Origin of the sequence: Rhizobium sp. BE258 (assembly GCF_031457345.1) — a bacterium.
In the GTDB taxonomy this organism is placed as follows: Bacteria; Pseudomonadota; Alphaproteobacteria; order Rhizobiales; family Rhizobiaceae; genus Rhizobium.
Window position 1 is genome coordinate 1 of record NZ_JAVDWL010000003.1, and the last position, 115,343, is coordinate 115,343.

At 61.1% G+C, this 115,343-nt stretch carries 97 protein-coding genes and 1 pseudogene (1 of these 98 running past the window's edge); 66 read left to right on the top strand and 32 right to left on the bottom strand.

The window, feature by feature from the left end; genetic code table 11:
- Window positions 1-177: 177 nt before the first annotated feature.
- Complete coding sequence (locus J2X43_RS10550; RefSeq protein ID WP_310293794.1) at window positions 178-951, top strand: SDR family oxidoreductase; 774 nt, start codon at window positions 178-180, stop codon at window positions 949-951.
- 30 nt (window positions 952-981) lie between these two features.
- On the opposite strand, the gene J2X43_RS10555 is transcribed toward J2X43_RS10550, so the two are convergent.
- On the bottom strand, window positions 982-2,076 hold the full coding sequence (locus tag J2X43_RS10555; protein WP_310293795.1) for a LacI family DNA-binding transcriptional regulator: 1,095 nt from the start codon (window positions 2,074-2,076) through the stop codon (window positions 982-984).
- A gap of 418 nt (window positions 2,077-2,494) precedes the next feature.
- Here J2X43_RS10555 and J2X43_RS10560 point away from each other — a divergent pair, with 418 nt between their 5' ends.
- From J2X43_RS10560 to J2X43_RS10585, 6 genes are all read left to right on the top strand, one after another.
- Entirely contained in the window at window positions 2,495-3,538 is a 1,044-nt protein-coding gene (locus J2X43_RS10560; protein ID WP_310293796.1) for a 2-dehydropantoate 2-reductase N-terminal domain-containing protein, read from the top strand.
- A gap of 77 nt (window positions 3,539-3,615) precedes the next feature.
- A complete protein-coding gene (locus J2X43_RS10565) occupies window positions 3,616-4,677 on the top strand; it encodes a 2-dehydropantoate 2-reductase N-terminal domain-containing protein (protein WP_310293798.1) in 1,062 nt (353 codons plus the stop codon).
- A gap of 55 nt (window positions 4,678-4,732) precedes the next feature.
- The gene (locus J2X43_RS10570; protein WP_310293800.1) at window positions 4,733-5,839 is read left to right on the top strand and encodes a sugar ABC transporter substrate-binding protein; all 1,107 of its coding nucleotides are present in this window, start codon (window positions 4,733-4,735) and stop codon (window positions 5,837-5,839) included.
- A gap of 34 nt (window positions 5,840-5,873) precedes the next feature.
- Window positions 5,874-6,881, top strand: a complete 1,008-nt coding sequence (locus J2X43_RS10575; protein ID WP_310293801.1) for an ABC transporter permease — start codon at window positions 5,874-5,876, stop codon at window positions 6,879-6,881.
- Window positions 6,878-8,395: a sugar ABC transporter ATP-binding protein gene (locus tag J2X43_RS10580; RefSeq protein WP_310293804.1), complete on the top strand. Its 1,518-nt coding sequence runs from the start codon at window positions 6,878-6,880 to the stop codon at window positions 8,393-8,395. The genes J2X43_RS10575 and J2X43_RS10580 overlap by 4 nt, the downstream gene beginning before the upstream one ends.
- Before the next feature lie 61 nt (window positions 8,396-8,456).
- Complete coding sequence (locus J2X43_RS10585) at window positions 8,457-9,437, top strand: ABC transporter permease (protein WP_310293805.1); 981 nt, start codon at window positions 8,457-8,459, stop codon at window positions 9,435-9,437.
- A gap of 73 nt (window positions 9,438-9,510) precedes the next feature.
- Here the strand turns inward: J2X43_RS10585 and J2X43_RS10590 are convergent, their stop codons facing one another.
- Together J2X43_RS10590 and J2X43_RS10595 are read right to left on the bottom strand one after the other, a co-directional pair.
- Window positions 9,511-11,217: an extracellular solute-binding protein gene (locus J2X43_RS10590; RefSeq protein ID WP_310293807.1), complete on the bottom strand. Its 1,707-nt coding sequence runs from the start codon at window positions 11,215-11,217 to the stop codon at window positions 9,511-9,513.
- 68 nt (window positions 11,218-11,285) lie between these two features.
- Window positions 11,286-12,212, bottom strand: coding sequence for an NAD(P)-dependent oxidoreductase (locus tag J2X43_RS10595; RefSeq protein ID WP_310293809.1), 927 nt, complete (start codon window positions 12,210-12,212; stop codon window positions 11,286-11,288).
- A gap of 353 nt (window positions 12,213-12,565) precedes the next feature.
- Between J2X43_RS10595 and J2X43_RS10600 the strand changes: the two genes are divergently transcribed.
- The 20 genes from J2X43_RS10600 (at window position 12,566) to J2X43_RS10695 (ending at window position 37,643) form a co-directional block, all read left to right on the top strand.
- Entirely contained in the window at window positions 12,566-13,366 is an 801-nt protein-coding gene (locus tag J2X43_RS10600; protein WP_112538843.1) for a glucose 1-dehydrogenase, read from the top strand.
- Between the two features lie 58 nt (window positions 13,367-13,424).
- Window positions 13,425-14,498, top strand: coding sequence for a zinc-binding dehydrogenase (locus J2X43_RS10605; protein WP_310293812.1), 1,074 nt, complete (start codon window positions 13,425-13,427; stop codon window positions 14,496-14,498).
- 2 nt (window positions 14,499-14,500) lie between these two features.
- Complete coding sequence (locus J2X43_RS10610) at window positions 14,501-15,268, top strand: SDR family NAD(P)-dependent oxidoreductase (protein WP_112538844.1); 768 nt, start codon at window positions 14,501-14,503, stop codon at window positions 15,266-15,268.
- Window positions 15,269-15,286: 18 nt separating this feature from the next.
- Window positions 15,287-15,571, top strand: a complete 285-nt coding sequence (locus J2X43_RS10615) for a YciI family protein (RefSeq protein WP_310293815.1) — start codon at window positions 15,287-15,289, stop codon at window positions 15,569-15,571.
- On the top strand, window positions 15,568-16,581 hold the full coding sequence (locus J2X43_RS10620; RefSeq protein WP_310293817.1) for a Gfo/Idh/MocA family oxidoreductase: 1,014 nt from the start codon (window positions 15,568-15,570) through the stop codon (window positions 16,579-16,581). Before J2X43_RS10615 ends, J2X43_RS10620 begins: the two co-directional genes overlap by 4 nt.
- A gap of 10 nt (window positions 16,582-16,591) precedes the next feature.
- Window positions 16,592-17,575: a zinc-binding dehydrogenase gene (locus tag J2X43_RS10625; protein WP_310293819.1), complete on the top strand. Its 984-nt coding sequence runs from the start codon at window positions 16,592-16,594 to the stop codon at window positions 17,573-17,575.
- Between the two features lie 3 nt (window positions 17,576-17,578).
- The gene (locus tag J2X43_RS10630; protein WP_310293820.1) at window positions 17,579-18,637 is read left to right on the top strand and encodes an SDR family oxidoreductase; all 1,059 of its coding nucleotides are present in this window, start codon (window positions 17,579-17,581) and stop codon (window positions 18,635-18,637) included.
- Window positions 18,638-18,655: 18 nt separating this feature from the next.
- A complete protein-coding gene (locus J2X43_RS10635) occupies window positions 18,656-19,537 on the top strand; it encodes an intradiol ring-cleavage dioxygenase (protein ID WP_310293822.1) in 882 nt (293 codons plus the stop codon).
- 10 nt (window positions 19,538-19,547) lie between these two features.
- Window positions 19,548-20,642: a maleylacetate reductase gene (locus J2X43_RS10640; protein ID WP_310293823.1), complete on the top strand. Its 1,095-nt coding sequence runs from the start codon at window positions 19,548-19,550 to the stop codon at window positions 20,640-20,642.
- A gap of 150 nt (window positions 20,643-20,792) precedes the next feature.
- A complete protein-coding gene (locus tag J2X43_RS10645) occupies window positions 20,793-21,077 on the top strand; it encodes a YciI family protein (RefSeq protein ID WP_310293825.1) in 285 nt (94 codons plus the stop codon).
- Window positions 21,078-21,427: 350 nt separating this feature from the next.
- Entirely contained in the window at window positions 21,428-22,453 is a 1,026-nt protein-coding gene (locus tag J2X43_RS10650; RefSeq protein WP_310293828.1) for an ABC transporter permease, read from the top strand.
- Window positions 22,450-23,517 carry a substrate-binding domain-containing protein gene (locus J2X43_RS10655; protein ID WP_310293830.1) on the top strand — a complete coding sequence of 356 codons (1,068 nt, stop codon included), beginning with the start codon at window positions 22,450-22,452 and terminating at the stop codon, window positions 23,515-23,517. The genes J2X43_RS10650 and J2X43_RS10655 overlap by 4 nt, the downstream gene beginning before the upstream one ends.
- 90 nt (window positions 23,518-23,607) lie before the next feature.
- Window positions 23,608-26,097 carry an ATP-binding cassette domain-containing protein gene (locus tag J2X43_RS10660; protein ID WP_310293831.1) on the top strand — a complete coding sequence of 830 codons (2,490 nt, stop codon included), beginning with the start codon at window positions 23,608-23,610 and terminating at the stop codon, window positions 26,095-26,097.
- 91 nt (window positions 26,098-26,188) lie between these two features.
- Window positions 26,189-26,701, top strand: a complete 513-nt coding sequence (locus J2X43_RS10665; RefSeq protein WP_310293833.1) for a VOC family protein — start codon at window positions 26,189-26,191, stop codon at window positions 26,699-26,701.
- Between the two features lie 909 nt (window positions 26,702-27,610).
- Window positions 27,611-29,170 (top strand): Wadjet anti-phage system protein JetA family protein, encoded by a 1,560-nt coding sequence (locus tag J2X43_RS10670; protein WP_310293835.1) that lies wholly within the window; start codon window positions 27,611-27,613, stop codon window positions 29,168-29,170.
- Entirely contained in the window at window positions 29,160-29,810 is a 651-nt protein-coding gene (locus tag J2X43_RS10675; RefSeq protein WP_310293837.1) for a DUF4194 domain-containing protein, read from the top strand. The genes J2X43_RS10670 and J2X43_RS10675 overlap by 11 nt, the downstream gene beginning before the upstream one ends.
- Window positions 29,807-33,223 carry an SbcC/MukB-like Walker B domain-containing protein gene (locus J2X43_RS10680; RefSeq protein ID WP_310293838.1) on the top strand — a complete coding sequence of 1,139 codons (3,417 nt, stop codon included), beginning with the start codon at window positions 29,807-29,809 and terminating at the stop codon, window positions 33,221-33,223. Before J2X43_RS10675 ends, J2X43_RS10680 begins: the two co-directional genes overlap by 4 nt.
- A complete protein-coding gene (locus tag J2X43_RS10685) occupies window positions 33,220-34,428 on the top strand; it encodes a Wadjet anti-phage system protein JetD domain-containing protein (protein WP_310293840.1) in 1,209 nt (402 codons plus the stop codon). Before J2X43_RS10680 ends, J2X43_RS10685 begins: the two co-directional genes overlap by 4 nt.
- Before the next feature lie 597 nt (window positions 34,429-35,025).
- Entirely contained in the window at window positions 35,026-36,375 is a 1,350-nt protein-coding gene (locus J2X43_RS10690) for an O-antigen ligase family protein (RefSeq protein WP_310293842.1), read from the top strand.
- Entirely contained in the window at window positions 36,375-37,643 is a 1,269-nt protein-coding gene (locus J2X43_RS10695; RefSeq protein WP_310293844.1) for a glycosyltransferase family 1 protein, read from the top strand. The genes J2X43_RS10690 and J2X43_RS10695 overlap by 1 nt, the downstream gene beginning before the upstream one ends.
- A 247-nt stretch (window positions 37,644-37,890) precedes the next feature.
- Here J2X43_RS10695 and J2X43_RS10700 read toward each other — a convergent pair whose 3' ends face one another.
- From J2X43_RS10700 to J2X43_RS10710, 3 genes are all read right to left on the bottom strand, one after another.
- The gene (locus J2X43_RS10700; RefSeq protein ID WP_310293847.1) at window positions 37,891-38,544 is read right to left on the bottom strand and encodes a methionine ABC transporter permease; all 654 of its coding nucleotides are present in this window, start codon (window positions 38,542-38,544) and stop codon (window positions 37,891-37,893) included.
- Window positions 38,525-39,607, bottom strand: coding sequence for a methionine ABC transporter ATP-binding protein (locus J2X43_RS10705; RefSeq protein WP_310293850.1), 1,083 nt, complete (start codon window positions 39,605-39,607; stop codon window positions 38,525-38,527). The genes J2X43_RS10700 and J2X43_RS10705 overlap by 20 nt, the downstream gene beginning before the upstream one ends.
- Window positions 39,608-39,698: 91 nt before the next feature.
- Window positions 39,699-40,532: a MetQ/NlpA family lipoprotein gene (locus J2X43_RS10710; protein ID WP_310293852.1), complete on the bottom strand. Its 834-nt coding sequence runs from the start codon at window positions 40,530-40,532 to the stop codon at window positions 39,699-39,701.
- A 240-nt stretch (window positions 40,533-40,772) separates the two neighbouring features.
- Between J2X43_RS10710 and J2X43_RS10715 the strand changes: the two genes are divergently transcribed.
- From J2X43_RS10715 to J2X43_RS10745, 7 genes are all read left to right on the top strand, one after another.
- Window positions 40,773-42,179 carry an FAD-dependent oxidoreductase gene (locus tag J2X43_RS10715; RefSeq protein WP_310293853.1) on the top strand — a complete coding sequence of 469 codons (1,407 nt, stop codon included), beginning with the start codon at window positions 40,773-40,775 and terminating at the stop codon, window positions 42,177-42,179.
- 174 nt (window positions 42,180-42,353) lie between these two features.
- Window positions 42,354-42,911 carry an FMN reductase gene (gene msuE, locus J2X43_RS10720; protein WP_310293855.1) on the top strand — a complete coding sequence of 186 codons (558 nt, stop codon included), beginning with the start codon at window positions 42,354-42,356 and terminating at the stop codon, window positions 42,909-42,911.
- 5 nt (window positions 42,912-42,916) lie between these two features.
- Entirely contained in the window at window positions 42,917-43,090 is a 174-nt protein-coding gene (locus J2X43_RS10725; protein ID WP_162698748.1) for a hypothetical protein, read from the top strand.
- A 23-nt stretch (window positions 43,091-43,113) separates the two neighbouring features.
- Complete coding sequence (locus tag J2X43_RS10730) at window positions 43,114-43,269, top strand: hypothetical protein (RefSeq protein WP_162698754.1); 156 nt, start codon at window positions 43,114-43,116, stop codon at window positions 43,267-43,269.
- A 10-nt stretch (window positions 43,270-43,279) separates the two neighbouring features.
- The gene (locus J2X43_RS10735) at window positions 43,280-43,420 is read left to right on the top strand and encodes a hypothetical protein (RefSeq protein WP_310293858.1); all 141 of its coding nucleotides are present in this window, start codon (window positions 43,280-43,282) and stop codon (window positions 43,418-43,420) included.
- Window positions 43,421-43,432: 12 nt separating this feature from the next.
- Complete coding sequence (locus tag J2X43_RS10740; RefSeq protein ID WP_310293860.1) at window positions 43,433-44,029, top strand: alpha/beta fold hydrolase; 597 nt, start codon at window positions 43,433-43,435, stop codon at window positions 44,027-44,029.
- A gap of 77 nt (window positions 44,030-44,106) precedes the next feature.
- Window positions 44,107-44,766, top strand: a complete 660-nt coding sequence (locus J2X43_RS10745) for a peroxiredoxin (protein ID WP_310293862.1) — start codon at window positions 44,107-44,109, stop codon at window positions 44,764-44,766.
- Window positions 44,767-44,946: 180 nt separating this feature from the next.
- On the opposite strand, the gene J2X43_RS10750 is transcribed toward J2X43_RS10745, so the two are convergent.
- Window positions 44,947-45,867, bottom strand: a complete 921-nt coding sequence (locus J2X43_RS10750) for a LysR substrate-binding domain-containing protein (RefSeq protein WP_310293864.1) — start codon at window positions 45,865-45,867, stop codon at window positions 44,947-44,949.
- Between the two features lie 160 nt (window positions 45,868-46,027).
- On the opposite strand from J2X43_RS10750, the gene katG reads away from it, so the two are divergent.
- From katG to J2X43_RS10765, 3 genes are all read left to right on the top strand, one after another.
- Window positions 46,028-48,220: a catalase/peroxidase HPI gene (katG, locus tag J2X43_RS10755; RefSeq protein ID WP_310293866.1), complete on the top strand. Its 2,193-nt coding sequence runs from the start codon at window positions 46,028-46,030 to the stop codon at window positions 48,218-48,220.
- A gap of 395 nt (window positions 48,221-48,615) precedes the next feature.
- Window positions 48,616-49,119 carry a hypothetical protein gene (locus tag J2X43_RS10760; RefSeq protein ID WP_310293867.1) on the top strand — a complete coding sequence of 168 codons (504 nt, stop codon included), beginning with the start codon at window positions 48,616-48,618 and terminating at the stop codon, window positions 49,117-49,119.
- 79 nt (window positions 49,120-49,198) lie between these two features.
- A complete protein-coding gene (locus J2X43_RS10765) occupies window positions 49,199-49,654 on the top strand; it encodes an Rrf2 family transcriptional regulator (protein ID WP_162698756.1) in 456 nt (151 codons plus the stop codon).
- Between the two features lie 105 nt (window positions 49,655-49,759).
- Here J2X43_RS10765 and J2X43_RS10770 read toward each other — a convergent pair whose 3' ends face one another.
- Window positions 49,760-50,908, bottom strand: a complete 1,149-nt coding sequence (locus tag J2X43_RS10770; protein ID WP_112518359.1) for a porin — start codon at window positions 50,906-50,908, stop codon at window positions 49,760-49,762.
- Window positions 50,909-51,342: 434 nt separating this feature from the next.
- On the opposite strand from J2X43_RS10770, the gene J2X43_RS10775 reads away from it, so the two are divergent.
- On the top strand, window positions 51,343-51,813 hold the full coding sequence (locus J2X43_RS10775; protein ID WP_112518358.1) for an Rrf2 family transcriptional regulator: 471 nt from the start codon (window positions 51,343-51,345) through the stop codon (window positions 51,811-51,813).
- On the opposite strand, the gene J2X43_RS10780 is transcribed toward J2X43_RS10775, so the two are convergent.
- Window positions 51,814-52,899, bottom strand: a complete 1,086-nt coding sequence (locus J2X43_RS10780; protein WP_310293871.1) for an acyl-CoA dehydrogenase family protein — start codon at window positions 52,897-52,899, stop codon at window positions 51,814-51,816.
- Window positions 52,900-53,127: 228 nt separating this feature from the next.
- On the opposite strand from J2X43_RS10780, the gene J2X43_RS10785 reads away from it, so the two are divergent.
- Entirely contained in the window at window positions 53,128-53,865 is a 738-nt protein-coding gene (locus J2X43_RS10785) for a metallophosphoesterase family protein (protein WP_310293872.1), read from the top strand.
- On the opposite strand, the gene J2X43_RS10790 is transcribed toward J2X43_RS10785, so the two are convergent.
- The 7 genes and pseudogenes from J2X43_RS10790 to J2X43_RS10820 all read right to left on the bottom strand — a co-directional run bounded on the left by J2X43_RS10790 (window position 53,866) and on the right by J2X43_RS10820 (window position 62,349).
- Window positions 53,866-56,223 (bottom strand): polysaccharide biosynthesis tyrosine autokinase, encoded by a 2,358-nt coding sequence (locus J2X43_RS10790; RefSeq protein ID WP_310293874.1) that lies wholly within the window; start codon window positions 56,221-56,223, stop codon window positions 53,866-53,868.
- Between the two features lie 6 nt (window positions 56,224-56,229).
- Window positions 56,230-57,234: a glycosyltransferase family 2 protein gene (locus tag J2X43_RS10795; RefSeq protein WP_310293876.1), complete on the bottom strand. Its 1,005-nt coding sequence runs from the start codon at window positions 57,232-57,234 to the stop codon at window positions 56,230-56,232.
- Complete coding sequence (locus J2X43_RS10800; RefSeq protein WP_310293878.1) at window positions 57,231-58,157, bottom strand: glycosyltransferase family 2 protein; 927 nt, start codon at window positions 58,155-58,157, stop codon at window positions 57,231-57,233. The genes J2X43_RS10795 and J2X43_RS10800 overlap by 4 nt, the downstream gene beginning before the upstream one ends.
- Window positions 58,157-59,152, bottom strand: a complete 996-nt coding sequence (locus J2X43_RS10805) for a glycosyltransferase family 2 protein (RefSeq protein WP_310294883.1) — start codon at window positions 59,150-59,152, stop codon at window positions 58,157-58,159. The genes J2X43_RS10800 and J2X43_RS10805 overlap by 1 nt, the downstream gene beginning before the upstream one ends.
- Window positions 59,153-59,209: 57 nt before the next feature.
- Window positions 59,210-60,352, bottom strand: a pseudogene (locus tag J2X43_RS10810) (glycosyltransferase); the annotation flags it as partial.
- An 80-nt stretch (window positions 60,353-60,432) separates the two neighbouring features.
- Window positions 60,433-61,227, bottom strand: a complete 795-nt coding sequence (locus J2X43_RS10815; protein WP_310293880.1) for a glycoside hydrolase family 16 protein — start codon at window positions 61,225-61,227, stop codon at window positions 60,433-60,435.
- A gap of 3 nt (window positions 61,228-61,230) precedes the next feature.
- Entirely contained in the window at window positions 61,231-62,349 is a 1,119-nt protein-coding gene (locus J2X43_RS10820; RefSeq protein WP_405049586.1) for an acyltransferase, read from the bottom strand.
- A gap of 533 nt (window positions 62,350-62,882) precedes the next feature.
- Here J2X43_RS10820 and J2X43_RS10825 point away from each other — a divergent pair.
- Complete coding sequence (locus J2X43_RS10825) at window positions 62,883-63,842, top strand: glycosyltransferase family 2 protein (protein WP_112390355.1); 960 nt, start codon at window positions 62,883-62,885, stop codon at window positions 63,840-63,842.
- Between the two features lie 3 nt (window positions 63,843-63,845).
- Here J2X43_RS10825 and J2X43_RS10830 read toward each other — a convergent pair whose 3' ends face one another.
- Window positions 63,846-64,844, bottom strand: coding sequence for a glycosyltransferase family 2 protein (locus J2X43_RS10830; protein WP_310293885.1), 999 nt, complete (start codon window positions 64,842-64,844; stop codon window positions 63,846-63,848).
- A gap of 113 nt (window positions 64,845-64,957) precedes the next feature.
- Window positions 64,958-65,245 (bottom strand): exopolysaccharide production repressor protein, encoded by a 288-nt coding sequence (locus J2X43_RS10835; RefSeq protein ID WP_112390356.1) that lies wholly within the window; start codon window positions 65,243-65,245, stop codon window positions 64,958-64,960.
- A gap of 784 nt (window positions 65,246-66,029) precedes the next feature.
- Between J2X43_RS10835 and J2X43_RS10840 the strand changes: the two genes are divergently transcribed.
- The 4 genes from J2X43_RS10840 to J2X43_RS10855 all read left to right on the top strand — a co-directional run bounded on the left by J2X43_RS10840 (window position 66,030) and on the right by J2X43_RS10855 (window position 70,386).
- On the top strand, window positions 66,030-66,710 hold the full coding sequence (locus J2X43_RS10840; protein WP_112390357.1) for a sugar transferase: 681 nt from the start codon (window positions 66,030-66,032) through the stop codon (window positions 66,708-66,710).
- Between the two features lie 76 nt (window positions 66,711-66,786).
- Window positions 66,787-68,052: a polysaccharide biosynthesis/export family protein gene (locus J2X43_RS10845; protein ID WP_310293887.1), complete on the top strand. Its 1,266-nt coding sequence runs from the start codon at window positions 66,787-66,789 to the stop codon at window positions 68,050-68,052.
- Between the two features lie 14 nt (window positions 68,053-68,066).
- Window positions 68,067-69,332: an O-antigen ligase gene (locus tag J2X43_RS10850; RefSeq protein WP_310293889.1), complete on the top strand. Its 1,266-nt coding sequence runs from the start codon at window positions 68,067-68,069 to the stop codon at window positions 69,330-69,332.
- Window positions 69,333-69,378: 46 nt separating this feature from the next.
- Window positions 69,379-70,386, top strand: a complete 1,008-nt coding sequence (locus J2X43_RS10855) for an acyltransferase (RefSeq protein ID WP_310293891.1) — start codon at window positions 69,379-69,381, stop codon at window positions 70,384-70,386.
- Between the two features lie 4 nt (window positions 70,387-70,390).
- Here J2X43_RS10855 and J2X43_RS10860 read toward each other — a convergent pair whose 3' ends face one another.
- The 3 genes from J2X43_RS10860 to J2X43_RS10870 form a co-directional block, all read right to left on the bottom strand.
- Window positions 70,391-73,576, bottom strand: coding sequence for an efflux RND transporter permease subunit (locus tag J2X43_RS10860; RefSeq protein WP_112390361.1), 3,186 nt, complete (start codon window positions 73,574-73,576; stop codon window positions 70,391-70,393).
- Entirely contained in the window at window positions 73,573-74,754 is a 1,182-nt protein-coding gene (locus tag J2X43_RS10865) for an efflux RND transporter periplasmic adaptor subunit (protein WP_310293893.1), read from the bottom strand. The genes J2X43_RS10860 and J2X43_RS10865 overlap by 4 nt, the downstream gene beginning before the upstream one ends.
- A 243-nt stretch (window positions 74,755-74,997) precedes the next feature.
- Window positions 74,998-76,542 carry a cation:proton antiporter gene (locus J2X43_RS10870; RefSeq protein ID WP_310293895.1) on the bottom strand — a complete coding sequence of 515 codons (1,545 nt, stop codon included), beginning with the start codon at window positions 76,540-76,542 and terminating at the stop codon, window positions 74,998-75,000.
- A gap of 226 nt (window positions 76,543-76,768) precedes the next feature.
- Here J2X43_RS10870 and J2X43_RS10875 point away from each other — a divergent pair, with 226 nt between their 5' ends.
- From J2X43_RS10875 to J2X43_RS10885, 3 genes are read left to right on the top strand one after another with little or no spacing between them, the layout of a single operon-like run.
- Complete coding sequence (locus J2X43_RS10875; protein ID WP_112390364.1) at window positions 76,769-77,233, top strand: MarR family winged helix-turn-helix transcriptional regulator; 465 nt, start codon at window positions 76,769-76,771, stop codon at window positions 77,231-77,233.
- Window positions 77,226-78,443, top strand: a complete 1,218-nt coding sequence (locus J2X43_RS10880) for an HlyD family secretion protein (protein WP_310293897.1) — start codon at window positions 77,226-77,228, stop codon at window positions 78,441-78,443. The genes J2X43_RS10875 and J2X43_RS10880 overlap by 8 nt, the downstream gene beginning before the upstream one ends.
- Window positions 78,444-78,455: 12 nt before the next feature.
- Window positions 78,456-80,000, top strand: a complete 1,545-nt coding sequence (locus J2X43_RS10885) for a DHA2 family efflux MFS transporter permease subunit (protein ID WP_112390366.1) — start codon at window positions 78,456-78,458, stop codon at window positions 79,998-80,000.
- 16 nt (window positions 80,001-80,016) lie between these two features.
- Here J2X43_RS10885 and J2X43_RS10890 read toward each other — a convergent pair whose 3' ends face one another.
- Entirely contained in the window at window positions 80,017-80,604 is a 588-nt protein-coding gene (locus tag J2X43_RS10890) for a DNA-3-methyladenine glycosylase (RefSeq protein ID WP_310293900.1), read from the bottom strand.
- A complete protein-coding gene (locus tag J2X43_RS10895) occupies window positions 80,601-81,518 on the bottom strand; it encodes a LysR family transcriptional regulator (RefSeq protein WP_310293902.1) in 918 nt (305 codons plus the stop codon). Before J2X43_RS10895 ends, J2X43_RS10890 begins: the two co-directional genes overlap by 4 nt.
- 118 nt (window positions 81,519-81,636) lie before the next feature.
- On the opposite strand from J2X43_RS10895, the gene J2X43_RS10900 reads away from it, so the two are divergent.
- A complete protein-coding gene (locus tag J2X43_RS10900; protein WP_310293905.1) occupies window positions 81,637-82,377 on the top strand; it encodes an SDR family oxidoreductase in 741 nt (246 codons plus the stop codon).
- A gap of 60 nt (window positions 82,378-82,437) precedes the next feature.
- A complete protein-coding gene (locus tag J2X43_RS10905; RefSeq protein WP_310293907.1) occupies window positions 82,438-83,340 on the top strand; it encodes an SDR family oxidoreductase in 903 nt (300 codons plus the stop codon).
- Between the two features lie 234 nt (window positions 83,341-83,574).
- On the opposite strand, the gene J2X43_RS10910 is transcribed toward J2X43_RS10905, so the two are convergent.
- A complete protein-coding gene (locus tag J2X43_RS10910) occupies window positions 83,575-84,486 on the bottom strand; it encodes a LysR family transcriptional regulator (RefSeq protein ID WP_112390371.1) in 912 nt (303 codons plus the stop codon).
- Window positions 84,487-84,651: 165 nt separating this feature from the next.
- Between J2X43_RS10910 and J2X43_RS10915 the strand changes: the two genes are divergently transcribed.
- From J2X43_RS10915 to J2X43_RS10940, 6 genes are all read left to right on the top strand, one after another.
- Complete coding sequence (locus tag J2X43_RS10915; protein WP_112390372.1) at window positions 84,652-85,464, top strand: alpha/beta hydrolase fold domain-containing protein; 813 nt, start codon at window positions 84,652-84,654, stop codon at window positions 85,462-85,464.
- A 48-nt stretch (window positions 85,465-85,512) separates the two neighbouring features.
- The gene (locus tag J2X43_RS10920) at window positions 85,513-86,700 is read left to right on the top strand and encodes an efflux RND transporter periplasmic adaptor subunit (RefSeq protein WP_310293910.1); all 1,188 of its coding nucleotides are present in this window, start codon (window positions 85,513-85,515) and stop codon (window positions 86,698-86,700) included.
- 122 nt (window positions 86,701-86,822) lie between these two features.
- On the top strand, window positions 86,823-90,020 hold the full coding sequence (locus J2X43_RS10925) for an efflux RND transporter permease subunit (protein WP_310293912.1): 3,198 nt from the start codon (window positions 86,823-86,825) through the stop codon (window positions 90,018-90,020).
- Between the two features lie 143 nt (window positions 90,021-90,163).
- Window positions 90,164-91,150 (top strand): D-erythronate dehydrogenase, encoded by a 987-nt coding sequence (gene denD, locus J2X43_RS10930; RefSeq protein ID WP_310293914.1) that lies wholly within the window; start codon window positions 90,164-90,166, stop codon window positions 91,148-91,150.
- Window positions 91,147-92,034, top strand: a complete 888-nt coding sequence (locus J2X43_RS10935) for an NAD(P)-dependent oxidoreductase (protein ID WP_310293917.1) — start codon at window positions 91,147-91,149, stop codon at window positions 92,032-92,034. Before denD ends, J2X43_RS10935 begins: the two co-directional genes overlap by 4 nt.
- A 179-nt stretch (window positions 92,035-92,213) precedes the next feature.
- The gene (locus tag J2X43_RS10940; protein ID WP_310293919.1) at window positions 92,214-94,001 is read left to right on the top strand and encodes an EAL domain-containing protein; all 1,788 of its coding nucleotides are present in this window, start codon (window positions 92,214-92,216) and stop codon (window positions 93,999-94,001) included.
- On the opposite strand, the gene J2X43_RS10945 is transcribed toward J2X43_RS10940, so the two are convergent.
- From J2X43_RS10945 to J2X43_RS10960, 4 genes are all read right to left on the bottom strand, one after another.
- Window positions 94,002-95,024 carry an NAD-dependent epimerase gene (locus J2X43_RS10945; RefSeq protein ID WP_310293921.1) on the bottom strand — a complete coding sequence of 341 codons (1,023 nt, stop codon included), beginning with the start codon at window positions 95,022-95,024 and terminating at the stop codon, window positions 94,002-94,004.
- 4 nt (window positions 95,025-95,028) lie between these two features.
- Complete coding sequence (locus J2X43_RS10950) at window positions 95,029-96,345, bottom strand: UDP-glucose/GDP-mannose dehydrogenase family protein (RefSeq protein ID WP_310293923.1); 1,317 nt, start codon at window positions 96,343-96,345, stop codon at window positions 95,029-95,031.
- A gap of 97 nt (window positions 96,346-96,442) precedes the next feature.
- Window positions 96,443-97,870: a mannose-1-phosphate guanylyltransferase/mannose-6-phosphate isomerase gene (locus tag J2X43_RS10955; RefSeq protein WP_310293925.1), complete on the bottom strand. Its 1,428-nt coding sequence runs from the start codon at window positions 97,868-97,870 to the stop codon at window positions 96,443-96,445.
- A gap of 32 nt (window positions 97,871-97,902) precedes the next feature.
- Window positions 97,903-99,324, bottom strand: coding sequence for a phosphomannomutase (locus J2X43_RS10960; protein WP_310293926.1), 1,422 nt, complete (start codon window positions 99,322-99,324; stop codon window positions 97,903-97,905).
- 153 nt (window positions 99,325-99,477) lie between these two features.
- Between J2X43_RS10960 and ung the strand changes: the two genes are divergently transcribed.
- The 3 genes from ung to J2X43_RS10975 all read left to right on the top strand — a co-directional run bounded on the left by ung (window position 99,478) and on the right by J2X43_RS10975 (window position 101,871).
- Window positions 99,478-100,179, top strand: coding sequence for a uracil-DNA glycosylase (ung, locus tag J2X43_RS10965; RefSeq protein WP_310293928.1), 702 nt, complete (start codon window positions 99,478-99,480; stop codon window positions 100,177-100,179).
- 139 nt (window positions 100,180-100,318) lie between these two features.
- A complete protein-coding gene (locus tag J2X43_RS10970; RefSeq protein ID WP_310293930.1) occupies window positions 100,319-101,251 on the top strand; it encodes a VOC family protein in 933 nt (310 codons plus the stop codon).
- A gap of 11 nt (window positions 101,252-101,262) precedes the next feature.
- Window positions 101,263-101,871, top strand: coding sequence for an alpha/beta hydrolase (locus tag J2X43_RS10975; RefSeq protein WP_310293933.1), 609 nt, complete (start codon window positions 101,263-101,265; stop codon window positions 101,869-101,871).
- Between the two features lie 4 nt (window positions 101,872-101,875).
- On the opposite strand, the gene J2X43_RS10980 is transcribed toward J2X43_RS10975, so the two are convergent.
- A complete protein-coding gene (locus J2X43_RS10980; protein ID WP_310293934.1) occupies window positions 101,876-102,745 on the bottom strand; it encodes a DUF6030 family protein in 870 nt (289 codons plus the stop codon).
- A 351-nt stretch (window positions 102,746-103,096) separates the two neighbouring features.
- Between J2X43_RS10980 and J2X43_RS10985 the strand changes: the two genes are divergently transcribed.
- Both J2X43_RS10985 and J2X43_RS10990 read left to right on the top strand, forming a co-directional pair.
- Window positions 103,097-105,136, top strand: coding sequence for a response regulator (locus tag J2X43_RS10985; RefSeq protein WP_112538987.1), 2,040 nt, complete (start codon window positions 103,097-103,099; stop codon window positions 105,134-105,136).
- Window positions 105,137-105,457: 321 nt separating this feature from the next.
- Complete coding sequence (locus J2X43_RS10990; RefSeq protein WP_310293938.1) at window positions 105,458-106,303, top strand: GNAT family N-acetyltransferase; 846 nt, start codon at window positions 105,458-105,460, stop codon at window positions 106,301-106,303.
- On the opposite strand, the gene J2X43_RS10995 is transcribed toward J2X43_RS10990, so the two are convergent.
- The gene (locus tag J2X43_RS10995) at window positions 106,300-107,217 is read right to left on the bottom strand and encodes a DMT family transporter (protein WP_310293939.1); all 918 of its coding nucleotides are present in this window, start codon (window positions 107,215-107,217) and stop codon (window positions 106,300-106,302) included. The genes J2X43_RS10990 and J2X43_RS10995 overlap by 4 nt on opposite strands.
- Before the next feature lie 196 nt (window positions 107,218-107,413).
- On the opposite strand from J2X43_RS10995, the gene J2X43_RS11000 reads away from it, so the two are divergent.
- From J2X43_RS11000 to J2X43_RS11015, 4 genes are all read left to right on the top strand, one after another.
- Window positions 107,414-108,709 carry an adenylosuccinate synthase gene (locus J2X43_RS11000; RefSeq protein WP_112390388.1) on the top strand — a complete coding sequence of 432 codons (1,296 nt, stop codon included), beginning with the start codon at window positions 107,414-107,416 and terminating at the stop codon, window positions 108,707-108,709.
- 59 nt (window positions 108,710-108,768) lie between these two features.
- Window positions 108,769-111,141 carry a hypothetical protein gene (locus J2X43_RS11005; RefSeq protein WP_310293943.1) on the top strand — a complete coding sequence of 791 codons (2,373 nt, stop codon included), beginning with the start codon at window positions 108,769-108,771 and terminating at the stop codon, window positions 111,139-111,141.
- A gap of 228 nt (window positions 111,142-111,369) precedes the next feature.
- Entirely contained in the window at window positions 111,370-111,726 is a 357-nt protein-coding gene (locus J2X43_RS11010) for a helix-turn-helix transcriptional regulator (RefSeq protein ID WP_112390462.1), read from the top strand.
- The gene (locus J2X43_RS11015; RefSeq protein ID WP_112390390.1) at window positions 111,710-112,219 is read left to right on the top strand and encodes an SRPBCC family protein; all 510 of its coding nucleotides are present in this window, start codon (window positions 111,710-111,712) and stop codon (window positions 112,217-112,219) included. Before J2X43_RS11010 ends, J2X43_RS11015 begins: the two co-directional genes overlap by 17 nt.
- A gap of 88 nt (window positions 112,220-112,307) precedes the next feature.
- Here the strand turns inward: J2X43_RS11015 and rpoH are convergent, their stop codons facing one another.
- Both rpoH and J2X43_RS11025 read right to left on the bottom strand, forming a co-directional pair.
- Window positions 112,308-113,216, bottom strand: a complete 909-nt coding sequence (gene rpoH / locus J2X43_RS11020) for an RNA polymerase sigma factor RpoH (protein ID WP_112390391.1) — start codon at window positions 113,214-113,216, stop codon at window positions 112,308-112,310.
- Window positions 113,217-113,379: 163 nt separating this feature from the next.
- Window positions 113,380-114,414: an RluA family pseudouridine synthase gene (locus J2X43_RS11025; RefSeq protein WP_310293946.1), complete on the bottom strand. Its 1,035-nt coding sequence runs from the start codon at window positions 114,412-114,414 to the stop codon at window positions 113,380-113,382.
- 36 nt (window positions 114,415-114,450) lie between these two features.
- Here J2X43_RS11025 and J2X43_RS11030 point away from each other — a divergent pair, with 36 nt between their 5' ends.
- Both J2X43_RS11030 and J2X43_RS11035 read left to right on the top strand, forming a co-directional pair.
- On the top strand, window positions 114,451-114,834 hold the full coding sequence (locus tag J2X43_RS11030) for a hypothetical protein (RefSeq protein ID WP_310293948.1): 384 nt from the start codon (window positions 114,451-114,453) through the stop codon (window positions 114,832-114,834).
- A gap of 3 nt (window positions 114,835-114,837) precedes the next feature.
- Window positions 114,838-115,343 carry the 5' portion of an RNA methyltransferase gene (locus tag J2X43_RS11035; protein ID WP_310293950.1) on the top strand. 313 nt of this gene lie beyond the right edge of the window, so only the first 506 of its 819 coding nucleotides appear in the window; the start codon lies at window positions 114,838-114,840; its stop codon lies beyond the right edge, outside the window.

The window sequence follows — 115,343 nt, forward strand, 5'->3', positions numbered from 1 at the left end:
CATCCACACTCAGCGCTGAAAATGGCCTCCCCAAGGGAGTTCATCAAAGCATTGTCTCAATAGCTGAGCTGTCCGGCGAAATGGGGGGCACTCCAATCCAGAATGGATAATCTCCTCGTTCACTTTTCCGATTTCCCCCCTACCATCGCCACCGTCAAACTTCGGGAGGAAAAATCTATGGCGGATACGAAACTTGCGATTCTCACCGGAGCGTCGGGCGAAGTGGGGCGGGCGACGGCGCGGCGGTTTGCTGAGAGTGGCTGGTCGCTGCTGCTATGCGACCGGGCTTCCGAGGTTGTGGCGATCGCGGAGGCGCTGTGTTCGGAGTTTAGACGAACCTGCATCGGCGTGCAGATGGATCTCGAGCGTGATGCAGAGATCGACCGGGTGATCGAGCGGGCCGCGCAGACGGGTATTCCGCTGCGGTTCCTCGGACTGATCGCCGCGATCAATCATCCCGCGGTCAGCATCGCGAATATCGACATGTCCCTCTGGGACAAGGTGCAGAACATCAATTTGCGCGCCAATGTGAAGTTCATCAGTGCGGCCGTGCCCTTGATGCGCGCAGCTGGCAATGCGGCGATCGTCAATGTCGGCAGTTATTGGGGGAGGGAAGGTCATGCCTTCTTCAGTCCGTATTGCGCCTCCAAGGCGGCGCTGATCTCGCTGACGCAAAGTGTCGCGATCGAACTCGCCCCTGATATCAGGGTGAATTGCGTCGCACCGGGAAATATCGATACGCCCATGCATTTCAATGCCCTGGCGGTCGAAGCCGAAAAGCGTGGCATTTCGGCTGAAGCAATGCGTGAGATCGAATGGGCCAAGATACCGATGGGTCGGCCGGCGGCGACGACGGAAATCGCCTCTGCGATCCATTTCCTTTCGACCGACGATGCGAGCTATTTCGTCGGCGCGACCCTGGATGTCAACGGCGGCTGCCGGCTGACTTAACGGGCAGGTGCCTGCGTCGGCAAGCGCCGTCTATATGACAGCGGCAGTCTTGCCGCCGCCGCTCGAAAGCAAGACGTCAGGCGCGGGGCCGGTGCTGTCCCTGAGGACGGGATGTGGGGTCAGCAGCACCCGCTTGACCGGCTGCAAGTTGTTCTTGATCAGGCTCATCAGCAGATCGGCGCTTTCGAAGCCGAGATCGCGGCCTGCCGTGTGCAGGGTTGTCAGCGGCGGGGAGAGCATATTCATGAAGGGCAGATTGTTGACGCCGCTCAGTGATATCTCCTCCGGACAGCGAACCCCAGCCGCCTTCATAGCGGCAAGACAACCGACGGCGAGGAGATCATTGAACGCGAGCACGGCGGTGCTGGTCAATCCTGATGCCAGCATATGTGCCATGATCCTCTCGCCTTCGGCGACATCATAGGCGCGCGCCTCGACGACCTCGAAACGGCAGCCGGCGGCCTTTGCAAGACGCATCGCCGCATGGAACCCTGCCAGCCTGTTCTGGGCGGTGGAGGCCGCCAATGGAGGCGTGACATAGGTTATATCCTTGTGGCCCAGGTCGAGAACATGCTCGACCATCGCCTGAACGCCTGTCGCGTCGTCCATGCAGACAGAGGAGATGCGGCTGTCGCGGGGGTCACGCAGAACCGCAACGGTTGGAATTCCGAGCTCGAGGCAGAGTTCGACGGCTGGATCGTTCAGCTCGAAGCTGGCGACGACGAGACCGGCAACGAGCTGGCTGCTCATGCGCTCGACGATCGAGCGAAGCTTTGCCGCGCTATAATCGGAATTGGCGACGAAGGTGACGTATCCGTCCTTGGCGACGCGTTCTTCCACTGCGGCAATGATCGGAGAAAACAGCGGATCGCTCAAATTGGGGACGATGAGGCCGATCGTTCCGGTCTTCTGGGTGCGTAAACTGGAGGCGAGCGTATTGCGCTGATAGCCCAGCTCCTCGGCCACCTTCTCGATCTTGCGCACCACCTTGCTGGATATGCGGTGCGCTGCCCCGGGGCTGAGGGCGCGTGAAGCCGTCGATACGTGCACGCCTGCGCCCTTGGCGACATCGACGATCGTGGCGCGCGGACGCTTGCTGCCCGGAGGCTTTGAATTTTCAGTCATGAGGATGCCTGGTTGATAGCCTCTGTAACCGGGAAAATATTCGATCAAACCTTTGCGCACAAGGTGCAGCGTGAAACGCGAATTTGCGCCATCCCGACGGTTGCACTGCCGATGGGAGAAGCAAGCGACAATCTTTGATTGATTAGCTTTCTGGTAAATCAATCCGGAGGACGGCTTAATCTGCCGGCAGGACGGCGGTGACAGGCGACGAAAATCGATTCTCTTAGAAAATGTGCAATCGATTGCCTTTCTATTTTTCCATTAATGTTCTGAAAACACACGAACTATCGGGATAGAATGCAGTGTCTGCGAAATTTGTTTGAACAAATGAGCAAACGTTTGCTCTTGACTCTCATTTTAGTGGCTTTTATTCATAGCGTCGGAATGGAGCGGCACGGTGCGGTGCCGGAATGGGAGAATGCGCACGATGGCTTGGTCCTCCAAGGGCGATCTGAAAATTGCATTTGTCGGAACGGGCGCCCAAGGCGCCTCGATCGGTGCTGATTTCATAGAGGCAGGGTTCGACGTAACGTTTATCGAACAGTGGCCTGAGCATGTCGAAGCCATGAACGCGCATGGTGTCACCGTAAACCTCAAGACCCGTTCTATTCATGCAAACGTTTGCGCCAGGCATCTTTGCCAAGTCGCTGAAATCCGCGAGCGCTTCGATCTGATCTTTGTGGTGGTCAAGGCTTACGACACCTCGTGGACCTGTCAGCTGATCGAGCCGGTTCTTGCCGAGGACGGTCTTGTCGTTGGTATTCAGAACGGCATGACGCAGCATGCAATTGCCGCGGTTGTCGGCGCGGAGCGAACTGTTGGCGCAGTCTTCGACATGGCGTCGAACATGTTCGTCCCGGGCGTTACCAACCGGCAGAATGATCACGACACCTCGTGGTTTGCGCTGGGTGCGCTCGATCCTATCAACCGCGACCGTGTCGAGATGATCGCCGAGTTGCTGCGTGTGAGCGGCCGGGTCGAGGTGTCTGACGATATCAGCTCTGCAAAGTGGATGAAGCTGATCGTCAACGCCGCGCAGCTCGTTCCCTCCGCGATCCTGGGTCTGCCTTTTGCCGAGGCAGTGAGGGTCCCCGGCATGGAAGCGGTAATGAGGACTGCGGGCTACGAAGCGATGCGGGCAGCGCAGGCAGATGGCGCCAGCATCGTGCCGATCCTCGGTATGGCCCCGACCACGACGAATGACCCCGAGCGCTATGTCGATGAAATCTTCGACGAGGTCCTCAAGACTTTCATGATGCCGGATACGCTCACGACCGTTCTCCAGGATTGGCGCAAGGGCCGGCGCGGCGAGGTTCTCGATATCAACGGGCATGTGGTGAAGACGCTGGAGAAGGCCGGGCAGAGTGCCCCTGTCAATCAACGGGTCGTTGAACTTGCCCGGTCGATCGAACGCGGCGCGCTTGTCGCGCAACCGTCGAACGGCACGCTATTCGCAGCATGAGCGGGCGGGGCGGAACGGTGACCGGCAATGGAATTTGAAACAAGGCGCGCAAGCTGCGTCACGAGAAGGAGAGACTTATGAGTTGGGATAAGACGCGTGGCCCCCGGATCGCGTTCCTCGGTACTGGTGCGCAGGGCGCTTCCATCGGTGCGGATTTCGTGCTGGCAGGGCTCGATGTCACCTTCATCGAGCAGTGGCCGGACCATGTCATGGCGATCCGTGAAAACGGCATCACGGTCAATCTGCCGACGCGCACCATCAACGCGAAGGTGCCCGCTCTCCATCTCTGCCAGGTCGCCGAAATCAAGGAGCCGTTCGACGTCGTGTTCCTCGTGGTCAAGGCCTACGACACGAAGTGGGCGTGCCAGCTGATCGAGCCCTGCCTCGCCCCTGATGGTTTCATCGTCGGCCTGCAAAACGGTATGACCCACGAGGATATCGCGGCGGTGGTGGGGCGTGAGCGCACGATCGGTGCGGTCATCGAGATCGCGTCCAACATGTTCGTGCCGGGCATTACCAACCGTCAGAACGACCATGACGAGTCCTGGTTTGCGCTCGGCGCGCTTGATCCGAAGACGCAGGAGCGTGTCGAAGACGTCGCCAACCTGCTCAGGAATTCCGGAACCGTCGAAGTGATGGAGGATATCCGTTCCGCCAAGTGGATGAAGCTCGTGGTCAATGCGGCCGAGCTCATTCCATCAGCCATCATCAACCTGCCGCTCAACGATGCGGCACGCGCCCCCGGCATGCTCGAAGTCATGCGTGCGGCGGGTTACGAGGCAATGCAGGCGGCACTCGCCGACGGCGCCAAGATCATCCCGATCATCGGCATGCCGCCGGTCACCACGAACCATCCGGAGCGCTATGTCGATCAGATTTTCGAGGAGGTGCTCAAGACCTTCTCGCGCGAAGACACATTGACGACGTCGTTGCAGGATTGGCGCAAGGGACGCCGGGCCGAAGTGCAGGAGGTCAATGGTATCGTTGTCGATATCCTCCGGGCCCATGGGCAGGCGGCACCGGTTAACAAGCGGGTCATGGAAATCGCCTACGACATCGAGGCGGGCCGCCTCGAGGCGCGGCCGGAGAACTCTGCTCTTTTGATCGAAACATACCAGGCCGTCAGCGATCGCGGATGAAATCCCGGCGCAGGCGGCAGGCGAGACATCAATTTAACCTGAGGAGGAGAATGGCATGAAATCGCATTTGAAATTTGGAGCCATCGCGCGGTGGCTTGTGACATCGGCGGCAATCTGCGCCGGCATCACGCTTCCGGCGATGCAGGCGAACGCCGATGAGGCCAAGGGAGGAAAGCTGATCGTCGGTATCGACGAGACCGCTTCCGAATACTGGTCCGAGTACCTGCAAGGCGTGAAGGATATCGGCGCGTCGCTCGGCAAGGAGCCCGTCGTGCTGACGAGCAACTACCAGGGCGACCAGCTGCTGGCGCAGCTTGGCGCGACCTATTCCGCCGGCTGCAATCAATGCGCGCTAGCCACCGATCCGTCGTCCAACGCCTTCGTAAAGGCCGTCGTGAACCGGTCGGCCAAGTCCAAGGTCCATGTCGTGACGATCTGGAACCGGCCCGAGGACATCCACCCCTGGGATACGGATTCCAAGTACTGGGTCGCTCACACGTCTTTCGATGGCGTGATGTCGGGCTACTATCAGGTCATGGCGCTGTGCAAGGCGCTGAACGGCAAGGGCAAGATCGCAGCCATCCAGGGCGTCCCGTCGACGCCGCCGGCGTTCCAGCGCATTGCCGGCCTGAAAAAGGGCCTGAAGGAATGCCCCGGCCTTGAACTCGTTGATACGCAGGTCGGTGACTGGCAGGAAACCAAGGCGCAGAACATCACGCGCACCTGGCTCGCCCGCTACGGTGACCAGCTGCAGGGCATTTTCGCATCGAACGACGCGATGGGCCGCGGTGCCGTCGCAGCGCTGAAGGAAAAGGGTCTGAACGGCAAGGTTCTGGTCACTGGTTCCGACGGCTCGAATATCGGCCTGGAGATGGTCAAGAGCGGCGATATGCTGGCCACCGTCTGGAACGATCCGGTCCTGCAGGGTGCTGTTTCGATGTCTCTGGCCTATGCGGCCGCTATCGGTGACATCGACCCGGAAAAGCTGACGCATGCCCAGCGCGACTTCTACATCAAGCAGGACGTCGTAACCAAGGATAACGTCGACAAGTATCTCGAGCTCAAGAAGAGTGCGCCGAAATACACATACGACGAGATCAAGAAGGACTTCTGGAAGGAATCTGCAGGCCAGATTCCCGAAGGTGCCAACGAGAACAAGTAATCGGAAGGAGGGGTCGATGGAGGCCGCTACCAGTATGAGCTCCAAAACGGTCGGTCGCTCGCTGACGCTTTTTGGCGACATCAGAAGCAAGTTACCCTGGACCCAGTTTGCAGGTCCCATCGTAGCACTGATCGTGCTGTCGGCGGGCTTCCAGCTGGTCAGCGGCAGCTTTCTTACCATCGACAACCTCAAATCCGTGATTGAGGCAGCGGCGGTTCCCGCAATTCTCGCCGCTGCCATCAGCTTCGTCGTCATCATGGGATCCATCGACCTGTCGCTGGAAGGAAACATGGCGACGACGAGCATGATCGTGGCACTACTCGTCGCCAACACCGTCAACGGCAATGACTATGGTATTGCCGGATTGCTGGTGGCCCTGGCAGTCGGCCTCGGCTTCGGCCTTTTCAATGCGCTGTTGAACGCCGTGTTGAAAATGCCGTCGCTGATCGTCACGCTTGGAACGTGGTTTGTCGGGCTCGGCATTGCCGCGGTTCTCTTCCCCGAGCGCGTGCCGCAGATCAATGATCCGCTGATCCTGAATCTGGCGCGTGTCCGCATTTTCGATCTCAGCCTGATCGTCTATGTCGCACTGGCCGTCATTATCGCCAGCCAGCTCATCCTGAATTACACCCGGCTTGGCCGCATGATCTATGCGGTCGGCGGCGACGAAGGCTTGCTGGTCGCATCAGGCCTGCGGGTTCGCTGGGTCAAGATCGCGGCATTTTCGATCTGTGGCGTACTAGCCGGGATGGGCGGAGTGCTGCTCTCGGCGCAGCTGAGCACCGGCAATGCAAATATCGGCAGTGGCCTGTTGTTTCCAGCGATCAGCGCTGCTGTTCTCGGCGGGACCGTTCTGACCGGTGGCCGGGGTGGCGCGGTGCAGTCTGCTCTGGGGGCGCTCATCCTCGAAGTCCTGAACAACGGCCTGATCCAGATCGGCGCCGGCCCCTATACCCGTCACGTCATTAGCGGTGCGGTGATCGTGATTGCCGTCGCAGCCGGTGGCTGGCATCGCCGCCGCAAACTGAGGGTCGTAAAATGACAGGCTCGCTTGTTCTCAAAGGTGTTCGCAAGACCTATGGCAGCGTCGTCGCGCTCGAAGGGATCGATCTCGAGATTCCGGCAGGTCAGGTACTCGGGTTGATCGGCCAGAATGGCTCTGGCAAGTCTACTCTGCTTAAAATCCTGGCGGGCTTGGCAATGCCCGATGAAGGGCAGGTCATTCTCGATGGCAAGCCGATCATTCTCGACTCGGCGGCAACCGCCGGCAGCTTCGGCATCGGCATGGTCCACCAGGAGCAGTCCCTCATTCCGAACCTGACCGTTGCGGAGAATATCTTCCTCGACAAGCCGCACCCGGCCAAGAAGAACGGGCTCTACCGATGGGGTGCGCTGAACAGGGCGGCCCAGGAGCAACTGCGCAAGATTTCGGTCGAGCTCCCGGTGAAGGCTCTCGTCGAGGACCTGAGGTTCGCCGAACGCCAGCAGGTCGAGCTCGCCAAGGTTCTGGCCATCGAGGAGCTCGTCGATCGCCCGCCGATCATTCTGTTCGATGAGCCGACTTCGGTTCTCACGCCTGACGAAATCAAGCTGCTCTTCAAGCAGATAAACAGATTGCGCGGGAACGCGACGATCGTCTTCGTCTCGCATCGTCTTGAAGAGGTCCTCGAGATCAGCGACCGGATCGTCGTGATGACCGACGGCCGCAAGGTTGCCGAACGTGACAGCCATTCTGTCGATCGCAATGAGCTCTACGAGCTGATGGTCGGACGTCAGAGGGTGACCAGCGTGCGATCCGAGCGGAAGCCAGCGGCATCCGACGCCAAGCCGGTTCTGAAAATCGAGCGGCTGAAGAGCGGCCAGCACTTCCGCAATGTCGATTTCGAACTCCGCCGCGGTGAAATCCTTGGTATTGCGGGAGTGCTTGGCTCCGGCGCCGAGGAAATGTGCCGCGCCGTCTTCGGCGCTGAAAAGATCGACTCAGGAAGGATCGCGATCGAGGGTAGGGCGGTGACCCCGGGCAGCCCGCGGAATGCGGTGAGCGAGGGTATCGGATATCTGCCGGCCGATCGCCGGGCGGAGGGCATGCTGCCCAGCCGGTCGCTGTTCGAAAACGCCGTTCTGACTTTCGGCCTCGACTATGGCTGGCGCTCGCTCATCCTGAGGCGGAACAGCGAGAGGCCGGCCGCGCTCGAATGGATGCAGCGTCTCAAGGTGAAGATGCACACACCCTATGCGCCGATATCGAGCCTGAGTGGCGGCAATCAGCAGAAGACGGTGTTGGCAAAGTGGCTGTTGGCGAAAAGGCTGAAAGTGCTCTTTCTCGACCACCCAAGCCGTGGACTTGATCCCGGCGCCCGTGATGATCTGTTCGCCGTTATCCGGCAACAGGCGGAGAAGGGGCTTTCGATCGTCTTTGTCGGCGACACGATCTCGGAACTGCTTGAACTCTCTGACCGCATCCTGGTCATGCGGGATGGTGAGATCACCGCGCATTTCGACCTCGCCAGCGGGGAGTTGCCGAAAGAGGAAGAAGTCGTTGCGGCCATGGTCTGACAGGTAACGGACCGGACTACGTGGCCTCGTAATGTGAATTTCGAATAAGGGATGGACGATCATGGGAAGTACATTGGACAGCACGCTGATCTCGGCCCTCCGTGGCCAGGGGTCGGGCATGATGAGATCGCTCGGTCCGCTGGCGGTTCTGCTTGCGCTCGTAGCGATCAGCGCGGTGATCGCTCCCGGCGTGATCGAGGTGGATTCGCTTTTGAGCTTCCTGTCCGATGCGGCTCCGATCATCGCGCTGGTGATTGGCGGAACGCTTCCGATCCTGGCGGGCAGCATCGACCTCTCGGTCGCCGGCGTCGCTTCACTCACGGGTGTTCTTGTGGTCGTCCTCAATCCGATCTTCGGCCCCTGGACGTCGCTCGTCGTGATCCTTATCGCCATGGCGTTCGGCGCGACCCAGGGTTTCCTGCATTCCTGGCTACAGCTTCCGTCCTTCATCGTCACGCTCGGCACGCTCAGCATATTGTCGGGGCTTGCCTTGCTGCTTTCCAACGCGACGGCAGAGCCGATTCCCGAGAATGATTTCTTCGTTTCCTATCTCTCGAACAGCACTGCGGAGATCCCGAACACGATCATCGCGCTGATCGTCATCGTCGCGGTGCTCGGTTTCCTGATGCGATATCTCCGCCTTGGGCGGGACATCTACGCGCTCGGCACGGGAGAACGTGCCGCAATCATGTCTGCCGTCAACGTCGTCGCCGTCCGCACCGTCATCTTTGCCGTTTCGGCTGGATGTGCGGCGGTCGCGGGTCTGTTCCTGATCTCGATCACCACATTCAGCTCACCAACGCTTGCCGGCAATCTGCTGCTGCTGTCCATCGTCGGTGTCGTTCTTGGCGGTACTGCGATCTCGGGTGGTGTGGGCGGATTGTTTCCGGCCGTCGTCGGCGGTCTGATCACGGCTTGGCTTCGCATCGTGACGGTCATTATCGGTGTGCAGCCGACAGCGCAGAACATCGTGTTTGGCCTCACCGCGCTGATCGCGGTAGCGCTGACGACCGACAGGAGCAAGCTCGGCATCATAAAATAACGGTGGCGGTTACCGGTCACCAATCACCAATCACTTCGGCGGCGGTTCTCCCGGACCGCCGCTTTGCGTTGCGTTAAACCGCTATTCTCTGCTTGGACCTGAGGTTGGCTTCGATCTGAGCCGACGCATCCTCGAGAGCGAGCCTTGGCGGCTTGTTGCCAAGCAACGCATCATGGATCTCTTCGCCGAGAACCTTCTCGATCGTCGTGTATTGCGGGATCTTGGGGCGCTGCCAGGTGTGAAGAAGGTTCTTCTTTGCCAATTGATCGACGAAACGCACGATTGGCGAGCTCGCGGCCGCTTCAGGATCAGCGCTGACGGAAAAGCGCGGGGCAACCGGGAAGCCGTTCTTCACATGCGCTTTCATGGCTTCCCTTGATGCCATCCAGGCAATCGCATCGGCGGCCAGTTCCACACGCTCCTCGGGCAGATTGGTTGGGATGCAGAACAGGAAGCCGCCAATCGGGGAGGCGCGTGTTCCACCCGGCCCGAATGGCTGTGGCAAGTATTCGACACGGCGCTTGACGACAGACTGAACATCATACTCGAAGCGGGCTGCGCGCATGGTCCAGAAATAGCCAAGGCTCGCCTTGCCCTTCAGAAATACTTGGAGCGTCTGATCCCACGCCATCTCGAGAATTTTCGGCGGCGATATCTCCATCAGCCGGCGCATGTAGTCGAGCGCCGCAAATCCGGCATCAGACAGGATGGTGCAGCTCAGCTCCTCCAGATTGGCTCCGTCGAGGGTGAAGCCGGAACGCGTCTTGCGCAGCGATATGGCGGGATGGCCGCAGGCGCCCATGAAGAACAGAAAGCTCGATGCGATCGGCATGCCGCGGGCACCGTCCCAGACGGCGCCGAACATGCCCTCGTCAGGCGCGTGGAATTTGCGCCCGGCATTGATGACGTCGTCGAAGGTCTTCGGAAAGGACAAGCCTGCGTCGGCAAATAGGTCCTTGCGCGCCGCAAGGAGCTCGACAGTACAGTAGCCGGGGACGCCGTAGTCCTTGCCTTCCCAAGTGGCGGACGACCAGATCGAAGGGTGGAAGTCGAGCGGATTGATGCCGGTCTTCTGGATATATTGATCGATCGGCCGGACGATGCCACTTTCGGCGAATTCCCCGAGCCATGGCATGTTGATCGCGATGACATCGTAGTCCGAGAGTGGTTTGGCACCATTCTCGCGCGCCCGGCGATAAAGCTCGGGAAGGGGCAGCAGGTCGAAGTTCTTGCGCGACGCCAGATTGTTACGGAAGTCGGCCCACATGTTGCGCATGGCCGAGAAATAGTTGTCGTCATTCAGCAGGAAGCGCAGCTCGATCTGCGATTCCGCCCGTTTCTGGACAAGGCGCATCGGCGGAATGATCTGCGATCCCAGAGGTGTGCCCCCGAAATAATATTCGTCCTCCTCTTCGCCGGCGCGCAGACCCAGGGTTTGCGCCAGAAGAGACTTTGTCTTGCGGGCATAGATTTCAAAGGAGCGGAGAAGCTGTTCGCTTGGCTGCAGTACAAAGCTCTTCCCCGTCGAACCTTTCGACACCCTGGTGATAGAGCCGTTGTCTATGAGCTTGTTGATCAGCCGCATCGACGTTGCGTAGGGCAGACCGGATTCCTGCCCGAGCGTCGAGATCGAAACGGTCTGGCTGAGGATATGCGACTTGATCAGGAAGGTGACGATGAGCCAGATGGCATCATCGTCGGCCGCTTCAACCACCTCCCTGAAGGGCCGGCGCGTCTTCTCGATGAAATCGATGACGCGCAACATTTCATATTCGTTCAAGGCGGCCTCCCAACCGTCGCATTGCCGACGATCAGACTAGCTGGCAAATCTTTCTTTCACCAGCGTGCCTATATGGCCTTGAGCGCCTGCGATGTTGCGGATTGATCAGGCTTCAACCCCGCGAGGCGCTCGGCCTGTTCGAAGAGGACGAAGAAGTCCTTCTCGGCAAGGCCATCGGCGAAGGCGGCTTCATATTGCTGCCGGATCATCGAGGCGAGATACATCGGCACGTGGTCGGACTTTGCAGCGCCGAGAATGAGATCGAAATCCTTCATCATCTGCGAAACCGAAAATGCCGGATCGAAATTCCGCTTCACCAGAAGATCGCGCTTGTAGGCGATCAGCGGCGAGGCAACCGCGCTTTCACAGATGACGTTCAGCATCGTCTCGACCGAAAGATTTCCCTTCAGTCCGAGGGTCAAAGCCTCTCCGAGAAGGGCCGCGGTCGCGCCGACCAGAGCGTTCAGAACGAGTTTCAGATAGCGTGCCTCTTCACCCTCACCGAGATAGAACTGTTTCGACGAAAAGCTCGCCAGCACTGGTTCGATCTTGCGATAGTCCGCCTCGGGCCCCGAAACCATCACCGACAACATGCCTGATGATGCTGTGACGGTGCTGCCCGAAACGGGCGCACGAAGATAGGCAACACCCTTGCGGCCGAGCGCTTCCGCAACTTCGGCCGAGAGTTCCGGCGAAACGGTACTCATCTCCACCAGAATCTGACCGGGCTTGAGGAGGTCGACCAGCGCCGATGGCCCAAGCGTGAGCTGGCGCAGAATGGCATCGTTCGGAATGGTGAGCATGATCACGTCGGCGGCTTCGACGAGATCCTCAAGACTGTGCGCGACGTTTGCGCCTTGGGCGACCACCGACGCACGATTTTCCGGAAGCGGTTCGTAGACGGACAGGGGATATCCGTGTTCCAGAACACGCCTGCTCATCGGGGCTCCCATCTTTCCGATGCCGGCCCATCCCACCCTCAACGTGTCGCTCATGCAAAACCTTCCTTCCCTGGAGGCGGCTGCCATCCAGAAGTATTCGACGCCGCGATTTCAAGAGGAAGCTTGGACTACCCGATACGGCCGTCAGGCTGGCTCGGCGCATGCTCTCTCCTCCCATGGAAATACTAGCGCCGGAGTGAGATCGTTTGCTGCATGGAAAATATCCGTTTCGGACAATTAAGGATTTGTCCAAGTGCATCTTCACCCGTAGCTTTAATTTCGGATCGCACGGCGGTTCCTTGGGAGGAATAAAAGCCGTCAGCAAAGTATAGACACGCGGAAGCTCGGGCTGCCGCGGACGATGCCTTGTTGCCGGCTTTCGTCAGCATGTTGGAGGAGCATCTGAGATGGGATCAAGCGCAGTTGCAGCTGTTGCCGGTAAAGTGGTTATCGTAACGGGTGCAGCACGGGGCATCGGTGCGGGCATCGCTGCAGATCTGGCCGAAAAAGGCGCGCATGTCGTCATCGCCGATCTGAACGCTGAAGCTGCGCAGAAGACGGCGGCAAAAATCTCTTCGCAAGGCGGGAGTGCCATTGCTGCGAGTGTGGACGTATCGAACCGCAAGGACGTCCGGGCGCTGATCGAAAAGACCGTCTCGCATTTTGGCCGGCTCGATGTGATGTTCAACAATGCGGGCATCAGCCAGACCTGCCCGTTCCTCGAAGTCACCGACGAGGACTTCGATCGCATCATGGCGATCAACGGGCGTGGCGTCCTGATCGGAACGCAGGAAGCTGCAAAGCAGATGATCGCCCAGGGCGGCGGCGGAAAGATCGTCAACACGGCTTCGATCGCCGGCAAGCAGGGCTATCCGCTCTTCGCCCATTACTGTGCATCGAAATTTGCCGTCGTGGCTATCACTCAGGCTGCGGCCCGCGCATTGGCCGAGCACAAGATCACCGTCAACTGCTTCGGCCCCGGCGTCGTCAAGACGGAGCTGTGGGAACAGCTCGACCGCGAATTCATCGAACACGGGCTGACCGAGAAGCCGGAGCAGGCGCTCAACGAATTCTCGCAATCCATTCTGCTCGGACGCGTCTCGCTCCCAAAAGACATCACAGGCGTGACGACCTTCCTCGCCTCCGATGCGTCGGATTACGTCACTGGACAAACGGTGATGGTCGATGGCGGCATGGTCCTCATCTGAAACGAATACGACTGGTCCGCGACAGCGGCCGCAAACGGCAATCACGAAAGGCATGGCAATGAAGGCTGTACGATACTACTCGAAGAAAGACATCCGCGTCGAAGACGTCCCCGCCCCGAGCGGTCCTCTTGGAGACGACATGGTGCTGATCGAGCCCTTGGTCTGCGGCATCTGCGGCACCGACATCCACGAATATATTGCGGGCCCGATCGTTACGCCGGCAACGCCCAATGCCTATTCCGGCGCCACACTTCCGCAGATCCTCGGCCACGAGTTTTCAGCACGTGTTCTGGAAGTCGGCAAGAACGTCACGCACGTTTCGCCGGGATCGCGCGTTTCCATCCAGCCGCTGATATCGCCGCGCGATGATTACTACGGCCGCCGTGGCCTTTTCCATCTCAGTGAGAACATGGCAGTCGTCGGCCTTTCCTGGGATTGGGGCGGCATGGGCGAGCGCGCCGTCGTCAACGGCTACAACGCCATTCCGGTGCCGGATACGGTCTCGGACGTCCAGGCGGCAATGATCGAACCGGCTGCCGTTGCCGTTTATGGTGTCGATCGCGGCGGCGTGACGAGCGGCAGCAGCGTCCTCGTTTCCGGCGTCGGCCCGATCGGTGCGCTGGTCCTGCTTGCGGCAAAGGCGGCCGGCGCGACCAAGATCTTCGTCTCCGAGCTCAATCCGAACCGCCGCGCGCTGGCCCAACAGCTCGTGCCTGAGGCGATCGTCTTCGATCCGCGCGAGACGGATACCGAGAAGCTGTTCCGCGATCAGACGGAAGAAGGTGTGGGCGTCGATGTCGCGCTCGAATGCGTCGGCGCTGAAGCATCGCTGAATCTTTGCGCCAAGGCTGTGCGCCGCCGCGGGACCGTTGTGCAGGTCGGCCTTCATGTGAAGCCGGCCGCAATCGATGCGATGCTCTGGGCGCTGAAGGATATCACCGTCGAGGCGACGTGGTGCTACCCCGTTACGATCTGGCCGCGCATCGCCTCGATGATTGGTGCCGGGATCTTCCCGGTCGAAAAGGTCGTGACCGCTGAGATCGCGCCTGAGGATGTGGTTGAAAAGGGTTTTGAAGCGCTGCTCGATCCGAAGGCGACCCATATGAAAATCCTTGTCAACATGAAGGCCTGACCATGAAGAACCCTATGGATCTCAGTGGCCGGACCTTCCTGATAACGGGGGCCGCAGGCGGCATCGGCAGCGCCACCTCCCTCTATCTCGCCTCGCTCGGAGCCACGATCGTTGCCGCCGACCGCGATGCATCCGTCGAGAAGACGCGCGATGCGGTTCGCGCGGCCGGAGGAAAAGCTGAGGCCGTGACTTTCAACGTCACCGACAAGAGCTCGGTGGAGGCCGCAGCGGCGAAGGTCGGCGAGCGCTTCGGCGCTCTCGACGGCATCTTCGCCAATGCCGGCATGTCCTATGAGCGTCCGGCGCTGGAGCATACCGAGGCTGATTGGCGCACTGTGATGTCCGTCAATCTCGACGGCGTCTTCTGGACCGTTCAGGCTTTCGCACGGTCGATGGTTGCCGCCGGGCGCGGTTCGGTGGTGATGACGGCATCGATCGCCGGCGTCAAAGCCGTGCGGCCGGAACTGCATGTCGGCTACGACGTGTCGAAGGCCGGTGTCGCTCACATGTGCCGGGTTCTCGCGGCTGAATGGGCAAGGTCCGGCGTTCGCGTCAACTCCGTCGGCCCTGGATACACCGATACCGTCATGCTGGCGGAGGTTGGCCGGGCCCAGCCCGCCGTCATGCAGAAGTGGCTAGACGATACGCCGGTCAACCGCCTGATCAAACCTGAAGAGATTGCCGCAACGGTCGCCTTCCTGCTCTCCGATGCGGCGAGCGGCATCACCGGCCAGCTTCTGATGGTCGATGGCGGCTACTCAATCGCCTGAATTCAAAAGGAATAATCGATGTTTTACGCTGTCCATTGCCTCGACCACGAGGGCGTCGTCGAAAAGCGGCTTGCCAATTATGATGCCCACAAGGCCTATCTTTCCACCGGCAAGACCAAGACCGTCATATCAGGTCCGTTGCTTGCCGATGACAACGAAACCATGATCGGCTCGCTCTTCGTTTTCGAAGCCGAGACCAAGGAAGAGATCGTTGCCTTCAACAAGGCCGATCCCTTCACAAAGGCCGGTGTCTGGAAGAGCGTCAACGTCCATCCCTTCAGCAAGCGGGTGGACAATCGATGACCGTGATCGAGAAAAATCCGGTCGCAACCGCATTGGTCGGTCTCGGCTGGTGGGGCCGCAAGATGGCAAGCCTCGTCAACGCCGGTGGCGCGCAGATGCATTTCGTGCGCGGAATCGATCCCAATCCCGATGCAGCCGCCTTTGCCGCCGAAATGGGCCTGCAATATTCGACGGATATGGACGAGGCGCTGAACGACCCGGCGATCGAAGCCGTCGTGCTTGCGACACCGCATTCGTTGCATCGTGAACAGATTGCGCGCGTGGTCGCCGCTGGCAAGCATGTCTTTTGCGAAAAGCCTCTCGACCTGAGCCGGGCCGGTGCCGAAGCTTCGGTCGCGCTCTGCAAGAAGGCTGGGCTGGTGCTGGGCATGGGCCATGAGCGCCGCTTCGAGCCGCCGATCGCCGAAATCCTGGAAACTGCCGAATCCGGAAAACTCGGCCGGCTGCTGCAGATCGAGGCGAATTTCAGTCACGACAAGTTCCTCGGTCTCGATCCGTCGAACTGGCGGCTGAAGGCCGATCAGGCTCCCGCGGGCGGCATGACGGCGACCGGCATCCACCTTACGGACCTTTCGGTCAAGCTGATGGGTCCCGCGAAGGACGTTCGCGTCATCTGCGAGAACCTCGCTTCCGGCATTCCGCAGGGCGATACGATGAGCGCGCATATCCGCTTTGCCGGCGGCGGGTCTGCATACGTCTCGGCGACGCTCGCCACGCCCTTCATCTCGCGTTTCGCGATCTTCGGCACCGATGGATGGATCGAAGTGCGTGACAAGGCGCATGTCGAGGCACCCGATGGGTGGATCGTCACCGAAGGCTGGAAGAACAAGCCGATCACGGTGCGCGAAGTCGCGCCCGCGGAACCGGTTCGCGACAACCTGAGAGCCTTTGCCCGTGCGGTCCGTGGTGAGGCCGAGTATCCGATCACCGGCGAAGACATGATCAACAATATTGCCTTGCTGGAAGCCATCGTGCGCTCGTCGAAGAGCGGTGCGCTGGTCGAGATTTGAGGAGGGAAACATGAAAGCTCTGGTTTTCGAAGCACCGGAAAAGCCCGTTATCGCTGACGTGGGCATGCCTGATCTCTCACCGAACGAAGTCCTGGTTCACACCAAGGCAGTCGGCATCTGCCACTCCGACTACGAGCTTCTGGCCGGCCGCTACATCATCCCGATATCCTATCCCGTAACGCCTGGTCACGAATGGAGTGGCGAGATCGTCGAGGTCGGCCGCAACGTCAAGGGCTTCAGGAAGGGCGACCGTGTCGTCGGCGAATGCGTGGTGCGCACGCCGGAACGGCTGCATCACTTTGGCTTCTCCATGAGCGGTGCCGACCGCGAATTCTTTGCCGTCAATCCGGAATGGCTGCACAAGCTGCCCGACGCTGTCGATGACAAGAAAGCTGCACTGATCGAGCCTTTCACCTGTGGTTTTTATGCCGTGCTTCGCTCAGGCGGCACCAATGCCAGCGAGACGGTCGTGGTCTCGGGTGGTGGTACGATCGGCCTGGTCTCGGCCGCGGCGGCAATCGGCATGGGCGCGCGCGTCATCGTCGTCGATCCGCTGGCCTCGCGCCGCGAGGTGGCAAAGCGTCTCGGTGCTGACGTGGCGATCGATCCGACCGATGGCGGCGCTGCCGACCGGATCCGCGAGTTGACGGGCGGCCACGGCGCCGATCTCGTCATCGAGGCGTCCGGTCATGACGCATCCTTGGCTGCCGCCTTCGACTACGCCCGCGAAGAGGGCCGGATGTCGATGGTGGGGATCAATATTGGGCGCAAGGTGCCCGTGGTGATCGGCCAGATCCAGATGAAGAGCCTGACCGTGCGCGGCTGCATCGGCTCCCCCGGCGTCTGGCCGGCGGCTATCCGCTTCCTCGAGCGGACGGGCATCGACCTCTCGCCGATCCAGACGCACGACTTCGCCCTGACCGATGCGGTCAATGCTTTCTCGTTTGGCCAGGATCCGACGAAGAGCATCAAGATCACGCTGCTGAACGGATAGACCATGAGCAAACACGCATTGATCGTTGGAGCAACCGGTATCACCGGAAGCAATCTCGCCGAAAATCTCCTGGCCGAAGGCGGCTGGGCAGTCTCGGGCCTGTCGCGCTCGCAAAGCCCGATTGCCGGCGTGAAGACGTTGAGCTGCGACCTCGTCGATAGCAAGTCGGTTCGTGCAGCCCTTGCAGATGCAAGGCCAAGCCACGTCTTCATCACGGCCTGGTCGCGGCAGGAGACCGAGGCGAAGAATTGCGAGGTCAATGGCGCGATTGTGCGCAACGTGCTGGATGCCCTTGAGGGGCGCGGCGTCGAGCATGTCGCCCTGACCACAGGCACGAAACATTATCTCGGGCCGTTCGAATCCTACGCGAAGACGCAGCCCGAGACCCCCTTCCGCGAAGAGCAGGAGCGGCTCCCTGGCGAGAATTTCTACTATGTACAGGAAGACGAGGTCTTTGCGGCGGCGGCGAGGGACGGCTTTACCTGGTCCATCCACCGTCCGCACACGCTGATCGGCTATGCGGTTGGAAACGCCATGAATATGGCGGCGACTCTCGCGGTCTACGCCTCGATCTGCCGCGAGACGGGCAGGCCCTTTGCCTTCCCCGGCTCGCCCGAGCAATGGCAGGCGGCGACCGATGTCACCGATGCGCGGCTGCTCGCGAAACATCTCAAATGGGCTGCGACGACGAAGACGGCCGCCAATCTCGCCTTCAATGTCGTCAATGGCGAAGTGTTCCGATGGAAATGGCTCTGGCCGCGGATTGCCAGCTATTTTGGCATCGAGGCCGCTCCCTATTCCGGCGTACCGACGCCGCTCGAAGAGCAGATGAGCGGCGCTGAGCCGGTCTGGAACGAGATGGTCAAGAAGTTCGATCTGCAGCCGAATGCGCTCTCCCGCGTCGCGTCCTTCTGGCATTCCGATGCCGATCTCGGCCGGCAGATCGAGACGTTCAACGATATGGGCCGCAGCCGCAAGCTCGGTTTCCTCGATTACCAGGACACGACAGGCTCGTTCATAGATGCATTCGAGCGGCTGCGCGCCGATCGGATCATTCCGTAAATGTCAGGAGTGCAGCATATGCCGGATCAAGCGGGCGGAAGTGCCACGCCGTCGGGGTTTTTCACCGAGGAGAACTCGGTTGCGACCGTCAATGCGCGAATGGGCAGGAATGTCGATCCGCGCCTTGCCGAGGTGATGGCTTGTCTCGTCAAGCATCTCCACAATTTCTCGCGCGAGATCAATCTGACCCAGGACGAATGGGATTTCGGCATCGATTTCCTGACGCGGACCGGGCAGATCTGCACTGAGGAGCGGCAGGAATTCATCCTGCTGTCCGATACACTTGGCCTTTCGATGCTGGTCGATGCGATCAACAACCGCCGCCCGGCGGGCGCGACCGAAAACACGGTCTTCGGGCCGTTCCACGTCGAGGGCTGCGCGGTTCGCGAGATGGGCGACCAGATCTGCCTGGATGGCAAGGGTGAAAGCTGTCTCTTTATCGGCCGGGTGCTCGATCTCGACGGAAATCCGGTGCCTGGCGCCAAAATCGACGTCTGGTCCGATAACGCCGAAGGCTATTACGACGTCCAGCAGCCCGATATCCAGCCGAAGTGGAACAACCGGGGCGTCTTCGTGACCGGTGCGGACGGGAGTTACAGCTTCGTCGGCATAAAGCCTGTCTCCTATCCGATCCCCGACGACGGGCCGGTTGGAAAGATGCTGGCCAGCCTCGGACGTCATCCATACCGGCCGGCGCATATGCACTACATGGTTCGGGCAGACGGCTTTCAGAAGCTGGTGACGCATACCTTCGTCGGTGGTGATCCCTATCTGGAGTCGGACACGGTATTCGGCGTCAAGAAGACACTCGTTGCGCCGTTCACGCGGGTCGAAGACGGCGAAACGCTCTGGCGGTCCGACTATGATTTCGTTCTCGCAAGACCCAGTCAGACGCGATAGGAGCGGGGCATTGGAAGATTTCGTCTATACCGGAAATCCCGGCCGCGTCGTCTTCGGCAGCGGCACGGTTGCACGCCTTCCCGAAGAGGCGGATCGGCTGAAAGCAAAGCGAATTCTCGTGCTTTCGACGCCGGAACAGGCCGGGCAGGCGGCCGATATCGCGGCGCATCTGGGATCGCGTGTCGTTGCGACCTACTCGAAGGCGCAGATGCACACCCCGGTTGAGGTGACCATCGATGCCATGCGGTTCCTCGAGGAATGCTCGGCCGATGCCGTGCTTTCGGTCGGAGGCGGCTCGACGACCGGTCTCGGAAAGGCGATCGCGTTTCGCACCGATCTGCCTCAGATTGTCGTGCCGACGACCTATGCAGGCTCCGAAGCAACGCCGATCCTGGGAGAAACGGAAGGCGGCCGCAAAGTCACAAAGTCCGATCCGCGCATTCTTCCTGAAGTCGTCATGTACGACGTCGATCTGACCTTGACGTTGCCGGTTGCGCTGTCGGTGACCAGCGGCATCAATGCTGTCGCACATGCCATTGAAGCGCTCTACGCCCGCGAAGCGAACCCCATCATCTCGCTGATGGCGGAACAGGGAATATCTGCGATAACCCGTTCGCTGCCGCTCATTCACGCCGATGCCGGCGACCGGGATGCGCGTTCGGACGCGCTCTACGGCGCATGGCTATGCGGCGTCTGCCTCGGTTCGGTCGGCATGGCGCTGCATCACAAGCTTTGCCATACGCTGGGCGGGATGTTCAATCTGCCTCATGCCCAACTGCACACGGCGGTTCTTCCGCATGCGGTTGCATATAATGCGCCCGCAGTTCCAGCGGCGATGAAGCGCCTATCGCGGGCCATGGGCGCTGATGATCCAGCAGCAGGTCTTTTCGATCTTGCCAAGCAGCTTGGGGCGACGATGTCGTTGAAGGATCTCGGAATGCCCGACGGCAGCGTCGAAAGCGCTCTCGAACAGGCGATGTCCAATGCCTACTGGAACCCGCGCGAACTCGAGAAGCGGGAGCTGGGCGATCTGCTTGGCCGCGCATTCCGGGGAGAACGGCCCCCGGGAATCGGTGGGCCGGGCTCTCGCGGCGCCATGCGTTAAGAGGGTGGCCCGGGCGAAAATAACGGACATCCAAAATGGATAAATCCCTTGTTTCCTTTGTTCTCAGTCCGCGTACCATCATACCAGCGACAGTTAAAAGTCGCCCGCTCGGGAGGAGCGAGTAGTGAGCTTGGTGAGGAGCTAGAGAAGATGCTTGTGGTTCGTGTCGCTTTATCCAACCCAGACAAGGCGGATATGCGAGAACTTTATCTCGAAGATCACAAGCGTCACCTTCGCTCGGGGAGCATCCGGGTGGTCCAATCCGGACCGATTTTGGATGAGGCCGGGAAGGGCAGCGGCGGTGTCGTCGTCGCCGAGGTTGCTTCACTAAACGATATGCGCCGGTTCAGTTCGGAAGATCCGTTCGTGCGCCATGAGGTCTATTCGACCGTCAGTATTTATGAGTGGCGGCCGACGATAGGCAGCAGCGCCTGACGCGGTAGCCACTGAATTTCAATACCGGCCAATTTTCTAAGGAGGAGGGAAAATGAGAGCGGTAGGTCTTATCAACTGGGACAAGGTCCGAGACTGGCTTGCGCAGGCAGGCTGCGCCTGCAGCGGCTATTACGCCGATTATGAGGCTTCGCGCCCAAGAACGCATTCGCGCTCAAATACCCTCATTGCCAAAAAATCAAGCCGCGCCGCATCACCGATCGTTTGGATGATGAACGGGCGCGAGTTCTAGCGCCAAGCCGGAATACATCTTCGTTGAGTTTCCCCCTGCAGCGCTTGCGCCCGCGGAACGGACGACTCTGTCGTGAACAATGCTGGAAAGACGCGTTTCGATGACGAACATCACCTCCATCGCTCCAGGCCAGCGCATCAAGGAGCCATTCATGCCGGTACCGGTGGCGCGAAGCTTCCTGACGGTCGTGCTCTCGACCTTGCTGCTTGTTTTGCTTTGCGGTCTCTTCGCGCCGTCCAGCCTTTCATCCGGCGCCCTCTCCGGAAGCCTGCCCTTTGCGGCGATCATCGCCATTGTCGGACTGGGGCAGCTGCTTGTCGTTCAGCAGGGCGGCTTCGACCTTTCCCTCCCAGGGGCCGTGTCTCTTGCCGTGGTTATGGCCACGCACTATCCGCAGCAAGACGACGCGTTGCTATACCAGGCGGTACTCGTCTCCATCGGCATTGCGCTGGCGGCCGGCGTCTTGAACGGCCTTTTGGTCAGCTTGTTCCGCCTGAACGCCATCATCGCCACAATCGGAACGAATGCGCTGCTTTACGGCGTGGTCTTTGCCATTTCCGGAGGTGTGCCCTCCATCACCACCAATCTTCTGGCGGCGATCGCGGGCGGAGAGACATTCGGAGTGCCCAACTCCGTCCTCTTTGCGCTCGCCGCGATGCTCGTGGTGTTTTTCACGCTGAAGAAGACGGTTGCCGGGCGCAGGTTCGAAGCCATCGGCGCCAACCCGTTTGCCGGGCGGGCGGCTGGCCTCAGCGTGCGCCGTCATCAGATGATGGCCTATGTCTGGGCACAGCTGCTCTATTGCCTTGCCGGTATCCTGATCGCCGGCATCACGCGCGAACCGACGGCCTTTCAGGGCGATACCCTGCTGTTGCCATCCGTGGCCGTCGTCGTGCTCGGCGGCACGTCACTGCTGGGTGGCCGCGGGTTTCCGATCTCGACGGTCGTCGCCGCCTTCTTCCTGAACCAACTGAGCCAATTCGCACTGACAGTCGGTGTGCCGTTTTCGGCTCAGACCATCATCCAGGCGCTCGCCCTGGGTTTTGGCATCGGTGTTTACTCGTTCCGATGGACGGTAAATTCAAGACCAGCGACTGGGGCAAAAAAAGTGGAGGATAAAAAATGAGACATGTTTCTACCGCCAAGCAATTGGCACTTTCGATGGCGGTGGCCGTTGCGGCTTTCGCCAGCGCCGATCTCGCCAAGGCCGAAACGCCATCCTGGTGCGGTCCCAAGAAGGCGTCGCTTGCACTGCTCGACGGCTACGGCGGCAATAGCTGGCGCCAGGTCACCACCGCGTCGGGCAAGCAGACCGTCGAACTGTGCCCGAGCATCACCAAGTATGAGTATGCAGACGGCCAGGGCGATACGCAGAAGTCGATCTCCGACATCAAGAGCATGGCGGCGAAGGGGATCGACGCGCTGGTGGTCTTCGGGGATGCAGGCCCGGCGGTTCTTCCTGCGCTGACCAGCGTCTTCAAATCCGGCAAGGTTGTCGTGCCCTATCGCGTCGCGGTCGGCGGCAAGGATGGCCAGAACTATTCGAAGTTCGTCGGCGCTTCCTTCGAAAATGACGGCGAGAACTGGGGCAAGTGGATCAAGAGCGTGCTTCCGAAGGGAGGCAACCTCCTCTTCCTCAGCGGTCCGGCCGGCAACAGCCAGGGTCTGGACGAGTTGAAGGGCATGCAGAAGATCCTCGGGCCTGAATATGTGTTCGTGAACCAGGCTCCCTTTGCCGTCACGAACTGGGATCCGGCGCTGACGCAGAAGGTGCTGACCGCCGAAATCGCCAAGAACCCGAAGATCGACGTCATCATCTCCGACTTCGGCCCGTCGATGGTGGGCGCGCTGCCGCTGTTCGGCAAGCAGGGCAAATCGATCCCGGCGCTTGCGACATCCGACGGCAATTCGCTCGGTTGCTTCTACGAAGAGAACAAGGCCAGCAACCCGGACTTCAAGTTGTTCACGGTAGCAACCGGCAATGACAACGTCCGGCTCGCGGTCCAATGGGCTGTCGCGCTTGCCACCGACGGCACCCCGCCGGCGGACGCGACCTTCAAGGCGCCTCCATTCGAAGATTCGGTTGCAGGCGGCGCCACTGCCGTGAAATGCCGCAAGGATTTGCCCGGTGCGATCTACCTCTCTTCCGAACTGCCGCCTGAGGATCAGGCAAAGGCCGTCACGAAGTAACGCAACCTCGTCATCCATCTGCTCGGGTCTTTCGCCCGGGCAGACATCCCCGAAGTCGGATTTCATGTCATGGCAGCAGCAGAGATCAGTATGAATGAAACGCACATGTCGGCCGAGAGCGACGTGACCATCCGTCTGGTGGGCATCTCGAAGTATTTTTCGGGCGTCCCGGCGCTTCGCGACGTCAGCGTCGAATTTCGCCAGGGCGAGGTGCACGCGATCCTCGGTGAGAACGGTGCCGGTAAATCGACATTGATGAATATCATCTCCGGCACGCTGCAGCCGAGTGAGGGTGAGATCATCTTTGAAGGCCAGCCGATCAAGCAAATGACGCCGGAAATCGCCGCTTCGAACGGCATCGGCATCTGTTTCCAGCATCCGGCCATTCTTGACGACCTCTCGATCGAGGAGAATCTGCTCGTCGCGCTATCAGCATCCGCGCTTTCCGAGCAGCGGTCGCCTGCCGCTCTGCGGCAGATGCTTGAGACGGTGGGGCTGGACCTGCCTCTGCGCATGCGTGCAGGAGAAATGACCGTTGCCGAGAAACATCTGCTCGAAATCGGCAAGGCGCTTGCCGTCAGGCCGCGGCTGCTCATTCTCGACGAACCGACCGCCTCGCTCGATCAGGACGCGACGGAGACGCTCTTCAGTCTCGTACGCAAGGCAGCCGCGGAAGGAACCGCAGTCGTCTACATAACGCATCGCCTTGGCGAGATCCGTCAGATTGCTCAGAGGGTCACGGTTCTCCGTGATGGAAAGTTTCGTGGCGGCGCACTGGTGCGGGAAATTGGCGATGCCGAGCTTGTAGGGCTCATTGTCGGGCGTACGCTCGAAGCGGCCTTTCCGCCGAAAGCGGCCGGTCAATCAACGGAGATCGGCCTTTCTGTCGCCGGCTTGAGTGGTGGTGGGCTAACTAATGTCTGTTTCGACCTTCCACGTGGCCAGATCATCGGGGTCGCTGGCGTCGCGGGAAATGGTCAGGCAACGCTGATGCGTGCCATGGCTGGACTGCAGGCATCACAGGGTACGATCGAGCTCAGAGGACAGGCCCTGTCGCAGGCAGCACTATTGGAGGCAGCAGCCTTCATGCCGTCCGATCGGCATCGGGAAGGCGTGGCGAGTGGTCTGACCGTGCGCGAGAACGCGACGTTTTCGGCACTTGAAAAGTTTGCATCCGGCGGCATCATGAGCCGCAAGAAGGAGCACAAGAAGGTCAGCGAAATCTTCGGCGAACTCGCGGTCAAGACGCCGAGCATGGACGCGCCGATCCTGTCGCTCTCCGGCGGCAACCAGCAGAAGGTCGTCATGTCGCGGGCGATGCTTTCGGAACCCGGACTGGTCGTTGCTGACGAACCGACGCAGGGCGTCGATGTCGGAGCGCGCTTCGAGATTTACCGCATTTTGCGGGATGTCTGCGATGCCGGTACACCCGTCATCGTCAATTCCTCAGATGCCGTCGAGCTGCAAGGACTGTGCGACAAGGTCATCGTCATGTCGCGCGGCCATGTCGTCGCCACGCTGGAAGGCGATGAGGTGACGGAAGAGAGGATTGTCGCGGCGGCGGTCAATTCAGAGACGCATGACCATGCCGACGCGGTGAAGAGCAGCGGACACATGAAGCGCCTGAGGCATTTCATGCAGTCCGACAATGCGCCCGTCGTGCCGCTTGCGATCGTCGCCGTGCTCCTCGGCCTCTATGTGAATGCCCAGAACGAAAATTTCCTGTCGGTCTACAACATCAACAACATCTTTCTGCTCGCCACGGCGCTGGGGTTCATAGCGCTCGGACAAACCATCGCGCTGCTGATGGGCGGGATCGATCTTTCGGTCGGGCCGCTTGCCGGCTTTCTGGTTGTTGTCGCGTCCTTCTTCGTGACCGATGAAATGTCGGGCACAATGGTCGCCGTCGGGTTCCTGATGATGCTTGCCGGCGCGGTGGCCATCGGCACGATCAACGGCGTGCTCATACGCTACGCGAATTTCACGCCGATCGCGGCGACGCTCGCGATGTATATCGCGATCCAGGGGATGAGCTTTCTGCTGCGGGAAAATCCTGATGGATATATCAGCTACGCCGTGACTGACTGGATCAACTGGCAGCTGGGGCCGTTTCCCGTCGCCTTTCTCGTCCTCGTCGCGATAACGCTGGCAGGCGAGTACGTTCTGCGCAATTCCAGATCGGGCTGGCGTCTAAGAGCCGTCGGATCGAACGAGGATGCCGCGCGCAGGGTCGGTATTCCGATCGATATCACCTATATCGCCGGCTATATCGCATGTTCGGTTCTGACCGGCTTCGGTGCCGTCATGCTGATGGCGCAGATCGGCGTCGGCGACCCCAGGCAAGGCGTCAACTACACGCTCTCAAGCATCACCGCGGTGGTTCTCGGTGGCACCAGTCTCGCCGGTGGCCGCGGAACCTTCATCGGGACGGTGCTTGGTGCTGTTCTGCTCACCGAAGTGCTCAGCGCCGTCACTTTCCTGAACCTGTCGCAGACCTATCAGTACTTTTTCCAGGGCGTCCTGATCGTTGTGGCGGCCCTGATCTATTCGGCGGTTCGCGGCGGCCGGGCGGCCCGTTGACGGCTTCAGCGTTCGGGAACTCTGGCTCTCCCCGCCTGTTCAAAACGCTAAATCATGCGGGCACCGTCCGCTTCCCAAAGGGAGGAAGAACATGACAAACAAAGTCTACGGCATGCACCATATCGGCATTACGGTGCCCAATATCGAAGAGGGCATCGCCTTTTTCAAAGCGGTCTTCGGCGCGGTCGAAGTTTTCCGCACCGGCCCATTCGATGTCGATCAGGACTTCATGACCAAGAAGATCGGAGCTGCGCCGCAATCGACGATCCGTGACCTCGTCTTCCTGCGTTGCGGCGCCGGTACAAGCGTTGAGCTTTTCGAATATAGCGGCGAGGAGGAAACCCCTCACAAACGGCCGTCCGAAGTCGGCGGCGTGCACATGTGTTTCGAGGTGGAGGACGTTCACGCATCCGTGGAACGCCTGCGAGCGCAAGGCATCGAACTGCTGGAAGGCCCCAACCTCATCACCGAGGGCCCACTGAAGGGCTTTGACTGGATATATCTGCGCTCATCCTGGGGACTGCTTCTCGAAGTCGCGAGTTTCGACAAGCTGGGATACGAGGATACTTCCGAAGAACGGCTCTGGCGCGCCAAGACGGCGTGAGGGGGGGCTTTATCGGCTTTGTCCTAATCGCTTCGGCCGTTAGATCGTCGCCACCACGCGCAATTCTTCGGCTGTCTTGGACGGAAAGCCGAAGAACTCCAGAAAGGCCGGGATCTACTCCAACAGCATGCTGGTTCCGGCCTGCAACGATGAAGAGCGCTATCGCGCTCTTCATCACGACTTCGCCGACGCCTCAAGCGATATAAGCGATTACCGCCACGATCGGCTGCACTTAAGGCCGTCTTGGTGCCGTTCTCGATGCCCTCGGTCGGCGGCGGTTCGGCGATCTCCCTGGTCTCAAACACCAGGCCGTCGATGTCTGTAGTTGGTTAGTGCTAAGCGCCTCATCGATATATTCACGGTCGTCCGGGCTTTGCCCGGCCCGAACACTACGCTTTTGATCCTGGGCGGCGGAAGCTTGTCCGCTGGCACGGCGCCCTCGCCATTCTGGCATTGCTGATGCCGTCGAGACGGCTTGCCACGATGTCCTGGGCGCAGCGACAATCAGCGGAAGCGAAATGAAACAAGGCGTTGCGAAAGGGACTGGAAGCGGTTGGCGTCGGCGGTTTGACCATGTGACTGCGGCTGGTTTCACTATGGTTGCGGATACCAACATTACCATTAGATACACAAGTCTCCCTGCGATCAGGCCCCGCAACCGAAATCTCCAAACCACCAGCAAGCAAACAGATTGCCAAAAATTTCCGCGAAGAGAACGGCTGCGCCGGGCAATGGCAGGCTGGAATCTCAACGAAACCATTCGCGGGCGCGTGTTGGTGGCCCTGTCGGACTGAAGATCTGTGGACAACTTTGGCGCGTTCAATCTCCGGGTGATTTCTCCGAGGGAGGCACACTTGACTGGGTTGGCTCCTTCACGACAGATTTCTGCAAGGGCAGGGGGATATCTTGGTGGAAAGCGTTTCGACATCGTCGGCTGGGTCACCTGGTCTGCGGCTATTTGGGCAACTTGACCCGGATATATTCACCCTATTCACCGGCGCCAACCGTGTCCTCTTTGAACGGGCGATTCTCGCTGTTTACGAGCGTTTCTACCGGTCAGATCTGCTGTTTCCCAGCCAGGCAGAGGTTGTGAATGCGATCTACGATTGCCTCAGTCGCGAACCTTGCCTCTGGGCGGAAGACGAAGCCGCCATCGATTTGGATCGGCTGGTTTCGAGAACGGGCCGGCGTGTACGCCGCCGGCGCATCGACGGGGCGGACGACGAGGCAACCGGGATTGCGATCAGCCGCAGCCGCCACATTTACAACCGGATGCTGCAGACCGGCTGGCTTGATGAAGCCAGCTACGGGTTGAAAACGACCGTGGAGATGCCGTCAGGCGCGATGCGTCTGGCCGAGTTCCTGTGCTCGCTGAAACAGGGAGTCGTCGAGCAGCTGGGCGGTTTGGTGATCGAGGTCCGCAACGCCATACGCGCGGTTGAAGAAAAGCCCGCGGAAAATGCACTGGGCCTGAACAAGGCGGCGCGCGATGCGGCGGCTTTCGGGCGATACCTTCGCAGCGTTCTTTCGGCGCTGAGGGACATAGATCGTCGGGTTCTTTCGTCCGATACGCTTGCCGACCGCCTGAGGCATTATTTTGAGGATTTCGTCGAACAGGTGCTGCTGCGAGACTACACAGCGATCACGACTAACGCCCATCCTTACCGCCATCGCCGCGCGATCCTGATCGCTCTGGAAAAGCTCGAAGATTCCCATATCGACACGGATGCCATCGCGGACGCTTATCTTGAAGCGAAGCTGGTGCCGACCGCTATCGCAGGGCGCGATCTGGTCTATGAAGACATAGCCAGCATTCGTCGTGTGTTCGAGCGGATCGAAGAGGCGTTCGAAGGCATTCAGCGGCATCGCGTAAGACTCGAGACCAGGCTCCGCAACGTGGTCCGCTATGCCGGCAGACGCACCAGTTTTCTTCAGCGCAGCGAGCGTCTTATCCAGAAACTGGACGAGGTGATGTCGGGCCGCGGCGGCGACGTCGCGATCCGCGGGCCACTGGAGCCTCGCATACCGGTTGTTGCGCCCGATTTGCTGGCGAAGCCGCGTGGCGCGCGTCCCGCCCTGTCCGATGGCGACTTTTCGATGCCGTTGCCCGATCCGGTCATGGAGAAAAGGCGGATGTTGGAAAGAGCCTATCTCGAGCGCCTCATCATCTCGCCCGCCAAGGTCAGCCGGTTTCTGGAGCGGCGCATAGCCCCGCATGGGCAGGCACATGGGGCATCCCTGCGCATTGAAACCGTCGATGACTTCCTCGCCTTCGAGGCCTTGCGTTTGCTGGTCGCCAGCGGTCTCGGCGCCGATAGCGGCTCCCGCCTGTCGGTCGCGATGCGGAGCCGCTTCGAATTCATTCGTGATGAGACGCAGCCCATCTCGAACGACTGGCTTGAGTGCCCGGGCTTTATCGTCAAACGCCTCGATGGCGACGTTACACTGGAGATCGGCCATGCTTCATGAATTCGCCAGACTGGAAGAAGTCAATCCGCGCGATGCTGAGCGTGTCACGCGGCTCATTGCGCATCTGATGCGTGATCAGTTCGTCCATGTCCAGGACCGCGGTTCGGCCACTCTGATGGAAACCCTGCTTCGCCCCGCATTGAAGGCTCTGGTAGAGGCATATTTCGACGTGGCAGGCTATCGCCTGGTGCACCGTGAAACCGAAGGATGGGCCGGAATTCTGCCTGATCCCGAGCGGATAACGTTGCCGCGGATGCGTACCGACGACACAGTCGTGCTGTTGGTCCTGCGGCGTCTCTGGGAAGAAGCCTTGCAGCGTGGTGAAATCGAGGACAAGGGCACGGTGCGTACGAGCTTCAACGAAGCCTATGCCGCCTATCAAGAGATCGTCGCCGGCGTGCGTCGCGCGAGCCTTTCGTCTGCCGCTTTCCGGGAGGTGCTGGAAACACTGGAAAAACGCGCGATGGTTCGATTGGGACCGTTCGATCCTGACCTGCAAGACATGGATCTCGATATTCGCGCTCTTGTCGCGACCGTCGCGGGAGACGATTTCGTCGCGTCGCTGGAGGGCCTTCTTGCAGGCGTTGCCATTCCTTCTCCAGAGGCGAAAGATCAGGCCGCCGCGGCGGTGGTGGCATGATAGAGCTCAGGCGAATTGTCTTGGTCAACTGGCATCTGATGGCGCGCGCCGATCTGGATTTGGCCGGGGACGCGGCAATTCTTGGAAAAAACGCCGCGGGTAAATCGACGATTATCGACCTCATCCAAGCCGTTATGGCTGGCGGCTCGTCGAGGCTATACAAGTTCAACCGGTCGGCAGGCGAGGGTGGCCAACGGTCGGAGCGCACCCTGGCCGGATACTGCCTTGGCCAGCTCAACGACGATGCATTTCTTAGGGACGATGCGCGGAGCTACATCGCGCTGGTCTTTAAAGACCCGGAGGGGCGGCGGCGCCCGGTGACCCTGGGATTGGCGATCGAAGTGATGCGCGGCCAGACGGCCGATATTGTCGGCCGCTTCGTCGCGGACGGTGCCCAGCTGGATTCGGCAACGCTGATCGATGAGACGGATGGAGTGCTGCGGCCGGCGGACTGGCGGGTCGTGAGGCGGCGGCTGGAACAGGCCTGCAATGCGTCCAATGGCCAGCTTCACACGCAGGATGACGGCAGGACGTTCATCCGCGAATATATGCGCATACTCTTCACGAACAAGCTGCGCGGCGATCCTGCGAGGTTTATCCGCACCTTCGTCGCAGCGCTGTCTTTCTCGGACATGCCGTCCGTCGAACAGTTCGTCAAAAAACACCTGCTTGAGCCAAACCCCATCAAGATCGACGAACTGCGAGGCTCCATCGAGCGCTATCAGGAAATCAAGAAGACCATCGGCAGTCTTGAGGAACGCCTGGAAGCTCTACGGTCATTCAGCCTTCAGATAGACGAATATGTTACGCTGCAGGAAAAAGAGGCGACCTACCGGGCCATTGAAAAGACGGCACTGCTCAGGGAAGCGTTGGGCGGTCTTTTCGTCAACCTTTCGGACAAAAGATTGAAGCAATCCGACTTACGCAGCGCGGAGGCCGAACTTGACCGCGTCCAGGAAGAGATTGAGCGGGAAGAAAAGACGCAGACCGCGATAAGGGATCAATTGGCGGCGAGCGGCATACAAGGGCAACGAAACGAGGTTGAGAGGCAGATCAAAGACCTCGATCGGCAGAGCGGCGAGGTCATGGAAAGGCTCAATCGGCGATATCTCTCAGCAGCCAGGGCCGTCGAATTGCTCAGGCTGCGCGATCGACTGGCCGTTATCAATCCCGGCGAATTGATCCGCACTATCGGGCAGGTGGAAGAGGCCAGCCGCGGCGTTACGCCGCCAGAATGGCCCAAGGACCCTGTTAGGATGGAGGCCATGCTTGCCGCTGTGGCGGAAGCAGCCCGCTCGGGCATGGAAAAGGCCAAGCAGCAGCGCGACGAAGCAATTTCCCAGAAAGGCGAGGTCGAAAGGGAGATAAATCGCGACAGCGAACAACTCGAAGCCGCGCAGCGGGGGCAGGTACTCCTCGATCCGGCAACTGCGAGGTTGATGGAAGCTCTGCGCCGCGAGGGCATGCGCCCGCGAACACTCTGCGAGGCTGCGGAGGTAGTCGATGAAAACTGGCGCGATGCCGCCGAGTCGCTGCTGGGGCGCGATCGGGAAACAGTGATCGTCGATCCCGACCATGCCTATCGGGCGACCGAGATTCTGAGGCGTGGCAGGGGCGACTATCCTGGCTGCCGTGTCGCGAATACCCGAAAGCTCCAGTCACGCTCCAATATCTCGGAAAGCGGTACACTGGCCTCGGTCGTCAACAGCGACGATCCACTCGTCATGGCATTCGTTGTGTTCAGGGTTGGCAATGTTCGTCTGGCCTCCAGCCAAGAGGAGCTTCTGTCCGGAGGCCGGGCCGTTATGGTCGACGGCGCCTATCATGATGGCCTCGTCACGGAGGTGCGGCGCGCTCAGGGGATGAAGATTGGCCGGGCCGCAGCGCCACTGATGATCACGACACTGCAGCAACAGATCACCGGGCATGCAGATCTCCTGCAGGTCCATCGAGACAGGGAGCGCTTCTTCGACGATGTTCTGCGCCGGCTTGAACAATGCGCGCAGCCGGTCGAGGATGCGGACAAGCTGGAAAACATCACCACCGCCTACAGCGAGCTTGCCGAGCGGAGAGCCGAAGCCCGCGACCGCGCCGGCAGAATTGCGGCGCACGTCGATCCGCAGCTCACGGAGGCCGAAGCGCGTGCGACTCGTGCGATCAAAAGTCTTAATGAAGACAGGTATGAACTTGTGTCTCGACGCGCAACTCTGGAGACGGAGCTCAAGCAGGTCGATGAAAAGTTGGTGGGTTCGTGGCTATCGTTGAATACCAATCGCCGCCAGTTTAAAAAAGAGGTTCATTCGGTGGCGCATTTCCAGGCGCTGCGGAAGCGCTATGCGGAATTCGCGTCGCGCTCACCCCGAAAGATCGCAGAGGATATGGCGAGCCGGGCCAATCAGGCCCGGGACGACTACCGGGAACTGGAGCATCAGATCAGGGCCGCACTCGGCCGTTACGCTATTGCTTTCCCGGATCCGCTTGAGGGCTATGCTCAGGCGCTGATTACCGGAGCCGTCAGAACCTGGGTAAACGAAGGCATTGCCACACTTGAGGGCAATGAGCTTATCCGGTACCGGCAGCAGGCCGATGAAGTCGCAGATCATGTCACGTTGCTGTTCAAGACCACGTTCATTCATGAATTGAACAGCCGGTTCGGACAAATGGAAGTCGAGATGGACAGGCTTGCCAAAGCGCTCCGGTCCCGCCCGTTCAACAATGAAACCTACAGTCTCAAGGCGTCCATCAAGCAGGAATTCGAGGATATTTACCGTCTGGTGCGCGACAGCGAGACCGACGACAGCGTGCTCGATGCGTTGTTCGGGCGCGCGCCGCCTCGTGATGAGCGGCATGCCAGGGCGATCCGGCAGGTTGAGCAATTGCTGGCGGACGACACTTTCGACTTCACGGTCTTTCAGGAATACCAGAATTACTTCACCTATGATCTGAAGATTTCCGACGCCGTATCCAACCGCACGACGAGCTTCGACCGGCGGCGAGGCGTCGCCAGCGGGGCCGAGCGGCAAGTACCGTTCTATGTGGTGATCGGCGCTGCGCTTTCCGTCGCCTATCACGGCACGCGGCAGTCCGAAGATCAAGCTGGCATGGGTATGGGACTTGCTGTCTTTGACGAGGCCTTCAGCAAAATGGATGGGCCGAACCAGCGCACCCTGCTCGATTTTTATCGAGACATAGGCCTGCAGGTCGTCATCGCCGCGCCGACCGAGAAACGTGCCGTTGTCTATGAAAACCTGAATTACATCATCGATATATTCCGTAGCGGCGATGTCTCCATGGCAGAATCCATCAAGATCAAAGATAGAGCCCGGCGGGAGATGCGCTCGGCCAATCCGCAATATGTAACAAATGAGGAGTTGGCGGCACGCTTGAACATGGAAAGCCAAGCTGCAGAATGAGCCGCCAACGCTTTTCCGACATTGCTTCCCTGATCGATCACCTGCTCGACAGGTATGAGAAAAATCCGGACGCAAGTCGTTGGATAGCGGCGATCGATCAGGATGATCTGACCGTCAATGCCGGTGATGCGTTCGTAGACGACCTTACCTTGCTGGAGAGGGACGGTGGAGTGGAGATCGGTTGGACCGGTCCGAAGTGGGGACGGTCTATCAAGAGCGTGAAGCTTCGCGATCCAAACGTTTTGTATCGACGGACCGAGCGAAGGCCGGCCTCGGAGTTTGCGACAGAATCCCTTGCCGCACTGCGGGCTCGCGACGATCTTCCGGTGGGTACAGAGCTGCTTCTTGACGAAGCCGCTTTCGCGTGGAGCCGCAAAGCTTCGTATTTGGGCATAAGGCCGGGTGAAGGCAAAACGCTTGCTCAAGTCCTCCGCCTTGCAAGTGCGGTGTGCGAGCGTCTTGGCGAACTATCCGCAAGCGAGGTGGATTTTCGCAGCTTCTCACGACTATGCTCTGGAGATAGCAAGGCACTCGAACGCAATCTCAATTCAGTCGTATCGGCAATCCAAAGATTCTCCGCATTGACAGAGACGCAAGCCGCGCTGGATTCAGAAGAGCTTCTCGCCAGTGCCGGGATTAAACGGCTTCCGCAACCCGTCCTTATTTGTGGGGCAATCTCGTTAGATGATCACCCATTTCCGAACATGCCGTTTTCCGGGATACCAGCCGAATGTGCTGGTCGCGTCAACCTCTCCAAAAGGCCGGAATATGTAATGACGATCGAGAATTTTTCGTCCTTTGTTCGCTATGTCCGTGAAGTCGCGCGGAATGAAAATGGACTGGTAATATATTCTGGCGGCTTCCCGTCGCGGCCAGTGTTGGAGACCATAGTAAGGCTGACGAAGCAGGCCTACGCACCGATCTATCATTGGGGCGATATGGATGGCGGCGGCGTGCGTATCTTTCGCCATATCGAGCAACGCCTCGCATTGATCGGCGTAAACTTGCAGCCGCATATGATGAATGCCGACCTCCTTCGTAAGGTCGGTTTGAAAACGCAGGGCGCAAATCGCGTCGGCGGCAGCATGAGGGAGAGCGCAATCGGTGAGCTTGCCTTGCTGATCGAGCAGGCAGGCCTCGCGCATGAACAAGAGGAATTCGATCCTCAAAGTCCGCTTGCAACTTCAAAGCAGGTGCACGCGTAGTATTTTGCGTGAAACCAATTACGGCTGGCGCGACCTTGGCTGCGTTCTTTCAAGGAGCTACGTTCTCTTCGAAATTAACGATTAAAATATAACCTAGGTATCAAAATTCACAATCCTCTGTGGATTCAGGCCCCGCAACCAAACCCTTTCCTAGATCACAACAGAAAAAACATACAAAGCCCGAAAGAACGGCATCGTCGCGCCATAACAGTGGTGTGAGCGTAAGGCGCAGACGTGCTCGTATGTGCAGACGCTTTCGAGCGTAAGGCGCTTAACTCTCTGGAGCAGCGGTTCGCTCGTTCGGCGGTCGGTGCTGGCGTTGTCGGGCGAATGCAATTCGCCGACGCCTGCGCCTCGCTATCGCTGCACCATGAGCAGCAATCATAGGCTGTGGTCTTGATTGGGCGATTTGCCACTATCGAGATTGTGTCTGTGTATTGCCGATAAAGGCCTTATTTTACTCGTCAAACATGTGCTTCGGGTTGCCGTCCCGTTTTTGAAAACAATGCTTGCCACGCCGCGGCGATGAGGCTTATTTGCAGCGAAGCTGATGCTGGATGGTGCATTTCCGGCTCTTGAGTAATGTGTGAGGCGGCTATGTTTTCCAAAGCGCGGGCGGTTCTGGACGATGGGTTCATCGTGGGATTGGTATTCGCGCTTTTCCTGGCAGGCAAGATCGTCCCCTATTTGGCCGTCGTCGGTGTGCTGCCGATCTTCCTGTTCTGGACGAAATCGGATTATGCAAAGTCGCGTGGAGCAATTCTACGGTTTGCGCTTCCGGTGGTCGGCTATCTTGCTTTCTGCTTTTTGCTGCTAATCTTCTACCCAGGTCTTCAGCCGGGCGAGAAGCCGCCAAGAAATCCGGACATCGAGCTCTATGCAATCGCTGCCGTGATGGCGGGCATCGGCTTTTTCCGCGGCCAACAGATCAAGAATCTCCATGCGCGATTTCATGCAATCGCTCCTTGGTCGCTTGTTGCCGCATTCGCCGTACTCAGCGGCTACATGTTCCTCCGCATCCAAGACGACTGTCGCGTGCGTGCGGAAGCTGCTTGGCCGTTCATTCCGGCCGTTATTTTCACAACGTTGTCTTTCCTATTGCTCCTTGACTGGGAGCGGTTGTCGAAGCGCGCGCGTTTTTTGCGGCTTGCGCTGATCTCTCTCAGCGTCGTTGTAGTGCTCGGTTATACGGGCGCACGCGGTGTCGGCGTTGGACAGTTTGCTGTGCTTGCGGCATTTATTCTGCTGCGGTTGTCGCACAAGTTTCAGGCTGGTCTGCCCACCGCGACTGAGCTTTTGGCATGTGCCGCCATCGGAGTGTTGCTCTGTTTCCCGGTGCAAGCGGTAACTGGATGCAATAATTTTGGCAGACTACCCGCTCTCTTCGACATGGTGCGCAATGCGTATGCGGATGATGTTGGCACTTCAATGCGCGCGACCGGATCTGGCGCTGCAACTCAAACTGAAGGCAGTGAGGGTAAAGGAGATGCATTACGCGCTGAAGCCGAGCGCGATGCAGCTCGACGGTCTGGTAATCCCTCGATAACGCTACGCCTGGATATGTGGGCGGTATCAGCGAATGCTATTCGTGAAGCGCCTTTCTTTGGTCACGGTGCACTGTCACTTCGGTCGATCATTCAAGATCGGTTTGGTTTCGAGCATAACCATAATCAGTATCTGTCGTGGCTGGTGACCGGGGGGATCGTTTTCTTATGTTTTGGCTTGCTGTTCTTGTTCACGCCTTATCTGCTCTCCTATGGGCTTCCACCCGCTAACCGAGCGGTTTTGACATTGTCAGTCACTGGGCTTTGGGGCATAGCGATGGTCTTCGATTCTTTTCTAAGTCTCGATTTCTACCTGCATTATTTCAGTTTGTTGCTCGGCTTCTTGTTCGCTCTGACAAGCGATATGGTCCGAGCAAAACGCCTGCAGAACGAGTGCACCTGATGCCGCAAGATACCGTTTTCTTTGATGTTACAGAAGCTTTGCTATCTGCTTCGGCTCGGCGCATCCAAAATTATGGCATTGCCCGGACGGTTGTCGAGGTCGGCAAAGAGGCCGCTCCACTTGATGAGAATATCCGCTTCGTTGTTTTTTCTTTCGGCACGCGATGCTTTTACGAAGTGAAATGGCACAGGGCCGACGATGGCACGGTGGTATTTGATTTGCCGGAAAATGTCGGTCAGCGCTGGTTTCGGACATATTACGGCGGAGCGTTTCTGCTGTCGGGCATTGCGCATCTGCTCAATATCTCGATGGCATCAAGGCGCAACAAACGGCTCTGGGAGAAGAACGCGAGTAGCCTTTCGAAGATCGATATCCAGGATGGGTTATTCGTTTCGGCGGGGCGGCCGAAGTTGATCGTCGACATGATCAAGGCACTGAAGAATGCGGGATCCAAGGCGGCCGTCGTGCCGCTGCTTCACGATTTTATGCCATTGCATAATGGCGCCACAAAGCGGTTCCGTCGCTTCGACCGCAATTTCCTGCGGGACAATCGCTTCGTTATCGAGCGGTCGAAACTGATCCTCGCCAATTCCGAATTCACAAGGGACGAACTGGGACGCTTTGCTGCGGCAAGAATGCTGCCGAAACCGGGGCCGGTCGCGGTCGTCCCGCTGGTTCACCATTGTCCTGATGGTGTCGAGGCTCCGGAAATCAGCCTGCCTGCGGCACCTTACCTGCTTTCCGTAGGGGTTAATCTTGGCCGCAAGAATATCGAGGTGGTGTTTAACGCGCTGCTGCGGATGAAGGCAGCCGGCCGTGAAGTTCCCAACCTCGTTCTTGCCGGCGCTCCCCGGAAGAGACTTAAGCGCTATGCTGAGCAGGCCGCGTTGCGCCCCATTCGCGATCATATCATTTTTGCCAAGAACCCCAATCAGACCGATCTCGTCCGTCTGTATACCAATGCCCTCGCGGTGGTGGTTCCTAGCCGGATAGAAGGCTGGGGGCTGCCTGCCGGTGAAGCACTGTGGTGCGGAACGCCGGCGATCTGCTCGACCGCCCCGGTCCTTCGCGAAGTTTGCGGTGACCTGGGTCTCTATTTCGATCCGGATGATCCAGATGCGTTGGCAGCGCTGGTCGATAAGTTGATGCAGGATACATCGTACCGCGAAAGCCTGCGGCAGCAGATAGCGGAGGCCAAGCCCCGGCTGCGCACCTGGAAGACTGTCGCAGGGGAAGTCTTGGCCGCTCTTCGCGCGATAAAGCGTTAGGCTGTTCAACTTTTGACGCCAGAGTAGAGCTGCTCTGCCTCGCTGTTGCGAGGCCTGCCATCTCGGCCAGCAGATGCTGGAACTCTGGGAGCGCAGCGGCGGCATCGGCCGCCTGTCGCAAGATCGCACCGACGAGATGGGTTTGCTGCTCTCAAAGCTTAGCGAGCTGAACTCATGCTTGGGGCGGATCGGGTGAGCGAGAGGGTGCGTCGGCTGCGCGGCGCGCCCTCTGACATCTGGCTAAGTTTCAGCGGTGATCCAGCCGCTCCACCAGCCGGTCGCCGAGCCACTGGATGCCGCAGACCAACACGATGAGCACGATGACGACGGCGATCATTACCGATGTCTCGAAGCGCTGGTAGCCGTAGCGGATCGCCAGATCGCCGAGGCCGCCGGCACCAATCGCACCGGCCATGGCCGAGGCGCCGATCAAGGTCACCAGCGTTACCGTGAAGCCTGCGACGATGCCGGGCAGGGCTTCGGGCACCAGCACCTCGCGGATGATCGTCCAGCGATTGCCGCCCATGGCGCGGACGGCGTCGATCAGGCCGCGGTCGACTTCGCGCAGCGACACTTCGGCGATGCGGGCGTAGTAGGGTGTCGCGGCGATGGCCAAGGGCACGATCGCGGCCCAGGTGCCGAGTGCGGTGCCGACGATCAGCCGCGTCAGCGGGATCAGCGCCACCAGCAGGATGATGAAAGGCACCGAGCGGAAACCGTTGATGACGGCGCCGAGGACGCTGTTAATCCAACGGTTTTCGGCAATGCCGCCGCGGGCCGTCAGTACCAGCGCCAGGCCGAGCGGCAGGCCGGCGGCCAGCGAGATGATGCCGGATGCGGCGGTCATCAGGATGGTTTCCCAGAGCGACCGCAGCAGCAGGTCAAGCATGATCGGTGTCATAGCCGAGTACCTCCACCCGCGCCGAGCGGGCCATCAGAAATTGTTCGACCTTACCCTTGAGGCCGGGATCGCGGGCCGGGACGGCGATGAAGAAACGTGCCACCGGCTGGTTCTGGATGTGATCGATGCCGCCATGGACGAGGCGGAAGGAATGCGGGAGTGCTGCCGAAAGATCGGCAAACAGCGCGCCCTGCGCCTCCGGTCCGGCGAGATCGACGCTGAGGATCGCTTCGGTCCCGGTTTCGGGCGAAAGCCTGGCGGCGATATGCTCCGGAAGCTGCGGGCGGATGCTGCCGAGCAGGCTCTTCGTGATCGTGCTCTGCGGATTGCCGAAGACCGACCAGACCTGTCCTTCCTCGACGATCCGGCCTGCATCGATGACCGCGACGCGATCGGCAATGCCGCGGATCACTTCCATCTCGTGGGTGATCAGCACCACCGTCAGGCCCAGCTTGCGGTTGATGTCCTTCAGCAGCGCCAGGATCGAACGGGTGGTTTCCGGATCGAGCGCCGATGTCGCTTCGTCGGAGAGAAGCAGGGCCGGGCGGGCTGCCAGCGCACGGGCAATGCCGACGCGCTGCTTCTGGCCGCCCGACAGCGATGAGGGATAGGCTTTCGCCTTGTCTGCGAGACCGACGAGATCGAGCAGTTCGCGTGCCCGCTTCAGGCGTTCGGCCTTCGCCACGCCTTCGATCTTCAGCGGCAGGGCGATGTTTTCCTCGACCGTCTTCGACGACAGCAGATTGAAATGCTGGAAGATCATGCCGATGCGGCGGCGCAGCGGCTGAAGCGCGCTTTCCGGAAGGCCGGTGATATCGCGGCCCTCGATATGGATTTCGCCGCTATCGGCCCGCTCCAAACCATTCAGGCAGCGGATCAGCGTCGATTTGCCGGCGCCGCTGCGGCCGATAATGCCGAAGATTTCGCCTTTCCTGACCGTCAGCGAAATGCCGTCGAGGGCGGGCGTCTCGCCGAAGCGGCGCTTGACGTCAACCAGCCGGACGACCTCGGCCGCGGCATCCTGCTTCGCCCCGATTGCCGGGGCGGACACGTTAGAATTCATTGTCTTTCCTTCAGAAATGCCCAAGGCGGCCCGGACGACTGACGTCCGGACCGCCTTGGATTCGCGCCTTTCCCCCAGCGCGAATTTTGACTTAGTAGGCGCTCAGGCCCGTGCCCTTGTAGACCTTGTCGAACTCGGCCTTGACGGTGTCGTTCTGATAGGCCGAAACCAGCGTCTTCACCCAATCGGCGTCCTTGTTGTCTTCCTTGACGGCGATGAAGTTGCGGTAGGGGTTGTCGGCGATCGGCTCTTGGGCGATGCGCTCCTTCGGAGACAGACCGCTCTTCAGCGCCCAGTCGGTATTGACGACGGCGCCGTCGAGATCGTCGATCGAGCGGCCGACGATGCCGGCGTCGAGTTCCTTGATCTCGAGCTTCTTCGGGTTCTCGGTGACATCGGCGAGGGTTGCGAGAATGCCGGTGCCGTCCTTGAGCCTGATCAGGCCCTCGTTCTGCAGCACGCGTAGCGCACGGCCTTCGTTCGACGGGTCGTTCGGTACGCCGATAATGGCGCCCTCGGGGATCTCGGCGACCGTCTTGTACTTCTTGGTGTAGAGGCCGATCGGCCAGACGCCGGTATAGCCGACGCGAACGATATGGTAGCCATGCGTCTTGATCTGGTTGTCGAGGTAAGGCTGGTGCTGGAAAGCGTTGGCATCGACTTCGCCGCGCTCCAGCGCTTCGTTCGGCTGCGTATAGTCGTTAAAGGCGATGGTCTCGATCTTGAGACCCTTCTTGGCGGCTTCCGCGGTCACGACGCGCCAGACGTCTTCGTCCTCGCCGCTCATGATGCCGACCTTGATGGATTTGTCGGCTGCGACCGAGGGGAGCGGTGCGGCAAAGGTTGCCAGCGCGACGGCCGAAACGGCGAGCGCTGCAAGGCTTGCGCGGCGCGTCAGGGCGAGCGTGGAGAAAGTCTTGTTCATATTATTGTCCCGTCTTGATGATGAGAATTGATCTCTAAACAGCCAAAAGCATGTCAGATCGCGGGCGCGCCTTCGAAGCACGGGTGTCTCTTCTCGAATGCAGGCCGGAAAAACTCTTGCGAAAGCGGCGGAGCTTGCCGAATAAAATTCCACATTTTTTATAGAGTGTATTGGTTGTGCGGAATGATGATCCGCCTTATTGCGGATTGCAGCAGTAAATGATCCAGGTACGATAACGCGATGAACAGCGGTGGCGGTCTTTCCAAGGTCGTGGCAATTATTGGCGGGGGCGTATCCGGCGCCGGTGCCGCCTATCATCTTGCACAAGCGCTCGTGCCCGGGCAGGCCGATATCATCGTCTTCGAACCGCGCGAGGAGCTTGGCCGCGGGCTCGCCTACGACACGACGGATGCGGCGCACCGCATCAATGTGCCCGCCGCCCGCATGAGCCTGTTTCCCGATAGGCCGGAAGATTTTCTCGACTGGATCGCCGCCACCGATGGCGTTGCCGGCGATCCGCGGGCTGTTCGCCCCGATGGCAGCCTCTTTCCGAAGCGCAGCCTTTTCGGCGCCTATATTGCCGCCCGTGTGCAGCCGCTCGTTGACGAGGGCCGGATCATCCACAGGCGCGCGTTGGTGACCGGTGTCGAGAAAACATCGGATAAGTGGGTTATTTCCGACAGTGCCGGTGCGGAGACCCGCGCCGACTATCTGGTGATCGCAACGACGCATCCCGCACCGTCCGCACCCCGCGGACTGCAGGCCGCACTCGCCGGTCATCCGCGATATGTTGCCGATCCGACGGCTGCAGGCGCGCTCGATGCGATCCGCCCTGATGACCGTGTGCTGATCGTCGGCAATGGTTTGACAGCGGCCGATATCGTCGCGTCGCTGTCGCTTGCCGGTCATCACGGCGAGATCGTTTCCGCTTCCAGGCGCGGTCTGCGGTCGCGCGGCCATGCCGCGGTGGCGCAGGAGCCGTTCGGTGATTCCACGGCGCAACCCGCGAAGACCGCCTCGCAGCTGCTGAAGAGCATTCGCCGGGCGATTGACGAGGCGGGCAGGGCGGGCATCAGCTGGCATGCCGTCATCGATGAGGTGCGCGGCCATGGACGGCAGATCTGGCAGGGGCTTGCGCTTGCCGAGCGGCAGCGCATCGTCCGGCATCTGCGTCCGTTCTGGGATGTGCATCGCTTCCGGATCGCTCCGCAGGTGGAGGAGGCTCTCGATCAGGCAATCGGCGAGGGGCGGCTTTCGGTGCTGGCCGCGTCGGTGCGCGATGCCGAACGTGATGGCGAGGAGATCGGCGTCACGCTGAGGCTTCGCAACGGCAGCACGCTGGCGAAGACCTTCGACGCCGTGGTGGTGACCACGGGGCCGGCGCATGGTGGCATCCTGCAGAGCCAGCTCTGGCTTAGCGAGCTGGCCGAGGCAGGCTGGCTGGAGCTCGATCCGACGGGGCTGGGCATCGCCTGCAACGATCGTTGCGAGGCGATCGGCCGGGCAGGCGACGCCGAACCGTCGCTGCTGATCGGCGGGCCGCTGGCGCGTGGTACCTTCGGCGAACTGATGGGCCTGCCGCAGGTGACCGAGCATTCGGTCTTCGTCGCAGCCGAGTTGCAGCGCAAGCTGTTGCAGGCTGACTGACAGAGGCGCCTTTTCGCACCGTTTTAGCGCTTGTTCGCCTGCGGCTCATTGCCATCCCGGACAAAGCTCAACCTGAGGGATCGAATTTCCCTGCCGCTCTCCAGAATGGAATTCCATTCCTTTAGTGCACTAAATTTATAGAGAATATTTAGCGCAAGATTAAAGGAGAGAGACATGCCCCTTCGCCTCGTGGGAATCGCCGGCAGCTTCAGCCGCCCGTCCAAGACCTACGCGCTCGTCGACCATATCGCCGGTTTGGCGGCTGAAAGCTATGGTTTCTCGACGAAGGTCTACGACCTGCACGACGTCGGTCCGTCGCTTGGTTCGTCGCTGCGGCGTAAGGAGCTTGATGCGCAGGCTGCCGCCGTCATCGACGATATCGTCAATGCCGACGTGCTGGTGGTCGGCTCGCCGACCTACAAGGGTTCCTATCCCGGCCATTTCAAGCATCTGATCGATCTGATCGAGCCGCATGAGCTGCGCTCCAAGCCTGTGATCATCACCGCGACCGGTGGCGGTGACCGGCATGCGCTGATGGTCGAGCATCAGCTGCGCCCGCTGTTCGGTTTCTTCATGGCCCACACGCTGCCGACGGCCGTCTACGCCTCGGATCGTGATTTCACCGACTACAAGGTCTCGTCGGAACCGTTGTCCGGCCGGATCGGCGCCGTTGTCGATGAGCTGGCGGCCTTCTTCCCGGCCTCACGCCGCAACCTTCAAGCCGCGGAGTAACGCTCATGGGCGGCGCTGGCTTGGGTTTGCGGATGGCGGACGAGCTCTGGAACGTCTTCGATTTTTCCCGCCGCTACCGGCTTCCGGTCCGTGAACAGAACCGCCTACTGATGCTTTTCGGCCCGGTGGCCCGTGCCGAAGACCTGCTTGCCAATGCAAGACGCAACCAGTCGATCTGACGATCTCATAAGGAGAACGGGTTATGAGGCTTGTATTCGAAATCCTGTCGATCCTGCGGCAGGCGCTCAGCCATCCGCAGCCGCTCGATGCGTCGCTGCTTTCCGAAGGCGACCGGGAGCCCAGCGCCCGCGACTATGAATTCTACTATTGGACCCCGGCTTCCGGGCCCTGGTATTGAGGAGGCTGGCATGGCCGTTTTCGACGACCGCCGCCCGGCGCCGCTTTCACCGTCCGGCCGGATCCTGCGCAGCAGCGCCGATCTAGCCGCACCGGCTGCCGCGGCACTCTCCTTTGCTCTGCTTTTTGCCATCACGTTCGGCATTCTCTAGATCGGAGACGACATGACGCCGGTACTTATCGTTCCCGGACTTTTCGGATCGGAAGAGGCGCATTGGCAGGGCGCCTGGCTCAAGGATCACCCCGAGAGCCGTCTGGTTCAGCAGGAAGACTGGGATCATCCGCGCGTCACCCCATGGCTGGAAGCTCTGGAAACGGAGCTGGAGCGGGCGGGCGAGGCCTTCATCGTCGCCCACAGCCTCGGTTGCCTGCTGGCAGCCCGTCTGGCCGGACGGCCGGCGGCCCGGCGCGTCAAGGGCGCGCTGCTGGTCGCCCCTTGCGATCTCAAGGTTACCGACAAGCTGCATCCCGGCCAGATCGGCTTCGGCACCATGCCGACGGAATGGCTGCCGTTTCCAAGCATGCTCGTCGGCAGCCTCAACGATCATTACATGTCGCTTGAGCGGCTGACGCTGTTCTCCAGGCTCTGGGGCAGCGATCTGCGCAATGCCGGGCTCGCCGGGCACATCAATGTCACCAGCGGATACGGCCGCTGGCCGGGCGGCTACCGACTGTTCGAAACGCTGAAAACAAAGACGCGGCATCTGAGCAAAATCCCGCCGAAAAGGCATTCACTGGAGCGGGAAGTTCCTCTAGCGTAGCGGCGGATATTTCACCCTGTCAGGCATGAGGCATTCCCAGCCCCTGGCTGTCACCATCTTCATAAAGGTCCTATTCCATGAGCCTGCGCATCAATGACGTCGCCCCGGATTTCAGTGCTGACACCAGCCAGGGTCCTATCCAGTTTCATGACTGGATCGGAAATGGCTGGGCGGTGCTGTTCTCACATCCGAAGAACTTCACGCCTGTCTGCACCACGGAACTCGGCGCCATGGCCGGGCTCGAAGGCGAATTCCGTCAGCGAGGCGTCAAGATCATCGGCATTTCGGTCGATCCGGTCGAAAGCCACGCCAAGTGGAAGGGCGATATCAAGACGGCGACCGGCTTCGAGGTCGAGTATCCGCTGATCGGCGACAAGGATCTGAAGGTCGCCAAGCTCTACGATATGCTGCCGGCCGGCGCCGGCGAGAGCTCGGAAGGCCGCACGCCCGCGGATAACGCGACTGTGCGCTCGGTCTTCGTGATCGGTCCCGACAAGAAGATCAAGCTTGTTCTCACCTATCCGATGACGACAGGCCGCAACTTCGCGGAGATCCTGCGCGCAATCGATTCCATCCAGCTGACGGCCAAGCATCAGGTCGCGACGCCCGCCAACTGGCAGCAGGGCGACGACGTGATCATCACCGCCGCCGTCTCCAACGAGGATGCCATCGCACGGTTTGGTTCGTTCGATACGGTGCTGCCGTATCTGCGCAAGACGAAGCAGCCTGCTGCTTGATGGGTGTCGCGGATGAGGCGCGCGCAGTGCTAGCGGGCCCCTCATCCGCCCTTCGGGCACCTTCTCCCCAGGGGGGAAGGGAAAACAAAGGATGCCGCTCGCGCCGACATCCCACTCTCCCCTCGGGAGAGGGCAGGGTGAGGGGGCTCCGGGTATACGTGTCCCAAGGAGGCGCCACCTTCACGCCTCGGCGTGAATATGCTGCCTCTGCACGCTCCCCGCAGACCTCCTGATCACCTCACCGATCTCCATCAGCTGCCTGACCAGCGGGGTCGAGTTGCGCCAGATCATGCCGATGGTGCGTGATGGCCGGGGCGACTGGAAGCGGGCGATCGAGACCTGCGCCGAGCGGGTTTCGATTGGGACGGCCATTTCCGGGATCAGCGTGACGCCGATACCGGCGCCGACCATCTGGACCAGCGTGGAGAGCGAGCTGCCTTCCATGATTTCCCGCGGCCGCGCTGAGCCGATGCGGCAGAAGGACAGCGCCTGCTCGCGGAAGCAATGGCCTTCCTCGAGCAGCAGCAGCCGCATTTCGCGCAGCATGTCGCGGTCGGGCACCGGGCGGCCTTCATCTTCCAGACGGCGGACGAGCACGAATTCCTCGTCGAACAGTTTCAGTTCGGCCAGCGACGGTTCCGAGACCGGGAGGGCGACGATCGCCAGATCGAGATCGCCTCGTGACAGCTCCTGCACGAGCTTTGCGGTCTGTGTCTCGCGGACGTCGATCTGAATCCCGTCGAATGTGGCGTTCAGATCGTTTATGATTGCCGGAAGCAGATAGGGCGCAACGGTCGGAATAATGCCGATCCTCAAACGCGCCAGGAATGGATCGCGCGATGCACGGGCGAGATCGCCGAGCTCATCGACTGCACGTAAAATGTCATGAGCGCGGGAGGCGAACATCTGGCCGAAGGCGGTGAGCTTCACCTCGCGGGCGCTGCGTTCGAAGAGATCGTTTCCCAGCTCTTCCTCGAGCTCCTTGATCTGCATCGAGAGCGCCGGCTGCGAGATGGCGCAGGCATCCGCGGCAAGGCGGAAACGGCCGTGGCGGGCGAGCGCCTCGAAATAGCGCAGCTGTTTCAATGTCAGGTTCTTCATAACTTTATCTTATCGCGGCAATCAGTAAATCCAACTTAAATTTATCACATGCTTCCGATAAGAAGAGGGTAAGGGAGGAGGCGCCGAGGCGCTCAGCCGGCCAGAAGGCACGGCCCCTCCCTGTCGACGGCAGATCATCGAATAATTCAAGGAGAACGTCATGGACGACCAGAAACCCGACAGCGCAGGCAAATGTCCCGTCCCGCACGGCGGTAATACGCCGCGCGCCAGAGGCAATCGCGAATGGTGGCCGAACCAGCTCAACGTGCAGATGCTGCACGGCCATTCCGTCCGCTCCGACCCGATGGGTGAGGGCTTCAACTATGCCGAAGAGTTCAAGAAGCTCGATCTCGAAGCGCTGAAGCAGGACCTTCATGCGCTGATGACCGATTCGCAAGAATGGTGGCCGGCCGACTTCGGTCACTATGGCGGCCTGTTCATCCGCATGGCCTGGCATAGCGCCGGTACCTACCGCATCACCGACGGCCGTGGCGGCGCCGGTCAGGGGCAGCAGCGCTTTGCGCCGCTCAACAGCTGGCCTGACAACGTCAACCTCGACAAGGCCCGCCGTCTCCTGTGGCCGATCAAGCAGAAATACGGCGACAGCATTTCCTGGGCCGACCTTCTGATCCTGACCGGCAACGTTGCACTTGAGTCGATGGGTTTCAAGACCTTCGGCTTTGCCGGTGGCCGTGCCGACGTCTGGGAGCCGGAAGAACTCTATTGGGGTCCTGAAGGCACATGGCTCGGCGACGAGCGCTACAGCGGCGAACGCGAGCTGGCAGAGCCGCTCGGTGCCGTACAGATGGGCCTCATCTACGTCAACCCGGAAGGCCCGAACGGCAATCCGGATCCGCTCGCTTCGGCACGCGACATTCGCGACACTTTCGCCCGCATGGCGATGAACGACGAAGAAACCGTGGCGCTGATCGCTGGCGGCCACACCTTCGGCAAGACCCATGGTGCTGGCGATCCGTCCCTCGTCGGCGTCGAGCCGGAAGGCGGCGCGATCGAAGATCAGGGTCTCGGCTGGAACAGCAAGTTCGGCACCGGCCGGGCAGGGGACACGATCGGCAGCGGTCTCGAAGTCACCTGGACGCAGACGCCGACGCAATGGAGCAACTTTTTCTTCGAAAACCTGTTCGGCTTCGAGTGGGAGCTGACCACAAGTCCGGCGGGTGCCAAGCAGTGGGTGGCGAAGACCACCGAAGCCTCGGTTCCTGATGCTTTCGACGCGTCGAAGAAGCATCGCCCGACGATGCTGACCAGTGACCTGGCGCTGCGTTTCGACCCGATCTACGAAAAGATCTCGCGCCGCTTCCTGGAAAACCCGGCCGAGTTCGCCGACGCGTTCGCTCGCGCCTGGTTCAAGCTGACGCACCGCGACATGGGCCCGAAAGCCCGCTATCTCGGTCCGGATGTTCCCGCGGAAGATCTGATCTGGCAGGATGTCGTTCCGGCCGTCGATCACAAGTTGATCGACGATGCGGACATCGCCGCTCTGAAGGAGAAGGTTCTCTCGACCGGTCTTTCCGTGCAGGAGCTGGTTTCCACCGCCTGGGCGTCCGCCTCGAGCTTCCGCGGTTCCGACAAGCGTGGTGGTGCCAATGGGGCGCGCGTCCGTCTTGCGCCGCAGAAGGATTGGGAAGCCAACCAGCCAGCCCAGCTTGCCAAGGTTCTCGGCGTTCTCGAAGGCATCCAGAAGGAGTTCAACGCTGCCCAGAACACTGGCAAGAAGCTCTCGCTGGCCGACCTGATCGTGCTGGCCGGTGCTGCAGGTGTGGAAAAGGCCGCGAAGGCCGGCGGCCAGTCCGTCAACGTGCCGTTCACGCCGGGCCGCACCGATGCGTCTGATGCACAAACCGACGCTGCTTCCTTCGCAGCGCTGGAGCCACGCGCTGACGCGTTCCGGAACTATGTCAACGGCAAGCGCAAGCAGTTCCTCAAGGCCGAAGAAGCGCTCGTCGACCGTGCCCAGCTGCTGACGCTGACGGCGCCTGAAATGACCGTTCTCATCGGTGGTTTGCGTGTGCTGAAGGCCGGCGCTCCCGAGCATGGCGTCTTCACGTCGCGTCCGGAAACGCTCTCCAACGACTTCTTCGTCAACCTGCTCGATATGGGCACGCAGTGGGCTCCGGCTCCCGGCAAGGACGGCGTTTATGAAGGCCGCGACCGCAAGACTGGTGCAGTCAAGTGGACCGGTACCCGCGTCGACCTGATCTTCGGCTCGCATTCGCAGCTGCGTGCGCTCGCTGAGGTCTATGGCCAGTCCGACGCCAAGGCGAAGTTCGTCAAGGACTTCGTTGCCGCCTGGAACAAGGTGATGAACGCCGACCGTTTCGATCTCGTCTGATCGATAGGATCCGTCTGGACGCGGTAGACCGCGTCCAGACATCTGGCGCTCTTATTCCGCAAGGCTCCGGAATTTCGCGGGATTATGCCTTGCACCCATTTGCGCTGACTAATTTACGCCTGGATTAATCACATTTTTGGGACAGTGTGTTCCAGTTACGGGGATGGAAAATCTCCGGAACAGCCGTTACAGATAGCGTCGTGATATTTCGCGACCGGCCGATTGCGCCGCGCGAGCGACGAGACGACCGTACGGCGAACGCACGGCCGTCGATCCTGACAACAATACGGATAACCCTCTCCATTTCATCCTCCGCGGCGCCAATTCCTCCCAGGCGCATACGCGGCGATCCTGCTTTGATAATTCCTCCCAAGAAATTACAGCCGATACACACCATGACCACACCTTGCCCCGAGTTGTTTAAAACCCTCTTCGGCATCGCCTCCTATCCCGATACGCGGGAGACGGAGGAAAGCGACCTGATGCCGAGCCAAACTTTCAGGACGGCGCTGCGCATCGTTCTGGCTATTGCCTATAATCAGGCGCAGTCGCGCACGACGCCGCACCGCAAGATTTGCCGGATTGGCGGCATAGCCGAGCATGACGCCGATGCGATCCTCGGCCTTTTGAAGTTCGCAGATATTGTCAGCGGCGATGATGAAGGTTACCGGCTTGCCCGGTCGCCGCGCATGGTCTCGCTTGCCGAAATTTATGCCGCCGTCACGCCGGCCCGCAAGCTGCCGAAGACAAGCTTCGATTATCTCTATGATGCTCTGATCGACAAGGCCCGCACGGCAGCCATTGCCGACCTCGATGGCATTGATCTCTCTTCGACGCTCGCCGATCTGCTTGGGACCGGGCAAGGCACGAGTTTTGAAGTGGTCGACCGCGGCCACTAGCAACTGCAACTCGCCGATTCACAGCAATCGGCGATAGTGGTTCTAGATTTTTTGCTGTTTCGGCGGTATGTCACAATTGATGAGTGACACACGGTTTCCGACAGCGCTGCAAATCGTAGTGACGGTCGCGGTCAACGAGGCCGCGGGCGTTCGCACGACGAGCCCGCTATTGGCCGTCAGTCTCGATACAAACCCCAGTTTTGTCAGAAAAATCGTCTCGACTCTGTCGAAATCCGGCATCCTTGTCTCCAGCGACGGGGTCAACGGCGGGATACGCCTTGCAAGGCCGGCACCTGACATCAAGCTTCTCGACATTCATGGCAGCGTGCTACCGGAGCAGAAGGCCTGGTCGGCAAGAGGAGGCATTCCCTCGATCTGCTCGGTCACCCGTAATATCGGCGCTGTCTCGGATCAGCTGAGTGCGCAGGCCGACAGCGCGGTCGCAGGCGTGCTGAAAGGTGTCACTGTGCAGGATTGCATCGAGCAGATCAGCGCACTCGACCGCAGCGATCTCAGTGCCGCAACCCACTCCTAAAAACTCCAAATAAAAAAGAAGCCCGGAGGGAAATCCGGGCTTCTTCACTGTGATCGGAGGTCAACCAGATCACTTGACGTGCGTCTCTAACCGCACGTCAATTCATTAGAAGTCGCGCTGCAGGCGGAAGAAGCCTTCAACCCAGTCAGCATCGCCCTTACCGTCAACCGTCTGATTGCCGTAGTCTTCCTTGACGTAGGTCGCGGTCAGCTTGGCATTCAGGTTTTCAACGACCTGGTAGTCGAGGGTCACGCCGGCGCGCCACATGCTGCCGTCATCCCAGCTGCCGTCAGCATCGGTTACGATGTTGTTGGTGTACTGAGCTGCAGGGGTGATGGTGAACTTGTCGGTTGCCTTCAGAGCGTACTGAGCAACGACCGTCCATTCGCCGTTTGCGTAGTAAGCGTTGCCACCGTTGCCGGCGTCGCCGAGACCGCTCGACCAGATGACTGCAACTTCAGCCTTGCCTGGGCCAACGTCTGCACCGATACGAGCCGTGACGGCGCCTTCCTGGTTGCCAGCGTCATAGCCGCCGTAGACGGCCCAGGTGAAGTTCGAGAACTTGCCGCCGACCGAAGCGTCAACGCCGAGGGTGTTGCCACGCTCGTCCGTGCCGCCAACGAAGGACGAGCTGCGGGTGAAGGTACCGTCGTTGCCACCGAGTTCTTCGAGCGCTACGCCTGCGTAGAAATCGCCAGCGTCATACTGATAGCGAACAGCGTTCGTGTTCGTCACGTTTGCCATTGCATCGGTTTCACCCGAGAAGTCGTCGTCCCACCAGCTGGTGAACTTACCAACGCGCAGGCCAGCGATATCGATATAGGCCTGGTCGATGATCGTGCCGGTGGAAACGCCACCGAGGGTCGTCGAGCTTTCAGCGGTGATGCCGCTTGCGCCTGTAGCAACCGGACGGTTGTTGGCTTCGAGAACGATGCGGCTCGTCAGTGTGCCGTATTCCGTGTCGCTCTTGGCGTCAAAGGCGACGTGAGCGCGGGTACGGGAAGACCAGTCTTCGTTCGAGTTGTTCTTGTAAGCATCGCCGAAGCCGAAGCCGACGTCGAAGCGGAGGTAGCCACCGATCTTGAGGCAGGTTTCGGTGCCCGGAATGTAGAAGTAGCCGGTGCCGTAAGCGTCGCAAACGCGAACGTATTCAACAGCTTCCGGCTCAGCTGCAACAATGGCGTCGGCCGCGTATGCGCCGGACACCGAGCTCAGCGCAGCCGCCGAACCAATGAGAATAGAACGAATGTTCATAGCAGTTCCTTTTTCAATCGGGCGCAGGAGATCGCGCCGAGAAACCAGCGTCAAAAACCCATCCCAGTTTTGTCGAATCCCCTCAGGGGAAAGCGGCAACCCGCGAGTATTGGATCGCACATCAGCCTAACCGTATCAAGCTGAGATACGGTTAGGTCACGCTGTTGCGAACCCCTGTTGCCAAAACGACACAAATTGATGATCTGAAAACGCAGATATGGGCATGCTGCAGCTGCGAAGCAAGGCCTTTGATATTGAAAATAAAACAGAAACGACTGAATCCTGCCGTCCTCTGTGCGAAAAAAGCGGCACTCTGCCCAGGAATCCGATGTAACCTATATAAAAGCTGGCTATTTCATTGCGCGCCCATGGTTTCGGCGTTATTTGACAATAGAAGAAGGCATAATGGCGCGAATACTGCAGGGCTATCGAAGATGCTGACGAAAAAGGGAAAATACGGACTGAAGGCGCTGGTCGATCTGGCCAGGCTGGCGCCCGGAGAGACGGCGTTCATCAACGACGTCGCGGCGCGCAACAACATCCCGAAGAAGTTCCTCGATACGATCCTGCTCGAGCTTCGCAATGTCGGCATCCTGCGCTCGAAGAAGGGGCCGGGCGGCGGCTATTCGCTGTCGCGTCCGGCATCGGAAATTCGAATCGGCCACGTCATCCGTACGCTCGACGGTCCGCTGGCACCGATCCGTTGCGCCAGCCGCACGGCTTATGAAGCCTGTGACGACTGTTCGGATCCCGAGACCTGTCACGTCCGCCGGTCGATGACAGAGGTTCGCGACGCAATTGCCGATATCCTCGACAACATGACGCTGGAGCAGTTCGTCGCCAAGGATGGCAAGCTGGGCGATGCCGACGTCGCTGAGGTTCTGCCGGTTTCGGCGGCCGGCTGATCAGATTTCCCAGTTAGGGCCATAATAGGCGACTGCTTTCGCATGCAAGCCTGCGAGCTTGCCGCCGAGCGCCCGGATGCGGGCATTGCGCCAGTGCCTGTCGAGGTTACGGCCGATACCGCCCACGTCACCCTTGGCGATCTCGAAAATGGCGGCGGCTGTGCGTAATGCCAGTTCGCTTGAATGTGCCTGTGCAGCGGTGGCGGAAAACTCCGCCTCGGTGATCGCCGTCCCTGAATTGATCTGGGCGATATCGAGCCGGTGTCCTGCCCGCTCCAGGAGGGCTGCCGCGGCTTCGATGCCGACAATCAGCCCGCCTGCAGCAGGCGGCATGATTTCGGCTTCCTGCAATTCCGACAGAACGGCGCGGGCAATGCCGAGATCAACGCCGGCATGCAGCAGCGAGGCGATCGCAACGGCCGGTGCCTCCTGGCTGACAGCGGCATCTGCATTGGTCTGAACATTCTCAGCGATCAAAGCCGCGGTGCCGTTGGTGCGCTGGCCAAAGCCGTCCCAGCTGTCGACCACCTGCAGGCCTTCGCTGCTACGGGCAAGATAAAGCAGAAGGTTGCTATCGGGCGTCGAGATCGCCAGCCAGTCGGCAAAGAGCACGCCTGCCGCCTGTCGGCTGCGGCCATTGATGCGGTGGCCGAGGGGAAGGGCGGTAACAGCATCGGTGTCGAAGCTTGCTTCGGCAAAGCGGTCTCCCGCCAAAGCGCGAGTGAACAGCGGGCGCTTGAGATCGTCGCCAGCGTGCTGCCGCAAACCTTCCAAAGCTACGAAATGGACTGCCAGGCATTCGCCGATCGAGGCATCTCCCTCGGCGATGATCGCGACGATCTCCGCCAGCAGCGCGTTGCTGACGTCGAGACCTTCATATTCGGGAGGCACGGTGATCGCCGTCAGTCCCGAGAGCGACAGCGAGTCGAGCTCGGAATAGGGAAGGATGCGATTGATGTCGCGTTCGCTCGACTGGCGCCTGAAATCGGCGGCAAGGCGGCGCGCCGCTGCGACCGCTTCTTCCTCGCTCTCGATCCGGTGTGCGGCCGGTCTCAGCCGGTCGTGCAATTGCGATACTGTTCCCATCGGTCATTCTCTTCCTGATGTCCGTATGAGTGATCGATCCCATCCTTGTTGATAAGGCCGCATTTTCTACAAAATCGGTACGGTTTGAATTTTTCTACCAGCTTGCCAGCCGCAGCCTTTTGCCTAACTATTTCGTAAAGCTCACAATTCGCACTTCACGGCTTCCAGCACAGCGCGGGATCGACTATGGCTCATTCATTCGCAGACGACGACCGTGAGGTTAGGACCATGTCATCGCCATCCCGGCAGCGCCTCCAGTTCGACCCCGGCGATATGCCGATCTATGCGATCGGGGATATCCACGGCCGCCACGACCTGCTGGAGATGGCAGAGCATACGATCGTAAGGGATGCGGCGCGTCTTCCGGGCCGCAAACTACTCATCACGCTTGGGGATTATATCGACCGGGGCCCGTCCTCTGCCCAGGTGATCTCGCATCTTATGATGCCGCCGCCGGAGAATTTCGACCGGATCTGCCTCACCGGCAATCATGAAATCATGATGCTCGACTATATAGACGGCAAGATTTCCTATGCCGAATGGATGCGGATGGGCGCCGATGCGCTGCTGCGCTCCTACGGTCTCGATCCCGAGCATCTGCCGCTGATTTTTCCGACGGCCTCGAAGCTGGATACCTTCATCCGCCAGTCGCTGCCGAAGCCGCATATCGATTTCCTGCGGGAAATGCCGATCTATGCGGATACGCCGGATATTCTCTTCGTCCACGCCGGCATCGATCCGACACTGCCGCTGGAGCGGCAAAGCGACGAAGATCTCGTCTTCATCCGCGAGCGCTTTTTCCAGGCCATGAAGCCGCTGCCGAAGCTTGTCGTCCACGGCCACACGCCGGTCGAGGAGCCGGAGATCGAGGCAATGCGCCTCAATCTCGATACGCGGGCTTTCAAGACAGGCAGACTAACCGTCGCCCGGTTCTGGCGCGGTCAGGTCCACCTTTTCTCCACCTGATCAGGCGTTGGTTTCAGCCGGTTCCTGCTTCTTCGGGATCTCGTCGGTGTAATAGCTGACATATTTCTGGCGGTAGCGTTCGGTGCCGCCAAAATTGCTGAATTTGCTGAGCTCCGACATATCCGTCTTGTTGAGGATAACGCCGAGGATCTTCTGCTTGATCTGCGGCTCGGCATTCAGGATGTCGCGCACCACCGTCGTCGGTGTCTGGCCCCATTCGGTGACGAAGAGGAAGCCATCGACCTGCGGCGCAAAGGCCTTGGCGTCGATGACAGGACCAAGCGGCGCCAGATCGACGACGACGTAGTCGAACATCTTGCGGGCGTTTTCCATCAGGTTGAACATGCCCTGCGACGCGAGCAACTCGCTCGTATGCATCAGGTTGTCGTTGGACACGACCGGCAGGATGGCGAGCTTGGTGCGGTTATCGACCTTGACAGCGCTGGCCCAGGGGATTTCGCCGAGCACGGCTTCGACGAGGCCCTTCTGCGGCGGCTGCTTCAGCATGCGCGTCAGGCCCGGGTTGCGCAAGTCAGCGTCGATCAGCAGCGTGCGCTTGCCGCTGGAGGCCAGCAGGGCCGCGAAGTTGGCCGCAGTCGTGGACTTGCCTTCGCCGGGGAGAGCGGAGACGACGCCGATGACACGGTCGGACTTGCCTTGGAACATGACGTCGCTGGCAAGCTTGGCATTGCGCAGCGTTTCGGCAAAGACCGAACGCGGCGCTTCCAGAACGATGCGCATGATGCGCTCGAAGCTGGCTCCATCGTCGGCCACCGTCTCGACCGGCTGCGGTAGCGGCTCCTTGCGCGGCTTGAAGACCTTGCGTTCCTTCGGCGGCTTGCCGACCAGCGGTAGGTAGCCAAGGAATTTCAGGCCGAGGATGGTGCGTACATCGCCTTCGACACGGAAGAAGCGTTCGCGGAATTCCTGGAAAGCGGTCAGTGCGCCACCGGCCATCAGGCCGAGCACGATGGCGAGACCGAGCGTCATGGTCTTCTTCGGGCTGGAAGGCGAGGCCGGGACACCGGCTTCCGAGATAACGCGTGCCTTGGCGATCGGGAAGGACTGCTGCTGCGAGGCCTGCTCGTAGCGGGCGAGGTAGGATTCGTAGAGGGTCTTCAGCGCCGTTGCGCGCTGTTCCAGATCGTTGAGCTGAACGATCGACTTGTTGGACTCCGAATTCTTGCCGGTCAGGTGCTCGATATTCTGGCGCAGCGACGCTTCGCGCGAGCGGGCGACTTCGAATTCGTTGCGGTAGCTCGACGTCAGCTGCTGCAGTTCCTGGAAGATCTGGCGTGTGAGATCGGCCTTTTCCGTACGAAGCTGGACAGCCTGTGGATGGTCGGCGCCGAAATTGGTGGTGATCTCGGCTTCGCGGCGGCTAACCGAGATGTAGCGCGTGCGCATATCCTGGATGACCGAATTGTCGGTCTGGCCGGAGGAGATCGCCGCATTGTTGACGGCACCATCCGGGCCTTGATCGACGATCGACTTGAACTGGTTGTAGCGGGCCGAAGCGCTGGCGGTATCGGCCTGCGAGACGATCAGCTGCTTGTTGAGGTCGGCCAGCTGCTGCTCGGACATCAGTTCGCCGTTCGCCGAGGTCAGCCCATTCTCGGTCTTGAACTTGGCAACTTCGAGGGCGGCCACCTGCGAACGGTTGCGCAGGTCGGCAAGGCGCTCCTGCAGCCAGACGGAGGCGCGCTCGGTGGCATCGAAATTGGCGTTCAGCGTATCGTTGAGATAGGCGTCGGCATACGCCTTGGTAATCCGGGCGGCGAGCATCCTGTCCGTCGAGCGGAACGAGACGGCGATCACCGAGCTGCGGGTGACGCGGGACACATTCAGCGCCTGCTGCAGCATGGCGGCGGCCTTCTGGCGGCGGCCTTCCTTGGCATCATCGTCCGAAACCGGCGGGCCACCGGGCGTCAATGCGCTGACGACGACCTTTAGGCCGGATTTCACGAGATCGACAGGCCCCTGGCCGGTGTCGAGGATCGTCTGGTTTTCCGACAGGTTTTGCGCATCGACGACGCGCAGCGCCAGCTCGGTCGATTTCAGGATTTCAACGGCGCTGGCGATCTGCATGTCCACCTGCTGGGAGCTGGCGGCCGGCGCCTGATCCTCGGCATATTTGGTCATGCTGTCATCCAGCAGGATCTGCGTCATCGAGGTATATTGCGGCGTGGCGAACAGCAGATAGACGCTGGCAAGTGCCACCAGCGCCGCAACGCAGAGCGCAATCGAACCAGCCCGGCGGATCACAATGGCGATCAGGCGATCGATGTCGATAAAGCTGTCGCTATCGTCAGGGGCCTTCGGGACTGTGCTGTGCAGGGTCAGGTTTCGTTGGTTCATGGGCTCTTATCCTTTGCGCGAGCGCGAAGCGCCGCCTGTGACTGCAACTTCCGAATTCCGGACAGCAGCGCCGCGAAGGGCTGCCGTCATGCGGTTCAAACGGATTGCGATTGGCATTCTGAGATGGGCGATGGCCAGCGGATCGCGCCAGGCGGCACGAAGTGCCCGGGAGAGGGAGCGCTGCTTGAGGCCATCGACGAGTTCAAGAAAGGCATGCGCCTGCCGGAGACTGCGGGCGCGGAATGTCTGGGCGGCCGTGGCTGCGGCATCGAGGCTGTGGCGCGATAGAAACCGGCGGTCGCCTTCCATCATCGCCTCAATGTGCCTGATGTCGAGCACCCGCGAAATCGATCCTTCGCGGATGTGGTAGTTGTAGCCCGGCTCGGGCTCGATGACGCAGGTGGCGCCGAGCGCCATGGCGGACGCGAGGAAGAGATAGTCTTCGCCGATCCGGAGATTTTCGTCGAAACGCAGATGATGGCGCTCGATGAAGGCGCGCTCGAAGACGGGCTTCAGGTAGCCGAAATTGTGCTCGCTGCGAAACAGCGCGTTGGAGCGGATGAATGCCGGCAGCGTCAGCATCAGCGTGGGCGCCAGAGCGGCCGGCGCAAACATGGTTTCGGGCGCCGTTCCATCGGCGCGGATCACCCGCATGTTGTCCACGGCGATCTGAGCACCCGCAGCTTCGGCACGGGTGATCATGCGCAGCAGGCGGTCCGGCTCGATCGTGTCGTCGGCATCGAGTGTCGCAAGCCAGCGCCCGCGGGCTGCGTCGATCGCCGCGTTGCGTGCGGGCGAGGGCCCACCATTCCTCTCGAGCGCGATCAGGCGGACGTTGCCGCCGTAAGCAGCGGCGACGGCGCGGGTCGCATCCGTCGAGCAATCGTCGGCGACGATGACTTCGACGCTGACACCCACCTGCGCCAATGCGCTGCCGATCGCCTTGTCCAGCGTTTCGGCAGCATTGTAGGCTGCAATGATAAAGCTGATATCGGGCAGCTTTTCGCTCATGCGGCCCCCTCGACAGCGCCATATTGGCGGATTTCGCGAACGCCGAGCAGGCCGCTGACGACGCCGATATGCATCGTGCCGCGTAGCGCATAGCGGTAGCGCGGGACCGGCACGAGGATGCAGAGGGCGGCGACACCCAGGCAGTAGCTGGCCTTGGCTGTGGCAATGCCGATGGCCTTCACGCGGCTCAGACCCTTGCTGTTTTCCTGCAGCAGGCGGCCATGCGTCTGGCCGAAGCGGAAGCGGCGTTTGGCGAGCCAGGAGAGGTCGGCGCGGTTTTCCGGAACCGGCTCGTAGACATGTGCTTCGGGGGCAAAGGCGATCTTGCCGCCTTCCCGATGCAGGTAGCTGAAGAATTCCGTATCCTCGCCACCGGTCTTGCCGAGCGCGAGATTGAAGCGGCGGCCCTCGACATGGCGGGAGGAAAGGCGCAGCAGCACGTTGCAGGTATAACCGGTACGGATTTCACCATCGACCCAGACGGGCAGGGTGGAATGGAAATCGCCTTCGCGCATCCAGGTGGGTGCGGTCTGCGCATAGACGCTGCGGACCGGGCCGAGCACGGCGTCGGCCCTGGTCTTTTCAGCGGTATGCAGCAGCTCGACCAGCCAGTTTTCCGAGGCGTCCTCGTCGTCATCGATGAAGGCGAGGTAGTCGCCGGTGGCGTTTTCGAGGCAGGCGTTGCGGGCGATCGAGATGTTCGAAGCCGGGCAATGCACATAGGCGATCGGGTGCGGAATGGTCGAGCGCAGGGCTTCGACCCGGCCTTCAGCGCTGCGCGTCTGGTCATTGTCGGCAACGATGATGCGCAGTTTCACATTCTCGGGCACGGCGAGCATGGCCAGCGAAAGCAGGGCCTCGTCCAGCGAAGCGCGCCGGTATGTGCAAACACCAATGTCGATCTGCATGGTCTGATCCTTCATCAGGAGACCTTCCGGTTGCGGAAGCTCAGTAGCTCCATCCAGAAACCGGCCGACCAGGCGAAATGCATCACCATGGCCGAGAGGGCCGCGAGCGGCCCATAAGGATTGCGCTGGCCGACGGCCATCCAGAAGCCGTAGCCGACGCAGGCGATTGCCCAGAGGCTGAAGGGGATCACGGCGATCCAATTCAGCACGGCAAGAAATGCACCGATGAAGACCGGCACGACTGCAAGCGGCAGCATCTGGCGAAGCTTCGGCATATTGCCATGCTTCAGGATGTTCTTGGCGCGTCCCCGGCCGTAGCCGAGATATTGCCGGAAGAGCGTTTTCACGCTCGAACGCGGATAATAGATCATCCGCGTCTTGTCGGTCATCCAGATGCCGAACCCCGCCTTTTTCAGACGGTAGTCCAATTCCGCGTCCTCATTATGGCTGAATGTCTCGTCGTAGCCGCCGACGGTCTCGAAGGCGTTGACGCGCATCAGCGCGTGATGGCCGTGATCGGTCCAATGGCCCTCGGCACCCTCACGATGCTTGGAGCCGCCATTGCCGAGCTTGGAGTTCTGGGCAAAGGCCGTCGCCTTCTGGAAGATGCCGAAACCGACCGTTTCCATGGCGACGACGACTGAATCGGCTTCCGTATCCTCGGCTTCCTCGATGAGGCGCTGGCAGTAATCGTCCGGATAATCGCCATGGGCGTCGATGCGGATGAAATATTCGTAGTCGCGGCCGAAGGTGCTGACAGCGAGATTGATCGCGGCACTCTGCAGCCGGCGGGGATTGTCGAGCAGGATGACGCGGTGATCCGTTTCGCTGATGCGAGCGACGATCTCGCGGGTGCCATCGGTGCTGCCGCCGTCGGCGACGACGATCCGGGCATTGAGGTCGTCGAGCGCCGGATCGAGCTTCTCGATCAGCGGCTCGATATGCTTGGCTTCATTCAGGCAGGGAATGATGATGAGGCTGGAGACGCTGGTACGGACATCAGTCTTCATGGCAGTCAACCCTTCTTGAGCTGCGGGAGCTTTGGGAACGGAACCGGCGCGCCCCTCAGCGGCAGCCGGAACGAGATTGGCAAGTGTTTCGATAAGCGCGCGGCAATCGCCGCGATCGGCCATCCAGGTGCGCCTATTGGTGTCGGCGACTGCTGACGATAGCGCGCCGTAGTGCTCAGCCGTCAGGCCTTCGAACATCGCCTGCAGCGCATTGGCTGTTGGTTCGTTCAGCGAGAGCCCGAGCTGCTTGTCTGCTAGGAATCGGCTGGTTTCCGTTCCGGCGATGCTGAGCGGCACGCTGCCATAAAGGCAGCCTTCATAGAGCCGGTTCGGCAGCAGCCAGCTGGAATTCAGGCCTTCCTCGAAGAAGTCGATCGCCCATGAGAAATGCACCTCGCCATAGATGCTGGCGAGATCCTCCGGGTTCTTGTAGGGACCGCGAAAGCTCAGGTAGGGTTCGTTGGCAATGAAGCCATCGAAATCCTCGAATTCGGAATAGGCGGGGCGGCCGCGCAGGATGACCTCGACCCGGCCCTCCATGCGGCGGGTGAAATCGGCAAGCAGTTCCAGAGACTTGCGGCAGCGGAGCGCGCCGAACCAGCCGATCTTCCAAGGCTCTCCATCGGCGGGCGGCAGGCGCAGCGAGGCTGCCTGCGGCATGCCGTCAAGCGCCAGAACCTTGTTTTCCAGCAGCATGACCGGCGCCTTGATGGCCGATTTGGTGGCGAAGTAATTGGCGATGAAGGCCGGCGAGCTGGTGATCAGCAGCTTGGCCTTGCGGCCGAAATGAGCCTCCGCCCGGCGCAGCATCTTGCCCGGCGTACCCTCGTTCGACAGAAGCCGGTGGATATCGAGGCATTCATAGACAACCGGGACGCCGCCGAAGAGTGTGCTGGCGCGATCGGCAACGGCCAGCGCTTCCAGATTGCGGCCGATGATGACATCCGGACGCTCGACGCCCTTCAACAGTCCGCGCAGACGGATTGCGGCATTGAAGACCGCGCCGATGCGCTGACCGAACCTGCCGTCGGCTGTCTTGCCCAGCTCGATCGGTGTCACGCCGCTGACCTCGGCCAGTGCATTGTCGCCGCGGCGAAAGCCGGCGAGGGTGACGGCAGCGCCGCCCTCGGTCAGCATCAGCACGCGGCGGCGCACGGCCGGATCGGCCAGATCATGCACCAGGTAAAGGACTTTCAGCATCAAGGCTCCTGTGCGTGGACCGGCATTGGCCGGAGTCCGTTTCGGGGGTGAGGCAGGCAAGTCTCAGGCAGCCTGCCTGCTCAGTTGAGCGTGCAGGCGATCGATTCCGGGAACTGGCATTTGTCGCCGGGCGCCGTATAGGCGATCCGGTCGATCTGCATCGTGGTCGGCTGGGTGTAGGCGAACTTGCCCATCCAGCCGGCAAGCGTGTCCGTGCCCCACAGGCTGAAGAAGATCTTCTGCGGGCTTTGCGGGATCTTGCTGGGGTCGGTGACGTCCTGCACCAGCTTGCCGTTCAGGTAATAGCGCAGCCGGTTCGGCTCCCAGATGAAGGCGTAATCGTTGAAGTCCTGATCGGCGGACTTGCCGACCGGCACCAGCTTTTCGTTGCCGCCCTTGGCCTTGATGTACTGGTTTACCTGGACGGTCGAGCTGTCCTTGCCGAGTACTTCGAAATCGATCTCGTCGTGCTGCTGCTTGTCGGCCGGGCCGATATAGGTGAAGAAGGCCGAGTTCAGGCCGGGGCCGGTCGCGGTCTTGATGCGGGCCTCATAGGTGCCGTAGCTGAAGCGCTTCTTGGTCTGGATCTCGCCGCAGAGATAGTTGCGGTCCTTCGACTTGCCCTGGGCAAAGCCGAGTTCGAGCTTGCCGTCATCGATCTTCACCTGATCCTTGGACCAGGTGCAGTTCTGATGGGCGCCGTTGTTCCAGCCGTCGGAAATGTACCAGACGCTGCGGTCGATCTTGTCGAATTCATCGACGAAGGATGTGCCTGCAGCCTGCTGGGCAGACGCGGGAAGGGCGCCGGCAAAGCCGGCACCGATGATCATAAAACTCAGGCAAAGCCGTCGAGCATGGGCGATTTTCGTCGTCATGTGTCACCTTCGCTGTGGAACGAAATCAGCCGGGATATCCCGGCGGGATGGGTTTTGCGGACTTTTCTTGGTCCGGCCGCCGGTAAGGACGGCGTAGGATTTCGGGGCGTTGCTGCGCACGAATCCGTTCGTGAGAACGAGCAGCGGGAAAAGCACCAGCAGGCAGCCGCCGAAGAACAGGGGATAGAAATCGACGCCGGTCTTGCCCCAGACCATGAAGAGGAAGACCAGCAGCGGATAATGGGCGCAGAAGATCCAGAAGCTGAGGCTGCCGGTCTTCGACAACCGCTGGCCGAGCGGGGTCTTGATCAAGAGGGCAGAGAGCATCCAGAAGCCGGCAGCGCCGCCGATCGCCAGCGCATTGCGCGACAGCTCCACCCAGTCGGGCATCGAGGGGCCGGTTGCGTAGATCGCCGTCGCCAGCAGCGCCGAGGCACCGAGCAGCAGCGCCACGCCGAGCGGCGCGAAGCGGTCGAGCGCCTTGATGTCGAGCTTGTAGAGGCTGGCATAGATGCCGAAGGTGAAGCTGAACAGGATCGAGCGCTTGATGACGATGTAGAGCGGCAGCTCCGGAATCAGCGCCAGAAGCAGCAGCGACGACAGCGTGATCAGCGGGATACGGCGCACCAGCCAGGCAAGGATCGGCGAGATCAGGATGCAGACGAAGAGATCGCGCAGGAAGTAGAGCGGGATATTCGCCGGAAAGGTTTCGGCAGCAAACAGCTGGCTCAGCAATTCGCGGAAGGTCGATTCATAGGGGCTGATGACATAGCCGTCGCCGATGCCGATCGCCAGGATCGCCAGCACGGCAATGAAAAACAGCGTGTTCCAGATCAGGAACGGCAGGAACACGGTCTGCGCCTTGGTGCGCACCGTCTTGGTGTAGTTGAAGCCTTCCATCCCGCCGCGAAACAGCAGGTAGCCGGAAATGGCGCTGAGGCACGGGACCCCGACACGGAAGAGCGCTTCGCTCAGGAACACCCGCAGCCAGTCGAAGAAACCGTAGTTTCCGTTGAACGGCGTATTCGCAGGGTCGAATGGTATGTGGACGAACACAATGCCCGAAATGAGCACGATGCGCATCAGATTGATCCGCGAGGATACGTTGGCGTCTACGTTCACTTTATCTGTCACCCCTGTTGGAGCTGCACCTCCCCTTGCAGCCGTTTCAAAGAGCAGACTCTGGCCCGCAGACGAAAAGCTAGAGCGTTTTGGCGGAAGAAAATATGGCACTGCAGCAAAAGTGATCGCCGGTCCCGTTTTGTAACGGTGCGAAATTGCGGCTACCATGGCGTGTCGCGGACCGGGAAATCAGTTGCAGAAACGCTTGAGCGCCCTTTGCGCCAATGTATTTCCGAAAATGATCATAAAACGTTTGCGCCTGTTGCGAAGCGTGATCCGCATGGAAAAGTTTTTCTCATTTGGTGAAGGACATTCTGTGGTTTGTTACAGAACGCGGCCTCCGATTGAGGCCGAAATGTGTCTTCGTCACCCCCAAATGGGTCTATTCGGCACAGCCAGCACTGGTGTTCCGATAATCCGCCTTTGACAAATTTCGGCCGGAATGCGCTTCATCATGCTGCGGCGCAACAACTTGCCGTGCGGGTGACGGGCGCTAGATTCGCACTCACCGCTTCGGCCTGTCAGGAGAAAGAATGGCGACCTTCACGATCATCATCCCGTTTTACCAGCGCGAGGACGGCATCCTGCGCCGGGCGCTGGCCTCTGTCTTCGCGCAGAGCTACCGGGATTTCGATGTCCTTGTCGTCGATGACCATTCGCCCTATCCGGCCGAGGACGAGCTTAAGCCGCTGGGGGCGGACGAGCGGGCGAAAATCACCGTGATCCGCCAGGAGAATGCCGGGCCGGGCGGGGCGCGCAACACCGGGCTCGACAATGTGCCGTCGGCCAGCCGCTATGCCGCCTTTCTCGATTCGGACGATATCTGGACGCCGGATCATCTGCAGAACGCCTATGCGGCGATGCAGCGTTTCGACGGCGACTGCTATTGGGCCTCGATCCATGGCGGCGAGGAATTCGATTATCACTTCGGCATTGCCGATCTGGAGGTCAGAGAGGGCGCGCACCGGCTTTCGGATGCACCACTGATCATCGAGCTGCCGGATATTGCCGGGGTGATGCTGAAGAACTGGGCCTTCCTGCACATGTCCTGCATGGTGATCGGCCGGCCGCTGATCGAGACCGTGCGCTTCGATGCGGCACTCAGGCTTGCCGCAGAGGACGTGCTGTTCTTCTGCGACTGCATGCTGGCCGCCCGTCAGGTGCTGCTCTGCGGCGAGGCCGGCGCGTTGCGCGGCGAGGGGATCAACATCTTCCATGGCGTCGACAACGACTCGCCGCAATTTCTGAAGCAGCAGTTCATCACCTGGATGGCGCTCGACCGGCTAGAAGCGCGCTTTGCGGCGCGGCCGAAGGAAATCCAGACGATCAAGGATTACAAGACGCGGGCGCGCAAGCAGGCGCTGTGGAGCCAGGCGAAGCGGGTGCGCAAGGCGCGCATGCCGGACTTTCGCCTGCTGCTGCACTGGGCGCGCCGCGACCCGGCGCTGCTTGCCAGCGCCTTCCAGCTTGCGGGCGGAAAATTCTCGAAATAGCCGTCAGTCGGCGGGCGACGGGAGCAGGTAGCGCAGGCCGCCGGCACCCTTCGTGGCGATCTCGGCGCCGCCGGGGCTGCGGAAGCGCTCGGTCTTGTCCATGAAGATGCCGCAGGCGATCGCCGGCACGGCTGCAGGGTTCGCCAGCGCATAGCCGAGTGCGGCGCCGGGGCCAGCTTGCTTCTTGACGTCGAGGAAGTGCCGCAGTTCGTATTTGCCGCGCACATGGCTTTCGTGGCGGCGCACTGCCGCTTCACCCTCTGAAGTCAGCTTGCAGCTGGCGAGGATCGCGCGATCGGCTTCGTAGAGCTTGCGGATGTCGTCGGTGCGGTGGCTGCCGCTCAGCGAATTGCCGCGCACGACTGCACCGTAACCACAGGAATGGATCACCTTGTAGCGGGCGCCATTGGCGAGCGCCCGGACATAGAGCTCGTAATCCTCGCCGAGCCGCATCTCCTCGCGGTAGCGCAGCTTGTGCGCATCGAGGAAGGACCGGCGCATCACCGGCTTCAGGAAGCCGATCTCGCCACGGCGGACGCCGCGCTTGGAGATGTTGCCGTCGATGAAGGCGACGAGATCGAGGAAGAGCGGGCGATCAGGGAAGCTGTCCAGCCGCTCCGGCGCCAGCATCACCGTCTCCGAATCGACGAAGGCGATGTTGTCGGCCACGAAGTCCCAGTCGTCTTCCGCCAGCATGCGACTGAAGCGGCCCTCGAAGAAGAAGTCGTCGGCATCGAGGATGGCGATCAGCGGTGCCGTGGAGATTTCGATCGCATGATTGCGGGCGGCAGAGGGCCCGCGATTCTTTTCGAAGGAGACGACATTCAGCCGTCCGCTTGCATCACCGGCGGCGCGCGCCGCATCGGCCGTACCGTCGCTGGAGCCGTCGTCGATGACGACCACTTCGGCCACTTCCTTTTCGCGTAACGCCGAGCTGACGGCCATTCCGATCGTATCGGCCGCGTTCTTCGCGGCGATGATCACGCATACGCTTGCAACCACGTCGTGCCCTCCGTTGTTGGCGCAACAGTTAGGACGCCGCGGCGGCGGGGGCAATGCGGGAGGTCTTCAAAAGATGTTACGCGCGGTCCGGCAGCACTGGCCGGCCTGTCCGTTCAGCGGTTGAACGGCTCGGAATTGTTGAACGGGCTGACGGGCAGCTTGTCCTTGTCGTCGCGCGCCGGCGCCATCGACGGTGCAATGCCTGCGGAAGAGGCGTTGCGCGCCTTGGCTTCCTTCCAGACCATGAAGATCACGCCACCGAAGTAGCCGAGCTGCAGGAGAACCGCACAGATCGCCGTTTGTATGAGCGTCGTCGTCAGAGAACCGTTCAACACATAGGTTGCCACGGCAAAGACGGCGAGCGCGCCGATCATGCTAACGAAAACGCGAGGTGCATACATGACGTTTGCCTCCCTTTAGGAGGGTTGGTCCAATGAACAGTCATTGAACTCGGGCGCCTCCTAAGGTCCCTTTACTCGATATATTTTAGCAGGCTCTGAGTTTCAACAGAACGAAAGCATTAGTACCGCTAATCTTTTGTCCGGCGTTGCAGGTTTTCTACAGTATGCGGCTTAAGGTTTCCTCCTCGCTTTGCCTAAAAACGCCGATTGGGCGGTAACCATGTGATTTGCAGTCCGGGCGGCACGGGTGGGGTGAAATTTACTCAAGGTTGCCTTGAATGAGACATTGCACGCCCCAACTCGCGCCACATTTGCATCTCCAGAACAACGCCTGAGGCGCTTATGCGTTCAACTTTTATTACAAAGATTTCATCTAAAACGATTTGAGTGTGCGGTGCGAAACTAATGGTGCGCTGCAATAAACTAGGCTACGCGCAAATAACAATACGGTACTCGCGATAGTGGCCGCACCCTTTTCGCTAATGCTGCCTGCATTCCCGAAAAGGACTTGTTCTTCAGTCTTGTTGCAATGCAAAGCAAACTCTTCCCTCTTTAGTGCAGTGCATCCGAGTTAGTCGGAAACATTGCATGCTCTGCATATCCATTTGAGCTAATCCTAACGGACGGAAAAAGTGAACACGGTTTCCAAAAGGGCCCTGTTACAGACCCGTCTTCAAATTGTGGCTTAAAAAAACAAAATCCACCCATACACTCCGAACCTGTCAGCGCTACCTCAGCGGCTGAGACTACCGACCAAACGGCAAACATAAGTGGAGTTAACTCTATGAAGTCTGCGACGAGATCGGACAGTACGCCATTCTTTGGCGTGGTTCATGCAAACGTGTTTCCGCCGACCGGCGGGATCATGAAGCGCGCATTCGATGTCACCGCTGCATCACTGGGGCTCGTGTTTCTGAGCCCGATCTTCTTGATGGTGATGCTGCTCGTCAAACTAACCGACAAGGGCCCGGCCTTCTATGGTCATCGCCGCATCGGTCATAATGGACAGGAATTCCGTTGCCTGAAGTTCCGCACCATGGCGGTCGATGGCGACCGGTTGCTGCAGGAACACCTGCGTAACAATCCGAAGGCAATGGAAGAGTGGCGTGCGACCCGCAAGCTGCAGGACGATCCGCGTGTTACCGCGGTCGGCAGCGTGCTTCGCAAGCTCAGCCTCGATGAGCTGCCGCAGCTCATCAATATCATTCGCGGCGAAATGAGCGTCGTCGGGCCGCGTCCCGTCGTGCGTGACGAACTGGAGCTCTATGAGTCTTCGGCCGTCTTCTATCTTCAGGCACGTCCTGGCCTCACCGGCCTGTGGCAGATCAGCGGACGCAACGACGTCTCCTATGCCACGCGTGTCGCCTTCGACACCCACTATGTCGAAAACTGGTCTCTGACGCGTGACGTCATGATCATCGCCCGGACGATTCCTGCCGTCTGCATGCAGCGCGGCAGCTACTAACGCCGCTCCCACAACTCGACACGTTCGCACGGTGCTGCCCCTATGGCTTGCCGTGCAAATTCACGAGGAAGACTGAATGAAAGAATTCCTTTTTCACCGCCTCACGGCGCGCCGGTCCATTGCTTCAGGTCTCGCAATCGTTGCGGGCCTTGGTGTTTTGATCGGTTCATCGGGGCTTGCCAGCGCCGCCGATTATCAACTCGGCACGATGGACAAGCTGCGCATCCGCGTTGCCGAATGGCAGACGGCGGAAGGCGCGATCCGCGATTGGTCCGTGGTCAGCGGTGATTACTCGATCGGTCCATCGGGCAGCCTGTCGCTGCCGTTCATTGGCGACCTCCCAGCCTCTGGAAAGACGACGGACGCGATCGCGCAGGAAATCGGGCTGGCGCTGCAGAAGCAGTTCGGCCTCAAGGACCGGCCCTCGGCATCCGTCGAGCTCGCCGAGTTCCGCCCTGTCTTTCTCACCGGTGATGTCGAAAAGCCCGGCGAATATCCGTTCGCGCCCAATCTCACGGTGGTCAAAGCCGTGAGTCTTGCGGGCGGACTTCGCCGTGCTGACGCCGGCCAGCGCTTTGCGCGTGATTTCATCAACGCCAAGGGCGATGCCGTCGTCTACACTTCGGAAAAGAACCGCCTCATCGCGCGGCGCGCGCGGCTGCAGGCCGAGACGCAGAACAGCGATGCCATCGACATGCCGCCGGAACTCAAGGATCTGCCGGAGGGTAAGGCGTTGATGGCCAGCGAAGTGGCCTTGAAGGACACGCGCAAGAAGCGGCTGACGCTGCAGCTCCAGGCGCTCGACGACCTAAAGGCGCTGCTGCAGGCCGAAATCGAATCTCTGGCCAAGAAGACCGAGACGCAGACGCGTCAGCTCGAACTCGCCAAGGAAGATCGTGACAAGATCGAAAACCTGGCCGAAAAGGGGCTGGCTCTGAGCGCCCGCAAGCTGACCGCCGAACAGCGCGCCGCCGATATCGAGGCGACACTTCTCGATATCGACACCAATTCGCTGAAGGCCAAGCAGGATATCAGCAAGGCCAATCAGGACGAGATCACGCTGCGAAACGACTGGGACGCCAAGCTGGCCCAGGAACTGCAGGATACCGAATCCGAGCTGGATACGCTGAACCTCAAGCTTTCCACCAGCGATGCGCTGATGTCGGAGGCGCTGTCGCAGTCGAGCGACGCCGCGCGCTTCGACCCTGAAAACGCCGCGAACATCAACTATTCGATCGTCCGCGATGTCGGCGGGCAGTCGAAGGAAATTCCGGTGCAGGAGAACATGGCCCTCGAGCCGGGAGACCTGATCAAGGTCACGGCCGGGGTCGCGATGCGATAGAAGCGGAGACCGCAATGCGGATCGCCAAATCGTCACTGATCATTCCAGGCGTGAACGCGGCCTATGCCATCCCGGCGGTCGCGCTCTCGATGTTCTGCTTTGCCTATTCGATCCGTTTCGGGCAGGCGGCGATCCTGCTTTACTATGCGCTCTGGCTGCCGCTGATCGCCGTCGACTACAAGAAGGTGCTCGGCAGTCACAGCAAGTTCGTCTGGCTCTATGCTTTTGCCGTCTTCGCTTTTCTCTCGGTCTTCTGGTCGCAGGTGCCGAGCGTCTCGATGCGCGCCAGCATTCAGTATCTGACGCAGGTGCTCTGCGCGCTGATCGCGGTGCGCACCATCGATGTCAGGACGCTGACGCTGGGCGGTGTTGCCGGGGCGGCGGTGGTGCTGCTCTATTCGATCCTGTTCGGCTATTACGAATATGATCCGCTCGACGGCACATACAGCTTCGTCGGCGCCTTCGCGTCGAAGAACCAGCTCGGCTTCTATGCTTCGCTCGGCATCATCTTCGCCTTTGCCGCCGTCTTTATCTATGGAGAACGGCGGATCTGGGCGATGGTCTCCGCCGCTGCCGGTCTGATGGCCGCTTACTGCCTGCTTGCCTCGCAATCCGCCACCTCGGTGCTGACGACGGCCGTCATTGTCGCGTTGCTCGTCGGCATCCGCATCGTGCTGATGCTGTCGCCGCAGCAGCGCAAGCTTCTGGTGATCGGCGGTGGCGTGGCGGCGATCATTCTCGCGGTGGCCAGCGTCTATCTCGGCGTGGTCGATCTGGTCCTCGGCCTGTTCGGCAAGGATTCGACGCTGACGGGGCGTACCTATCTTTGGCAGCAGGGGATCGAGGCCTGGACGCAGCACCCGGCCTTCGGCATCGGCTATCAGGCCTATTGGGTCCAGGGCTTCTCGGAACCGGAACGTCTCTGGGAAGAGTTCTTCATCGGTTCGCGCAGCGGCTTCCATTTCCACAACACCTATATCGAGACGGCCGTCGAACTCGGGCTGACCGGCGTGCTCATCCTGGCGGCGACGATGCTCGCGATGCTCTGGGGGCACCTGCGGCGGCTGATCGAGGACGTGCGCAACTACGAGTCCTATCTGCTGCTCGGGCTTGCGGTGCTGCTGACGGTGCGCTCCTTCGTCGAGATCGATGTGCTCACACCTTATAATGTCGGCACCTTCCTTCTTTATTTCTGTGCCGGAAAACTGGTCGGCGCGCGGCAGCGCTCGGCGATGGCCGAACTGCGGCGCTACGAAACGATGCCTGCCGCCCATTCCTGATCCATTTCATTGCCCGCCGCCTCTCGCGGCATCTTGAGGAAACTGCATGAAGACCCTCTACGGGATCCAGTATTTGCGTGCCTTTGCAGCGCTTGCCGTCGTGGTGTTCCACGCGGCCGAACGGACCGGCGGCCATTTCGCCATTGGTGCGGCTGGGGTCGACGTGTTCTTCGTCATTTCAGGCTTCATCATGTGGGTGATCAGCGACCGGCGGCCGGTGACGCCGCAGCGCTTCCTGCTCGATCGCATCAAGCGCATCGCACCGTCCTATTGGCTGGTGACCGGGATCGTGGTGGCGGGCGCGCTCGCCGGGCTGTTCCCGAACCTGCAGCTCAGCGCCGGACATCTCCTCGGCTCGCTGTTCTTCATTCCGGTGCGTTCGCCGAGCAATGGCGAAATCTGGCCAGTGCTGGTGCAGGGCTGGACGCTGAATTTCGAAATGTTCTTCTATGTGCTGTTTGCCGGTGCGCTGTTCCTGCCGCGGCAATGGCGACTGGTCTTCCTCACCGCCGTCTTTGGGCTGTTCTTTGCCGCCGGGCTGCTGACCCATCCGTCCTCGGCAGCACTTGCGACCTATACGCGCCCGATCATCCTCGAATTTCTCGGCGGCGTCTTCATCGCCGAATTGTGGATCCGGCGGAAGGTGGCGGGAACGAGCCTCGGGCTTGCCTGCATCGGCGCAGCACTTTGCGGCTTTGCGGCGATCTATCTGATGGGTGCGGAGTTCGATGAATCCATCTGCGGGCCGCTGGCCATGGCGCTGGTCTTCGGCATGGTGTCGCTGGAAACCGGCGGCAGCATCGGCCGCGTACCTGTCCTGACCTATCTCGGCGATGCGTCCTACTCGATCTATCTGTGGCACACGCTGGCGATTTCGGTCGCCGTCAAGGCGGCTGAGATCCTCGGCATCGGCGGCGGGCTGACGCTGCTCGGCGCCATCGCCGGCGGCACGATCGTCGGTGTCGGAGCTTACGAGCTGGTCGAAAAGCCGCTGCGCAGGCTGTTTTCCGGCGAGGGGCTGAAGCGCCGCGGATTGCAGCGGCGCCCCTCCTGATCCCTTACTGCGCGGCTTCTTCGGCCTGCGCCGGTGGCGGCGCGGTGACTGCCGGCTTGCGCCGGTAGCGGGCGCGCAGCACCACATAGAAGACCGGCGTCAGGAACAGGCCGAAGATCGTCACGCCCAGCATGCCGGAGAACACGGCGGTGCCGAGCGACTGGCGCATTTCTGCGCCGGGGCCGGTCGCGATCATCAGCGGCACGACGCCGAAGATGAAGGCGAAGGCGGTCATCAGGATCGGGCGCAGGCGCAGGTGGCTGGCCTCGATGGCAGCCTCGATCGCCGTCTTTCCTTCTTCTTCCGCCTGTCTCGCGAACTCGACGATCAGGATCGCGTTCTTGGCCGCAAGGCCTATCAGCACAATCAGGCCGATCTGCGTCAGGATATTGTTGTCCATCCCGCGCAGATGCACGCCGATCAGGGCGGCAAGGATCGCCAAGGGCACGATCAGGATGATCGCCAGCGGCAGGACCCAGCTTTCATACTGGGCCGACAGCGCCAGGAAGACGAAGATGACCGAGAGCGCGAAGATATAGATCGCCGTGTTGCCAGTGTTCTTTTCCTGATAGGCGATTTCCGTCCATTCGAAGGTCGTGCCGGCCGGCAGGATGCTTGCGGCAACGCCCTCCATCGTGTTGAGCGCGCTGCCGGTCGAGACGCCGGGTGCGGCGTTGCCCTGCAGGGGAACGGAGACATACATATTATAATGCTGGACGAGCGAGGGACCCGCCGTGTCCTTGATCTCGACCAGCGTGCCCAATGGTACCAGCGCGCCGGTTGCCGAGCGGACCTTGAGCGCCAGGATATCGTCGCGCTCGACGCGGTACTGCTGGTCGGCCTGCGCGCGCACCTGGTAGACGCGGCCGAAGGCGTTGAAGTCGTTGACGTAGGACGTGCCAAGGTTGATCGACAGCGTATCGAAGATATTGGGGATCGGCACGTTCAGCGCACGCGCCTTGTCGCGGTCGATCTCCAGGAAAAACTGCGGGCTGGAAGCCGAGAAGGTTGTGAAGACGCCGGTGAGGCCGGGTGTCTGGTTGGCCTTGCCCATGATCTGATAGGCGGCCCCCAGCACGCGGCGCATGTCAGAGCTCTCGCGGTCCATGACCTGCATCTTGAAGCCGCCGGCATTGCCGATGCCGGAGATCGGCGGCGGCGGGATGGCGATGATGAAGGCTTCCTGGATACTCTGCAGGCTGCCGTAGAGCTGGCCGATGATCTGCCCGGCATTCTGGTGGTGCTCCAGCCGGTTTTCGAACGTATCGAAGGCGGCGAAGACGACGCCGGCATTCGAGGCATTGGTGAAGGTCGCGCCGCTGAAGCCGGAGAAGGCGACGGCATTCTTGACGCCCGGCGTGTTGCGGATGATCTCCGAGGCGCGCTGGACGACGGCATCGGTTCTCGCCAGCGACGCGCCATCCGGCAACTGCACGACGACGATCGCGTAGCCCTGGTCCATCACGGGCACGAAGCCGCGCGGCACGATGCTGGTCATATAATAGGTGAGGCCGAGCAGGCCCACGAAGACCAGCAGTGCGATGCCGAGCGCCGCCCAGGTCTGCACCGCATGGCGCACGATCCAGGAATAGCCCGAACTCAGCCGGTCGAAGCCATTATTGAAGCCGTTGGCCAGCGCATTGCCGAAGCGCGAGACCGGGTTTTTCGGCTTGTGATGCGCATCATGCGGTTTCAGCACGATCGCGGCGAGCGCCGGTGACAGCGTCAACGAATTCAGCGCGGAAATCGCCGTCGCGACCGAGATGGTCACCGCGAATTGCCGGTAGAACTGGCCTGAAATGCCGGGGATGAAGGCCGTCGGCACGAAGACCGCGATGAGCACCAGCGAGATGGCGAGAACGGCGGTGCCGACCTCGTTCATCGTCACATGCGCCGCCTCGCGCGGTGTCATGCCCTTCGCCAGATTTCGCTCGACATTCTCGACGACGACGATGGCGTCGTCGACGACGATGCCGATCGCCAGCACCAGACCGAACAGCGTCAGCATGTTCAGCGAGAAGCCGAAGGCGAGCAGGAAGGCGAAGGTGCCGATCAGCGACACCGGAATGGCAACGATCGGGATGATCGCCGTTCGCCAGGATTGCAGGAAGACCAGAACGACGAGAGCCACGAGGATCGCCGCTTCGGCGATGGTCTTGTAGACCTCGTCAATCGATTCCGAGATGAACTCGGTCGGGTTGTAGACGATGTCGTAAGAGAGGCCGTCGGGGAAATCCTGCTGCGCGGTCTGCATCGCCTGCTTGATCGAGGCGGCGGCTGCCAGCGCGTTGGTGCCCGGGCGCGAGAAGATGCCGAGCGCGACTGCCGGCTTGCCGTTCAGATAGCTGTTGGTGACATAGTCCTTGGCGCCGAGCTCGATGCGGGCGATGTCCTGCAGCTGCACCAGACGGCCGCTGGCCGTCGCCTTGACGATGACATAGCGGAACTGGCGGGCATCCGAGAAGCGGCCTTCCGTCGTTACCGTGTATTGGAAGGCGTTAGTGCCGGAGGTCGGCGGACCGCCGATCGAACCGCCGGAGACCTGGACGTTCTGATCGCGCAGCGATTGCACGACGTCGCTCGATGTCATCCCGTATGCCGAGAGCTTTTCGGGATCCAGCCAGATGCGCAGCGAATATTCGCGTTCCCCGAAGATGATGACGTCGCCGACACCATCGAGACGGACGAGCGTGTCGCGGATGCGGCTGCGCGCATAGTTGGATACGTAGAGCTGGTCATAGCGCGAGTTCGGCGACAGCAGATGCACGACCATCATCAGGTCGGGCGAACTCTTGGCGGTGGTGATGCCGATGCGGCGGACCTCTTCGGGAAGCCGCGGCTCGGCGATGCCGACGCGGTTCTGGACGAGGACCTGCGCCTTGTCGAGATCGGTGCCGAGCTTGAAAGTGATGGTCAGCGCCATCGAGCCGTCGGCGGTTGAATAGGAGGACATGTAGAGCATGTCCTCGACGCCGTTGATTTCTTGCTCGATCGGCGTTGCCACCGTATTGGCGATGGTTTCGGCGTCGGCGCCCGGATAGGCGGTGCGCACGACGATGGTCGGCGGGGCGATTTCCGGATACTGCGCCACCGGCAGCTGGAAATAGGCGAGCCCGCCGACGATGAGCAGAACGATCGAGAGCACCGACGCGAAGATCGGCCGGTCGACAAAGAAATGGGCGAACCTCATTGGGCGAGCTCCATGCCTGCAGCTTCCGGCGGGATGTCATCACGGCTCTGGGGCAGTTCGATCAGCTGCGGCGTGATCTTCGAGCCGGGGCGGGCGCGCATCAAGCCGTTGACGACGATGGTTTCGGTGCCGTCCATGCCTTCGCGGATGGCCCTGTAGCCATAGAGCCGCGGTCCCGGCCGGACCGGCTTGGTCGAGACGGTGCCGTCAGCGCCGACGATATAGACGACGCGCTGGTTCTGGTCGGATCCGACGGCTTCGTCGGGAACCAGGATCGCCTTGTAGGTATTCGAGGCTTCCACCTGCACACGGCCGAAGAGCCCGGGCTGGAGCACGAGATTGGGATTTTCGAAGCGGGCGCGAATGCGCATCGTGCCGGACTCGTTATCGACCCGGTTTTCGGCGAAATCCAGCTTGCCGCTGAACGGTTTCTGGGTGGAATCGGAGATCCGCACCTGGACCGGCACGCCACCACCGCCCTGCTGCAGATCGCTGCCGCGGGTGCGGGCGGTATCCGCGAAGTTCAGCAGGCGGCGCTCATCGACGTCGAAATAGAAGTCGATCGGATCGAGCGAGACGATGGTCGTCAGCACCGACTGGTCGGCCTGCACGAGGTTGCCGGCGGAGATCAGGCGGCGGTCGATGCGGCCGCTGATCGGCGCGGTGATCTTGGTATATTCGAGATCGAGTGCGGCGCGGTCGGCGGTTGCCTGGGCGCCGCGAACGTTCGCTTGGGCGGAGACCCAGTCGCGGCGGCGGTCGTCGAGTGTCGAGACCGACTGGCTGCCGCTATTGGCGAGCGATTCCGCCCGTTTGAACTGAGTCTCGGCATATTCCTGCGTCGACTTGGCGACTTCAAGCGCGGCGTTCGCCTCGTTGACGGCGGTGATGAAGGGGCGCTGGTCGATGACGAAGAGCAGGTCGCCCTTCTTGACGAGTGCGCCGTCAGTGAAATGCACTTCCTGCAGATATCCGCCGACGCGGGCGCGGATCGAAACCTGGTCGACGGCTTCGAAGCGGCCGATGAATTCATCGTTGTCGACGACCTCGCGGACGACGGGCTTGGCGACGGTGACGGGCGGGGGAGGCGGTGCGGCGGCCTGCTGAGCCTCAGCGGCGAGCGGCAGAAGAGCCGAGACAAAGCCGAATGCAATAGCGGCACGAAGAGAGTAAGGCATAGCGATCCCCCATTCTGGGCGGCCGTTATGCCGCCAATCTCATGCTGAAATGATGCGTATCATATCCACTGCTTCAAACGCGGGTGCCGCGTCTGCGACTTCCAATTCGAGCGCCCGAGGGCGCATTGCCAATCGTCCGGGCTGCGTGGTCTTGCCGCGCTAACCGTATGAAACGGCACTATAAGCGTCACTCTGCAGAAATTGCAAACGACAATAGGTTGCAGTGCTCAGGCAATGCGGTGACTATCCTTCGACGATCTGTTCCTGCCCGGGAGACGATGCCGCAAGCTCGGCCCAGTCGAGCTCCTGCTCGAGAATATGGAAGATGTCGTCATCGATTTCGTCGGTTCGCCGCATCTCCGCGAGCTTCTTGCGTTTCGCGGTGATGATACTGCGGCGCAGTTCGTCCATTTCGCTGACTTCGCGCGGATGTTCACCCTTGCGGGCGATTTCGCGTTCGGAGGTATAGACATGCCGCAGGATCGCTGCCGCCTTGCTTTCCTTGCCCTCGAGCTCCGCGAGAGCGGATTCCAGCAGATCGGCGCGGGCATCCGACAATCCTTTTTCCCAGGAGGTGTCAGGCGCGAAGCGTAGGAAACGGATCAGAGGACCGAGCGTTAATCCCTGGATGATCAGGGTGCCGAGGACGACGCCGAGGGCGCTCAGCAGGATCACGTCGCGCTCTGGAAAGTCGAAGGGCAGGGCAAGTGCGGCGGCGAGCGTAACGAGGCCGCGCATGCCGCACCAGCCGGCAACGATGCTCATCGCCAGCGTCGGCGGCTCCTGCTTTGTCGTTCGCCTCATCCGCCGTCGGGTCATCACCACATTGTAGCCGAGCACCCAGAGCATACGGACGCAGACGACGGTGATGAAGACGGCGAGAGCGACCGTCAGGGCGTAGGTGCGCCGGCCCGGCTCCATGTCGAGGAAGATCTGCCGCGCCTGCAGTCCCATCAGCAGGAAGGCGACAACATTGAGCAGGAAGACTGCCGCTTCCCATACGGAATAGGAATGGATGCGATGGCGGGCGCTTTGCCGCTCGGGCATGTAGCGGGCGATCACCATGGCATAGACGACGATCGCCAGGATGGCGGAAAGATGCAGACGCTCGGCAATGATCCAGGTGCCGAAGGTGGCGACGAATTCCAGCAGCGTGCCGCCGAGCGTTCCTGCCAGTCTGGTGCCGATGATCATGTAGAGCCGCCCGGCGGCATAGCCGACGATCATGCCACCCGGTATCGCCAGGGCCAGTTCGGGCAGCGTTCTGGCGAAGAAGGCCGGGCTGGTGGAAGCCGCGACCGCGGCGGTGAAGATCAGCAGCGAGACGGCGTCGTTGAGCAGGCTTTCGCCTTTCAGCACCACATAGGTCTGGCGGGGGAGATCGAAGCGGTCGAGCATGGCAGTTGCCGCAACCGCATCGGGCGGCGCGACGATGGCACCGAGCGCGATCGCCGCCGCGATCGGAAGCCCTGCCATCCAGATGCCGACGGTGGCGACGGCTGCGGTCGTCAATATGACGGCGATGGCCGCGAGCGAGATCAGCGGCAGCCAGTTCTGGCGCAGTGTCCGCGGCGGCAGGTCGTATGCGGCGTCGAAGAGGGCGGGCGCGATGAACAGCGCCAGCGCCAGCTGCGGATCGATGCCGATCTCCGGTGCCCAGGGGACGGAGGCGACGGCGAGACCGGCAATCGCCAGCATCGTCGGGTAGGGGATCAGGAATTTCCGCGACACCTGGAGAAAGACGATGGCAACGAGCAGCAGCGTCAGCATGCTTTCGAAAAATGCCATGGGTCCCCCTATCCGCCTGCAGGGAATGATCTAGCGCGCTGCCGGCGCTTGGCCATGCCTGTGACGGGAGCGCGGGAGAGGCCGCGGCATCGATCTTCGCTTGACGGTGCACTGCGGCATTTTAGCCGCAGCTGCTGAATCTGAGGTGGCTGATCTTGTGCGTTACCGATGCTCAATATATCTACCAACATTATAAGCACACTTATTAATAGCTGGCACAGATTTCATGAACTCCAACCCGACCCTCGGCTTCCTTCTCCACGACGTCGCCCGGCTGCTGCGCAAGCGGTTCGAGCAGCGCGCGAAGTGCCTTGGCCTGACGCGTTCGCAGTGGCAGACGCTTGCCTACCTGTCGAACAACGAAGGCATTCATCAGGGCGGGCTGGCCGAAATTCTTGAAATCGAGCCGATCACGCTGGTGCGCATTCTCGACAAGCTCGCCGAACGCGGGCTGATCGAGCGGCGCCAGCACCCGACCGACCGGCGTATCTGGCTTCTCTACATGCGCGAAGCCGCGCATCCGATCCTCGCGGAAATGCGCGAGCTCGGCGATGTGACGCGGGCCGAAGCGCTTGCCGGCGTCACAGCGGAGCAGCGTGAAGCGCTGTTTGCAATCCTATCCGAAATGAAGACGAACCTAGTAGTGGCGTGCCGGACACCGGTCGCTGAAAAAGAGCAGAACCATGGTTAAGAAAATCCCCCTCCGCGTTGTGTCCGATGCCAACGCAAAGACTGCCGAAGAAATCGAAGCTCCCAAGACGCAAGAAACGGTAGCGGAAGCGCCTTCATCCAATTCAGCGCCCGCTACTGCTGTCGCTGCGCCTGGCGGCACCACGGTCCGCCGCCGGCGCAGCCTCACGCGCCCGATCCTGTTCGCGTTGCTGCCCCTGGCCCTCGTCGTCGGCGGCTATTATTATGTGAACGGCGGTCAGGTGATGTCGACCGACAACGCCTATATCCAGGCCGACATGGTGGGCATCACGACCGACGTCTCTGGTATCGTCGACAAGATCAACGTGCATGAGAACGAAACGGTGAAAGCCGGGCAGGTGCTCTTCAGCCTGCAGTCCGACGCCTTCAAGATTGCGCTTGACGGCGCCAAGGCCCAGCTCGGCGTGCAGCGTAACCAGATCGCCAACCTGAAGGCCAGCTATCAGCAGTCGCAGGCCGAGATCACCCAGGCCGAGGCGGATCTGCCCTATTATCAGGATCAGTTCGACCGCCAGCAGAACCTCGTCAACAACGGCAGCGCCACGCAGTCGGCCTATGACGAAGCCAAGCACAATCTTGAGGTGGCCCAGCAGAAGGTCTCGGTCGCCAAGGCGGAAGCCGCGACGACGCTCGCGCAGCTCGGCGGCAATGCCGATCAGCCGGTGGAGCAGAACCCGCTCTTCCTGCAGGCCAAGTCGAATGTCGACAACGCCCAGCGCGAATTCGACCACAGTACCGTCAAGGCGCCGTTCGATGGCGTCGTGACCAATGTGAACGCGCTGCAGGTCGGCTCCTATCTGCAGGCGTCGGCGCAGGCCTTCTCGCTGGTTTCGACCAACAATCTCTGGATCGCCGCCAGCCCGAAGGAAACCGAGCTCACCTATGTGAAGCCCGGCCAGGAAGCGACCGTCTATGTCGATACCTATCCGGGCGTTTCCTGGAAAGGAAAGGTCGAGAGCATCAGCCCGGCTTCGGGTTCTAGCTTCTCGCTGCTTCCTGCGCAGAACACCACGGGCAACTGGGTGAAGGTCGTGCAGCGTATTCCGATGCGCGTCAGCATCGAGGATGCTGCAGGCAAGCCGCCGCTCCGCGTCGGTATGAGCACGGTCGTCGATGTCGAAACCGGCCATGCCCGCGGGCTGCCTGATTTCGTCAACAAGCTTCTTGGGCGGCCTGTGAGCCACCAATAAAGAGTTATTGCCATGAGCAACGCTCCCGCATCCCCGGCAACCCCGGTTGCCAATCGCGGCGCGATCACGGCCTGTGTCATCCTGGCCGTCATCATGCAGGCGCTGGATACGACGATTGCCAACGTTGCGCTGCCCTATATCCAGGGCAGCGTCTCGGCCTCCGCCGACCAGATCAACTGGGTTCTGACCTCCTATATCGTCGCCGCCGCGATCATGACCCCGCCGTCGGGCTTTCTTGCCGCCAAGTTCGGCCGCAAGAATGTGCTTTTGACGGCGATCGTCGGCTTCGTCGTCGCCTCGGTCTTGTGCGGTCTGGCCCAGTCGCTGAACCAGATCGTCGCCTTCCGTCTGCTGCAGGGCCTGTTCGGCGCTTCGCTGGTGCCGCTGTCGCAGGGTATCCTGCTCGATATCTACACTGCTGAGGAACGCGGTTCGGCCATGGCGCTGTTCGGCGTCTCGGTCATGGTCGGCCCGGTTCTCGGGCCTGTCATCGGCGGCTGGCTGACCGACAATATCAGCTGGCGCTGGGTGTTCTATATCAACGTGCCGATCGGCGCGCTGGCCTTTGCCGGCATCGTCATCTTCGTGACGGAAACCAAGAGGGATGCGCTGGCGAAGCTCGACTGGTTCGGATTCGGGATGATGAGTCTGTTCATTGCTGCCCTGCAGCTCTTCCTCGACCGCGGCGAGCAGCTCGACTGGTTCTCGTCGGGCGAGATCATGATCGAGGCGATCGTCTGTGCCGCAGCCTTCTATCTGCTCGTCGTGCACACACTGACGGCGGAGAAATCCTTCGTCAATCCGCGGCTGTTCCTCGATCAGAACTTCTCCGTCAGCATGATCTTCATCTTCGTGGTCGGGATCACCTATCTGGCCTCGCTGGCGCTGATGACGCCCTATCTGCAGACGCTGATGGGCTATCCCGTCATCACCGCCGGTATCGTCATGGGCCCTCGCGGCCTCGGCACCATGCTCTGCATGTTCATCGTCGGGCGGCTGATCGGCAAGGTGGATTCCCGCTGGCTGCTGGCGCTCGGTCTCGCGCTGACCGCCTGGGCGATGTACGACATGACCGGCTGGACGCCTGATGTCTCGCAATGGACGATCGTTTCCACCGGCTTCATCCAGGGTGCCGGCCTCGGCTTCCTGTTCGTGCCGCTGACGACAATGGCGTTTTCGACCTTGCCGGCGCAGATGCGCGGCGATGGTACGGGCCTCTACAATCTCTCGCGCAATATCGGATCGTCGGTCGGTATCTCGATCGTGTCGGCGCTGATCGTCGAGAATACGCAGAGCAACCATGAATCGATCGCCGCCTATGTGACGCCGTTCAACCATGCCTTCAACGCGGCGGCGGCCCAGGGCCTGAGCCCGCTGACGGCCGCCGGACGGGCGTCGCTGAACGAGGTCATCACGCTGCAATCGACGATCATTGCCTATATGGACGATTTCAAGCTGCTGATGCTGATGTCGCTCGCCGTCATGCCGCTGGTCTTCCTGCTGCGCAAGCCGAAGGCGGCCGCGCCGCCGATGGATCATGCAGCCGTGATGGAATAGGTCCTGCGCGCCGCAATTACCGGAACGGCTTGCTGAGATAACGCGATCCCTGAATGCCGAAGCGCCATGGTGCTTCGGCATTTTTCGTGATGCCGATCCGCTTGCCCGAAACGATCGGAACCGGGGCGGAAGGGAAGAGCGCATAGGGCTCCCGGTCGAGCAGCCGGTCGTTGATGGCGATGCCGATGTCCATGGCCTGACAGAGCTTGCCCGGGCCGCTGCACAGGCTTGTCAGCTGATCCGTGCCGCGGCGCTCGACCATCTCTGCGATGCCGCTTTCCGGCTCGATGGCACGGATGAGAACGGCCGAGCCCGGGGTGCAGACGAAGTTCAGGCACCAGTACATGCCGTAGATGCGGTAGATATAGACATTGCCCGGCGGGCCATACATCGCGCCGTTCCGCTTGGTCGGACCGCGAAAACTGTGTGAGGCCTCGTCATCGGGGAAATAGGCTTCTGTTTCGGTGATCCGCCCGCCCATGCCGTTGACCAGAAGGTGACAGCCGAGAAGATCCCGGGCCACGGCGATCGCATCGCGCTCGAAGAAATCGCGAAGCGTCACGCCTTCCAGAGGTGCTGCGCCGATCGGTCCCTGCGTGTTCAACTGATGCCCTCGCTATCGGCCGTCCGCCGGTGCTCTGCAAAGATCTTCACCAACCAGTCGATGAAGACGCGCACGCGCGGCGAAAGCTGGCGGTTGCGCGGATAGAGAAGCGAGACCGGCGTTTCCGTCAAGGGATAGTCTTTCAGGATCTGCATCAGTTCACCCGAGGCAAGGTAGCGCTCGGCGTGATAGCGCGGCACCTGGATGATGCCGAGGCCACAGCGGGCGGCGGCATGCAGGCTTTCGGCGGCATTGACCGAGATCGTCGCGGGTATGGTGATCTCGCGGACCTTGCCATCGACGATGAATTCCAGCGGCATCAGCGTGCCTGTCGCCGAAGAGCGGAAGCCGACCATGCGGTGGCCGTCCAGCCTGTCCGGATGTTCAGGCATGCCGTGGCGGGCGAGATATTCGGGCGAGGCGAGCGTCATCTCTTCCAGCATGGCGACGCGCCTTGCGATCATATCGCTATCCTGCGGGATGCCGACGCGCAGCACGCAATCGATGCCTTCGCGTACCAGATCGACCAGCCTGTCGCCCTCGCTCATGTAGAATTCGATATCGGGATAGGTATCGAGAAATGAAGGCAGGCTCGGCAGCACGAAATGCCGGGCAAGCGTGCCGTGCACGTCGACGCGCAGCATGCCCTTCGGTTTGGCACCGGCAAAGGCGCCCTCGGCATCCTCGATATCGGCGAGGATCGACAGGCAGCGCTGGTAATAGGCCTCGCCATCGAGCGTCGGGCTGACATGCCGGGTGGTGCGCTGCAGGAGCTGGACGCCGAGCCGGGCTTCCAGCTGCTTGACCGCATCCGTCACCGTCGAGCGCGGCAGGCCGGTATCCTCGGCGGCAGCGGTGAAGCTGCGGCGCTCCACGACGCGGGAATAGACCCGCATGGCATCGAATCTGTCCATTTTGTTCGGCTTATCCGGATAGTGATGCCGAACAATGCCCGATTATCCGAAAGAGGGAAAGGGCCATCTTCTTCTCATCGAAACGCGCTGAAGCGCAGATCACTGAAGGAGAAAGAAGATGGCTAGTCAGGACAACAAGGTCGCTCTCGTTACCGGCGCCTCGCGAGGCATCGGCGCGGCAATCGCCGAACGCCTCGCAAAAGACGGCTTCACCGTCGTCATCAACTATTCGGGCAATGCGGCGCTTGCAGAAGAGCTTGCCGCCAAGATCGAGACTTCAGGCGGCAAGGCGCTGACGGCGAAGGCCGATGTCAGCGATGCTGCGGCCGTGCGCCGGATGTTCGATGCAGCGGAAGCTGCCTTCGGCGGCGTCGATGTGCTCGTCAACAATGCCGGCATCATGATGCTCTCGACGCTCGCCGAAGCCGATGACGAGAACTTCGACAGGCAGATCGCCGTCAATCTGAAGGGCACGTTCAACACGCTGCGCGAAGCTGCAAAGCGCCTGCGCAACGGCGGCCGGATCGTCAATTTCTCGACCAGCGTGGTCGGCCTGAAGCTCGAAACCTACGCCGTCTATGCCGGTACCAAGGCTGCCGTCGAAACGATGACCGGCATCATGGCCAAGGAAATGCGCGGCCGCGGCATCACCGTCAACGCCGTCGCGCCGGGACCGACCGCCACCGACCTCTTCCTCAACGGCAAGTCGGACGAGCTCGTCGCCCGCATGGCGAAGATGAACCCGCTGGAACGGCTCGGTACGCCGGAGGATATCGCCGCTGCCGTGTCGTTCCTCGCCGGTTCCGATGGCGCCTGGATCAACGGCCAGGTGCTGCGCGCCAATGGCGGCCTGATCTGATCGATCCCCGGGGGCGGCATCGCTGCCTCCCTTCACCCCAAGAGCACAAGGAGCAGGACAATGAGCAAGCAAGTTATCGTCGTCACCGGCGCATCGAGCGGCTTCGGCGCCATGAGCGCCCGGGCGCTCGCCAGGGCCGGGCACACCGTCTATGCGGGCATCCGCGCCACCACCAGCCGCAACTCCAAGGCGGTTGCCGATGCGGCGGCTTTCGCCAGGGACAATAATGCAGACCTGCGTAGCATCGAGCTCGACGTTACCGACGATGCATCGATCGAGCAGGCGGTCGCAAAGATCGTTGCCGAAAACGGTCGGCTCGATGTGATCGTCCACAATGCCGGACACATGTCCTTCGGCCCGGCCGAAGCCTTCACGCCGGAGCAATATGCGGAGCTGTTCGACATCAACGTTCTCTCGACGCAGCGGCTGAATCGCGCGGCCCTGCCGCAGCTTCGCAAGCAGGGCAGGGGGCTGATCGTCTGGGTCTCATCCTCGAGCACCCGCGGCGGAACGCCGCCGTTTTTGGCGCCTTATTTCGCCGCCAAGGCCGCGATGGACTCACTGGCGGTTTCCTATGCCAGCGAGCTGACACGCTGGGGCATCGAGACATCGATCATCGTGCCCGGCGCCTTTACCAAGGGCACGAACCACTTCGCCCATTCCGGCTCGCCGGCGGATACGGCACGGGCAGCGGAATATCTCGACGGTCCCTACAAGGGCGTTTCGGACAAGGCGCTGCAGGGCCTGGCGTCGCTGGAACCGGCCGATGCCGATCCGGAAGAGGTTGCCCGCGCGATCGTTGATGTCGTCGGCAAGCCGTTCGGCGAGCGCCCGTTCCGCGTCCATATCGATCCATCTGAGGATGGGGCCGAGATCGTCAACGGTGTTGCCGATCGGGTCAGAGCCGAACTCTTCTATCGCGTCGGTCTCGAAGACCTGCTGAAGCCTTCGGTGATCGGCTGATCGGCGCTTGATTGTTGCAATTTTGCGAACACTGCTATGCGAATCAAACGCCTTACAAACTCCGCAATAGGGCATATATCTATTGGGCAAGGGGCGACGGAAAGTCTCCGTTCCGAAGCCCGCCTCCCGGGTCCGCCGAGCCATTTCCCCTGGTGACGCGGTGGACCGCCAAATTCAAAGTCAATGATTGACGGCCCGTCGAAGGTATCCCTCCCTTCCGGGCCGTTTTCATTTTCAGGGGTCGTTCAGCTTGGCATCGGCCAGCAGTTTGACCATCCAATCGACGAAGACGCGGACCTTGTTGCTCAGGTGCCGGTTCGGCGGATAGACGATGTAAAGCGGGATCGGCTCGCGCGACCATTGCGGCAAAACCTCAATCAGCTCACCTTTCTTGATCGCGTCGCGGGCCATGAAACGCAGCGTCTGCCCGATTCCCAATCCCGTCGTCAGCGCGCTTATGAAGGTTCTGCCGTCGTTGACGGCCAGCATATAGCGTGGCGTGATCTCAAGATGTTCGTCGTCGCGGTCAAATTCGAAGGGCAGCGCGCGGCCCGTCTGGGCGCGAAAATAGTTGATTGTATAGTGGTCGTTTTCGAGGTCCTGCGGCCGTTCCGGCTCGCCGAATTTCTGGATGTAGAGCGGGGCGGCGCAGGTGACGATTTCGAGTTCGGATACACGCCTAGCGATCAATGACTGATCGGCCGGGGTGCCGGCGCGCAGCGCGCAATCGACATTCTCTGCAAGGTAATCGACGGTACGGTCGCCGACACCCAGATCGATGCGGATATCGGGGTATTTCTGATAGAAATCGCAGAGTGCCGGGACCACAATGGAATCGGCGAAAGCGCCAGCCATTTCAACGCGCAAGCGGCCGGTCGGCAGGCTCTGGGAATTGGAAAGGCTGCCGTCTAGCTCTTCCAGTTCCGAGACGATCTGCGAGGCGCGTTCGTAGTAGAGCGCGCCATCGGTCGTGACCATGACGCGTCTCGTCGTACGGTTGAGAAGCTTGGTGCGCAGATGGGCCTCGAGGCCCTGGATCAAATTGGTCACGGTTGCCTTTGGCATCGACAGAGTGTCGGCGGCCCGTGTAAAGTTACCCGTCTCCACTACGCGGATGAAGGCGCGCATTGCCGAGAGCTGGTCCATGATGGGATCTCCACAGTTTGCACTGCGATATTATTCGAAATACGGAACAGTGTAATCAGAATGGCGGTTCTTATTCCGTGGCCTGAATAACAATATGTTTTTTACAAGTTTGGCAAGCCGTGGCGTTTCGTCATGTGTTATGCGGCTAACAGGATTACAAGGCCGATGACGGTGCAGGTGAAAGACATGGTGTTCGAGAAGGTGGCCATCGGCCCCGTCTCTACGCGCGTCTATCAGGGCGCCGAATACGGCAAGGGTTCGCCGATCGTCTTGTTCTTTCACGGCGGCGCTTTTCAGGGCTCTGGTCTTCAGGACAGTGCCGTAGCCGAAAGCATTGCCAGCGCCGGTGCCATCGTCGTCGTCGCCGATTACAATGCGCCGCTCGGCGGTGTCTTTCCGAAGCCGCTCGAAGTTGGCTATTCGCTCTTCTCCTACATGGCCAACAAGCGGGCCTCCGGTCTTGGCGACCGCAACTCGCTGCTGCTGGTGGCCGGTGAGGAAGCGGGCGGCAATATCGCTGCCGGTGTGGCGTTGAAGGCGCGCGACCATTACGCCAATGCGCTGAATGGCCAGATCCTGATTTCGCCGCTGCTCGATCCTTTCATGGGAACGTCGTCGATCCGAAAGGCCGATGTCGCAGGCATGCGGCAGCGCTGGACCGAAGGCTGGAGCCATTATCTCAGCGGCGGCGGCTGCCACCCTTATGCGGCACCAAGCCTCTGCTCGCGAATTTCGGGTGTCGCGCCGGCACTGGTCATGACAGCAGAAGACGATCCCCTTCGCGACGAGACGCTTGGCTATGCCGCGCGTCTCAAGAAGGCGGAAGTTTCGGTTCGCCAGCACGTTCTTCCCGCCGGGAAGGGCTGGCCGTCAATCTACGGCGGGAAAACGGAAGGAGTGTCCGACTGGCAGGCGACTATCAGCCGTGAGTTCGGAAGTTTCATCCGCGAGTTAAGCGTCCAACCCCAATTGCATTGAAGTCTTGTTGTGAATGAGCGGCCGTTGAGGCCGCAAGGAGAGATACCGATGACGTCCAGAAAGAAGCGCTGGGCCCTCGTGGGCGCCGGCTTGGGCCTTGCTGCGTCTGTTTCAGCCGCTGCCATCTTTTTCGAACTGCCGATGAGCACGGTCGCGACCGCCGCTTCGGAACCCGCACAGGCTCCCGCTGTGCCGGTTACCGTCGCCCTGGTCCAGAACCGTGATATCACTGCCTGGGAAAATTTCTCGGGCCGTCTCGAAGCGGTCGATCGCGTTCAGGTCCGTCCCCGCGTTGCGGGTGCCATCCAGTCCGTGCATTTCCGGGAAGGCGCGCTGGTGAAGACCGGCGATCTGCTCTTCACCATCGATCCGGCACCTTACCAGGCAGCCGTGGCGCAGGCGCAGGGCCAGGTAGCCTCGGCCGATGCCAAGGTCAGCCTGGCGCAGACCGAGCTCGATCGCGGCCATCGGCTTTCCGATAACCGGACGATCTCGCAGAGCGATCTCGATCAGCGTCAAAGCACGCTGGCCGAAGCGCAGGCGGGCCTGCGTTCTGCTCAGGCAGCCCTGCAGTCGGCCCAGCTCGACCTCGACTATACGCAGGTGCGGGCTCCGGTTTCCGGCCGCATCGGCAAGTTCGAAGTCACCGTTGGCAACCTCGTCGCCGCCGGTTCGGCATCGCCCGAGCTGACGACGCTGGTTTCCGTCGATCCGATCTATGCCAGCTTCAATGCCAGCGAAGAGATGGTCACCAAGGCCCTCTCCGAGCTTCCGGCAACGGATGGCGCCTTGCCTGCCGTCGAGCAGATCCCGGTCGAAGTCGGCACGCTTGCCGATGACGGCACGCCGATCAAGGGCAAGCTGCAGCTCGTCGACAACGTCGTCGATGCCGCAAGCGGCACGATCGCCGTTCGCGCCGTCTTCGACAATCCGGGCGGCAAGCTGATCCCCGGCCAGTTCGTGCGGGTCCGCATGGGCCAGCCGAAGGCCGAGAACAAGATCGTCATCAGTGACCGCGCCGTCGGCACCGACCAGGACAAGAAGTTCGTCTTCGTCGTCGATGGCGACAACAAGGTCGGCTATCGCCAGGTCAAGCTCGGCGCCATCTATGACGGCCAGCGCGTCGTCGAAGACGGCCTGAAGGCCGGCGAAAAGATCGTCGTCAACGGCCTGCAGCGCATCCGTCCGGGCGCCGTCGTCGCGCCGCAGATGGAAGAGAAGGTCGCGACCAACTGAGACCTGGCTTCTCCCCCCGTGGGGAGAAGCGGAATCCCTGATTATTCCTACCCCGCCGGCGGCCTCCCAAGCCGCCGGAATGGGACGTTGCATTCCACGTTCATCCCGGAGAGGGCTTTGATATGAACATCTCCAGATTCTTTATCGACAGGCCGGTCTTTGCCGGCGTGCTGTCGGTTCTGATCGTCGTCGCAGGTTTGATCGGCCTGCGCTCGCTGCCGATCTCGGAATATCCCGAGGTCGTGCCGCCGTCGATCGTCGTGCGCGCCACCTATCCTGGCGCCAACCCCTCGGTCATCGCCGAGACGGTGGCAACACCGCTCGAAGAGCAGATCAACGGCGTCGAAGGCATGCTTTACATGGCAAGCCAGGCGACGTCGGACGGCGTTCTCAACGTCACCGTCACGTTCAAGCTCGGCACCGATCCCGACAAGGCCCAGCAGCTGGTTCAGAACCGCGTGTCGCAGGCCGAGCCGCGTCTGCCGGCCGAAGTTCGCGCGCTCGGTCTGACGACCGTCAAGAGCTCGCCGAACTTCATCATGGTCGTCAATATCGTCTCGACCGGCGGTGATCACGACATCACCTATCTGCGCAACTACGCGACCCTGAACATCAAGGATCGCCTTGCCCGTATCGAGGGCGTCGGCCAGGTGCAGGTGTTCGGCGCCGGCGACTATTCGATGCGCGTCTGGATCGATCCGCAGAAGGCCGCCGAGCATAATCTTGCAGCCAGCGACATCAGCAATGCGATCAGCTCGCAGAACGTTCAGGCCGCTGCCGGTATCATCGGTGCCTCGCCGAGCCCGCAGGGTGTCGACCTTCAGCTGAACGTCAATGCCCAGGGCCGTCTGCGCACGCCTGAGGAGTTCGGCAACATCATCGTCAAGACGGGGGCCAACGGCCAGATCACCCGCCTTCGCGACGTCGCCCGCATCGAGCTCGGCGCGGCCGACTATACGCTGCGCTCGCTGCTCGACGGCGAGCCTGCCGTTGCCGTGGCGGTGCTTCAGGCTCCCGGCTCTAACGCCATCCAGATCGCCGACAACGTCAATGCGACGATGCAGGAACTGCAGAAGGCGATGCCGACAGGCGTCAAGTACGAGATCGTCTATGACACGACGAAGTTCGTTCGCGCCTCGATCGAGAAGGTCATCGACACGCTGCTCGAAGCCATCGCGCTCGTCGTGCTCGTCGTCATCATCTTCCTGCAGACGTGGCGTGCATCGATCATTCCGCTGATCGCGGTCCCCGTGTCGATCATCGGTACGTTCGCCGTCATGTATGCCTTCGGCTTCTCGATCAACGCGCTCAGTCTGTTCGGGCTGGTGCTGGCGATCGGTATTGTCGTCGACGACGCGATCGTCGTCGTCGAAAACGTCGAACGAAACATCGAGGCGGGTCTCAGCCCGCGGGCCGCCACCTACAAGGCGATGAAGGAAGTCTCCGGTCCGATCATTGCGATCGCCCTGGTGCTGGTCGCGGTGTTCGTGCCGCTCGCCTTCATCTCCGGTCTGTCCGGCCAGTTCTACCGCCAGTTCGCGCTGACGATCGCTATTTCGACCGTCATCTCCGCCTTCAACTCGCTGACGCTGTCTCCGGCACTCGCCGCTCTGCTCCTCAAGGGGCATGGTGCGAAGAAGGACTGGCTGACGCGGTTCATGGATGCGATCTTCGGCTGGTTCTTCCGCGGCTTCAACCGTGCCTTCGGCTCGGGCTCGAATGCCTATGGCAAGGGCGTCGGTGGTCTCCTGTCGCGCAAGAGCATCGTCATGGTCATCTATCTAGCACTGGTGGGGGCAACCTATAGCCTGTTCACCGCGGTGCCCGGCGGCTTCGTGCCGTCGCAGGACAAGCAGTATCTGATCGGCTTTGCCCAGCTGCCGGATGCCGCCAGCCTCGACCGCACCGAAGACGTCATCAAGCGGATGACCGATATCGCGCTGAAGCAGCCGGGTGTCGCCAACGCGATCGCCTTCCCGGGCCTGTCGATCAACGGCTTCACCAACTCCTCCAACGCCGGCATCGTCTTCGTGACGCTGAAGGACTTCGACGAGCGCAAGACGCCTGATCTTTCGGGCGGGGCAATCGCCATGGCGCTGAACCAGAAGTTCGGTGTCATCCAGGACGCCTTCATCGCCATGTTCCCGCCGCCGCCGGTCAACGGTCTCGGCACCACGGGTGGCTTCAAGCTGCAGATCGAGGACCGTGCCGGTCTCGGCAACCAGGCTCTCGACGAGGCGACCAAGGCCGTGCTCGCCAAGGCCTACCAGACGCCGGAACTCGCAGGCATCTTCTCGAGCTTCCAGATCAACGTGCCGCAGCTCTATGCCGATCTCGACCGCGCCAAGGCCGAGCAACTCGGGGTTTCCGTCACCGACGTCTTCCAGACGCTGCAGATCTATCTCGGCTCGCTCTACGTCAACGACTTCAACGCCTTCGGCCGCACCTACAGCGTCCGCGTGCAAGCCGATGCCAAGTTCCGTGCACAGCCGGAAGATATCGGTCAGTTGAAGGTTCGGTCGGCATCCGGCCAGATGATCCCGCTTTCAGCCCTGCTGAAAGTCGATGCCACGACCGGTCCGGAGCGCACGAACCGCTATAACGGCTTCCTCGCTGCCGATATCAACGGCGGTCCGGCCCCTGGCTACTCTTCCGGACAGGCGCAAGCTGCGATCGAGAAGATCCTGAAGGAGACGCTGCCATCCGGCATCGACTTCGAGTGGACGGATCTGACCTATCAGCAGATCCTTGCCGGCAACTCGAGCGTCGTCGTCTTCCCACTGGCCCTGCTGCTCGTCTTCCTCGTGCTGGCAGCCCAGTATGAAAGCCTGACGCTGCCGCTGGCGATCATCATGATCGTGCCGATGGGTGTGCTTGCCGCCTTGACGGGTGTCTGGCTCACCGGTGGAGACAACAACATCTTCACGCAGATCGGCCTCGTGGTCCTTGTGGGCCTCTCGGCGAAAAACGCGATCCTGATCGTGGAATTCGCCCGAGAACTGGAGTTCGAAGGACGCACGCCGGTGCAGGCGGCGGTCGAAGCGAGCCGCATGCGTCTTCGCCCGATCCTGATGACCTCCATGGCCTTCATCATGGGCGTCGTGCCGCTCGTCACCTCGACGGGTGCGGGTGCCGAAATGCGCGCCGCCATGGGTATCGCGGTGTTCTCCGGCATGATCGGCGTGACCTTCTTCGGCATCTTCATGACGCCGGTATTCTACGTGCTGCTGCGCAAGCTGGCTGGTAATCGCCCGCTGATCCAGCACAACGACAACCATCCGGTGGATGAAGAAGACCATATGAAGGTCGCAGCCGAGTAAGCGGCAACCCCAGAGTGAAACAGGAAGGCGGGAAATTTAGTCCCGCCTTTTTCATTTGCATCGCCCGGTCAGCCGGTTAGTCTTTGATGAACGTACATCGGCCGGGTGGAGTTAGGCCGATTGAGCGCATAGCGGAGGAATGCATGCATATCGCGATTATCGGTGCGGCCGGCATGGTCGGCCGCAAGCTGACGGCGCGTCTCGTCAAGGACAAGGTCCTCGGCAGCGCGGAAATCTCGGCCCTTTCATTGATCGATGTCATCGAACCGGAAAAGCCGGCGGGGTTTGCCGGCACGGTGAATGCCTGGGCGTCCGACATTTCGGCGTCTGGTGAAGCGGCGAAGATCGTTGCCGGCCGGCCGGACCTGATCTTCCATCTGGCGGCGATCGTTTCGGGCGAAGCGGAGCTCGATTTCGAGAAGGGCTACCGTATCAATCTCGACGGCACGCGCGAGCTTCTCGAAGCGATCCGGTTCGCGCATGCCGAGGATGGCTACAAGCCGCGCGTGGTCTTTACCTCGTCGCTGGCGGTTTTCGGTTCACCCTTCCCGAAGGTCATTCCCGATGATTTCCACCAGACGCCGCTGACGAGCTACGGCGCGCAGAAGGCGATGAGCGAGCTGCTGCTGTCCGATTACAGCCGCCGCGGTTTCCTCGATGGCATCGGCATCCGCCTGCCGACCATCTGCATCCGCCCCGGCAAGCCCAACAAGGCAGCCTCGGGCTTCTTCTCCGGTATCCTGCGCGAGCCGCTTGCCGGGCAGGAAGCCATCCTGCCGGTGCCGGATACCGTGCGTCACTGGCATGCATCGCCACGCTCGGCCGTCGGCTTTCTGCTGCAGGCGTCGCGGATCGATCTCGCGCCGCTCGGCGCACAGCGCAGCCTCACGATGCCCGGCGTCAGCGCTACTGTCGGCGAGCAGATCGAGGCTCTCAGGCGTGTTGCCGGGGAGAGCGCCGTGAAGCTCATCCGCCGCCAGCCCGACGAGCTGATCATGCGCATAGTTTCCGGCTGGCCGGAGGCTTTCGAGGCGAAGCGCGCGGGCGCCCTCGGCTTCGTTGCCGACTCGTCCTTCGACGAGATCATCCGCATTCATATAGACGACGAGCTTGGAGGCAAGATCGGATGAGCAGCACACGGAACCTCGCCTTCCTCGGCACTGGCCTGATGGGCGGGCCGATGGCGCGCCGGTTGCTGGGCGCGGGCTTTGCGCTCACGGTCTGGAACCGGGATGCCAGCAAGGCTGCGCCACTTTCTGCTGACGGCGCGCGGATTGCAGGTAATGCAAGTGAAGCGGCAAAGGGCGCGAATATCGTCTTCACCATGCTGTCGGATGGCAATGCCGTTGAGGACGTCCTCTTCAACCAGGGTGTTGCAGCAGCGCTTGCCGCAGGTGCGGTTGTTATCGACTGCAGCTCGATCGCGCCCAAGGCGGCGCGGGATCATGCGCAGCGCCTTGCCGAACGCGGCATCCGGCATATCGACGCGCCGGTTTCCGGCGGTGTCGTCGGTGCAGCAGCCGGGACGCTGGCGATCATGGCGGGCGGGGAGGGGGCTGTTATCGCCGAACTGGCGGAGGTCTTTTCGCCTCTCGGCCGCGTCACCCATGTTGGGCCTACCGGAACCGGACAGCTTGCCAAGCTCGGCAACCAGCAGATCGTTGCGGTGACCATCGGTGCCGTTGCCGAAGCGATGATGCTGATGGAAGCCGGTGGCGGTTCACGCGAGGCGTTTCGCAATGCGATCCGCGGCGGTTTCGCCGAGAGCCGTATCCTCGATCTGCATGGCCAGCGCATGGTCGATCATAATTTCGGCACCGGCGGCCCTTCGAAGCTGCAGCTCAAGGATCTGAATAATATCCTGGCTGTGGCAGAGAGCCTGTCGCTGGCATTGCCGCTGACAGAAACCGTGCGCGCCGAGTTCGCCGAATTCGTCGCGGGCGGCGGCGGCGACGTCGACCACAGCGGCATTCTCCAGCATTTCGAGGACAAGCATTCGCGCGCCAAGCGGTGATACAGGGTGCTTGATTCTCAAGTGAAAATACGATCCCGACACAACCCATGAGCGTTTTTGTGACTGTTGTAAGGAACAGTTCACCTAGTAACTAGTTCGGTAATACGGAGAAGCCTTCGTTAATCCGGCTTTGAGAAGGTGGTAATATCGGCAAAGGCCGCTGCTAGGTTGAGACTGCATTGCCCCATAACAAACCGACCCGGTCAGAACGTGAATTCCAGGATTTGCTGAGACGCCTCGAGCTTGCCCTTGATGCGTCGCAGATCGGTGTGTGGGAACATGATGTCCGCAAGAGCGGGATCGTCTGGGATGCGCAGATGCACCGTCTATACCAGACCGGCGAGACCAGCCGGCTGGTGCCGACATCGATCTGGGAAAACGCCATCCACCCTGATGACCGGGACCGTGCCTTCGCAGAGTTCGACGATGCGATTGCGCGGCGTGGCGCCTATAATTCCGAATTTCGCATCATCTGGCCGAACGGCGAGATTCGTCATATGCGTTCGCGGGCGCATTTCTTCGTCAGCGAGGATGGCGCACCGTCGTTCATCGGCGCCGAATGGGATGTGACCGCTGATGTCGAGCTTGCCGCCGAACTGCAGCGCCAGCGCCTCGTTGCGGAAGCGCGGGCGAAAGCGCTGGAGGAAAGCAATGCGCGGATCGAGCATGCTGCCGAGCACGATTATCTGACGGGTCTGCCGAACCGCAGGCTTCTCGACAAGCGGCTTGCCGAGCTGCATGGCAATAAGTCGGTATCGTCGCTCGCGGTTCTGCATCTCGATCTTGACCAGTTCAAGCAGATCAACGACAGCCATGGCCATTCGGCCGGCGATACCGTCCTGCGTGCTGCTGCCCTGCGGATCACCGCAGGCATTCCCGCTGACGGCATGGTGGCCCGTGTCGGCGGCGATGAGTTCGTCATCATTCTCTGGAATTTCGCAGGCCGCGAGGAACTGGATCGCATTGCCAGCGACCTGCAGCGCCGGCTCGGCAAGAAGATCCGGTTCGGACAGGAGCTCCTGCAATCAGGAACGTCGATTGGCGTTGCCTGGAACAACGGGCGCAACGCGCGCAATCTCCTGACCGAGTCCGATCTGGCGCTGTTCCAGGCCAAGAAGCTCGGCCGCAACCGCATCGAATTCTTCACCCGGCAACTGCAGGACGACATTCAGAGCAAGCGACGGCTGGCCGAGGAACTGAGGCTCGGGTTGGAGCGCCGTGAGATCGTTCCCTATTACCAGATCCAGCTTGACGCGAAGACCCGGGAAATTGCCGGCCTGGAGGCGCTGGCCCGCTGGATCCATCCTGAAAAAGGCGTGTTGTCTCCAGCTGTTTTCCTCAAGGTGGCTGACGAGAACGGCCTTGCCGCAGAGATCGACGCGGCCATTCTCAGCAGGGTTCTGGAAGACCGGCTCGACTGGCAGGCGCAGGGCGCTGTAGTCCCCCGTGTCGCCGTCAATATTTCGGGCCCGCGGCTCTTCGATCCTGGGCTCCTTGCAAATCTGGAAGCCCTGAAGATCCCGTCAGGCGCCTTGTCCTTCGAATTGGTCGAAACCATCTTCCTCGACGATTCCGACGACCGTCTGGTCGCCAGCATCGAGCGCATCAAGCAGATGGGCATCGATATCGAGATCGACGATTTCGGCTCCGGCCATGCCTCGCTGATCGGGCTTGCCCGCCTGCGACCGAAGCGGCTGAAAATCGACCGGCAGCTGGTGACCGATATCGTCGGATCGAAAGAACAGCACCGTGTTGTCGGCTCGATCGTCGAGATCGCCAAGGCATTGAATGTCGAAGTGATTGCCGAGGGTGTCGAAACCGAAGGGCATGCGGAGGTGCTGACGGCAATCGGCTGCGACACGCTGCAGGGCTATGCGCTCGGCTATCCGGCGCCCGCGGCCGATATCGCCAGACTGATCGCGCCGCGTGCCCTGAACCACGCGACGCCAGGCGTCGGCGGACGATAGCTAGGCAGGGATTTCCATGTCGGCTCGCGCTTCGAGATACCACTCGATGAATGCCTTCACGCCCTCATCCAGCGTCGTCTCCGGCTTGTAGCCTGTCAGCGCCAGAAGCAGGTCGGGGCTGGCGAAGGTGCGGGGCACATCACCCTTCTGCATCGGCAACATGGTGCGCTTGGCGGACTGCCCGAGCGCGTGTTCGACGGTCTCGACGAAATCCATCAGACTGACGGGCTGGCCGCCGCCGATATTGACGACGCGGAAGGGCGCCTGGCGCGAGAGCGTCTCGACCTTGTCACCGGCGACACGATTTTCCTCGGAGGGAATGACGGCCGAAAGGCGGACGATCGATTCCACCAGATCGTCGATATAGGTGAAATCGCGGCTCATCTTGCCTTCGCCGTAGATCTCGATCGGCTGGTCTTCGAGCATGTTCTTGACGAATTTGAAGAGCGCCATATCCGGCCGGCCCCATGGGCCGTAGACGGTGAAGAAGCGGAAGGCGGTGATGGGCAGCTTGTAGAGATGCGAATAGCTGTGCGCCATCAGCTCCATCGACTTCTTGGTCGCGGCATAGATGGTCAGCGGCTCGTCGGCGCGATCGGTCTCGCGGAAGGGGACGTCCGGGTTGGAGCCGTAGATCGACGAGGTCGAGGCGAGCATCAAGTGCTTCACCTTGTAACGTTCGGCAAATTCCAGAATGTTCCAGGAGCCATCGACGTTCGAACTGATGTAGGAACGCGGGTTCTCGATGCTGTAGCGAACGCCCGCCTGCGCGGCGAGATGGATTAGTACGTCAGGCTGTGCCTCAGCGATCGCCGCCTCCAGCTTCTCGCGGTCTTCGAGCGTGGCGATAGCAGGCGTGAAGGACGGAAACTGTGCCAGCGCCGCGTGGCGCATATGCTTAAGCTTGACGTTGTAATAGGGCGTCAGGCCGTCAAAGCCGGTCACCCGGTGACCATCCTGCAACAGGCGCCGCGCCAGGTGGAATCCGATGAAACCGGCCGTGCCTGTTATGAAATAATGCATCCTCTTACTGCTTCTCGCTTTTCTTGCCGACGGCGAAGTAGCTGAAACCGTGTCTACTGACTTCGGCGGCGGGATAGATGTTGCGCAAGTCGACGATCGTCGGCGTCTTGACCGTGGTCTTCAGGCGCTTGAAATCGAGGGCGCGGAATTCATCCCATTCGGTGACGATGACGATTGCATCGGCATTCTGGGCGATCTCGTAGGGATCCTTGCCATAGGTAACGGCGCCCAGCAATTCTTTGGCGTCGTCCATGCCTTCCGGGTCATAGGCATGGACTTCGGCGCCGCCATCGAGCAACGCCTGGATGATGGTGATCGACGGGGCGTCGCGCATGTCGTCGGTATTCGGCTTGAAGGTCAGGCCGAGGACGGCGATCTTCTTGCCGCGCACTGTGCCGTCACAGGCGGCGATGACCTTGCGGCCCATGGCGCGCTTGCGGTTGTCGTTGATGGCGACCGTCGTCTCGATCAGCCGCATCGGGCTGTCGTAATCCTGGGCGGTCTTGACGAGAGCCAGCGTATCCTTCGGAAAGCAGGAGCCGCCATAGCCGGGGCCTGCATGCAGGAACTTGTCGCCGATGCGCTTGTCCATGCCGATGCCCTTGGCGACTTTCTGCACGTCGGCGCCGATCTGCTCGCAGAGGTCGGCGATCTCGTTGATGAAGGTGATCTTCATCGCCAGGAAGGCGTTGGCGGCGTATTTGATCAGCTCGGAGGTGCGGCGTTCGCAGAAATAGAGCGGCGCTTCGTTGAGATAGAGCGGGCGATAGACCTCGCGCATGACTTCCACGGCGCGCGGCTCTTCGGTGCCGATGACGATGCGGTCAGGGCGCTTGAAGTCGGTGATCGCGGCACCTTCGCGCAGGAATTCCGGATTGGAGACGACGGCGATGTCCTTGCCGGGGAATTCTTCGCGGAAGATGCGCTCGATCTCATCGCCGGTGCCGACGGGTACGGTGGACTTGGTGACGATAACGGTGAAGCCAGTGACGGCAGCGGCGATCTCGCGGGCTGCGGCATAGACGTAGCTCAGGTCGGCATGACCGTCGCCACGGCGCGATGGGGTGCCGACAGCGATGAAGACGACGTCGGCAGCAGCGACGGGCGCTGCCAGATCTTTGGAAAAATCAAGGCGGCCGGCCGCCCGGTTATGCTCGATGATCGCGTCGAGGCCTGGCTCGAAGATCGGCACTTCGCCGCGCTCCAGGGCATCGATCTTGGCTTCGGACTTGTCCACGCAGGTGATGTGGTGGCCGAAATCCGCAAGGCAGGCGCCGGACACCAGGCCGACATAACCAGAACCGATCATAACAATACGCATGGGATGACTTCCATCATGAAAAACGATCGCGTCCGCCACTGGCAGAACGCGACCGTGTTACAGAGCGAAAGTCATAAGTTCAAGACAAGTGCTGTGGTCAGTTGCGGCCGAACTCGTCGACGAGGCGAATGATGTCGTCTTCGCCGAGATAGGAACCGGTCTGCACCTCGATGAGTTCCAGCATGATCTTGCCGGGATTGGCGAGCCGATGGACTTCGCCGAGCGGGATATAGACCGACTCGTTTTCACGCAGCATCTGCACATTCTCGCCGATAGTCACTTCGGCAGTGCCCTTGACGACGATCCAGTGCTCTGAGCGGTGATGGTGCTTCTGCAGAGACAGTTTCTTGCCCGGCGTGACGAAGATGCGTTTCACCTGGAAGCGGTCGCCATTGAAGATCGAGGTGTAACCACCCCACGGACGGTAGGAGGTTGGGTGCGTTTCGGTGAGCTTCACGGTCTTCGGCAGTGCGGCCAGCGTCTTGACGATATCGCCGACGCTCTGGCTGTCCTGCAGGCGGCCGACATAGACGGCGTCTTCGCTGGCGATGACGGCGATGTCGTCCATGCCCTGGACGGCGAGGTGGACGCCGTGACTCATGACCAGTGAGTTCCGGCTGTTCATCAGCGTCGTGTTGGCGGTGGCAACATTGCCATGCTCGTCACGATTGCCTGACTTCCATACGCTGTCCCAGCTGCCGAGATCCGACCACTTGAAAGGCGAAGGGACGACGGCGGCATTGGCCGTTTTTTCCATGATCGCGTAGTCGATGGAGATATTCGGTGCCTTGGCGAAAGACTTGGCATCCAGACGAATGAAGTCGAGGTCGCGGACGGATTTGGAAACCGCTTCTTCAGCAGCCTGCGATGCCTCCGGCGCGTGTTCCCGCATTTCTGCCAGAAGCGCGGACACCTGGAACATGAACATGCCGGAGTTCCAGTAGAAGCCGCCCGCAGCCAGCATTTCCTCGGCCTTGGCCAGCGGCGGCTTTTCAATGAAGCGCTTGACGGTCAATGCGCCGGTCGGAAGCGTCTCGCCGCCTTCGATATAGCCGTAGCCGGTTGCGGCCTCCGATGGCTCGATGCCGAAGGTGACGAGCTTGCCCTTGGCGGCGGTCGCTTCAGCGGCGCGCACGCTATCGAAATAGCTCTGGTCGGCAACGATCTCGTAGTCGGAGCCGAGGACATGCATCAGCGTGTCCTTGCCGAAGAGATCGGCGATCAGCACGGCGGCGGCGGCAACGGCGGGCGCGGTGTTGCGGGCCGACGGCTCAAGCAGGATCGCCTTCAGTTCGTGGCCGAGTTCGCGGGCCTGTTCGGCAACGAGGAAGCGAAACTCCTCATTGGTGAGGACAACAGGAGCCTCATAGAGGGCGGGATCGGAGACGCGGGCGAGCGTTTCCTGGAACAGCGTCCGGTCGCCGATAAACTGGATGAACTGCTTCGGCGCCGATGCGCGCGACAGCGGCCAGAGGCGCGTGCCCTTGCCGCCGGCCATGATCACGGGAACGATCTTCTGCGTCATTTCTATGTTTCCTCGCGGTCGTAAGTCTTGGTTCAGTTGGCGTTCGCCCATTGCCGGATCCGGTTCAGGCCGGCATCCAGCAGCGCAGCTGCCGCAGCTTCATCTTTCGCTTCTACATAACAGCGCATTTCCGGTGCGTTACCGGAAGGCCGAAAGTGGATCACGGCTTCATCCTTAAGCGTTACCCGCAGGCCATCGATATCGCTCACCGTCGCCGGTTCGCCGATCGGCGTCAGGAATTCGGCGAGGTTGTCAGGCGATTGGCGAAGATAGGCCATCAGCCTAGCGCTCGTCTCGACCGGAAAATTCTCCAGCCGGTCGGCCGCGGCAACGGGAAGGGCAAAGGACGAGGCAATCTTGGACAGCGGTTTGCCGTCCTTTGCCGAAAGCGAAAGCACGGCCAGCATCGGCAGGAAGCAATCGCGTGTCGGCAGCGGCGCCAGCACCGTTCCGTTGATCGCAAATTCCGACGCCGTCAGCGTGCCGCCATTGGCTTCGAAGCCGATGACGCGCGCCTTGCCGGCAGAAACCGCCTCCTGCATGCCAGAGATGACGAAGGGCGAGCCGACCTTGGTGCGGGTGACAGCAAAATCGCCCGCCGCCTCTATGCCGGAATTCGAGGTCACCGGGGTGACGACCACGGCGGCTTTCAGGAACTTCGCGGCGATCAGGCCGAGGAGATCACCGCGCAGCGGCGTACCGGTTTCGTCGGTCACCAGCGGCCGGTCGCCATCGCCATCGGCGGAGACGATTGCGTCCAGCCGGTGTTCGGCAGCCCAGCCCTTCAACAGCTCGATCGTCTCAGGCGAGACGGCTTCCGTATCGACAGGAATAAACGTTTGCGAGCGGCCGAGTACTATCGTTTCAGCGCCATAAAGCGCCAGCAGATCGACCAGCATGTCGCGGGCGACAGTGCTGTGCTGGTAGACACCGATGCGAAGGCCGGAAAGCGCCTTTGCCGGGAGGATAGCCGCGTTGCGCTTGAAAAAGCCTTCGGCGCAGACGGAGCCGTGATCCGACGCCGTGCCTGTTTTCGCGGGCATCACAAACGTGGCGTCGAGCTTGGCTGCGGCAGCGGAGATCGCCGTCTCGTCGGCCTTGTCGATTTCGCCATCCGGCCGGTAGAACTTGATGCCGTTGCGATCGGCGGGGATATGCGAGCCCGTGATCATCAGGCTGGCGGCGCCGAGCTTGAGGCCGTAGAGCGCCAGCGCCGGGGTGGGCACGGTGCCGCAATCGGCGACCGCGAATCCGAGCGAAGCCAGCGCCGCGGTGCAGTTATCAGCAATTTCCGGGCTGGAATCGCGAAAGTCGCGGCCGAGCAGGATGAGGTCACCCGGCTTTACCTGTCCGCTTTCCAGGAGATACTGGCCGAAGGCGGCCGCATAGAGCGCGGAAGCCCTGCCTTTTAGATCGGCGGAGAGCCCGCGCAGTCCACTAGTCCCAAATTTCATTCTGAATAAGCCCTGCCAGCGCTTGAATCCGTCGGCCATTATCAACACACTACTGTCACTTCGTAAATTTTGATCCGCAGCGATCACTAAATTACTTCGCAATTCCCTTTTCGAGCCACATCAGGTGCTCGTTCTCAGCGAACGGGAGCGCAAATGACCGAACAGACAATCGCATTGGAAGACAGCTGGAAGGCCGCGCTGGCCCCGGAGTTTTCAAGCCCGTACATGCAGCAGCTGAAGGCGTTTCTGCAGGCGCAGAAGCAGGCGGGAAAGCATATTTTCCCCAAGGGATCGGAGTATTTTCGCGCACTCGATCTGACGCCGCTATCCGACGTGAAGGTGGTCATCCTCGGCCAGGATCCGTATCACGGTCTCGGACAGGCGCACGGGCTGTGCTTCAGCGTGCGTCCCGGCGTCCGCATCCCGCCGTCGCTGGTCAATATCTACAAGGAGATGGAGACCGATCTCGGTATCGAGCGCGCCCGGCATGGCTTCCTGGAGCATTGGGCGAAGCAGGGCGTGCTGCTCTTAAACAGTGTACTGACCGTCGAGGAGGCGCAGGCTGCCTCGCATCAGGGACAGGGCTGGGAGAAATTCACCGATGCCGTGATCCGCAAGGTCAACGAGGAATGCGAGCACGTGGTCTTCATCCTTTGGGGATCCTATGCGCAGCGCAAGGCGGCGTTCGTCGATAGCGCGCGCCATCTGGCGCTGAAGGCGCCGCATCCTTCGCCGCTCTCGGCGCATAATGGCTTCTTCGGCAGCAAGCCGTTTTCCAAGGCGAATGCCTATCTGCAGTCTCATGGCCGTGCGGCGATCGATTGGCAACTGCCTGCGAACCCACAGGTTAACTAGCGATTTCTGAACGACATTCTCTCATCGTTCAATAAAAAGAGACAATGCGTGTCAGCTTGCGGGGCTATTCCAAAAGCCGCCGAGGGATCATCTATCACCCATCGAAAGCCCGCCGATGCGGGCAAGAAAGGGGTTTTTCATGTTGAACCAGATCAAGGGGCTGCACCACGTCACGTCGATGGCTGAGGATGCCCGGACCAACAATCAGTTCTTCACCCACGCGCTCGGCCTGCGCCGGGTCAAGAAGACCGTGAACTTCGACGCTCCCGACGTCTATCACCTCTATTATGGTGACGAGACCGGTGCGCCGGGTACGATCATGACCTACTTCCCGTTCCCGAAGATGGCGCAGGGCCGTCCGGGTACCGGCGAAGTCGGCACCACCGTCTACTCGGTTCCCGAAGGCTCGATCGGCTTCTGGAGCGACCGGTTGTCGAAGCTCGATGCCGGCGGCCTGAAAACCGAGGAAAGCTTCGGCGAGAAGCGTCTGAACTTTGCCGGTCCCGACGGTGACGGCTTCGCGCTCGTCGAAGTCAAGGACGATGCGCGCAAGCCGTGGACGAACGGCGGTATCTCCGAGGATCATGCGATCCGCGGTTTCCACTCGGTTGCCATGCGGCTGCGCGATGACGGCGCGACGTCCGAACTTCTGAAGTTCATGGGCTATCAGGTCCAGGACGAGAAGGACGGCGTCAAGCGTCTGATCCTGCCCGGTGGAAATGGTGCGCATCTGATCGATCTTGAAACGATGCCCAGCATCAATCGTGCGCTGCCGGGTGCCGGTTCCGTCCACCACGTCGCCTTCGCCGTCGAAAACCGCGAGAAGCAGCTCGAAGTCCGCAAGGCGCTGATGGATACCGGTTACCAGGTCACGCCGGTCATCGACCGCGATTACTTCTGGGCAATCTATTTCCGCACGCCGGGTGGCGTGCTGTTCGAGATCGCCACCAACGAACCGGGCTTCGACCGTGACGAAGATACGGCTCATCTGGGCGAGGCGCTGAAGCTGCCGCAGCAGCATGCGCATATGCGCCAGTTGATCGAGCAGCATCTGCCGCCGCTCGAAGCCTAAGGAGAACAGCCATGGCTGATAATTCATATGTGCACCGGCTGCATGCCGGTGCACCCGGCAAGCCTATTCTCTTCGTGCTACACGGCACCGGGGGCGACGAGACGCAGTTCTTCGAGTTCGGCCGGCGTCTGCTGCCGGAAGCAACAATCGTTTCGCCGCGGGGCGATGTTTCCGAACATGGTGCGGCGCGCTTCTTCAAGCGCACCGGCGATGGCGTCTACGATATGGACGACCTCGCCCGGGCGACCGAAAAGATGGCCGCTTATGTCAGGGATCTCGCGGCCGGTCACGGCGCGTCACACATTCTCGGACTGGGCTTTTCCAATGGTGCGAACATTCTCGCCAATGTGCTGATCGAGAAAGGCATCTTCGATGCTAGCGCACTGCTGCATCCGCTCATCCCGTTTCAGCCGAAGTCCAATGCGGAACTTGCCGGGCGCAGGGTGCTGATCACCGCCGGTCAGCGCGATCCGATCTGCCCGGTGCCGCTGACCGAGGCGCTTGCTGCCTATTTCGAACAGGAAAAGGCAAAGGTCACGACCGAGTGGCACACCGGCGGGCATGACATCCGTCCGAACGAGATCGACGCCATCAGGACGTTCTTCGAGCCTTACTTCTAAGGCTCTAACGAAAATAGGGCGGCCGCTTTTCCGAAGGCGGCTGCTCGGGCAACTCAAGCCAGCGTTCGCCGGAGAAATAGGCTCTGGTGCGGATCTGTGGTCCGGGCGTCGCCTTCATGGCGATGATGAAGTTGAAGCTATTGTCGCTGGCGGTTTCGCGGGTAAAGCTGACGCTGGTCCCGAAGCTTTCTTCCTTCACGTCTTTCAATTCGCGGATCGCTGCGAGCGTGGCGGAGAAGTCCTGCCAGTGCGGCTGGGCGAGCATGGTCTCGAAAATTCGCATCGCCGCCGGATCGAGCTTTCCGGCGCTGTCGGTTTCCGGACCGACGAGCTTGGCGCGCATGTTGAAGATCGCTCCGTCGCGGTCGCCGCGGATGATCACGAAGACCGAGCTCAGGGGGCGCTCGGCATCCTGCTTGTAGACCTGCTGGAAGGTGCATTCGAATGTGGTGCTGCTCATGCCCGCAGCCCGCCACGGCGTCGTGCCGATGCCGGCCTTGCGCAGGGCGTCGCAGATCGCCGGGCCCGTCGTCCACCATGTCCTGAAGAAGGCGGCCGCGAGTTCGGCAAGCGGTGGCTCCATCAGCCGCGGATCACGCTCGACGCTGACGAGGACAGGATTGGGTGCCGGCCTTGGCCTGGGTGGCGGAGGCGAGCTTTTCGGGAGGACTGCCACGGTCTTTTGTGGCGTGAACGGGTAGCCCAGCCGCCCGGCAAGATCGCGCAGATGCCGCATGTCGTTCGACAGCAGAACGGTGCCGCCGATCAGCGAGAGCGAGACAGCCAGCATAGACCACAGCACCAGGCCGCGCCTCCGGCGCAGCGGCGGGCTCTTCATGTCCTGATTTGAGGTCTCGGTTGCCAAATCGATCACTCTGGTGTGGCGTTTCCCCAGCGCTTCCCGCCCGCCACGTCTCAGTAAAGATAAAGCGGAATACTCAATAAAATACCGCAAATTCTGCCGATGTGCAGTAAATGCCCGCAGCACGGCATTCGGACCATTGCGGTTGGCCGATGGTGATCTAGATCTGTCCCTCTCCGTACAAGCGGATATCATCCAGAAAAGGTTGCCGCCTTGAGTTCAGACGTAACATCGCTCTCCCGGGAGCAGCTCGAAGAAGAAGTACGACGTCTGAGATCGCAGCAGCCAGACAGACCCCTCGGAGCAGGCAGTCACAGCGGCGTCGAGCCGGGACGCGGTGACGTGCCGCAATCGGCCGACGAGATGCAGATGCGCAGCGAGGCGCGCTATCGCGCACTGTTCGAGGCGATCGACGACGGTTTCTGCATCATCGAATTCATCGACGGTCCGCATGGCCCCTTGAGCGACTATGTGCATATCGAGGCCAATTCCGGCTATGGGCGGCATACCGGGATCTCCGACATCATCGGCAAGAGGCTGCGCGAGATCGAACCGAATGCGCCGGACCAGTGGCTGACGCTCTATGGCGGCGTGCTGGAAAGTGGCCGGGCGATCCGCTTCGAACAGCATTTCGTTGCCGTCGATCGCTATATCGAAGTCTCGGCCTCGCGCGTCGAGCCGGCAAGCCTGCGGCAGGTCTCGGTGCTGTTTCGCGATATCACCGCGCGCAGGCAGGCGGAAAATGCATTGCGTGACAGCGAGGCGACCGCGCGTGAGAATGTGCAGCGCGTTCAGCTGGCACTCGCGGCCGGCGCCATTATCGGGACCTGGTTCTGGGACGTGCCGTCAAACCGATTCACAGTGGATGAGGCCTTTGCGCGGGCATTCGGTCTCGATCCGGCGCTCGGCCGGATCGGACTCAGCCTCGATCAGGTGATCGAAACCGTTCATCCCGACGACAAGGCTTCGCTTTCGCAGGCCATGGGCGAAGCCCTGAGACGCGGCGGTCCCTATGCGCATCAATACCGGACGCGCCGCGCCGACGGGCAATATTACTGGCTGGAAGCCAATGGACGGGTCGAGCTTGCTGCCGATGGCACGCCGCTCAGTTTTCCGGGCGTGCTTCTCGACATCGAAACGCGCCGTGCCGTCGAGGCTGAGCGCGACCGCGCGACCTCGGCGCTGCGCTCGCTCAACGATACGCTGGAACAGCGTGTCGCCGAGCGGACGGCGGAACTGATGCATGCCGAGGAGCAGCTGCGCCATTCGCAGAAGATGGAAGCGGTCGGTCAGCTGACTGGCGGTTTGGCGCATGATTTCAATAACCTGCTGGCCGGTATCTCGGGTTCCATGGAGCTGATGCAGACGCGCCTGGCGCAGGGCCGCATCAGCGAACTCGACCGCTACGTCACCGGCGCACAGGGCGCGGTCAAACGCGCGGCGGGCCTGACGCAGCGTCTGCTGGCGTTTTCGCGGCGGCAGACGCTCGATCCGAAACCGGCAACGCTCAATCGCCTGGTGTCGGGCATGCAGGACCTGGTGACCCGCAGCGTCGGGCCGACCATTGAGGTCGAGACGGCGCTGGCAGGTGGTCTGTGGACCACCTTCGTCGATATCGGACAGCTCGAAAACGCCCTGCTGAACCTCTGCCTCAACGCCAGGGATGCGATGCCCGATGGCGGAAAGCTGACGATCGAGACCGGCAATCGATGGTTCGACGAGCGGGCTTCGCGGCAGCGAGGGCTGTCGTCCGGGCAGTATGTGTCGCTCTGCGTCAGCGATACCGGCACAGGGATGACGCCGGATGTCGTGGAGCGGGCGTTCGATCCGTTCTTCACCACCAAGCCCACAGGGCAGGGCACCGGTCTCGGCCTGTCGATGGTGCATGGCTTTGCCGGTCAGTCCGGCGGGACGGCGCGCATCTATTCGGAGCTCGGCAAGGGCACGATGATCTGCATCTATCTGCCGCGCCATCTCGGCGATGCGGAAACGGCTGACGACATGTCGAGCCCGACGGTGACGCCGCGCGCTTCGGGCCATGAGACGATCCTCGTCGTCGATGACGAGCCGCTGGTGCGCATGGTGGCGGTCGAGATCCTGGAGGAGCTCGGTTATCACGTGCTGGAGGCCGATGACGGCATGAGCGCGATGCGGATCATGAATTCCGGCCAGCCGATCGATCTCCTGGTGACCGATGTCGGACTGCCCGGCGGGATGAACGGGCGGCAGCTGGCCGATGCGATCAGGGCAACACGGCCCGATCTCCGTGTCCTGTTCGTTACCGGCTATGCCGAGAATGCGGTTCTGAACCACGGCCATCTCGATCACGGCATGCATGTGATGACCAAGCCGTTTCTCGGCGATGCTTTCGCCCGCCGGGTGAAAGATCTGCTGATCAAGTAACGGACTGCCGAAGACTGCCGCCCGCATTCTTCCAGCACTGCCGCAACAGCGAGAATAGCACGCCTGGAGCCGCCGGAATCTTCTTTCACGGCTTCGCGATGCTGGCGATTTGTTAAGTAATTTTCTTGAGATTGTAGCTTTGTTGTTTCATGATCATTGCGGCACGAAGTTTCTCGCGCCGGGCCTTACGGCGATCGATGTTTGATCGTTTCAGTCATGAACATGTTTCTTCGTATGGGCGGGGATGCTTGGAAAGCTATTCTTTAGCTTTTCTTCATATGCGCTTTGCGGGCTTGCGGCAGAGTTGGTTAGGGAAGTTGCATGAATTCGGAGTTTACGGTTCGTCCCATGCGGCCGGGCGAGTTGGAGCTTGTACTCGAGTGGGCCCGGCAGGAAGGCTGGAATCCCGGCCTCGACGATTCCCTTGCATTTCATGACGCCGATCCGTCCGGCTTTTTCGTCGGCGCCATAGGCGAAGTGCCTGTCGGCTCGATCTCGGTCGTCAAATACGGCGACAGTTTCGCCTTTCTCGGCCTCTATATCGTTCACCCGGATTTCCGCGGCAAAGGCTATGGCAAGGCGATCTGGAATGCCGGCATGGCGTCTGCCGAAGGCCGTACCATCGGCCTCGATGGCGTCGAGGCGCAGCAGCCGAGCTACCGCAAGGCGGGTTTCGAGCCCGCCTACAAGACGATCCGCTTCGGCGGCATAGCCAAGCCTGCACCGCAATCGCCGCAGCTCGCACAAGCGGTCTCCGACAAGACAGATGGCATCGCCCGCTACGACTCCTCGATCTTCCCCGCATCGCGTCCCGAGTTCATCAGCGCCTGGTGCACCAGCCGCAAGGGCCGCAAGAGTGCCGTCGTGCGCAAGAGCGGCAAGATCCGCGGCTATGGCACGATCCGCCGCTGTTACGAAGGCTACAAGATCGGCCCGCTATTTGCCGCCGATGCCGATACGGCGGCGGCGCTCGTTGCGCAGCTCGTCACCGAGGCGAACGGCGCCCGGATCTTCATCGACGTGCCGGCCGATAACGTGGAAGCTATCGCGCTCGCCGAGGCGATCGGGCTTGAGCCGGTATTGGAGACGATGCGGATGTATCGCGGCCAGGCGCCGGTGATCCCGCTGAAGAACGTTTACGGCGTGACGACGCTCGAGCTCGGTTAATCGACCGGCGAGGCTGGCGTCGTGGGAGCGGATGCCTTTGGGCGTCCCTTCTCGGCGATGGCGATCCCGCCGAGCGTCAGCGCCAGCGCGATCATGTGGAAGACTTGCAGCTCCTCTCCGAGAAGCAGGACTGACAGCAGAGTGCCGAAGACCGGCACGAGGTTGATGAACAGCCCGGCGCGATTGGCGCCAATTGTCTCGACACCCTTGATGTAGAGAATCTGCGCCAGCAGTGAGGCGAAGATCGCCGTGTAGAAGGCGATTACCCAGCCATTTGCATCGGGCACCTGGATATTGCCTTTCGAGCCTTCCCAGATCAGCAACGGTATCGAGCTCAGTGCGGCAGCAAGTGCCGGGATTGCCATCAGCGTGCGCCAGTCGACGGGCGGTTTCCAGCGCAGGAAGATCGTATAGACGGAATAGGCGACGACGGCGATCAGCATCAGCGCGTCGCCGCGGTTGAGGCTGAGCTGTAGCAGCGTGGCGAAATCGCCGTGGGCCGCCGTCAGTGCTACGCCCACCAGCGTCATGCCGAAGCCGGCGAATTGCGCCAGCGAGACGCTGGTGCGGAAGAAGACAAAATTCAGCAGGAAGATCAGCATCGGGATGCCGGCCTGCTCGATCGCCACGTTGATCGCCGTCGTATACTGAACGGCGGAATAGAGCATGGCGTTGAAGGTCGTGTAGCCGATGATGCCGTAGAAGATGAGCAGCGGCAGGTTCTTGCGCACCAGCGGCCAGTCGCGCTTGAGGTAGGGCAGGGAGATGGCGGCGATCAATGCCGTCGCCAGCGTCCAGCGCAGCAGGGTCAGCATCATCGGGCTGATATGGCCGAGCGCCAGCTTGCCGGCCACCGCATTGCCGCCCCAGCACAGCGTTGCGATGACGAGGCAAATATAGGCCGTGATCTGCACGATGATTCTTTCCGTATCGGTGATTGGCCGGACAGGAGGCGGGGCGCGGCTCCGGCAATAGCCCGCGGCGGGCTGTTTTGTCACGCAAAAAGCCCATTTCACCGCGATAACAGGGTCGCTTTCCAAAAAACAAACCTTTATAGATGCGCGGGTTTGAGCAGGGCGCGGATAATCCGCCGGTAACAGGAAGAGTTGGATGACGAACGTAGTCGTGGTCGGTTCCCAATGGGGTGACGAAGGCAAGGGCAAGATTGTCGATTGGCTTTCGGAACGTGCGGACGTCATCGTTCGCTATCAGGGCGGCCATAATGCAGGTCATACGCTGGTCATCGACGGCGTCAGCTACAAGCTGGCGCTGCTGCCGTCCGGCCTCGTTCGCGGCAAGCTCAGCGTCATCGGCAACGGTGTCGTCGTCGATCCGCATCACTTCGTTGCCGAAGTCGAGAAGCTGCGCGCCCAGGGCGTCAATGTCACCCCTGAAGTGCTGCGCATCGCCGACAACGCGCCGCTGATCCTGTCGCTGCACCGCGACCTCGACGGTTTCCGTGAAGATGCTGCTTCCAACAGCGGCACCAAGATCGGCACCACCCGCCGCGGCATCGGCCCGGCCTATGAGGACAAGGTCGGCCGACGCGCCATCCGCGCCATCGATCTTGCCGATCCGGAAACGCTGCCGGCCAAGATCGACCGCCTGCTGACCCATCACAACGCCCTGCGCCGTGGCCTCGGCCTGCCGGAAATTTCGGTGGAATCGCTGGAGAAGGAACTGAACGACGTTGCCGCTCAGGTTCTGCCCTATGTCGATCAGGTCTGGCGCATCCTCGATGACCAGCGCAAGGCTGGCGCCCGCATCCTGTTCGAAGGCGCCCAGGGCGCGCTGCTCGACAACGACCACGGCACCTATCCGTTCGTGACCTCGTCGAACACCGTTGCCGGCCAGGCTGCTGCCGGTTCCGGCCTCGGCCCGACGGCGATCGGCTATGTCCTCGGCATCACCAAGGCCTACACGACCCGCGTCGGCGAAGGTCCGTTCCCGTGCGAGCTCAACGATGAGATCGGCAAGCACCTGTCGACCGTCGGCCGCGAAGTCGGCGTCAACACCGGCCGTCCGCGCCGCTGCGGCTGGTTCGATTCGGTTCTCGTCCGTCAGACGGTGAAGACCTCCGGTATAACCGGTATCGCGCTGACCAAGCTCGACGTCCTCGATGGCCTGGACGAGCTGAAGATCTGCGTCGCCTACAAGCTCGACGGCAAGGAGATCGATTACCTGCCGGCAAGTCAGGCCGCGCAGGCCCGTGTCGAGCCCGTCTACATCACGCTCGAGGGATGGAAGGAATCGACCGTCGGCGCCCGCAGCTGGGCCGATCTTCCGGCGCAGGCGATTAAGTATGTACGCCAGGTCGAGGAGCTGATCGGCGCACCGGTCGCCTTGTTGTCCACAAGCCCTGAGCGAGATGACACCATACTTGTGACCGATCCCTTTGAGGATTAATGTCGCGGGTCATTGCGATTTGGCCCGTGCGTTAAGCCGGGCCTTTTGAGAAAGTACGAATGGCGGATTTTATTGCAGTCATCCGGCGGGCCGTTGACGGTCTGACCGAAAATACGCCCGAGATGCGGGTGAAGGTTTACGAGCGGGCCCGCGGCGCAGTGCAGCGGCAGCTCGAAAACATGAAGCCGCGTCCGCCGGAAGCGATGTTGCAACGGCAGCTTGAAAAGCTGGATGCCGCCATTCGTGAAGTCGAGGCCGAGCATGCCGAGGCGCTGCCGGACGACAACGCCGTAGCGCTTGAGCCTGTAGCCGCTGCCGAGGCCATCCCCGAGCCCGTCTACGAAGAGCCGGCAGCGGAAGCGCCGGTCGAAGAGCCAGTGCACGCTGCGGCCGAGCCGGTTGAAGAAGCCGCTCCGGAAGAGCATCCCGCCTACGAGGAGCCTGTCGCCGACCAAGAGCCTGCCGCCGCCGAGCCTGCCTACGAAGAGCCGCAGCCCATATATCATGAGGAAGCGGCACCGGCCGCCGAACCCGAAGTGCACGCAGAAGAGCCGGCGCCGTGGCAGCAGCCTGCCGAGGACGCGCCTGCTGAAACCTGGCACGCCCCGCAGCATGAAGAGCCGGTCGAGCCGGAACACCACGTTGCCGCCGAAACCGCAGTCTTCGAAGAACATCACGCCGAACCGGAACCGGTGGAAGCCGTCGAGCCGCTTCGCGCCAGCGAATATAATCCAGCCAACCGGCTGGTCGAGCCTTTCGCCTCGTTCGAAAAGCCGCAGGAATTTGTCGAGCAGACGCAGGAAGAGCCGCTGCAGAGCGATGCCGCCGGGCGTTTCGAGCCTGTGTGGAGCGAGCCCGTTGCTGAGGCGCCCGCCGAGCCGCCGAAGGATGCGGAAACGGTCTGGGCCGATCAGGAACTGCATAATTTCTCTGCCCTTGCGCCTGCCGCCAACGCCGATTCTGGTGCCCGCGCCTTCGAAGAGGCGCTGTCGGGTCTGAGCTCTGTGCCGGAGCCCGCCAAGATGCCTCCGGCGCACGAAGGCTTCTCATGGGAAGCGGCAGCCTTCGACGACCTGCCGCCGATCGATGCGCCCAAGAAGGCCGCAGCGGCACCGCATGCCGACGATTCCGATCTGTTTTCCGAAGTGCATGGCAACAAGGCAGCGCCCGCGCAACCGGCACCCGATGTGCCCGGCAGCGAGTGGAAGGAAGCCGAATCGCTTCGCGGCTACGGCCGCCGCGGCAGCGTTGCCAATGATGACGACGACACGGCGCCGGTTGCCGATATCGACCAGATCGTCGCTGCCAAGCTGCAGAACAAGAACTTCCGCATGGAGCCGAAGCGCCGCCGCTTCGGCCTCGGCAGGATCATCGGTACGCTCGTTGCTCTCGCCGTGCTTGGCGGTGGCGGCTACGCGGCGTGGATGAAGCGCGACGAGCTGAACGCCATGGTCAATGGCCTGATCAGCTCGGCGCCGAAGACCGCCGAAACGACGAAGCCCGCAGCGACCACGCCACCGCCCGCCACCACTCCGGCATCGGGCACCGCTCCGGCGGCAAACGACAGCTCCGCAGCCCCGGCTGAAAGCAACAAGCAGGTTGCCGCCGTGGATGACGGCGCGTCGGTCAGCAACAAGTTCAACCAGCGCCTGATGGCCGACGGCAGCGAGACGGATCCGGGTCCCGCCACGGTCGCCACGACACCGACAGCCGAAGGCAAGTCGGTCGCGCAGCAGAGCGTCGCTTCTGCCGCCCCGGCCGTACAGGCACAAGCCACGCCTGCGGCGCAGCCGGGCGCTGCCAATGCCCAGCAGCCACCTGCAACGGATGCGCCGGCGCCGGCTGCCGCGCAGACGCAGACACCGGTTGGCGCGTCGGAAAAGATGTTCCTCTATGAGGAGCGTATTGGCCAGAGCTCGCCGACGGCGATCCAGGGTTCGGTCGTCTGGAGCGTCCAGCACGAGAAGGGCGCCAACGGCAAGGATGAGGCGACGGTGCAGGGCAACGTCACCGTTCCCGAGCGCAATCTCTCGGCTCTCGTGACCTTCAAGCGCAATTCCGACCCGTCGCTGCCGGCCAGCCATCTGGTCGAGATCGTCTTCTCGGTACCGCCGAATTTTGAAGGTGGTAAGATCGACAGCGTTCAGCGCATCTCGATGAAGCGCACCGAGCAGGACCGCGGCGACGCGCTGATCGCCGTTCCGGCCAAGATCACCGACGATTTCCATATGATCGCGCTGAACGACTATCCGGACGCCCGCAAGTCGAACCTCGACCTGCTCGCCACCCGCGACTGGATCGACATCCCGATCACCTACCGCAACGGCCGCCGTGCCCTGATCACCATGCAGAAGGGTTCGACCGGCGGCGCCGCGTTCAACACCGCGATCAGCAGCTGGACCGCCCTCGGCGACGTCAGCACCAGCCAGTAAAATCTGGCTGGTAGCCGCAAAACGAGGCGGTTCCTGCGGGGACCGCCTGCCCTTCACGCGCCGGAAACATCTCCAGTTCTATCCACGAACCGCGGTTGGCGGGACGATTACGAGTGTCGAATTTTCGAACTCGATCGAATCCGCGCGCTGGAAAGGGACATAGCGAATAGTCGGAATGGCAGGGAACGCTTGCGCTTCTCGTCTAAGCAGATTACAACACTGAACTATATGGTTCAGTATATAGCTCCTCCTCTTGATCTCTCGTTCGCGGCGCTTTCGGATGCGACACGCCGTGGGATCATCGATCTGCTCGGCCATGGGGACGCATCTATTACCAGTCTCGCTGATGCTTTTCAGATGACGCTGACCGGCATGAAGAAGCACGTCCAGGTTCTTGAGAGGGCCGGGCTTGTCGTCACGCAGAAGGTTGGAAGGGTGAGAACCTGCAGGCTTGGAAAACGCGGCCTCAAGGCGGAGGCGGAGTGGATAGAGGCGCACCGCAAGCTCTTCGAGGCCCGTTTCGACGCGTTGGATGAAATCATCAACGAAATACAACAGGGAGGAAGCGATGAAGGAGCAGTTTGAGAGTACAGGCGCGCAGAACCCTACGTCAGTCCAGCGCAAGGGGGATCGCGAGCTCGTCATTACGCGAACATTCAATGCGCCGCCGAGCACGGTCTACAGGGCGTGGAGCCAGCCGGAGCTGTTTCAGCGCTGGTGGGTGCCGGAATCGGCGCCGGGCGGCGTTTCGCTCGTATCGTGCGACATGGACGTTCGGACCGGCGGCAAATATCGGCTTGAATTCGGCACTGGCGGTTCGGATACCATGGCCTTCTACGGTAAGTATCTCGAGGTCGTGCCCAACGAGCGTATCGTCTGGACCAATGACGAGGGCGAAGAGGGCGCGATCACGACCGTGACCTTCGAGGATCAGGGCGGGAAAACCCTGTTGACCTTCCACGAAGTCTATCCGTCCAGGGAGGCACTTGAACAAGCACTTCAGGAAGGCGCGGCCGCATTGCCGGAACAACTGGAACAACTCCGCAAATTTCTTTCCAGCATCGGCGATCATTGCTGACATGGTATCGTGAAGCCCAACGCTTCCACATTGCAAAAAAGGCGGGCCATTGGCCCGCCTTTTTCAATTGTTGTTCTACCGCAGGCGCTTACGCGCTGGCTTCCACCACGCGCACGGCCTTGGCCATGTCGAGCGCTTCCTTGCGGACGGCGTCCTGGACCTTTTCGAAGGCGCGGACCTCGATCTGGCGGACGCGTTCGCGGCTGATGTCGAATTCCGACGACAGGTCTTCCAGCGTCACCGGATCTTCGGCGAGGCGGCGTGCTTCGAAGATGCGGCGTTCGCGCTCGTTGAGCACCGACATCGCCTTGGAGAGCATCCGGCGGCGGGTGTCGAGCTCGTCCTGCTCGATCAGCACTTCTTCCTGGCTGTCGTGATCGTCGACCAGCCAATCCTGCCACTGGCCGCTATCGCCTTCGGACGCCTTGATGGAGGCGTTGAGCGATGCGTCGCCGGACAGGCGGCGGTTCATGGAGACGACTTCCTCTTCAGACACCTTAAGCTTGGTGGCGATTTCGGATACGTGTTCCGGCTTCAGATCACCTTCGTCGATCGCCTGCAGGCGGCCCTTGAGGCGGCGCAGGTTGAAGAACAGGCGCTTCTGATTGGCGGTCGTGCCCATTTTCACGAGCGACCACGAACGCAGGATATATTCCTGGATCGAGGCCTTGATCCACCACATGGCATAGGTTGCCAGGCGGAAGCCGCGCTCCGGGTCGAACTTCTTCACGGCCTGCATCAGGCCGACATTACCTTCGGAGACGACTTCGCCGATCGGCAGGCCATAGCCGCGGTAGCCCATCGCGATCTTGGCGACGAGACGCAGGTGGCTGGTGACGAGCTTGTGCGCAGCATCGCGGTCGCCATGTTCGGCATAGCGCTTGGCTAGCATGTATTCCTGCTGGGGCTCCAACATCGGGAACTTGCGGATTTCGTCGAGGTAACGGTTAAGACCGGCTTCGCCGGCCGTAATGGATGGCAGGTTATTACGGGCCATGATTGCACCCTCCTATATAGATTCCGGTTCCCGATGGAACGCGTCCCCGCGTCGTTAAAGGCAAACCGGGACGTGCGGCCCAAAGCTGAGCCCGCACTAAGTCCATATACAGATAAGTATGGCCGAACAGGGGTTCAAGGCCACCGGGGCATTCACGAAGGCGTTATGGCGTGGCTGCCCGCAGCGCCTCGACGAGCTCGATCATATCATCCGGCAGCGGCACTTCGAAGCGCATGACTTCGCCGGTGCGCGGGTGCTCGAACTGCAGCATATAGGCGTGAAGCGCCTGCCGCGTAAAGCCGTTCACCACCTTGCGGACGGCATCGGGAAGCTTGTTTGCCTTGGTCTTGAAGCCGGCGCCATAGACCGTGTCGCCGAGAAGCGGATGGCCGATATGGGCCATGTGGACGCGGATCTGGTGGGTACGGCCGGTTTCCAGGTGGCACTCGACCAGCGAAGCCAGCGACAAGGCGTCCGGCGTCTCCTGGAAGCGTTCCAGCACCTCGTAATGGGTGATCGCTTCGTCGGCCTCCTGATTGCCGGGGCGCTTCACCTCGCGGCGGGTGCGGTCGTTGGTGCCGCGGCCGAGCGGCGCGTCGATGGTGCCTGCCAGCGAGCGTGGACGGCCCCAGACGATCGCCTGATAGGCGCGTTCCAGCGGCATGGTGCGGCCGTGGTCGGCAAACTGCGCCGACAGATGCCGGTGGGCGATATCGTTCTTGGCAACGATCATCACCCCCGTCGTATCCTTGTCGAGCCGGTGGACGATGCCCGGGCGCTTGACGCCGCCGATGCCGGACAGGCTGTCACCGCAGTGATAGATCAGTGCGTTGACCAGCGTGCCGGTCCAGTTGCCGGCGGCCGGATGGACGACGAGACCCGATGGCTTGGAGATGACGATGACGTCGTCGTCCTCGTAAAGGATATCGAGCGGGATGTTCTCGCCCTTGGGCGCAGGATTTTCCGGTTCGGGCAGCAGCATCTCATAGGTATCGCCAGGGCGGACCTTCTTTTGCGGATCGGTCGCCAGTGCGCCTTTCACCAGAAGCTGGCCTTCCTTGATCAGCACCTTCACCCGGCTGCGCGAAAACTCAGGCCCAAGCTGGGCCGTCAGCCATGCGTCGAGGCGGCCCGTTGCGTTCTCATCTGCCGTCAGGACTTTCCTAATGCCGGATGCTTGTTTAAAGGGGTCGCTCAAGTCGCTTCTTCTCCGAAGTTTTCATAGGACACCGTAATGACGCAAATCGAAACAGACGATCAGGAAGACAAGCCCCTTGACCCGGCAATGGAAAGCGTCCGGCGCAAGATGGTTCGCCTGCAGATCGTTTCCGGCGCCATCATGTTCGTGAGCCTTATGGCGGTCTTCGGCGCGGTTGTCTACAAGGTGACGCGGCCTGCACCGGCAGGCGCTCCTGCTGTTGCTTCGAACGGCGTTCCGACGGATTCGCCGGTCAGCGGCACGGTTTCGCTGCCGGCTGGCTTTGCGGTTCAGTCGACCTCGCTTTCGGGCAGCCAGATCCTGTTCTACGGTCAGGGTGCCGATGGCAAGCACCGCGCGATCGTCGTCGATACCAAGACGGGTCATACCGTCGCCGATATCGCCATCGCCGGCAACTGAGCTATGGCGGCCGCTCCCGTCACGATCACCGATCCCGCCGATCCGAGGATCGCGGAGTTTCGTGAGATCCGCGAGCGTGACCTGACGGGGCGCCAGGGCCGTTTCATCGCCGAGGGAACGGTGGTGCTGCGCATGCTGGCGCAGGCGCACCGGCGCGGCACGTTTGCGGCCGAGAAGGTCCTGCTGCTCGCAAACCGGGCGGCGGGCGTGGACGATATCCTGGCCGAGTTTCCCGGTGACGTGCCCGTCTACATCGCCGATGCCGCCACGCTTGATGGCATCGTCGGCTTTCATCTGCATCGCGGTGTACTGGCGCTCGGCAGGAAGCTCGCGCCGGAGACAAGCCTGATCGACCGGCTGCCGGAACAGGCGCTGGTCATTGCCGGATGCGGCATCTCCAATCACGACAATGCCGGCTCGATGTTCCGCAACGCGGCGGCCTTCAAGGCGGACGCGATCTTCCTCGACGAGACGTCCTGCGATCCGCTCTATCGCAAGGCGCTGCGCGT

What these genes read in the sequence shown, in the direction of transcription:
- J2X43_RS10550 (WP_310293794.1), top strand. Translation starts at nt 178, where the DNA reads ATGGCGGATACGAAACTTGCGATTCTCACCGGAGCGTCGGGCGAAGTG.
- J2X43_RS10555 (WP_310293795.1), bottom strand. Translation starts at nt 2,076, where the DNA reads ATGACTGAAAATTCAAAGCCTCCGGGCAGCAAGCGTCCGCGCGCCACG.
- J2X43_RS10560 (WP_310293796.1), top strand. Translation starts at nt 2,495, where the DNA reads ATGCGCACGATGGCTTGGTCCTCCAAGGGCGATCTGAAAATTGCATTT.
- J2X43_RS10565 (WP_310293798.1), top strand. Translation starts at nt 3,616, where the DNA reads ATGAGTTGGGATAAGACGCGTGGCCCCCGGATCGCGTTCCTCGGTACT.
- J2X43_RS10570 (WP_310293800.1), top strand. Translation starts at nt 4,733, where the DNA reads ATGAAATCGCATTTGAAATTTGGAGCCATCGCGCGGTGGCTTGTGACA.
- J2X43_RS10575 (WP_310293801.1), top strand. Translation starts at nt 5,874, where the DNA reads ATGAGCTCCAAAACGGTCGGTCGCTCGCTGACGCTTTTTGGCGACATC.
- J2X43_RS10580 (WP_310293804.1), top strand. Translation starts at nt 6,878, where the DNA reads ATGACAGGCTCGCTTGTTCTCAAAGGTGTTCGCAAGACCTATGGCAGC.
- J2X43_RS10585 (WP_310293805.1), top strand. Translation starts at nt 8,457, where the DNA reads ATGGGAAGTACATTGGACAGCACGCTGATCTCGGCCCTCCGTGGCCAG.
- J2X43_RS10595 (WP_310293809.1), bottom strand. Translation starts at nt 12,212, where the DNA reads ATGAGCGACACGTTGAGGGTGGGATGGGCCGGCATCGGAAAGATGGGA.
- J2X43_RS10600 (WP_112538843.1), top strand. Translation starts at nt 12,566, where the DNA reads ATGGGATCAAGCGCAGTTGCAGCTGTTGCCGGTAAAGTGGTTATCGTA.
- J2X43_RS10605 (WP_310293812.1), top strand. Translation starts at nt 13,425, where the DNA reads ATGAAGGCTGTACGATACTACTCGAAGAAAGACATCCGCGTCGAAGAC.
- J2X43_RS10610 (WP_112538844.1), top strand. Translation starts at nt 14,501, where the DNA reads ATGAAGAACCCTATGGATCTCAGTGGCCGGACCTTCCTGATAACGGGG.
- J2X43_RS10615 (WP_310293815.1), top strand. Translation starts at nt 15,287, where the DNA reads ATGTTTTACGCTGTCCATTGCCTCGACCACGAGGGCGTCGTCGAAAAG.
- J2X43_RS10620 (WP_310293817.1), top strand. Translation starts at nt 15,568, where the DNA reads ATGACCGTGATCGAGAAAAATCCGGTCGCAACCGCATTGGTCGGTCTC.
- J2X43_RS10625 (WP_310293819.1), top strand. Translation starts at nt 16,592, where the DNA reads ATGAAAGCTCTGGTTTTCGAAGCACCGGAAAAGCCCGTTATCGCTGAC.
- J2X43_RS10630 (WP_310293820.1), top strand. Translation starts at nt 17,579, where the DNA reads ATGAGCAAACACGCATTGATCGTTGGAGCAACCGGTATCACCGGAAGC.
- J2X43_RS10635 (WP_310293822.1), top strand. Translation starts at nt 18,656, where the DNA reads ATGCCGGATCAAGCGGGCGGAAGTGCCACGCCGTCGGGGTTTTTCACC.
- J2X43_RS10645 (WP_310293825.1), top strand. Translation starts at nt 20,793, where the DNA reads ATGCTTGTGGTTCGTGTCGCTTTATCCAACCCAGACAAGGCGGATATG.
- J2X43_RS10650 (WP_310293828.1), top strand. Translation starts at nt 21,428, where the DNA reads ATGACGAACATCACCTCCATCGCTCCAGGCCAGCGCATCAAGGAGCCA.
- J2X43_RS10655 (WP_310293830.1), top strand. Translation starts at nt 22,450, where the DNA reads ATGAGACATGTTTCTACCGCCAAGCAATTGGCACTTTCGATGGCGGTG.
- J2X43_RS10660 (WP_310293831.1), top strand. Translation starts at nt 23,608, where the DNA reads ATGAATGAAACGCACATGTCGGCCGAGAGCGACGTGACCATCCGTCTG.
- J2X43_RS10665 (WP_310293833.1), top strand. Translation starts at nt 26,189, where the DNA reads ATGACAAACAAAGTCTACGGCATGCACCATATCGGCATTACGGTGCCC.
- J2X43_RS10675 (WP_310293837.1), top strand. Translation starts at nt 29,160, where the DNA reads ATGCTTCATGAATTCGCCAGACTGGAAGAAGTCAATCCGCGCGATGCT.
- J2X43_RS10680 (WP_310293838.1), top strand. Translation starts at nt 29,807, where the DNA reads ATGATAGAGCTCAGGCGAATTGTCTTGGTCAACTGGCATCTGATGGCG.
- J2X43_RS10685 (WP_310293840.1), top strand. Translation starts at nt 33,220, where the DNA reads ATGAGCCGCCAACGCTTTTCCGACATTGCTTCCCTGATCGATCACCTG.
- J2X43_RS10690 (WP_310293842.1), top strand. Translation starts at nt 35,026, where the DNA reads ATGTTTTCCAAAGCGCGGGCGGTTCTGGACGATGGGTTCATCGTGGGA.
- J2X43_RS10695 (WP_310293844.1), top strand. Translation starts at nt 36,375, where the DNA reads ATGCCGCAAGATACCGTTTTCTTTGATGTTACAGAAGCTTTGCTATCT.
- J2X43_RS10700 (WP_310293847.1), bottom strand. Translation starts at nt 38,544, where the DNA reads ATGACACCGATCATGCTTGACCTGCTGCTGCGGTCGCTCTGGGAAACC.
- J2X43_RS10705 (WP_310293850.1), bottom strand. Translation starts at nt 39,607, where the DNA reads ATGAATTCTAACGTGTCCGCCCCGGCAATCGGGGCGAAGCAGGATGCC.
- J2X43_RS10710 (WP_310293852.1), bottom strand. Translation starts at nt 40,532, where the DNA reads ATGAACAAGACTTTCTCCACGCTCGCCCTGACGCGCCGCGCAAGCCTT.
- J2X43_RS10715 (WP_310293853.1), top strand. Translation starts at nt 40,773, where the DNA reads ATGAACAGCGGTGGCGGTCTTTCCAAGGTCGTGGCAATTATTGGCGGG.
- msuE (WP_310293855.1), top strand. Translation starts at nt 42,354, where the DNA reads ATGCCCCTTCGCCTCGTGGGAATCGCCGGCAGCTTCAGCCGCCCGTCC.
- J2X43_RS10725 (WP_162698748.1), top strand. Translation starts at nt 42,917, where the DNA reads ATGGGCGGCGCTGGCTTGGGTTTGCGGATGGCGGACGAGCTCTGGAAC.
- J2X43_RS10730 (WP_162698754.1), top strand. Translation starts at nt 43,114, where the DNA reads ATGAGGCTTGTATTCGAAATCCTGTCGATCCTGCGGCAGGCGCTCAGC.
- J2X43_RS10735 (WP_310293858.1), top strand. Translation starts at nt 43,280, where the DNA reads ATGGCCGTTTTCGACGACCGCCGCCCGGCGCCGCTTTCACCGTCCGGC.
- J2X43_RS10740 (WP_310293860.1), top strand. Translation starts at nt 43,433, where the DNA reads ATGACGCCGGTACTTATCGTTCCCGGACTTTTCGGATCGGAAGAGGCG.
- J2X43_RS10745 (WP_310293862.1), top strand. Translation starts at nt 44,107, where the DNA reads ATGAGCCTGCGCATCAATGACGTCGCCCCGGATTTCAGTGCTGACACC.
- J2X43_RS10750 (WP_310293864.1), bottom strand. Translation starts at nt 45,867, where the DNA reads ATGAAGAACCTGACATTGAAACAGCTGCGCTATTTCGAGGCGCTCGCC.
- katG (WP_310293866.1), top strand. Translation starts at nt 46,028, where the DNA reads ATGGACGACCAGAAACCCGACAGCGCAGGCAAATGTCCCGTCCCGCAC.
- J2X43_RS10760 (WP_310293867.1), top strand. Translation starts at nt 48,616, where the DNA reads ATGACCACACCTTGCCCCGAGTTGTTTAAAACCCTCTTCGGCATCGCC.
- J2X43_RS10765 (WP_162698756.1), top strand. Translation starts at nt 49,199, where the DNA reads ATGAGTGACACACGGTTTCCGACAGCGCTGCAAATCGTAGTGACGGTC.
- J2X43_RS10770 (WP_112518359.1), bottom strand. Translation starts at nt 50,908, where the DNA reads ATGAACATTCGTTCTATTCTCATTGGTTCGGCGGCTGCGCTGAGCTCG.
- J2X43_RS10775 (WP_112518358.1), top strand. Translation starts at nt 51,343, where the DNA reads ATGCTGACGAAAAAGGGAAAATACGGACTGAAGGCGCTGGTCGATCTG.
- J2X43_RS10780 (WP_310293871.1), bottom strand. Translation starts at nt 52,899, where the DNA reads ATGGGAACAGTATCGCAATTGCACGACCGGCTGAGACCGGCCGCACAC.
- J2X43_RS10785 (WP_310293872.1), top strand. Translation starts at nt 53,128, where the DNA reads ATGTCATCGCCATCCCGGCAGCGCCTCCAGTTCGACCCCGGCGATATG.
- J2X43_RS10790 (WP_310293874.1), bottom strand. Translation starts at nt 56,223, where the DNA reads ATGAACCAACGAAACCTGACCCTGCACAGCACAGTCCCGAAGGCCCCT.
- J2X43_RS10795 (WP_310293876.1), bottom strand. Translation starts at nt 57,234, where the DNA reads ATGAGCGAAAAGCTGCCCGATATCAGCTTTATCATTGCAGCCTACAAT.
- J2X43_RS10800 (WP_310293878.1), bottom strand. Translation starts at nt 58,157, where the DNA reads ATGAAGGATCAGACCATGCAGATCGACATTGGTGTTTGCACATACCGG.
- J2X43_RS10805 (WP_310294883.1), bottom strand. Translation starts at nt 59,152, where the DNA reads ATGAAGACTGATGTCCGTACCAGCGTCTCCAGCCTCATCATCATTCCC.
- J2X43_RS10815 (WP_310293880.1), bottom strand. Translation starts at nt 61,227, where the DNA reads ATGACGACGAAAATCGCCCATGCTCGACGGCTTTGCCTGAGTTTTATG.
- J2X43_RS10825 (WP_112390355.1), top strand. Translation starts at nt 62,883, where the DNA reads ATGGCGACCTTCACGATCATCATCCCGTTTTACCAGCGCGAGGACGGC.
- J2X43_RS10835 (WP_112390356.1), bottom strand. Translation starts at nt 65,245, where the DNA reads ATGTATGCACCTCGCGTTTTCGTTAGCATGATCGGCGCGCTCGCCGTC.
- J2X43_RS10840 (WP_112390357.1), top strand. Translation starts at nt 66,030, where the DNA reads ATGAAGTCTGCGACGAGATCGGACAGTACGCCATTCTTTGGCGTGGTT.
- J2X43_RS10845 (WP_310293887.1), top strand. Translation starts at nt 66,787, where the DNA reads ATGAAAGAATTCCTTTTTCACCGCCTCACGGCGCGCCGGTCCATTGCT.
- J2X43_RS10850 (WP_310293889.1), top strand. Translation starts at nt 68,067, where the DNA reads ATGCGGATCGCCAAATCGTCACTGATCATTCCAGGCGTGAACGCGGCC.
- J2X43_RS10855 (WP_310293891.1), top strand. Translation starts at nt 69,379, where the DNA reads ATGAAGACCCTCTACGGGATCCAGTATTTGCGTGCCTTTGCAGCGCTT.
- J2X43_RS10860 (WP_112390361.1), bottom strand. Translation starts at nt 73,576, where the DNA reads ATGAGGTTCGCCCATTTCTTTGTCGACCGGCCGATCTTCGCGTCGGTG.
- J2X43_RS10865 (WP_310293893.1), bottom strand. Translation starts at nt 74,754, where the DNA reads ATGCCTTACTCTCTTCGTGCCGCTATTGCATTCGGCTTTGTCTCGGCT.
- J2X43_RS10870 (WP_310293895.1), bottom strand. Translation starts at nt 76,542, where the DNA reads ATGGCATTTTTCGAAAGCATGCTGACGCTGCTGCTCGTTGCCATCGTC.
- J2X43_RS10875 (WP_112390364.1), top strand. Translation starts at nt 76,769, where the DNA reads ATGAACTCCAACCCGACCCTCGGCTTCCTTCTCCACGACGTCGCCCGG.
- J2X43_RS10880 (WP_310293897.1), top strand. Translation starts at nt 77,226, where the DNA reads ATGGTTAAGAAAATCCCCCTCCGCGTTGTGTCCGATGCCAACGCAAAG.
- J2X43_RS10885 (WP_112390366.1), top strand. Translation starts at nt 78,456, where the DNA reads ATGAGCAACGCTCCCGCATCCCCGGCAACCCCGGTTGCCAATCGCGGC.
- J2X43_RS10895 (WP_310293902.1), bottom strand. Translation starts at nt 81,518, where the DNA reads ATGGACAGATTCGATGCCATGCGGGTCTATTCCCGCGTCGTGGAGCGC.
- J2X43_RS10900 (WP_310293905.1), top strand. Translation starts at nt 81,637, where the DNA reads ATGGCTAGTCAGGACAACAAGGTCGCTCTCGTTACCGGCGCCTCGCGA.
- J2X43_RS10905 (WP_310293907.1), top strand. Translation starts at nt 82,438, where the DNA reads ATGAGCAAGCAAGTTATCGTCGTCACCGGCGCATCGAGCGGCTTCGGC.
- J2X43_RS10910 (WP_112390371.1), bottom strand. Translation starts at nt 84,486, where the DNA reads ATGGACCAGCTCTCGGCAATGCGCGCCTTCATCCGCGTAGTGGAGACG.
- J2X43_RS10915 (WP_112390372.1), top strand. Translation starts at nt 84,652, where the DNA reads ATGACGGTGCAGGTGAAAGACATGGTGTTCGAGAAGGTGGCCATCGGC.
- J2X43_RS10920 (WP_310293910.1), top strand. Translation starts at nt 85,513, where the DNA reads ATGACGTCCAGAAAGAAGCGCTGGGCCCTCGTGGGCGCCGGCTTGGGC.
- J2X43_RS10925 (WP_310293912.1), top strand. Translation starts at nt 86,823, where the DNA reads ATGAACATCTCCAGATTCTTTATCGACAGGCCGGTCTTTGCCGGCGTG.
- denD (WP_310293914.1), top strand. Translation starts at nt 90,164, where the DNA reads ATGCATATCGCGATTATCGGTGCGGCCGGCATGGTCGGCCGCAAGCTG.
- J2X43_RS10935 (WP_310293917.1), top strand. Translation starts at nt 91,147, where the DNA reads ATGAGCAGCACACGGAACCTCGCCTTCCTCGGCACTGGCCTGATGGGC.
- J2X43_RS10945 (WP_310293921.1), bottom strand. Translation starts at nt 95,024, where the DNA reads ATGCATTATTTCATAACAGGCACGGCCGGTTTCATCGGATTCCACCTG.
- J2X43_RS10950 (WP_310293923.1), bottom strand. Translation starts at nt 96,345, where the DNA reads ATGCGTATTGTTATGATCGGTTCTGGTTATGTCGGCCTGGTGTCCGGC.
- J2X43_RS10955 (WP_310293925.1), bottom strand. Translation starts at nt 97,870, where the DNA reads ATGACGCAGAAGATCGTTCCCGTGATCATGGCCGGCGGCAAGGGCACG.
- J2X43_RS10960 (WP_310293926.1), bottom strand. Translation starts at nt 99,324, where the DNA reads ATGAAATTTGGGACTAGTGGACTGCGCGGGCTCTCCGCCGATCTAAAA.
- ung (WP_310293928.1), top strand. Translation starts at nt 99,478, where the DNA reads ATGACCGAACAGACAATCGCATTGGAAGACAGCTGGAAGGCCGCGCTG.
- J2X43_RS10970 (WP_310293930.1), top strand. Translation starts at nt 100,319, where the DNA reads ATGTTGAACCAGATCAAGGGGCTGCACCACGTCACGTCGATGGCTGAG.
- J2X43_RS10975 (WP_310293933.1), top strand. Translation starts at nt 101,263, where the DNA reads ATGGCTGATAATTCATATGTGCACCGGCTGCATGCCGGTGCACCCGGC.
- J2X43_RS10985 (WP_112538987.1), top strand. Translation starts at nt 103,097, where the DNA reads ATGCAGATGCGCAGCGAGGCGCGCTATCGCGCACTGTTCGAGGCGATC.
- J2X43_RS10990 (WP_310293938.1), top strand. Translation starts at nt 105,458, where the DNA reads ATGAATTCGGAGTTTACGGTTCGTCCCATGCGGCCGGGCGAGTTGGAG.
- J2X43_RS11000 (WP_112390388.1), top strand. Translation starts at nt 107,414, where the DNA reads ATGACGAACGTAGTCGTGGTCGGTTCCCAATGGGGTGACGAAGGCAAG.
- J2X43_RS11005 (WP_310293943.1), top strand. Translation starts at nt 108,769, where the DNA reads ATGGCGGATTTTATTGCAGTCATCCGGCGGGCCGTTGACGGTCTGACC.
- J2X43_RS11010 (WP_112390462.1), top strand. Translation starts at nt 111,370, where the DNA reads ATGGTTCAGTATATAGCTCCTCCTCTTGATCTCTCGTTCGCGGCGCTT.
- J2X43_RS11015 (WP_112390390.1), top strand. Translation starts at nt 111,710, where the DNA reads ATGAAGGAGCAGTTTGAGAGTACAGGCGCGCAGAACCCTACGTCAGTC.
- rpoH (WP_112390391.1), bottom strand. Translation starts at nt 113,216, where the DNA reads ATGGCCCGTAATAACCTGCCATCCATTACGGCCGGCGAAGCCGGTCTT.
- J2X43_RS11030 (WP_310293948.1), top strand. Translation starts at nt 114,451, where the DNA reads ATGACGCAAATCGAAACAGACGATCAGGAAGACAAGCCCCTTGACCCG.